Origin of the sequence: Burkholderia sp. Bp8986 (assembly GCF_003854225.1) — a bacterium.
GTDB lineage: Bacteria > Pseudomonadota > Gammaproteobacteria > Burkholderiales > Burkholderiaceae > Burkholderia.
The window spans coordinates 1-112,645 of record NZ_QTQM01000002.1; the positions used below are offsets into that span (position 1 = coordinate 1).

The 112,645-nt window shown below is 68.4% G+C and carries 107 protein-coding genes, 1 tRNA gene, 1 other RNA gene, 1 pseudogene and 1 riboswitch (1 of these 111 cut by a window edge); of the genes and pseudogenes, 56 read left to right on the forward strand and 54 right to left on the reverse strand.

Annotation, left to right across the window (positions count from 1 at the left end):
• A pseudogene (locus tag DID99_RS01910) lies at positions 1-260 on the reverse strand (sulfonate ABC transporter permease); the annotation flags it as partial.
• A 506-nt stretch (positions 261-766) separates the two neighbouring features.
• On the opposite strand from DID99_RS01910, the gene DID99_RS01915 reads away from it, so the two are divergent.
• Positions 767-1,033, forward strand: a complete 267-nt coding sequence (locus DID99_RS01915; protein WP_027786765.1) for a hypothetical protein — start codon at positions 767-769, stop codon at positions 1,031-1,033.
• Between the two features lie 40 nt (positions 1,034-1,073).
• On the opposite strand, the gene DID99_RS01920 is transcribed toward DID99_RS01915, so the two are convergent.
• Both DID99_RS01920 and DID99_RS01925 read right to left on the reverse strand, forming a co-directional pair.
• Positions 1,074-2,390 (reverse strand): ATP-binding protein, encoded by a 1,317-nt coding sequence (locus tag DID99_RS01920; RefSeq protein ID WP_124521576.1) that lies wholly within the window; start codon positions 2,388-2,390, stop codon positions 1,074-1,076.
• Positions 2,374-3,099, reverse strand: coding sequence for a response regulator (locus DID99_RS01925; RefSeq protein WP_006755678.1), 726 nt, complete (start codon positions 3,097-3,099; stop codon positions 2,374-2,376). Before DID99_RS01925 ends, DID99_RS01920 begins: the two co-directional genes overlap by 17 nt.
• A gap of 226 nt (positions 3,100-3,325) precedes the next feature.
• Between DID99_RS01925 and DID99_RS01930 the strand changes: the two genes are divergently transcribed.
• On the forward strand, positions 3,326-3,877 hold the full coding sequence (locus DID99_RS01930) for a Spy/CpxP family protein refolding chaperone (protein WP_044847746.1): 552 nt from the start codon (positions 3,326-3,328) through the stop codon (positions 3,875-3,877).
• 70 nt (positions 3,878-3,947) lie between these two features.
• Here the strand turns inward: DID99_RS01930 and DID99_RS01935 are convergent, their stop codons facing one another.
• Positions 3,948-4,646 (reverse strand): pirin family protein, encoded by a 699-nt coding sequence (locus tag DID99_RS01935; protein ID WP_124521612.1) that lies wholly within the window; start codon positions 4,644-4,646, stop codon positions 3,948-3,950.
• Positions 4,647-5,014: 368 nt separating this feature from the next.
• Here DID99_RS01935 and DID99_RS01940 point away from each other — a divergent pair, with 368 nt between their 5' ends.
• The 4 genes from DID99_RS01940 to DID99_RS01955 all read left to right on the forward strand — a co-directional run bounded on the left by DID99_RS01940 (position 5,015) and on the right by DID99_RS01955 (position 8,217).
• Complete coding sequence (locus DID99_RS01940) at positions 5,015-5,791, forward strand: ABC transporter substrate-binding protein (protein ID WP_044847744.1); 777 nt, start codon at positions 5,015-5,017, stop codon at positions 5,789-5,791.
• A gap of 228 nt (positions 5,792-6,019) precedes the next feature.
• The gene (locus DID99_RS01945; protein WP_044847743.1) at positions 6,020-6,709 is read left to right on the forward strand and encodes an ABC transporter permease; all 690 of its coding nucleotides are present in this window, start codon (positions 6,020-6,022) and stop codon (positions 6,707-6,709) included.
• A complete protein-coding gene (locus tag DID99_RS01950; protein WP_044847742.1) occupies positions 6,706-7,419 on the forward strand; it encodes an ABC transporter permease in 714 nt (237 codons plus the stop codon). The genes DID99_RS01945 and DID99_RS01950 overlap by 4 nt, the downstream gene beginning before the upstream one ends.
• A gap of 18 nt (positions 7,420-7,437) precedes the next feature.
• Positions 7,438-8,217, forward strand: a complete 780-nt coding sequence (locus DID99_RS01955; protein ID WP_044847741.1) for an ABC transporter ATP-binding protein — start codon at positions 7,438-7,440, stop codon at positions 8,215-8,217.
• 58 nt (positions 8,218-8,275) lie between these two features.
• Here the strand turns inward: DID99_RS01955 and DID99_RS01960 are convergent, their stop codons facing one another.
• On the reverse strand, positions 8,276-8,773 hold the full coding sequence (locus DID99_RS01960) for a GNAT family N-acetyltransferase (protein WP_124665993.1): 498 nt from the start codon (positions 8,771-8,773) through the stop codon (positions 8,276-8,278).
• Between the two features lie 143 nt (positions 8,774-8,916).
• Between DID99_RS01960 and DID99_RS01965 the strand changes: the two genes are divergently transcribed.
• Both DID99_RS01965 and DID99_RS01970 read left to right on the forward strand, forming a co-directional pair.
• Positions 8,917-9,843 carry a LysR family transcriptional regulator gene (locus tag DID99_RS01965; protein ID WP_124665994.1) on the forward strand — a complete coding sequence of 309 codons (927 nt, stop codon included), beginning with the start codon at positions 8,917-8,919 and terminating at the stop codon, positions 9,841-9,843.
• Between the two features lie 567 nt (positions 9,844-10,410).
• Positions 10,411-11,490 (forward strand): porin, encoded by a 1,080-nt coding sequence (locus DID99_RS01970; protein WP_044847749.1) that lies wholly within the window; start codon positions 10,411-10,413, stop codon positions 11,488-11,490.
• A 168-nt stretch (positions 11,491-11,658) separates the two neighbouring features.
• Here DID99_RS01970 and DID99_RS01975 read toward each other — a convergent pair whose 3' ends face one another.
• Positions 11,659-11,997: a P-II family nitrogen regulator gene (locus DID99_RS01975; RefSeq protein WP_006398637.1), complete on the reverse strand. Its 339-nt coding sequence runs from the start codon at positions 11,995-11,997 to the stop codon at positions 11,659-11,661.
• A 103-nt stretch (positions 11,998-12,100) separates the two neighbouring features.
• Positions 12,101-13,822 carry an NAD+ synthase gene (locus DID99_RS01980; RefSeq protein ID WP_124665995.1) on the reverse strand — a complete coding sequence of 574 codons (1,722 nt, stop codon included), beginning with the start codon at positions 13,820-13,822 and terminating at the stop codon, positions 12,101-12,103.
• Between the two features lie 109 nt (positions 13,823-13,931).
• Here DID99_RS01980 and DID99_RS01985 point away from each other — a divergent pair, with 109 nt between their 5' ends.
• Both DID99_RS01985 and DID99_RS01990 read left to right on the forward strand, forming a co-directional pair.
• Entirely contained in the window at positions 13,932-15,110 is a 1,179-nt protein-coding gene (locus tag DID99_RS01985) for a GNAT family N-acetyltransferase (protein WP_124571283.1), read from the forward strand.
• An 80-nt stretch (positions 15,111-15,190) separates the two neighbouring features.
• Complete coding sequence (locus tag DID99_RS01990; protein ID WP_124665996.1) at positions 15,191-16,102, forward strand: GIY-YIG nuclease family protein; 912 nt, start codon at positions 15,191-15,193, stop codon at positions 16,100-16,102.
• A 56-nt stretch (positions 16,103-16,158) separates the two neighbouring features.
• On the opposite strand, the gene ppa is transcribed toward DID99_RS01990, so the two are convergent.
• Positions 16,159-16,686, reverse strand: coding sequence for an inorganic diphosphatase (gene ppa, locus DID99_RS01995; RefSeq protein WP_011885693.1), 528 nt, complete (start codon positions 16,684-16,686; stop codon positions 16,159-16,161).
• Positions 16,687-17,008: 322 nt separating this feature from the next.
• Between ppa and DID99_RS02000 the strand changes: the two genes are divergently transcribed.
• The 3 genes from DID99_RS02000 (at position 17,009) to DID99_RS02010 (ending at position 20,722) form a co-directional block, all read left to right on the forward strand.
• Entirely contained in the window at positions 17,009-18,448 is a 1,440-nt protein-coding gene (locus DID99_RS02000) for an aldehyde dehydrogenase family protein (protein WP_124665997.1), read from the forward strand.
• A 76-nt stretch (positions 18,449-18,524) separates the two neighbouring features.
• A complete protein-coding gene (locus DID99_RS02005) occupies positions 18,525-19,283 on the forward strand; it encodes an SDR family oxidoreductase (RefSeq protein ID WP_044847736.1) in 759 nt (252 codons plus the stop codon).
• A 134-nt stretch (positions 19,284-19,417) separates the two neighbouring features.
• Complete coding sequence (locus DID99_RS02010; protein ID WP_124488442.1) at positions 19,418-20,722, forward strand: MFS transporter; 1,305 nt, start codon at positions 19,418-19,420, stop codon at positions 20,720-20,722.
• Between the two features lie 164 nt (positions 20,723-20,886).
• Here DID99_RS02010 and DID99_RS02015 read toward each other — a convergent pair whose 3' ends face one another.
• From DID99_RS02015 to hemC, 3 genes are read right to left on the reverse strand one after another with little or no spacing between them, the layout of a single operon-like run.
• Positions 20,887-22,074 carry a heme biosynthesis protein HemY gene (locus DID99_RS02015; RefSeq protein WP_124488443.1) on the reverse strand — a complete coding sequence of 396 codons (1,188 nt, stop codon included), beginning with the start codon at positions 22,072-22,074 and terminating at the stop codon, positions 20,887-20,889.
• A 2-nt stretch (positions 22,075-22,076) separates the two neighbouring features.
• Positions 22,077-24,047 (reverse strand): fused uroporphyrinogen-III synthase HemD/membrane protein HemX, encoded by a 1,971-nt coding sequence (gene hemDX / locus DID99_RS02020; protein WP_124665998.1) that lies wholly within the window; start codon positions 24,045-24,047, stop codon positions 22,077-22,079.
• Positions 24,047-25,033: a hydroxymethylbilane synthase gene (gene hemC, locus DID99_RS02025; RefSeq protein WP_044847732.1), complete on the reverse strand. Its 987-nt coding sequence runs from the start codon at positions 25,031-25,033 to the stop codon at positions 24,047-24,049. The genes hemDX and hemC overlap by 1 nt, the downstream gene beginning before the upstream one ends.
• Before the next feature lie 217 nt (positions 25,034-25,250).
• Here hemC and ppc point away from each other — a divergent pair, with 217 nt between their 5' ends.
• On the forward strand, positions 25,251-28,256 hold the full coding sequence (gene ppc, locus DID99_RS02030) for a phosphoenolpyruvate carboxylase (protein ID WP_124571278.1): 3,006 nt from the start codon (positions 25,251-25,253) through the stop codon (positions 28,254-28,256).
• Between the two features lie 147 nt (positions 28,257-28,403).
• Here ppc and DID99_RS02035 read toward each other — a convergent pair whose 3' ends face one another.
• Positions 28,404-29,156 (reverse strand): class I SAM-dependent methyltransferase, encoded by a 753-nt coding sequence (locus tag DID99_RS02035; protein WP_124571277.1) that lies wholly within the window; start codon positions 29,154-29,156, stop codon positions 28,404-28,406.
• A gap of 162 nt (positions 29,157-29,318) precedes the next feature.
• Here DID99_RS02035 and DID99_RS02040 point away from each other — a divergent pair, with 162 nt between their 5' ends.
• Positions 29,319-30,128 (forward strand): helix-turn-helix transcriptional regulator, encoded by an 810-nt coding sequence (locus DID99_RS02040; RefSeq protein WP_044847729.1) that lies wholly within the window; start codon positions 29,319-29,321, stop codon positions 30,126-30,128.
• Between the two features lie 6 nt (positions 30,129-30,134).
• On the opposite strand, the gene DID99_RS02045 is transcribed toward DID99_RS02040, so the two are convergent.
• Entirely contained in the window at positions 30,135-31,133 is a 999-nt protein-coding gene (locus tag DID99_RS02045; RefSeq protein WP_124665999.1) for a spore coat U domain-containing protein, read from the reverse strand.
• A 298-nt stretch (positions 31,134-31,431) separates the two neighbouring features.
• Here DID99_RS02045 and DID99_RS02050 point away from each other — a divergent pair, with 298 nt between their 5' ends.
• From DID99_RS02050 to DID99_RS02070, 5 genes are all read left to right on the forward strand, one after another.
• Positions 31,432-31,968 carry a spore coat U domain-containing protein gene (locus DID99_RS02050; RefSeq protein WP_124666000.1) on the forward strand — a complete coding sequence of 179 codons (537 nt, stop codon included), beginning with the start codon at positions 31,432-31,434 and terminating at the stop codon, positions 31,966-31,968.
• Between the two features lie 6 nt (positions 31,969-31,974).
• The gene (locus DID99_RS02055; protein ID WP_124571274.1) at positions 31,975-32,688 is read left to right on the forward strand and encodes a molecular chaperone; all 714 of its coding nucleotides are present in this window, start codon (positions 31,975-31,977) and stop codon (positions 32,686-32,688) included.
• A 24-nt stretch (positions 32,689-32,712) separates the two neighbouring features.
• Complete coding sequence (locus DID99_RS02060) at positions 32,713-35,100, forward strand: fimbria/pilus outer membrane usher protein (RefSeq protein WP_124666001.1); 2,388 nt, start codon at positions 32,713-32,715, stop codon at positions 35,098-35,100.
• Between the two features lie 111 nt (positions 35,101-35,211).
• A complete protein-coding gene (gene argH, locus DID99_RS02065) occupies positions 35,212-36,621 on the forward strand; it encodes an argininosuccinate lyase (RefSeq protein WP_044847728.1) in 1,410 nt (469 codons plus the stop codon).
• Positions 36,622-36,731: 110 nt separating this feature from the next.
• The gene (locus tag DID99_RS02070; protein ID WP_124488452.1) at positions 36,732-37,415 is read left to right on the forward strand and encodes an HAD family phosphatase; all 684 of its coding nucleotides are present in this window, start codon (positions 36,732-36,734) and stop codon (positions 37,413-37,415) included.
• An 86-nt stretch (positions 37,416-37,501) separates the two neighbouring features.
• On the opposite strand, the gene DID99_RS02075 is transcribed toward DID99_RS02070, so the two are convergent.
• The 5 genes from DID99_RS02075 to apbC form a co-directional block, all read right to left on the reverse strand.
• Positions 37,502-38,344 carry a lysozyme inhibitor LprI family protein gene (locus DID99_RS02075; RefSeq protein ID WP_124666002.1) on the reverse strand — a complete coding sequence of 281 codons (843 nt, stop codon included), beginning with the start codon at positions 38,342-38,344 and terminating at the stop codon, positions 37,502-37,504.
• A complete protein-coding gene (locus DID99_RS02080; RefSeq protein ID WP_044847725.1) occupies positions 38,344-40,623 on the reverse strand; it encodes an arginine/lysine/ornithine decarboxylase in 2,280 nt (759 codons plus the stop codon). The genes DID99_RS02075 and DID99_RS02080 overlap by 1 nt, the downstream gene beginning before the upstream one ends.
• 81 nt (positions 40,624-40,704) lie before the next feature.
• The gene (gene dcd, locus DID99_RS02085; RefSeq protein ID WP_006398615.1) at positions 40,705-41,274 is read right to left on the reverse strand and encodes a dCTP deaminase; all 570 of its coding nucleotides are present in this window, start codon (positions 41,272-41,274) and stop codon (positions 40,705-40,707) included.
• A 193-nt stretch (positions 41,275-41,467) separates the two neighbouring features.
• Positions 41,468-42,004 carry a superoxide dismutase [Cu-Zn] gene (gene sodC / locus DID99_RS02090; RefSeq protein ID WP_044847724.1) on the reverse strand — a complete coding sequence of 179 codons (537 nt, stop codon included), beginning with the start codon at positions 42,002-42,004 and terminating at the stop codon, positions 41,468-41,470.
• Positions 42,005-42,137: 133 nt separating this feature from the next.
• Positions 42,138-43,229: an iron-sulfur cluster carrier protein ApbC gene (gene apbC, locus DID99_RS02095; RefSeq protein ID WP_044847723.1), complete on the reverse strand. Its 1,092-nt coding sequence runs from the start codon at positions 43,227-43,229 to the stop codon at positions 42,138-42,140.
• A 352-nt stretch (positions 43,230-43,581) separates the two neighbouring features.
• Between apbC and DID99_RS02100 the strand changes: the two genes are divergently transcribed.
• Complete coding sequence (locus tag DID99_RS02100) at positions 43,582-44,223, forward strand: OmpA family protein (RefSeq protein ID WP_044847722.1); 642 nt, start codon at positions 43,582-43,584, stop codon at positions 44,221-44,223.
• Positions 44,224-44,600: 377 nt separating this feature from the next.
• Entirely contained in the window at positions 44,601-46,763 is a 2,163-nt protein-coding gene (metG, locus tag DID99_RS02110) for a methionine--tRNA ligase (protein WP_044847721.1), read from the forward strand.
• A gap of 195 nt (positions 46,764-46,958) precedes the next feature.
• On the opposite strand, the gene DID99_RS02115 is transcribed toward metG, so the two are convergent.
• Together DID99_RS02115 and DID99_RS02120 are read right to left on the reverse strand one after the other, a co-directional pair.
• Positions 46,959-51,044, reverse strand: a complete 4,086-nt coding sequence (locus tag DID99_RS02115; protein ID WP_124666004.1) for a translocation/assembly module TamB domain-containing protein — start codon at positions 51,042-51,044, stop codon at positions 46,959-46,961.
• Positions 51,045-51,072: 28 nt separating this feature from the next.
• A complete protein-coding gene (locus DID99_RS02120; protein WP_124666093.1) occupies positions 51,073-52,899 on the reverse strand; it encodes an autotransporter assembly complex family protein in 1,827 nt (608 codons plus the stop codon).
• Between the two features lie 254 nt (positions 52,900-53,153).
• On the opposite strand from DID99_RS02120, the gene DID99_RS02125 reads away from it, so the two are divergent.
• The 4 genes from DID99_RS02125 to panD all read left to right on the forward strand — a co-directional run bounded on the left by DID99_RS02125 (position 53,154) and on the right by panD (position 55,744).
• Positions 53,154-53,342: a DUF3460 family protein gene (locus DID99_RS02125; protein WP_044849219.1), complete on the forward strand. Its 189-nt coding sequence runs from the start codon at positions 53,154-53,156 to the stop codon at positions 53,340-53,342.
• 4 nt (positions 53,343-53,346) lie between these two features.
• Positions 53,347-54,219, forward strand: a complete 873-nt coding sequence (locus DID99_RS02130; protein ID WP_044849220.1) for a ScpA family protein — start codon at positions 53,347-53,349, stop codon at positions 54,217-54,219.
• Between the two features lie 257 nt (positions 54,220-54,476).
• Entirely contained in the window at positions 54,477-55,316 is an 840-nt protein-coding gene (gene panC / locus DID99_RS02135) for a pantoate--beta-alanine ligase (RefSeq protein ID WP_124521549.1), read from the forward strand.
• A 41-nt stretch (positions 55,317-55,357) separates the two neighbouring features.
• On the forward strand, positions 55,358-55,744 hold the full coding sequence (gene panD / locus DID99_RS02140; protein WP_006484038.1) for an aspartate 1-decarboxylase: 387 nt from the start codon (positions 55,358-55,360) through the stop codon (positions 55,742-55,744).
• A gap of 195 nt (positions 55,745-55,939) precedes the next feature.
• On the opposite strand, the gene DID99_RS02145 is transcribed toward panD, so the two are convergent.
• The 4 genes from DID99_RS02145 to DID99_RS02155 all read right to left on the reverse strand — a co-directional run bounded on the left by DID99_RS02145 (position 55,940) and on the right by DID99_RS02155 (position 59,029).
• Positions 55,940-56,599, reverse strand: a complete 660-nt coding sequence (locus DID99_RS02145; protein ID WP_044849222.1) for a ParA family protein — start codon at positions 56,597-56,599, stop codon at positions 55,940-55,942.
• Positions 56,600-56,726: 127 nt separating this feature from the next.
• Positions 56,727-57,140 (reverse strand): DoxX family protein, encoded by a 414-nt coding sequence (locus DID99_RS02150; RefSeq protein WP_124666005.1) that lies wholly within the window; start codon positions 57,138-57,140, stop codon positions 56,727-56,729.
• Between the two features lie 164 nt (positions 57,141-57,304).
• Positions 57,305-57,445 (reverse strand): hypothetical protein, encoded by a 141-nt coding sequence (locus tag DID99_RS37105; RefSeq protein ID WP_185640879.1) that lies wholly within the window; start codon positions 57,443-57,445, stop codon positions 57,305-57,307.
• Positions 57,446-57,526: 81 nt separating this feature from the next.
• Positions 57,527-59,029, reverse strand: a complete 1,503-nt coding sequence (locus DID99_RS02155) for a cobyric acid synthase (RefSeq protein WP_124666006.1) — start codon at positions 59,027-59,029, stop codon at positions 57,527-57,529.
• Positions 59,030-59,103: 74 nt separating this feature from the next.
• On the opposite strand from DID99_RS02155, the gene cobU reads away from it, so the two are divergent.
• Genes cobU through DID99_RS02175 form a run of 4 tightly spaced genes read left to right on the forward strand, consistent with a single transcriptional unit; the run spans position 59,104 to position 62,522 of the window.
• Complete coding sequence (gene cobU, locus DID99_RS02160; RefSeq protein WP_124488457.1) at positions 59,104-59,664, forward strand: bifunctional adenosylcobinamide kinase/adenosylcobinamide-phosphate guanylyltransferase; 561 nt, start codon at positions 59,104-59,106, stop codon at positions 59,662-59,664.
• Positions 59,658-60,602 carry an adenosylcobinamide-phosphate synthase CbiB gene (cbiB, locus tag DID99_RS02165; protein ID WP_124488458.1) on the forward strand — a complete coding sequence of 315 codons (945 nt, stop codon included), beginning with the start codon at positions 59,658-59,660 and terminating at the stop codon, positions 60,600-60,602. The genes cobU and cbiB overlap by 7 nt, the downstream gene beginning before the upstream one ends.
• Positions 60,595-61,614: a threonine-phosphate decarboxylase CobD gene (gene cobD, locus DID99_RS02170; protein ID WP_124488459.1), complete on the forward strand. Its 1,020-nt coding sequence runs from the start codon at positions 60,595-60,597 to the stop codon at positions 61,612-61,614. Before cbiB ends, cobD begins: the two co-directional genes overlap by 8 nt.
• Positions 61,611-62,522: a cobalamin-binding protein gene (locus DID99_RS02175; protein WP_124521545.1), complete on the forward strand. Its 912-nt coding sequence runs from the start codon at positions 61,611-61,613 to the stop codon at positions 62,520-62,522. The genes cobD and DID99_RS02175 overlap by 4 nt, the downstream gene beginning before the upstream one ends.
• Positions 62,523-62,569: 47 nt before the next feature.
• Here DID99_RS02175 and cobC read toward each other — a convergent pair whose 3' ends face one another.
• Genes cobC through DID99_RS02200 form a run of 5 tightly spaced genes read right to left on the reverse strand, consistent with a single transcriptional unit; the run spans position 62,570 to position 66,820 of the window.
• Positions 62,570-63,154 (reverse strand): alpha-ribazole phosphatase, encoded by a 585-nt coding sequence (cobC, locus tag DID99_RS02180; RefSeq protein ID WP_124571267.1) that lies wholly within the window; start codon positions 63,152-63,154, stop codon positions 62,570-62,572.
• Positions 63,139-63,915 carry an adenosylcobinamide-GDP ribazoletransferase gene (locus DID99_RS02185; RefSeq protein ID WP_124521541.1) on the reverse strand — a complete coding sequence of 259 codons (777 nt, stop codon included), beginning with the start codon at positions 63,913-63,915 and terminating at the stop codon, positions 63,139-63,141. Before DID99_RS02185 ends, cobC begins: the two co-directional genes overlap by 16 nt.
• A complete protein-coding gene (gene cobT / locus DID99_RS02190) occupies positions 63,905-64,960 on the reverse strand; it encodes a nicotinate-nucleotide--dimethylbenzimidazole phosphoribosyltransferase (RefSeq protein ID WP_124488463.1) in 1,056 nt (351 codons plus the stop codon). Before cobT ends, DID99_RS02185 begins: the two co-directional genes overlap by 11 nt.
• A gap of 52 nt (positions 64,961-65,012) precedes the next feature.
• Positions 65,013-65,825 carry an ABC transporter ATP-binding protein gene (locus tag DID99_RS02195; RefSeq protein WP_124488464.1) on the reverse strand — a complete coding sequence of 271 codons (813 nt, stop codon included), beginning with the start codon at positions 65,823-65,825 and terminating at the stop codon, positions 65,013-65,015.
• Positions 65,822-66,820 carry an iron ABC transporter permease gene (locus DID99_RS02200; protein ID WP_124571266.1) on the reverse strand — a complete coding sequence of 333 codons (999 nt, stop codon included), beginning with the start codon at positions 66,818-66,820 and terminating at the stop codon, positions 65,822-65,824. The genes DID99_RS02195 and DID99_RS02200 overlap by 4 nt, the downstream gene beginning before the upstream one ends.
• A gap of 685 nt (positions 66,821-67,505) precedes the next feature.
• Positions 67,506-67,759, reverse strand: a riboswitch (cobalamin riboswitch).
• A 165-nt stretch (positions 67,760-67,924) separates the two neighbouring features.
• Here DID99_RS02200 and DID99_RS02205 point away from each other — a divergent pair.
• The 5 genes from DID99_RS02205 (at position 67,925) to DID99_RS02225 (ending at position 70,312) form a co-directional block, all read left to right on the forward strand.
• On the forward strand, positions 67,925-68,275 hold the full coding sequence (locus tag DID99_RS02205) for an ATPase (protein WP_044845635.1): 351 nt from the start codon (positions 67,925-67,927) through the stop codon (positions 68,273-68,275).
• Positions 68,272-68,586 (forward strand): cell division protein ZapA, encoded by a 315-nt coding sequence (locus DID99_RS02210; RefSeq protein ID WP_011885730.1) that lies wholly within the window; start codon positions 68,272-68,274, stop codon positions 68,584-68,586. Before DID99_RS02205 ends, DID99_RS02210 begins: the two co-directional genes overlap by 4 nt.
• 80 nt (positions 68,587-68,666) lie before the next feature.
• Positions 68,667-68,848: non-coding RNA, 6S RNA (gene ssrS / locus DID99_RS02215), on the forward strand.
• Positions 68,849-68,917: 69 nt separating this feature from the next.
• Entirely contained in the window at positions 68,918-69,379 is a 462-nt protein-coding gene (locus DID99_RS02220) for an EVE domain-containing protein (RefSeq protein WP_044845634.1), read from the forward strand.
• 192 nt (positions 69,380-69,571) lie between these two features.
• Complete coding sequence (locus tag DID99_RS02225) at positions 69,572-70,312, forward strand: SIMPL domain-containing protein (RefSeq protein WP_124571265.1); 741 nt, start codon at positions 69,572-69,574, stop codon at positions 70,310-70,312.
• A gap of 181 nt (positions 70,313-70,493) precedes the next feature.
• Here DID99_RS02225 and lgt read toward each other — a convergent pair whose 3' ends face one another.
• Both lgt and DID99_RS02235 read right to left on the reverse strand, forming a co-directional pair.
• Positions 70,494-71,384, reverse strand: a complete 891-nt coding sequence (lgt, locus tag DID99_RS02230) for a prolipoprotein diacylglyceryl transferase (protein WP_044845632.1) — start codon at positions 71,382-71,384, stop codon at positions 70,494-70,496.
• Between the two features lie 89 nt (positions 71,385-71,473).
• A complete protein-coding gene (locus tag DID99_RS02235) occupies positions 71,474-72,391 on the reverse strand; it encodes a LysR substrate-binding domain-containing protein (RefSeq protein WP_044845631.1) in 918 nt (305 codons plus the stop codon).
• 135 nt (positions 72,392-72,526) lie between these two features.
• Here DID99_RS02235 and ilvD point away from each other — a divergent pair, with 135 nt between their 5' ends.
• Both ilvD and DID99_RS02245 read left to right on the forward strand, forming a co-directional pair.
• Positions 72,527-74,200 carry a dihydroxy-acid dehydratase gene (gene ilvD / locus DID99_RS02240; RefSeq protein WP_124488468.1) on the forward strand — a complete coding sequence of 558 codons (1,674 nt, stop codon included), beginning with the start codon at positions 72,527-72,529 and terminating at the stop codon, positions 74,198-74,200.
• 125 nt (positions 74,201-74,325) lie between these two features.
• Positions 74,326-74,655 carry a c-type cytochrome gene (locus tag DID99_RS02245; RefSeq protein WP_124488469.1) on the forward strand — a complete coding sequence of 110 codons (330 nt, stop codon included), beginning with the start codon at positions 74,326-74,328 and terminating at the stop codon, positions 74,653-74,655.
• A gap of 143 nt (positions 74,656-74,798) precedes the next feature.
• Here the strand turns inward: DID99_RS02245 and DID99_RS02250 are convergent, their stop codons facing one another.
• From DID99_RS02250 to DID99_RS02260, 3 genes are read right to left on the reverse strand one after another with little or no spacing between them, the layout of a single operon-like run.
• Positions 74,799-75,539, reverse strand: a complete 741-nt coding sequence (locus DID99_RS02250) for a DUF2486 family protein (RefSeq protein WP_124571264.1) — start codon at positions 75,537-75,539, stop codon at positions 74,799-74,801.
• Between the two features lie 25 nt (positions 75,540-75,564).
• A complete protein-coding gene (locus DID99_RS02255) occupies positions 75,565-75,981 on the reverse strand; it encodes a DNA polymerase III subunit chi (protein ID WP_006757287.1) in 417 nt (138 codons plus the stop codon).
• A 34-nt stretch (positions 75,982-76,015) separates the two neighbouring features.
• Positions 76,016-77,527 (reverse strand): leucyl aminopeptidase, encoded by a 1,512-nt coding sequence (locus DID99_RS02260; protein WP_124521534.1) that lies wholly within the window; start codon positions 77,525-77,527, stop codon positions 76,016-76,018.
• A 122-nt stretch (positions 77,528-77,649) separates the two neighbouring features.
• On the opposite strand from DID99_RS02260, the gene lptF reads away from it, so the two are divergent.
• Genes lptF through DID99_RS02275 form a run of 3 tightly spaced genes read left to right on the forward strand, consistent with a single transcriptional unit; the run spans position 77,650 to position 80,302 of the window.
• Positions 77,650-78,741, forward strand: coding sequence for an LPS export ABC transporter permease LptF (gene lptF, locus DID99_RS02265; protein ID WP_044845625.1), 1,092 nt, complete (start codon positions 77,650-77,652; stop codon positions 78,739-78,741).
• 3 nt (positions 78,742-78,744) lie between these two features.
• Positions 78,745-79,893, forward strand: a complete 1,149-nt coding sequence (gene lptG / locus DID99_RS02270; RefSeq protein ID WP_124488472.1) for an LPS export ABC transporter permease LptG — start codon at positions 78,745-78,747, stop codon at positions 79,891-79,893.
• A 25-nt stretch (positions 79,894-79,918) separates the two neighbouring features.
• Entirely contained in the window at positions 79,919-80,302 is a 384-nt protein-coding gene (locus DID99_RS02275; RefSeq protein WP_044845623.1) for a sirohydrochlorin chelatase, read from the forward strand.
• Between the two features lie 90 nt (positions 80,303-80,392).
• Here DID99_RS02275 and cobA read toward each other — a convergent pair whose 3' ends face one another.
• The 6 genes from cobA to DID99_RS02305 all read right to left on the reverse strand — a co-directional run bounded on the left by cobA (position 80,393) and on the right by DID99_RS02305 (position 86,595).
• On the reverse strand, positions 80,393-81,142 hold the full coding sequence (gene cobA, locus DID99_RS02280) for a uroporphyrinogen-III C-methyltransferase (RefSeq protein ID WP_124666007.1): 750 nt from the start codon (positions 81,140-81,142) through the stop codon (positions 80,393-80,395).
• A gap of 88 nt (positions 81,143-81,230) precedes the next feature.
• Positions 81,231-82,547: a sulfate adenylyltransferase subunit 1 gene (locus DID99_RS02285; RefSeq protein ID WP_124666008.1), complete on the reverse strand. Its 1,317-nt coding sequence runs from the start codon at positions 82,545-82,547 to the stop codon at positions 81,231-81,233.
• Positions 82,548-82,569: 22 nt separating this feature from the next.
• Complete coding sequence (cysD, locus tag DID99_RS02290) at positions 82,570-83,532, reverse strand: sulfate adenylyltransferase subunit CysD (protein ID WP_044845620.1); 963 nt, start codon at positions 83,530-83,532, stop codon at positions 82,570-82,572.
• Between the two features lie 75 nt (positions 83,533-83,607).
• Positions 83,608-84,351 carry a phosphoadenylyl-sulfate reductase gene (locus DID99_RS02295; RefSeq protein ID WP_044845619.1) on the reverse strand — a complete coding sequence of 248 codons (744 nt, stop codon included), beginning with the start codon at positions 84,349-84,351 and terminating at the stop codon, positions 83,608-83,610.
• Positions 84,348-84,890, reverse strand: a complete 543-nt coding sequence (locus tag DID99_RS02300) for a DUF934 domain-containing protein (protein ID WP_124666009.1) — start codon at positions 84,888-84,890, stop codon at positions 84,348-84,350. Before DID99_RS02300 ends, DID99_RS02295 begins: the two co-directional genes overlap by 4 nt.
• Before the next feature lie 25 nt (positions 84,891-84,915).
• On the reverse strand, positions 84,916-86,595 hold the full coding sequence (locus DID99_RS02305) for a nitrite/sulfite reductase (RefSeq protein ID WP_044845617.1): 1,680 nt from the start codon (positions 86,593-86,595) through the stop codon (positions 84,916-84,918).
• Positions 86,596-86,812: 217 nt separating this feature from the next.
• On the opposite strand from DID99_RS02305, the gene DID99_RS02310 reads away from it, so the two are divergent.
• The 4 genes from DID99_RS02310 (at position 86,813) to DID99_RS37110 (ending at position 89,499) form a co-directional block, all read left to right on the forward strand.
• A complete protein-coding gene (locus tag DID99_RS02310; RefSeq protein ID WP_009689198.1) occupies positions 86,813-87,754 on the forward strand; it encodes a CysB family HTH-type transcriptional regulator in 942 nt (313 codons plus the stop codon).
• Positions 87,755-87,818: 64 nt separating this feature from the next.
• The gene (locus tag DID99_RS02315) at positions 87,819-88,976 is read left to right on the forward strand and encodes an ABC transporter substrate-binding protein (RefSeq protein WP_124666010.1); all 1,158 of its coding nucleotides are present in this window, start codon (positions 87,819-87,821) and stop codon (positions 88,974-88,976) included.
• A 105-nt stretch (positions 88,977-89,081) separates the two neighbouring features.
• Positions 89,082-89,166, forward strand: a tRNA-Leu gene (locus DID99_RS02320).
• Between the two features lie 162 nt (positions 89,167-89,328).
• Positions 89,329-89,499: a hypothetical protein gene (locus DID99_RS37110; protein WP_185733724.1), complete on the forward strand. Its 171-nt coding sequence runs from the start codon at positions 89,329-89,331 to the stop codon at positions 89,497-89,499.
• A gap of 28 nt (positions 89,500-89,527) precedes the next feature.
• Here the strand turns inward: DID99_RS37110 and DID99_RS02325 are convergent, their stop codons facing one another.
• Positions 89,528-90,430, reverse strand: coding sequence for a LysR family transcriptional regulator (locus tag DID99_RS02325; RefSeq protein WP_124666011.1), 903 nt, complete (start codon positions 90,428-90,430; stop codon positions 89,528-89,530).
• Positions 90,431-90,549: 119 nt separating this feature from the next.
• Between DID99_RS02325 and DID99_RS02330 the strand changes: the two genes are divergently transcribed.
• Together DID99_RS02330 and DID99_RS02335 are read left to right on the forward strand one after the other, a co-directional pair.
• Positions 90,550-91,287 (forward strand): SDR family oxidoreductase, encoded by a 738-nt coding sequence (locus tag DID99_RS02330; RefSeq protein ID WP_124666012.1) that lies wholly within the window; start codon positions 90,550-90,552, stop codon positions 91,285-91,287.
• Between the two features lie 43 nt (positions 91,288-91,330).
• Positions 91,331-92,230 (forward strand): SDR family oxidoreductase, encoded by a 900-nt coding sequence (locus tag DID99_RS02335; RefSeq protein WP_124666013.1) that lies wholly within the window; start codon positions 91,331-91,333, stop codon positions 92,228-92,230.
• A 51-nt stretch (positions 92,231-92,281) separates the two neighbouring features.
• Here DID99_RS02335 and DID99_RS02340 read toward each other — a convergent pair whose 3' ends face one another.
• The gene (locus DID99_RS02340) at positions 92,282-93,172 is read right to left on the reverse strand and encodes an alpha/beta fold hydrolase (protein WP_124666014.1); all 891 of its coding nucleotides are present in this window, start codon (positions 93,170-93,172) and stop codon (positions 92,282-92,284) included.
• A 105-nt stretch (positions 93,173-93,277) separates the two neighbouring features.
• Here DID99_RS02340 and DID99_RS02345 point away from each other — a divergent pair, with 105 nt between their 5' ends.
• The gene (locus DID99_RS02345) at positions 93,278-94,165 is read left to right on the forward strand and encodes a LysR family transcriptional regulator (RefSeq protein ID WP_124666015.1); all 888 of its coding nucleotides are present in this window, start codon (positions 93,278-93,280) and stop codon (positions 94,163-94,165) included.
• 125 nt (positions 94,166-94,290) lie between these two features.
• Here DID99_RS02345 and DID99_RS02350 read toward each other — a convergent pair whose 3' ends face one another.
• The 3 genes from DID99_RS02350 to DID99_RS02360 form a co-directional block, all read right to left on the reverse strand.
• Complete coding sequence (locus DID99_RS02350; protein ID WP_124488483.1) at positions 94,291-95,220, reverse strand: LysR family transcriptional regulator; 930 nt, start codon at positions 95,218-95,220, stop codon at positions 94,291-94,293.
• A gap of 189 nt (positions 95,221-95,409) precedes the next feature.
• Positions 95,410-96,183 carry an SDR family oxidoreductase gene (locus DID99_RS02355; RefSeq protein ID WP_124488484.1) on the reverse strand — a complete coding sequence of 258 codons (774 nt, stop codon included), beginning with the start codon at positions 96,181-96,183 and terminating at the stop codon, positions 95,410-95,412.
• A 192-nt stretch (positions 96,184-96,375) separates the two neighbouring features.
• On the reverse strand, positions 96,376-96,876 hold the full coding sequence (locus tag DID99_RS02360; protein WP_124666016.1) for a DinB family protein: 501 nt from the start codon (positions 96,874-96,876) through the stop codon (positions 96,376-96,378).
• A 210-nt stretch (positions 96,877-97,086) separates the two neighbouring features.
• Between DID99_RS02360 and DID99_RS02365 the strand changes: the two genes are divergently transcribed.
• Positions 97,087-97,803: a pseudouridine synthase gene (locus tag DID99_RS02365; RefSeq protein WP_124666017.1), complete on the forward strand. Its 717-nt coding sequence runs from the start codon at positions 97,087-97,089 to the stop codon at positions 97,801-97,803.
• A 105-nt stretch (positions 97,804-97,908) separates the two neighbouring features.
• Positions 97,909-98,097: a hypothetical protein gene (locus DID99_RS02370; RefSeq protein ID WP_044845610.1), complete on the forward strand. Its 189-nt coding sequence runs from the start codon at positions 97,909-97,911 to the stop codon at positions 98,095-98,097.
• Here the strand turns inward: DID99_RS02370 and DID99_RS02375 are convergent.
• Positions 98,080-99,117 carry an NAD-dependent epimerase/dehydratase family protein gene (locus DID99_RS02375; RefSeq protein WP_124666018.1) on the reverse strand — a complete coding sequence of 346 codons (1,038 nt, stop codon included), beginning with the start codon at positions 99,115-99,117 and terminating at the stop codon, positions 98,080-98,082. The two genes, DID99_RS02370 and DID99_RS02375, sit on opposite strands and share 18 nt — an antisense overlap.
• 106 nt (positions 99,118-99,223) lie before the next feature.
• Between DID99_RS02375 and DID99_RS02380 the strand changes: the two genes are divergently transcribed.
• From DID99_RS02380 to DID99_RS02390, 3 genes are all read left to right on the forward strand, one after another.
• The gene (locus DID99_RS02380) at positions 99,224-100,255 is read left to right on the forward strand and encodes a CDP-6-deoxy-delta-3,4-glucoseen reductase (protein WP_044845608.1); all 1,032 of its coding nucleotides are present in this window, start codon (positions 99,224-99,226) and stop codon (positions 100,253-100,255) included.
• A gap of 296 nt (positions 100,256-100,551) precedes the next feature.
• The gene (locus DID99_RS02385) at positions 100,552-101,736 is read left to right on the forward strand and encodes an acetylornithine transaminase (RefSeq protein WP_044845607.1); all 1,185 of its coding nucleotides are present in this window, start codon (positions 100,552-100,554) and stop codon (positions 101,734-101,736) included.
• A gap of 13 nt (positions 101,737-101,749) precedes the next feature.
• Positions 101,750-102,205, forward strand: coding sequence for a GNAT family acetyltransferase (locus DID99_RS02390; protein WP_124666019.1), 456 nt, complete (start codon positions 101,750-101,752; stop codon positions 102,203-102,205).
• Between the two features lie 21 nt (positions 102,206-102,226).
• Here the strand turns inward: DID99_RS02390 and DID99_RS02395 are convergent, their stop codons facing one another.
• From DID99_RS02395 to DID99_RS02430, 8 genes are all read right to left on the reverse strand, one after another.
• Entirely contained in the window at positions 102,227-102,898 is a 672-nt protein-coding gene (locus tag DID99_RS02395; RefSeq protein WP_124666020.1) for a DUF2278 family protein, read from the reverse strand.
• Between the two features lie 265 nt (positions 102,899-103,163).
• Positions 103,164-103,880 carry an ABC transporter ATP-binding protein gene (locus DID99_RS02400; RefSeq protein ID WP_044845604.1) on the reverse strand — a complete coding sequence of 239 codons (717 nt, stop codon included), beginning with the start codon at positions 103,878-103,880 and terminating at the stop codon, positions 103,164-103,166.
• Entirely contained in the window at positions 103,880-104,656 is a 777-nt protein-coding gene (locus DID99_RS02405) for an ABC transporter ATP-binding protein (RefSeq protein ID WP_044845603.1), read from the reverse strand. Before DID99_RS02405 ends, DID99_RS02400 begins: the two co-directional genes overlap by 1 nt.
• 23 nt (positions 104,657-104,679) lie before the next feature.
• Positions 104,680-105,849 (reverse strand): ABC transporter permease subunit, encoded by a 1,170-nt coding sequence (locus tag DID99_RS02410; protein WP_044845602.1) that lies wholly within the window; start codon positions 105,847-105,849, stop codon positions 104,680-104,682.
• Positions 105,850-105,868: 19 nt separating this feature from the next.
• Positions 105,869-106,819, reverse strand: a complete 951-nt coding sequence (locus DID99_RS02415) for a branched-chain amino acid ABC transporter permease (protein WP_044845601.1) — start codon at positions 106,817-106,819, stop codon at positions 105,869-105,871.
• 211 nt (positions 106,820-107,030) lie between these two features.
• Complete coding sequence (locus DID99_RS02420; RefSeq protein ID WP_124666094.1) at positions 107,031-107,870, reverse strand: branched-chain amino acid ABC transporter; 840 nt, start codon at positions 107,868-107,870, stop codon at positions 107,031-107,033.
• A gap of 270 nt (positions 107,871-108,140) precedes the next feature.
• Positions 108,141-109,121 carry a 4-hydroxy-3-methylbut-2-enyl diphosphate reductase gene (gene ispH / locus DID99_RS02425; protein WP_044845600.1) on the reverse strand — a complete coding sequence of 327 codons (981 nt, stop codon included), beginning with the start codon at positions 109,119-109,121 and terminating at the stop codon, positions 108,141-108,143.
• A 2-nt stretch (positions 109,122-109,123) separates the two neighbouring features.
• On the reverse strand, positions 109,124-109,579 hold the full coding sequence (locus DID99_RS02430) for a peptidylprolyl isomerase (protein ID WP_044845599.1): 456 nt from the start codon (positions 109,577-109,579) through the stop codon (positions 109,124-109,126).
• Between the two features lie 135 nt (positions 109,580-109,714).
• Here DID99_RS02430 and radC point away from each other — a divergent pair, with 135 nt between their 5' ends.
• The 4 genes from radC to nadB all read left to right on the forward strand — a co-directional run.
• The gene (gene radC / locus DID99_RS02435) at positions 109,715-110,488 is read left to right on the forward strand and encodes a RadC family protein (protein WP_124666021.1); all 774 of its coding nucleotides are present in this window, start codon (positions 109,715-109,717) and stop codon (positions 110,486-110,488) included.
• A 238-nt stretch (positions 110,489-110,726) separates the two neighbouring features.
• Positions 110,727-110,960: a 50S ribosomal protein L28 gene (rpmB, locus tag DID99_RS02440; RefSeq protein WP_004186391.1), complete on the forward strand. Its 234-nt coding sequence runs from the start codon at positions 110,727-110,729 to the stop codon at positions 110,958-110,960.
• A gap of 17 nt (positions 110,961-110,977) precedes the next feature.
• Positions 110,978-111,145: a 50S ribosomal protein L33 gene (gene rpmG / locus DID99_RS02445; RefSeq protein WP_006478046.1), complete on the forward strand. Its 168-nt coding sequence runs from the start codon at positions 110,978-110,980 to the stop codon at positions 111,143-111,145.
• A gap of 170 nt (positions 111,146-111,315) precedes the next feature.
• Positions 111,316-112,645: the 5' portion of an L-aspartate oxidase gene (gene nadB / locus DID99_RS02450; protein ID WP_044845597.1), read on the forward strand. It continues 257 nt past the right edge of the window; 1,330 of the gene's 1,587 nt are visible here — the first part of the coding sequence; it begins with the start codon at positions 111,316-111,318; its stop codon lies off the right edge, out of view.

The window sequence follows — 112,645 nt, forward strand, 5'->3', positions numbered from 1 at the left end:
GTGAACGCGAGCGACGCGACCATCGCGGCGAGCATCCGCAGCGTGGTGCGCAACGCGTATTCGGGCAGGTTCGACGGGTCGAGCGAGATCTTCTGGGTCTGAAGGGTCCCGATCGGCGCCATCGTTTCATGAAAGCCGACGACCGCCATCGCGATCAGGCAGATGATCAGCGGAAACGCGATGAAGTCCCACCGGTTCGGCAGGACGCGCCACGCGGACGCGTTGGCGGTCCGGTTCGGATTGAAGAATCCGACGTCCATCAGGCGCCCTCCCCGGTAAGGCCGAACGAAGCCGGCAGACGATGTTGATTCATGGCAAAGCGCACGGGCGCGGTAATTCGACGCGGTAATTCGATTGATTCACGATTTCACGCCGGCGCGAGGCGCCGTGCGTGCAAGCTGCGCCCTCCGGGCGCGGCGAGTCGGGCCGCGACGGCACGACACTACACCAACCTGTATTTCAGGTTCAACCGTCCGGGGCCGGCTCGGCTCGGCGCGGCGCGCGGGCGGCGCACGGATCGTGCCCGGCACGCGGGCGAACGGCAGGCGTGCGGTGCGGAGCAGCCCGGCCGCGGTCGTGCGGCCGGCATGCAGGCCCCGAATTATGCCGTGATCCGGGCCGGCCGGGAACCCGCCCGCCGCACACGGACACAAACCATGCAGGACGTCAGCGGACGATTGCGGCGAAGCAGGTATGATCGGGGCTAGCCCCTGGCGTCGCTAGCCCCATAGCCGCCAGGGATCGACCGACCAGCGGGAGGAAGCGAATGGCAGGAAACTTGGTGATCGTCTGCCGCGATCAGGACGCCGATGCGTTCTACGAGCTGATGCAGGAGTACGGGTCGTTCCAGACCCGGCTGTCGTCGACGGCGTGGTACCTGAACATGAACGTCGTGCCGGAATCGCTGCAGGAGGAGATCCTGGAGCGCCTCGGCCGCTATACGACCGTCTATATCTTCGAGGCCACGAGCGTGACCTACAACACCATCGACAGCAACGCCGCCGAGACGCTCGGCACGCTGTTCGGCGAATGATGCCGCGCGGCGCCTGCCCGGCAGGCGCCGCATGCGCCGCTTACGCGGCCTGGGCGTGAAGTTCGTCCTTCGGCACCACGTCGAACGGGAACGTCATCGCCACGCGCAGGCCGCCCTCGGGACGATTGCCGATCTCGCACGCCCCGCCCAGCCGCAGCACCAGCCGCTCGACGATCGCCAGCCCGAGCCCGCTGTGGCCGTTCCCGCCGCGCGCGGGGTCGAGCCGCACGAACGGCCGCGTCGCGGCCGCCAGATCGCGCGGCGCAATCCCGCCGCCGCTGTCGCTGACCGACAGCACGTAACCCGCCGGCGTACGCGCCGTCTCGATGAGCACGGGCGGCGCGCCGTACGCATGCGCATTGTCCAGCAGGTTCGACAGGATCCGGTCGAGCGTCGCGGTCGGCAGGCGGAAGCCTTCGTCGGCGGCCAGATGCGTCTGGACAGCCGGCGCGTTCGGTGCGACCGCGCGATAGCTGCGGGCGATCCGCTCGCAGGCCTGGTCGACCGGCACGGGCTCGCTGCGGTCCGCCCCGCCGTGCGCGAACACGAGGAACTGGTCGACGATGTGCGACATCGAGTCGACATCGCGCACCACGCCGTCGCGCAGCCGCGCGTCGTCCATCATTTCCGCGCGCAGGCGCATCCGGGCGAGCGGCGTGCGCAGGTCGTGCGCGACGCCGGCCAGCATCACCGCGCGGTCACTCTCGGCCTGCGACACCTGTTCCACCATCTGGTTGAAGCCGTGCGTGAGCTGGCGCAGCTCGCGCGGGCCACGCTCGCGCAACGGCGGCACCGGCTGGCCGCGGCCGAAGCGCGCGACCGCGCGCGCCAGCGAGCGCAGCGGCTGCTGCAGCTGCCAGGCCGCGAACAGCGCGGCGATCACGCCGGCCGAGAAAATCGTGCCGAGCCACAGCAGCATCCGGTCGAGCGAGCGCGGCGGGCGCAGCGGCTGCACCGGCACCACGATCCAGTTGCGGTCGCTCGGCTCCTTGACCCACAGCACCGGCGGATGGCCCGGCGCGCCGATCTCGACCAGCGTGCCGGGCGGCATCCGCTCGCTCACGTCGTCGCGGAAACGCTTGAGCGGCGCCGCCAGGTTCGAATCGGCGTCTTTCGGCACATCGGGACTGTCCGGCGACACCAGCCGCACCCGCGACGGCAGCGGCTGGTCGGGCGTGCGCTCGACGTGCTGGCGCACGGCGTCGACGAGGAACGCGGCCTCCTCGACGGCATAACGCGTCTGCATCTGGTTGCGCTCGAGGCGCATCGCGAAGAACCACGCGAAGTGCGACAGGAGCAACACGCCGACGACCAGCAGCGCCAGCCGCCCGAACAGCGAATCAATGGGCTTGCGCATGGGCCTCGCCGTCGGGCACGAACACGTAGCCGCGCCCGCGGACCGTCTGGATGAAGCGCGGCGTCGACGGATCCGTTTCCAGGATGCGGCGCAGCCGCCATACCTGGACGTCGATGCCGCGGTCGGTGCCGTCGTACTCGGGCCCGTGCAGCAGCTCGAGCAGCCGTTCGCGCGTGAGCGTGCGCAGCGCGTGATTCACGAAGATCTTCAGCAGCGCGAATTCGCTGCTCGACAGCGTCGCCGGCTTGCCGTCGACCGACAGCGTGCGCGCCTGGAAGTCGAGCACGAAACGGCCGAACGCGAACGGCTCGCGCTGCTCGGGCGCCGCCGCCGACGGCGTCGCGCGGCGGCGGCGCAGCACGGCCTGCACGCGCGCGAGCAGCTCGCGCGGGTTGAACGGCTTGCCGAGGTAGTCGTCCGCGCCGAGCTCGAGCCCGACGATGCGATCGACGTCGTCCGCGCGCGCGGTCAGCATGATCACGGGGATGTCGTCGCCGGCCGCGCGCAGCTGGCGCAGCGCGGTCAGGCCGTCCACGCCCGGCATCATCAGGTCCAGCACGATCAGGTCGGGCCGCTCGCGCTCGAGGCGCTTCTCGAGCGTCGCCGCGTCGTGCAGCACGGACACTTCCATCCCCTGGCGCACGAGATAGTCGCGCAGCAGGTCTCGGAGTTCTTGGTCGTCGTCGACGATGAGGATCTGGGTAGTCATGGCTCGAAGTTTAGCGCGCGAGCGCGGAGTCGAAGAACGAAACAAAGGGGCGAAAGGGTTACTGCGGGTTACGACGCAAGGGAACTGTAATGCGCCGTAACCCGGCAGCCATCCCGCGTAACACCGGCCCGAGCACGCGCCGCTAACCTGCGTCTTACCGGATGCGGCACCCGGGTCACCCCGCGCGCCGCATCGCCGGACCCTTTGGATACAAGGAGTTTCTGAAATGTATAAGAACACTTCCCGCGTGGCCATTGCGGCCGCCACCGTGCTCGCTCTCGCATTCGGCACCGCGCATGCCGCGCAGCCCAACGACATGCCGCCGCCGGGCGGCCCCGGCATGCACCAGATGCACGGCGGCCATGACGGCGGCCCGTTCGGCGTGATCATGAAGCTGCACGACCAGCTCAAGCTCAACGCGTCGCAGGAACAGCAGTGGCAGACGGCCGTCAACACGATGAAGCAGAACCATGAAGCGATGCGCAAGAGCCACGAGCAGATGCGCGAGCAGTTCAAGGCGCAGCAGAACCAGCCGATCCTCGACCTGAACGCGATGCACGCCGCCCGCCAGCAGGCCGAGCAGCAGAACGCGCAGCTGCGCGAGCAGAGCTCGGCCGCGTGGCTAGCGTTCTACAACGGGCTGAACGACCAGCAGAAGACGACGGTCAGCACCGCGCTGAAGCAGCAGTTCGCGCGGATGGAGCAGCGTCACGAGAAGATGAAGGAACGCTGGGAGCAGCACCGCGCGGCCAAGGGCGCGTCGGCACCGGCGCAGTAAGCCGGCGGGCCGCCTCCCCGGGCGGCATCGCGGGGGACGCGGGCACCCGGCCCGCGTCCCCCGTTTCATTTCAGGCGACGTCGAACAGCAGCACCTCGGCCGCCCGGCCGCGTGCGAACGCGACCGCTTCTACCCCGGCGATCCGCGCGCCGTCGCCCGCGGCCAGCGCGTGGCCGTTGACCTCCACGTCGCCGCGCACCACGTGCACATAGGTGCTGCGCCCGGCCGGCACGGCCAATGCCGCCGCCTCGTCGCCATCGATCAGGCCCGCGAAGATCCGCGCATCCGCACGGATCGACAGCGCACCGTCGTCGCCGTCCGGCGACGCGACGAGCCGCAGGCGGCCGCGCTTCTCGTCGTCGGCGAAATGCCGCTCCGCGTAGCCGGGCCGTCCGCCCCGCTCCGCCGGCTGCAGCCAGATCTGCAGCAGATGCAGCACCCGGTCGCGCGACGCATTGGTTTCGCTGTGCATCAGCCCCGTGCCGGCGCTCATCCGCTGGACGCCGCCGGCCCGCACGATGGCGCCGTTGCCGAGGCTGTCGCGATGCGCGAGCGCGCCGTCGAGCACGCAGGTGACGATTTCGAGGTCGCGGCGCGGCTGCATCCCGAAGCCGCGCGTCGGCGCAATCCGGTCCTCGCTCAGCGCGCGCAGCGCGCCGAACGGCGGATGCGCGGCCCCGGCGGCGCCGGCAAGCGCAAAGCTGTGGCTCGATTCGAGCCAGCCTTGGCGCGTGTGGCAGCGGTCGGCGGCGCGGCGGATCTGGAACATGGGGCGGGCACTCCGGCAGGCAGATATTCTTTCTTCGGGTTTACCTGCACTGTAGGGGCGTGCCGGGCGCGCCACAATCCGCCGCCCGCGCACCGCATCGTTGCACCCGCGAACCCAATCGGCGTAATGCTCGTTGCGAATACCGCGATTGCCGCAACGCCCGAATCGAAGAATCGATCGGTCGCGCCGGATTGCCGTTTTCCGGGTATCGCGTTCGGGTAAAATACCGCCCTTTTGGCGTTCGCCCGTCCGGCGAGCGCCGTTGCCTGCGCGCCGAAACACGAATTTTGGCCGTCTAGAATACGCCGCGGCGCCCGGCCCGACCGGCCGCGAGCGCCTCCCCGGAAGTGAGCGACAAAAGGATGGAAATGAAGAAGGCCGCCCTGTGCGCCGCCCTCGCCCTCGTGGCGGGCAGCGCCTTCGCGAAAGAGTGGAAGACCGTGCGGATCGGTGTCGATGCCAGCTACCCGCCGTTCGAGTCGACCGCGCCGAGCGGCGAGATCGTCGGTTTCGACGTCGATCTCACCAAGGAAATCTGCAAGCGGATCAACGTGAAATGCGTGTGGGTCGCGCAGGATCTCGACGGAATCATCCCCGCACTGAAGGCGAAGAAGTACGACGTCATCGTGTCGTCGCTGACCGTCACGGACAAGCGTCGCGAGCAGATCGACTTCTCCGACAAGGTGTACGACGCGCCCGCGCGGATGATCGCGAAGGCCGGCTCGCCGCTGCTGCCGACGGTCGCGTCGCTCAAGGGCAAGCACGTCGGCGTCGAACAGGGCTCGACGCAGGAATCCTACGCGAAGGCGTACTGGGAACCGCAGGGCGTGACGATCGTTCCTTACCAGAACCAGGACCAGGTCTATGCCGATCTCGGCTCGGGCCGCCTCGACGCGACGCTGCAGGATGAACTGCAGGCCGACTACGGCTTCCTGCGCACGCCGCGCGGCAAGGGCTTCGCGTTCGCCGGCCCGGAGGTGAAGGATCCGAAGACGATCGGCGACGGCACCGCGATCGGCCTGCGCAAGGACGACACGGACCTGAAGCTCAAGATCAACAAGGCGCTGGCCGACATGCACAAGGACGGCACGTACGACCGGCTGTCGCACAAGTATTTCTCGTTCAGCGTCTACTCGGCGCGCTGAGCGCCGACAATACCGGGAAGCGGATGCGGGGGCGGCCCCGCGTCCGGCACGACAGGCAGTCAACCACGCGCCGCCCGCCCCCTCGCCCGCCGCTCGCGCGACGGGCTGGCCCGGCACCGTTGCCGGGGCGGACGGTCATGATACGTACGGGGCGTTCCGCGCAGCTTGGCGGGCGCGTCTTTCGCGGCGCACCGCGTGCGCCGTCCGGGACCACACCAGGGACCACATATGTTTCTACAAGGCTACGGCCCGCTGATCCTCGCCGGCACCTGGCAAACCGTCAAGCTGGCGGTGCTTTCGCTCGCGCTGTCGTTCCTGCTGGGCCTGCTCGGCGCGGGCGCGAAGCTGTCGCGCAACCGCTTCACGAACGGCGCCGGCACCGTCTACACGACGCTGATCCGCGGCGTGCCCGACCTCGTGCTGATGCTGCTGCTGTTCTACAGCCTGCAGATCTGGCTGAACATGGCGACCGACGCGCTCGGCTGGGACCAGATCGACATCGACCCGTTCCTCGCCGGCGTGCTCGTGCTCGGCTTCATCTACGGCGCGTACTTCACCGAGACGTTCCGCGGCGCGTTCCTGTCGGTGCCGCGCGGCCAGCTCGAGGCCGGCAGCGCGTACGGGATGACCAACTGGCAGGTGTTCACGCGGATCATGTTCCCGCAGATGATGCGCTTCGCGCTGCCCGGCATCGGCAACAACTGGCAGGTGCTCGTGAAGTCGACCGCGCTCGTGTCGATCATCGGCCTCGCGGACGTCGTGAAGGCGTCGCAGGACGCCGGCAAGGGCACGCTGCGGTTCTTCTTCTTCACGCTGATCGCCGGTGCGGTCTACCTCGCAATCACGACGATCTCGAACTTCGTGCTGATGTGGCTCGAAAAGCGCTACTCGACCGGTGTCCGCAAGGCTGACCTATGATCGAACTCATCCAAGAATACTGGCGCAACTACCTCTACACCGACGGCTTCCGGATCACCGGCGTCGCGATCACGCTGTGGCTGCTGGTCGTGTCGATCGGCCTCGGCTTCTGCCTGTCGGTGCCGCTCGCGGTGGCCCGCGTGTCGAAGAGGAAGTGGCTGTCGAGCGCCGTGTGGCTCTATACGTACGTGTTCCGCGGCACGCCGCTCTACGTGCAGCTGCTGCTCTGCTACACCGGCCTCTACAGCCTGCAGGTCGTGCGCGGCACGCCGCTGCTCGACGCGTTCTTCCGCGACGGCATGCACTGCACGCTGCTCGCGTTCACGCTGAACACCTGCGCGTACACCACCGAGATCTTCGCGGGCGCGATCAAGGCGACGTCGTACGGCGAGATCGAGGCCGCGCGCGCGTACGGGATGTCCACCTTCACGATGTATCGCCGCGTGATCCTGCCGTCCGCGCTGCGCCGCGCGCTGCCGCTCTACAGCAACGAAGTGATCCTGATGCTGCACGCGACCACCGTCGCGTTCACCGCGACCGTGCCGGACATCCTGAAGATCGCGCGCGACGTGAACTCGGCGACCTACATGTCGTTCCACGCGTTCGGCATCGCCGCCCTGCTCTATCTCGTGATCTCGTTCGCGCTCGTGTGGCTGTTCCGCCAGGCCGAGCGTCGCTGGCTCGCGTATCTGCGCCCGCAAGGCAAGTAAGTTTCCGCAGGACTATTCATGAATTCCCAGACTCAGAAGCTTTTCGTCGACGATCTGCACAAGCGGTACGGCGACAACGAGGTGCTCAAGGGCGTATCGCTGAAGGCGAACTCGGGCGACGTGATCAGCGTGATCGGCTCGTCCGGTTCCGGCAAGAGCACGATGCTCCGCTGCATCAACTTCCTCGAACAGCCCAACTCCGGCCGCATCTTCGTCGACGGCGAGGAAGTGCGCACCGCGCTCGACAAGACGGGCGCGCTGCGCGCCGCGGATTCGAAGCAGCTGCAGCGCGTGCGCACCAAGCTGTCGATGGTGTTCCAGCACTTCAATCTCTGGTCGCACATGAACGTGATCGAGAACGTGATGGAAGCGCCCGTCAACGTGCTCGGCATCCCGAAGAAGGAAGCTGAAGACCGCGCGCGCGAGTATCTCGAGAAGGTCGGTCTCGCGCCGCGCGTCGAGAAGCAGTATCCGTCGCACCTGTCGGGCGGCCAGCAGCAACGTGTCGCGATCGCGCGGGCGCTGGCGATGCATCCGGACGTGATGCTGTTCGACGAGCCGACGTCGGCGCTCGACCCGGAACTGGTCGGCGAAGTGCTGAAGGTGATGCAGAAGCTGGCCGAGGAAGGCCGCACGATGATCGTCGTCACGCACGAGATGGGCTTCGCGCGCAACGTGTCGAACCACGTGATGTTCCTGCACCAGGGGCGCGTCGAGGAAGAAGGCGTGCCGTCCGAGGTGTTCGCGAACCCGAAGAGCGAACGCCTGCGCGGGTTCCTGTCGGGCAGCCTCAAGTAACGCGCGCTCCTCCGCGTCGCACTGCACGAACGGGCGCCATGCGGCGCCCGTCTTGCGTTTACGCGACGTCCACCGGCGCGCCGTCGGCGAATGCGCGCAACGCGTCGCCCGCGAGCCGGTAGCGCACCCATTCGCTCTGCGGCGCGGCGCCGACGCTTTCGTAGAAGCGGATCGCCGGCTCGTTCCAGTCGAGGACGCTCCATTCGAAACGCCCGCAGCCGGTATCCACCGCGACGCGCGCGAGCGCCTTCAGCAGCCGCAGCCCGGCGCCCGCGCCGCGAAAGCGCGGCGACACGTACAGATCCTCGAGATACAGGCCCTGACGGCCGAGCCATGTCGAATACGAGAAGAAATACACGGCGAAGCCGGCCGGCTCGCCGTCGACCTCGCAGATCAGCGCACGCGCGGGCGAACCTTCGCCGAACAGGCTGTGCTCGAGCGATGCAGGCGTCGCGACCACTTCATGCTCCGCCTTCTCGTAGATGGCCAGCTCGGTGATGAAACCCAGGATCTGCGGCACGTCGGCGACGGTGGCCGAACGGATGTCGATTTGCACGGTGGGGAGCCCTCCTTCGGCCCGGACTGAAAACGAGATGCGGCGGCGCTCGCTCGCGCAATCGCGCGTGACGCCGCCCGGATCGACATGCTACGTTCACGAAACAACTGCAGGAAGTGCAGTTTCTTCATCCTGACATGAACATGATGCATCCAGAGCTGCGCCGTCTCGACCTGAACCTGCTGCTCGCGTTCGACGCGCTGTACCGCCACCGCTCGGTCGCCGCGGCCGCGCACGAGCTGGCGATGACCCCGTCCGCGCTCAGTCACGCGCTCGCCCGGTTGCGCGAAGCGATCGGCGATGCGTTGTTCGTGCGCCTCGGCAACGAGATGCAGCCGACCGTGCGCGCCGACGACATCGCCACCTGGGCCGGTGATGCGCTCGACACGATGTCGAAGGGGCTCGCCCGCGCACGCCGCTTCGATCCCGCGCAAAGCGACCGCACGTTCGTGTTCGCCGCGAGCGACTACACGGCGTTCGCCGTGCTGCCGGCGTTGCTCGCGCGTATCGAGCAGGTCGCGCCGCGGCTGCGGATCCGCGTCGTCCACTCCGACCGGAAGATCTCGATCGACGAACTCGCGGCCGGCCGCATCGACTTCGCGCTCGGCTATCACGAGGAGTCGGCCGCCGACGCACCGGGCATCGAGGATTTCGACTGGTTTTCGGACGACTACGTGGTGATCGCGAGCACCACGCATCCGGACATCCGCCGCCGGCTGACGCTCGACCAGTACCTCGCGGCACGCCACGTCGTCGTCACGCCGTGGAACGAGTCGCGCGGCGTCGTCGACTACGTGCTCGACCGGCTCGGCCTCGCGCGGCAGGTCGCCGTGCAGTTGCCGAGCGTGCTGGCCGCACCGTTCGTGATCGCGGAATCGGCACTCCTGATGACGGTGCCGAACCGTGCCGCACAGGCGCTGCGCCACGCGGCGCCGATCCGCATCTTCCCCGCGCCGTTCGAGATCCCGCGCTACACGGTGAAGGTCTACTCGCACGCGAAGCATGCGCGCACCGACGCGCACCGATGGCTGCGCGCGCAACTGCTCGACGTCCGGCCGGCGGGCGGTTGAGTTCGACGCTCCGGTGCGGCGCGGGGCGCCCGCCGCACCAGCGTTTCCGGCGCCCGGGCGGCGGCGGACCACCGCCAATTCATTACGAAATACTTACCAATTCCGCGCATCCAGCGCTTACGCTCGTGCCCCGGCAACGTCAATAGTGACAATCCTTGACCCACCGGCGCCGAATCCGTGTCTCCCTTGTCTCACAAGGGTTTTCCGGGAATCGACGGCCCCTTGGGCACCCGCTGCGCACTGTGTTGCATGGCAAATTGGCGACACGTGTTAGTCAAACAACGATTTCCATCGCCACAAAATTGTATTTTTGCTAAATTAGTAACCAAAGTAGCAAAACGAAGTTCGTGAAATGTAGTTTAGCTTCACGACACAACAAGGAGACCCCGCAAGCCGACCCGGCCGCGCGGGACCGCTCAACGGTTTTCCGTCCGCTTGCCCGCGTGCCGCGCTTACCGGCCCTGCACGAGGTCTCCCTGGTTATCCCGCTTTTCGCTTTTGCCCGGCGCTCGCTGCTCCGGGCATCTCGTGCAGTCTGGGTTGACTTTTTGACAGGGTATGGAGGAGATGATGAAGAAAGCTTTGGTCGCGGCCGCGCTGATGGCTGCTGGGGTGGTTACGGCGCACGCGCAGAGCAGCGTCACGCTGTATGGTCGCCTGGATGCCGGCCTCGAGTACCTGAACGGCCTGCAGAACGGCCACCAAGTGCGCGCGGAAAGCGGCGACTGGGGCACGAGCCTGTGGGGCTTGAAGGGCAGCGAGGACATCGGCGGCGGCAACAAGGTCCTGTTCCACCTCGAAGGCGCGTTCAACACGATGACGGGCGGCTTCAGCGGCTCGATCTGGGATCGTTTCGCGACCGTCGGCATCTCCAACGACCGCTACGGTACGCTGCTGCTGGGTCGCGAACTCGCGATCGCGAACGGCGTGTGGGACTTCGATCCGCTGGGCCAGTCGAGCTGGTCGTCGGCATCGCTCGTGCGCGGCCGCAACTGGAACAAGACCAGCAACAACGTGTCGTACCAGTCGCCGCAGTTCTACGGCCTCGACTTCTACGGCCAGTTCGCGTTCTCGAACTCGACCAGCTTCAACGGCAACACGACGGCCGGCCAGCCTGGTCGTGCAGCCGGTGCACAGGTCACGTACACGAACTCGCTGTTCCAGTTGCGCGGCATCTACGACGAAACGCGCGACAGCAACGGCCGCTTCTCGGACGTGTTCAACTACTCGCGTGAATACTTCGCGGGCCTGAACGTGTTCCTCGGCCAGTTCAAGCTGCAGGCGGCTTACCAGTCGTCGCATGCTGACGGCAGCGGCGGCCCGGCCGTCAACAACGGCATCACCGGCACCCAGCAGGTCTGGGGCGGCGTGACGTGGCAGGCCACGCCGGCGGCAGCGCTGATCGCGGCCGTGTACCACGTGAACGCCAACCACGGCGGCGGCAACGCGAACATCTACACGGTCGGCGGTTCGTACAACATCTCGAAGCGCACGCTGTTCGACGTGCAGGTCGCGACGGTGCGCAACAGTTCGACGGCCAACTTCGGCCTGAACGCTAACGGTGCAGGCACCGCCGTGTCGACGGGCAACCCGCATCCGGGCGGCAGCCAGACCGGCGTCTACGCCGGCATCCAGCACCTGTTCTGATCAGGCGCCGTCCAGAGAACGATTCGACAACACTTTCCACGCTGCTGCGAGAGGCGCGTATCGGTGCGGTACCCTCCCGGGTATCCGCACCGTTTTTTATTGGCGGTCCGGGATCGTGCGATCCGCGGCCCGATCTGCCCGATCTGTCGAACGGGCCGGATGCGGCGCTCAGACCGCCGCTTCGTTCTCTTCGCCGGTGCGGATGCGGATCACGCGCTCGACGTCCGACACGAAGATCTTGCCGTCGCCGATCTTGCCCGTGCGCGCCGCGCCGATCACCGCGTCGATCACCTGGTCGACCTGCGCTTCCGCGACGACCACCTCGATCTTCATCTTCGGCAGGAAGTCGACCACGTATTCGGCGCCGCGATACAGCTCGGTGTGCCCCTTCTGGCGGCCGAAGCCCTTCACTTCCGTCACGGTCAGGCCGGTGAGGCCCACTTCGGCGAGCGCTTCGCGGACTTCGTCCAGCTTGAACGGCTTGATGATGGCGGTGATGCGTTTCATGATGGTTGTCCCTCAATGCTCGTTTGGATGAAAAATCGCAATCCCGATTTTAAGCCGTAAGTGTAAGCCGTAAGCCGGCCGGCCGCGCACGGCGCGGCACGGCTCAGTCGAGACGTTCGGTAAAGCGTGACGTGATCGGATAGCGCCAGTCGCGCCCGAACGCGCGATGCGTGACGCGAATGCCGATCGGCGCCTGGCGGCGCTTGTATTCGTTGATCTTGATGAGCCGCGTCACGCGCGCGACGTCGGCCTCCGCATAGCCGGCCGCGACGATCTCCGCGAGCGGCCGGTCCTCCTCCATGTACATCCGCATGATCGCGTCGAGCACGTCATACGGCGGCAGGCTGTCCTGGTCCGTCTGGTTCTCGCGCAACTCGGCCGACGGCGCGCGCGTCAGGATCCGCTCGGGGATCACGTCGCGCAGCCCGTAGTCCGCAGTGCCGTTGCGATAGCGGCACAGCCGGTAGACCAGCGTCTTCGCGATGTCCTTGATCACCGCGAAGCCGCCGGCCATGTCGCCGTACAGCGTGCAGTAGCCGACCGCCATCTCGCTCTTGTTGCCGGTCGTCAACACGATCGAGCCGAACTTGTTCGACAGCGCCATCAGCAGCGTGCCGCGGATGCGCGCCTGGATGTTCTCTTCCGTCGCGTCCTCCGCGCGGCCCGCGAATTCGCCCGCGAGCGCCGCGCGGAACGCGTCGAACATCGGCGCGATCGCGATCTCGTCGTAGCGCACGCCGACGCGCCGCGCCATCTCCGCCGCGTCGGTGGTCGAGATGTCGGCCGTGTAGCGCGACGGCATCATCACCGCGCGCACGCGCTCGGGCCCGAGCGCGTCGCAGGCGACCGCGAGCACCAGCGCCGAATCGACGCCGCCCGACAGCCCGATCAGCACGCCGGGGAAACCGTTCTTGCCGATGTAGTCGCGCACGCCGGTCACGAGCGCGCGATAGACCTGCGCGTCGACCGGCAGCTCGGGCGCGATCGCACCCGGCAGCGGGCGCGCGCCGTCGAACTCGACGATCGCGTGCCCTTCGTCGAACTGCGGCATCTTCGCGACGAGCGCGCCCTCGCCGTCGAGCACGAACGAGCCGCCGTCGAACACGAGCTCGTCCTGGCCGCCGACGAGGTTCACGTACACCATCGGCAGCCCGGTTTCGCGGATCCGCGCGCGCAGGATGTCGATGCGCAGCGCTTCCTTGTTCATGTGGTACGGCGAACCGTTCGGGATCAGCAGCACCTGCGCGCCGGCGGCCTTCGCGATCTGCGCGGCCGACGCATGCCATGCGTCCTCGCAGATGATCACGCCGTATCTGACGCCGTCGAGCTCGAACACGAGCGGCTCGGTGTCGGTCGCGAAGTAGCGCTTCTCGTCGAACACGTCGGCGTTCGGCAGATCCTGCTTGCGGTAGGTGCCGACGATCTCGCCGCCGACGATCAGCGACACCGCGTTGTAGGTGTCGGCCGGCGGCACGCCGCGCTCGATCGGGCGGTTTGCATTACCATCGACGGCTGGCGCGTGCGGAGCGCCGCCCGACGGACCGCCGCCCGCGCTCCGCAACGGATGGCCGACCAGCACCGCGAGCCCGTCGAACGCACGCAGCGCATCGGCGAGCGCGTCGAGCGCGGCCGCCGCCGCCGTGTAGAACGCGGGCCGCAGCAGCAGGTCTTCCGGCGGATAGCCGGACAGCGCGAGTTCGGGCGCGATCATCAGGCGCGCACCATCGTTGTGCGCGGCGCGGGCGGCCGCGACGATCCGCGCGACGTTGCCGGCGAAATCGCCGACGGTGACGTTGATCTGGGCGAGAGCGAGTCGGGTCTTCATGACGGGATCGGCGCAGCCCGGCGGCGCGCCCTGAACGGCTGACGAAAACGCCTCGGAAGCAGGCCACGGCGGCACGCATCCGGCGGCATCCAACTGTACGGATTCACGCTTGAAACACGAACGCATCGATTATCGCACGGGCATCCTGTCGTCCCCCGCGGAGGTGCCGGCCGACGAATGGAACGCGCTGCTCGAGCGCGACGCGCAGCCGACGCCGTTCCTGCGCCACGAATTCCTCGACGCGCTGCACGTCGCGCGCTGCGCGGTCGACGACACCGGCTGGTCGCCGCACTTCGTCACGCTGACCGACGCGCGCACCGGCCGGCTCGCGGCGGCCGCGCCCGTCTATGCGAAACAGCATTCGTACGGCGAATACGTGTTCGACTGGGCGTGGGCCGACGCGTACCAGCGCAACGGGCTGTCCTACTACCCGAAGCTGCTGTGCGCGGTGCCGTTCACGCCCGTGCAGGGCACGCGCCTGCTCGCGGCCGACGACGACGCGCGCCGCCGGCTCGCGGCCACGCTGCTCGCGTTCGCCGAGCAAAGCGACGTGTCGTCGCTGCACGTGCTGTTCCCGACCGGCGACGAGGCGCGGCTGCTCGAGTCGATGGGGATGATGCTGCGCGAAGGCGTGCAGTTCCACTGGCTCAACGACGGCTACCGCGACTTCGACGACTTCCTCGGCACGCTCGAGCAGAAGAAGCGCAAGAACATCCGCGCGGAACGTCGCAAGGTGCGCGATGCCGGCGTCACGTTCCGGCGGCTCGCCGGCGCTCAGATCACCGACGCCGACTGGCGCTTCTTCTCGCGCTGCTACCGGCAGACCTATCGCGAGCACTATTCGAGCCCATACCTGAATCTCGACTTCTTCCGCGCGATCGGCGCGACGATGCCGGAGAACCTGCTGCTCGTGATCGCCGAAGCCGACGGCAAACCGATCGCGAGCTCGCTCGCCGTCTACCGGCGCGGCCCGAACGGCCGCGGCGGCACGCTGTACGGCCGCTACTGGGGCGCGCTCGAGCACGTGCCCTGCCTGCATTTCGAAACGGCCTACTACCAGTTGCTCGAATTCTGTATCGAGGCCGGGCTCGACACGTTCGAGGGCGGTGCGCAGGGCGAGCACAAGCTCGCGCGCGGCTTCCTGCCGACCGTCACGCATTCCGCGCACTGGCTCGCGCACCCGGCGTTCTCCGATGCGGTCGCGCGCTTTCTCGAACGCGAGACCGAGCATATCCACGCGTACGTCGACGAGCTGCGCGAGCACGATCCGTTCCGGCGGGGGCCGTGACGGCGGGCGCGAATCATGTCGCTTGCGGCGGCACGCGCCAATTCTGAGACACTGACGGCTTCGCATCCCGCCGCCTGCCCATGTCCTGGTTTCTGTATCTGATCGAGTGTGCCGACGACAGCGTCTACACCGGCATCACGACCGACGTCGCTGCGCGCTTCGACGAGCACGCATCCGGCAAGGGCGCGCGCTATACGCGCTCGCGCAAGCCGCGCGCGGTGCTCGCGTCGTTCCCGCTGCCCGACCGCTCGATCGCGTCGCGCGCCGAGTACTGGGTGAAGCGGCTGACCGCCGCGCAGAAGCGCGAACTGGCGGCAGGATTGCGGACGCTGGAATCGGTGCTGCCGGCTGTGGTGACGATCGACGGGGAAGTCGATGCGGACGGTTTGAAGGCCGGCACGCGGCGGCGGAAGAAAGTGAAGAAGGCGCCGCAGCCCGCCGAAATCACGATGCAGGCGGCCGAAACGGAACAACCCGTGAAGAAAGCCGCGAAGGCCGGTAGTGACGGGAAAGCACCCCGGTCCGGCAAGACCTCGAAGTCCGGGCAAAGCGCTCAGGCCCGTGCGAAGACGAAGGCAGCTCCAGCCAGCAAGCGTGCGACGAACGGCGACGCCGCCGAAGCAAAAAAGGCCGCGTCGCGCAGCACGGCGGCAAAGCAGGACGAGCCTGCCGTCAACTCGACGCCGAAACGGAAAGCGCCGGCGGCCGGCGGCAAGTCCGTCGCGAAGGCACGCGCCGGCAGCGCTTCGACATCGCCGGGGCGCCGCGGTACGTCGGCGGCCGGAAAGGCCAGAACCGAAGCCGTCGAAGCCGCTGCTCCGGCCACCACCGAGCGCGGCGCAACGGGCGCAATTCGCTCAACCGACTCAACGCGAGCGAAGCGTACGAAAACCTCGCCGAACGCCGGCTCCCAGCCCGCGCCCGCCCGCACGCGAAAGAACACCACCACCGGCGCCAAACCGCGCACAAAACAAAACCGCGCGGCCTCCTGAGGAGACACGCGCGGTTTGCGTTCCGAACGAACCGGCCGCGAGGCCGGCCAGCCGGCTTACTTCTTGTAGTTCGCGGCGCCGTCGGCGATTTCCTTGTGCGCGGCGTCGATGCCGGCCCAGCCTTCGACCTTCACCCACTTGCCCTTCTCGAGCGCCTTGTATTGCTCGAAGAAGTGCTTGATCTGGTCCTTCAGGTACTCGGGCACGTCGTCGATCGACTTCAGGTTCGCCGTCATCGGGCAGACCTTGTCGTGCGGCACCGCAACCAGCTTCGCGTCGACGCCCGACTCGTCGGTCATCTGCAGCATGCCGAGCACGCGCGAACGCACGATCGAGCCGGCCAGCAGCGGGAACGGCGTGATCACCAGCACGTCGACCGGATCGCCGTCGCCCGACAGCGTCTGCGGGATGTAGCCGTAGTTCACCGGATAGCGCATGCCGGTACCGATGAAGCGGTCGACGACGAGGAGACCCAGCTCCTTGTCCGCCTCGTACTTCACCGGATCGCTTTGCGCGGGGATCTCGATGATCACGTTGAAATCGTGCGGCAGGTCCTTGCCGGCCGGAACATGATTGAAGCTCATAGCGCTCTCTGTTGGTCGATGGAATTCGGGACAGGGGCGCCGCGGCCGTTGCACCGCCGCGGGCGTCCCCGCAGGGAATGCGCCATTATAGCCAATCGACCGGTGGCGTCCGGATGACGATCGGCGCGATAATCGTTCCGGATGTCCGGCCATCGAACCCCGGGTGATGTTGCATGGAAGCCGAGTGAGCGTTGAAGCGCCAACTCGGGTCGACCGCGAAGCATGGGACCCGAGTAGGCGCTAAAACGCCAACCCGGGTCGACCGCGAAGCATGGGACCCGAGTAGGCGCTAAAGCGCCAACTCGGGTCGACAGGAGCACGCATGGAAGAAGCGAAGCACTTCATCGCAGGCGAATGGACGTTGCCCGCGCAACTGGAGACGATTCCGGTCGTCGACCCGTCCGACGGCCAGCCGTTCGCGACGATCGCGCGCGGCACGGCGCCCGACATCGAACGTGCGGTCGCCGCCGCCCGCGACGCGTTCGCGGGCCCGTGGGGCGCGGCCAGCGCCGCCGAGCGCGGCCGCGTGCTGATGCGGCTGTCCGCGCGCGTCGCCGACCATCTCGAGGAACTGGCCGCGATCGAGGCACGCGACACCGGCAAGCCGCTGAAGCAGGCGCGTGCCGACGCCGCCGCGCTCGCCCGCTACTTCGAGTTCTACGCGGGCGCCGCCGACAAGCTGCACGGCGAAACCCTCCCCTATCAGGCCGGCTACACGGTACTGACGGTGCGCGAGGCGCACGGCGTCACCGGCCACATCGTGCCGTGGAACTACCCGATGCAGATCTTCGGGCGCAGCGTCGGCGCGGCGCTCGCGGCCGGCAACGCATGCGTCGTGAAACCGGCCGAGGATGCGTGCCTGTCGGTGCTGCGCGTGGCCGAACTCGCCGCCGAAGCCGGGCTGCCGGCCGGTGCGCTGAACGTGGTCACCGGCTACGGCCATGAAGCGGGCGCGGCACTCGCGCGCCATCCCGGCATCGATCACATCTCGTTCACCGGCTCGCCCGCGACCGGCAAGCTGGTCACGCAGATGGCCGCCGAAAACCACGTGCCCGTCACGCTCGAGCTCGGCGGCAAGTCGCCGCAGATCGTGTTCGCCGACGCCGATCTCGACGCGGCGCTGCCCGTGCTCGTGTCGGCGATCGTGCAGAACGGCGGGCAGACCTGCTCGGCCGGCAGCCGCGTGCTGATCGAGCGAGCGGTCTACGAGCCGCTCGTCGAACGGCTCGCCACCGCGTTCAACGGGCTGCGGGTCGGCCCGAGCCGCGCGGATCTCGACTGTGGCCCGCTGATCAACGCGAAACAGCAGCAGCGCGTGTGGGACTTCCTGTCCGACGCGCAGCACGACGGCATTCCGATGGCCGGGCACGGCCAGGTCGTCGCCGACGCGCCCGAAAGCGGCTTCTACCAGGCGCCCGCGCTGCTGCGCGACGTGCCGGCGTCGCACCGGCTCGCGCAGGAGGAAGTGTTCGGCCCGGTGCTCGCCGCGATGCGCTTCGTCGACGAAGACGAAGCGGTCGCGCTCGCGAACGGCACGCCGTACGGCCTCGTCGCGGGCATCTGGACCCGCGACGGTGCACGCCAGCTGCGTCTCGCGCGCCGCCTGCGTGCCGGCCAGGTGTTCATCAACAACTACGGCGCGGGCGGCGGCGTCGAGTTGCCGTTCGGCGGCGTCGGCCACTCGGGCCATGGCCGCGAGAAAGGCTTCGAGGCGCTGTACGGTTTCACGACGCTGAAGACGATCGCGATCCGGCACGGCTGAACCAGACGAACGCGGCCGGCAACGGACCGGCCGTGTCCCGCAGCACCCAGCACGCATCCAGCACAGGAGACACACCATGCGGTTGAGCGGCAAGACGGCCCTCGTCACGGGCGGCGGTTCGGGCTTCGGCGAAGGCATCGCGAAGACCTATGCGCGCGAAGGCGCGAACGTCGTCGTCAACGACCTGAACGGTGCGGCGGCCGAGCGCGTCGCGAGCGAGATCGCGCTGGCGGGCGGCAAGGCGATCGCGGTCGCGGGCGACGTGTCGAAGGACGCCGACTGGCGCGCGCTGCTGCAAGCCGCGCTCGACGATTTCCATTCGGTGCAGATCGTCGTGAACAACGCCGGCACCACCCATCGCAACAAGCCGGTGCTCGACGTGACGGAAGCCGAGTTCGACCGCGTGTACGCCGTCAACATGAAGAGCCTGTTCTGGAGCGTGCAGACCTTCGTTCCGTATTTCCGCACGCAGGGCGGCGGCGTGTTCGTGAACGTCGCGTCGACGGCCGGCGTGCGGCCGCGCCCGGGCCTCGTCTGGTACAACAGCACGAAGGGCGCGATGATCACCGCGAGCAAGTCGCTCGCGGCCGAGCTCGGCGCCGACCGGATCCGCGTGAACTGCATCAACCCGGTGCTCGGCGAGACGGGCCTGATGACCGAGTTCATGGGCTGCGAGGACACGCCGGAGAATCGTCGCCGGTTCCTCGCGACGATTCCGCTCGGCCGCTTCTCGACGCCGCAGGACATCGCGAACGCGGCCCTGTACCTCGCATCCGACGAAGCCGAGTTCATCACCGGCGTCTGTCTCGAAGTCGACGGCGGGCGCTGCATCTAGCCGCACGGCCGTGATGGCGCCGCGCCGGCAGCGCCGGCCGGCGCCGCATCCACGCATCGTCATTGCTTCGCACGACACCGGATCGGGCGCCGCCGCGCCGGCTCCGGCCACCACAAGAAAGGACAGGAGACAACATGGCAACATCGACGCAGTCGCTGCCGGGCTCGTCCGGCGCATTCGAGGAAGCAACCTACCGCAAGGTGTCCTGGCGGCTCACGCCGCTCCTGCTGCTGTGCTACGTGGTCGCGTATCTCGACCGCGTGAACGTCGGCTTCGCGAAGCTGCAGATGGCGAGCGACCTGAATCTCAGCGATACCGTCTACGGGCTCGGCGCCGGGATCTTCTTCTTCGGCTACTTCCTGTTCGAAGTGCCGAGCAACATCATCCTGCACAAGGTCGGCGCACGCGTCTGGATCGCGCGCATCATGGCGACGTGGGGCGTGATCTCGATCCTGACGATGTTCGTCACGACGCCCGCGATGTTCTACGTGATGCGCTTCCTGCTCGGCGTCGCCGAGGCCGGCTTCTTCCCCGGCGTGATCCTGTACCTCACCTACTGGTATCCCGCGCACCGGCGCGGCCGGATGACGACGTTCTTCATGACGGCAGTCGCCTTGTCCGGGGTGATCGGCGGACCGATCTCCGGCTTCATCCTGAAGGCGTTCAACGGCGTGAGCGGCTGGCACGGCTGGCAATGGCTGTTCCTGCTCGAAGGGATCCCGTCGGTGCTGGCCGGCGTGCTGGTGTTCTTCGCGCTCGACGACCGGATCGCGAAGGCCAAATGGCTCACCGACGACGAAAAGGCGCTGCTCACGCGCAACGTCGACGCGGAGGAAGCGACCAAGGAAGACCTGCCGCTCGGCGCGGTGATGGCGAGCCCGCGCGTGTGGCTGATGGCGCTCATCTACTTCTCGTTCGTGATGGGGCTGTACGGCGTCGGCTTCTGGCTGCCGACGATCATCAAGGCGACCGGCGTGACCGACACGTTCATGATCGGGCTGCTGTCGGCGGTTCCGTATGCGGCGGCGGTGGTCGCGATGATCCTGATCGCGCGCAGCGCTGACAAGCGCCGCGAACGACGCTGGCACCTGGCGATTCCGGCCGCGTTCGGCGCGCTCGGGCTCGTGCTGTCGGTGATCTGGGCGCACCAGACGGCGCTCGCGATGCTCGGCCTCACGCTCGCGACGATGGGCATCCTGACGACGCTGCCGCTGTTCTGGAGCCTGCCGACCGCGTTCCTCGGCGGCGCGGCGGCCGCGGCGGGCATCGCGATGATCAACTCGATCGGCAACCTCGCGGGCTTCCTGAGCCCGTACATGATGGGCTGGCTCAAGCAGGCGACGGGCGCCAACGACGCGGGCATGTACATGCTCGCCGGGTTCCTCGTGCTTGGCGGGCTGCTCGCGCTGTCGGTGCCGAAGCGGCTCGTCGACAAGTGACGTGACGCGGCGCGCCGCGATGCGGTTCGTCGCGGGCGAAGACGACTTGCCGCGCCGGCTCCGCGCGTAGCGTCCAGTCCGGCGAGGCGAGAGCGCATAAGAGAAGCCCCGAAGGCCATCCGGCGTTCGGGGCTTTTTTACGCGCGGCGGGCGAGCGCGCCGCGTCAGACCACGGTGATCGCGAGCGCGCTTTCGCGGTAGTGCTTCGCCGCCTTGTCGGTTTCGCCGAGGTGCTCGAACAGGCGTGCGAGCGCACGGTGCGCACGCACCTTCAGCGCCTCGTTGTCGGCCTGCTTCAGCGCGGCTTCGAGGAACGACTGCGCCTTGCCCCAGAGCTGCTGCTGCTGGCAGAGACGGCCGAGCGCGAACAGCAGGTCGGCATCGTCCGGGTGATCCTTCCTCCAGCCTTCGGCCTTCTGGATCAGCGGCAGCGCATCGCCGCCGGCCGTGTCCGGATAGCGGCGCAGCAGGCGCGCATCCCAGTTGTGCGCGAGCGCGTCCTCGACGATGCGGCGCGCTTCGGTGCGGCGCTCGAGCGTCACCAGCAGCTCGGCCGCGAGATCGGCCAGGCGCGGCGATTGGCGTTCGAGCGGCGACAGCGACTGCCACACCTCGAGCAGTGCGTCCGGGTCGTGCCGGCGTTCGCGCAGCAGGTTCTCCGCCGCCTGCTGGCGCAGCCGCACGGCCGCGGCCGGATGCAGCGCCTCGCGTTTCTCGAGCGCCTTTGCGAGCTTCAGCACCTCGGCCCAGTTCTTCAACTGCTGCTGCGCGCGCAGCGCGACCTGCTGCGCATGGATGCGCTTGCCGCCCGCCTGCAGGTCGGCCAGCGCGGCGAGCGCGCCGTCGGCATCGCGCGCATCCGCGCGCATGTCGGCCGCGGCGAGCAGCCGTGCGTCCTGCCATTCCGGCGCGTCGACCTTCGACAGCCAGTCGTCGCGGCGCGTGTACTCGTGCATCCGGTGCGCGGCGGTGGCCCCGACGAGACTCGCGGCGCCCTGGTTCGCATCGACCGCGAGCGCGTCGCGCGCGGCCTTCTCGGCGCGCGAGAAGCGGCCCGCATACAGGTTCGCGATCGCGTCGCGCAGCGACGCCTGTGCCTTCTCGTTGCGCGAACGCGCACGATACGCGGCGACCCGCTGCGGCATGCGCCAGATGTTGCGCACGATGCGCAGCAGCGCGTACACGACGATGAACAGCACGACGATGGAGATCACGAACAGGTTCAGCGACACGTCGACCCGGTACGGCGGATAGACGAGCAGCACCTGCCCCGCGTCGAAATGGCCGACGGTGGCAAGTGCCGCGGCGATCGCGAACAGGATCGCGAGCCAGACGATTCCTCGAAGCGTCATCGTTACCCCCGGCTCTTGAACTGCTGAACGGCGTTCAGGCTCGTGTTCAGGTTCGGCACCGCAACCGTCAGCGATGCACCGTCGACCTGCTTGAGCAGATCCACGACGGTCTGCGTGTCCTTCGATGCCTGGTCGAAATACTTGCCGAGCGACGCCTGCGCGGCGTGCAGGTCGGCCTTCATCGCGCCGTCGTTGCGCGCGAGCAGCGACAGGCGCGCCGTGAGCAGGCGCAGCTTCACGTTCTCGCGCACGAAGTAGCCCTGGTCGGGCGACGCGAGCATCGCGTCGGCATTGTCGATCCGGCGCACCTGCACGAGGCCCTTCAGCTGCTCGCCGAGGCCGGCCGAGAAGTCATGCCACCACACCTTCCAGCGCGGCGTGTCGGCTGCCACCGGCGACGCGGCCTCGGCCGGCGCGGCCTTCGGTGCCGCGTGCGGAACCATCGCCTCGCCCGACAGCGGCAGCGCGTCGATCTTCGCGATCGCGTCGTCGAGCTTGATCGCGAGGCCCGTGAGGTCGGCCGACGGCGCGGCCTTCAGCTTCTCGATGTCCTGCGCGAGCGCCTTGCGCACCGTGACGGCCTGCGCGCTCTGCGACGTCGCGAGTCGCGCGTCGGCATTCTGCAGCGCGATCAGCGCGAGCTGCGTGTTGCCGGTGAGCTGCAGTTGCTGGCTCGCGCTCGACAGCATCTGATCGACTTCCTCGAGCATCCACGCGTCGCGGTTGCGCGACAGGTCCTGGTATTGCTGCTGCAGCGCCTGCTGCGCGCTCTGCGCGTCGGCGAGCTTGCCGTCGAGCTGCGCGAGCTGCGTGTCGACCTGGTGCGTGCCCGCGAGCGCCTGCTCGGTCTTCATGCGGATCTCGGCCGTCTGCGCATCGAGCGCCTTCTGGCGTGCGACGAACGAATCGTCGAGCCGGTCGACCTTGCGGTTCAGCGCATAGCCGCCGGCGCCCGCCGCGCAGCCGAGCACGACGACGACGAACCACAGCACCGCGCTGCCGCCGCGGCGCGCAGGCGGTTCGGACGCCATATAGGCGGGACGGGACGGCGGTGCGGAAGCAGCGGCCGGCTGGGAAGCGACGCTTTTGGAATCGTTGGTATCTGTCATGCGTTTAGTCACCGGTGCGGCTGTCGCCGGTTGGACGGCCTCGTCGGCCATCGTTCGAAACGCGCGGACGATGCGCTCATCGCCCGCGCCGGTCAGCGTAATCCTATCAAAACCCAGTGCGCGCGCGGTCTGCTCGATGCGCGGGTGCGGCGTCACGAGCGGCGCGTGCTTCAGCGCCTCGATCTCGGCGTCGTTCAGGTGCGTGCGCGCGAGTTCGTGCAGGTTGCGCACGCCCTCCGAGCTCGTGACGAGCCACGCGTGCGGCGCGCCGGCGAGCAGCGCATGCACGCGCTCCCACGCGCCGACGCGCGGCTCGGGCACGACGCGCCGGTACGCGGCCACCAGCGTGACGTCCGCGCCGGCTTCGCGCAGCCGCTCGGCGAGCCATTCGCGCCCGCCGTCGCCGCGCACGATCAGCACGCGCTTGCCCGCCAGCGCCTGTGCGCCGCCGAACGCGGCCTCGATGCTCGCGAACAGGTTTTCCGAATCGTAATGCGGGACGCCGCCGTCGGCGGGCGCCTGCGGCGCGATCACGCGATGCGCGGGCGCCGCGATGCCGTGGCGCTCGAGCGCCGCGACGCTGCCGGGCCCGACGACGCCGACCGGCAGTGCATTCGGCCAGATCGCGCCGTACTGCGCGAGTGCGCGGTCGATCGCGTTCGGCGACACGAAGATCACGAGCGCGTAGTCCGCGAGCGCCGCGAACGCGGCATCGAGCGGCGCCGGATCGTCGACCGGCGCGATGTCGATCAGCGGGAATTCGAGCACGTCGCAGCCGGCCTCGGCCAGTTGGGCCGCCAGCGCGGCCGACTGGCCGTCGGGGCGCGTCAGGACGGCGGTGAACGCACGCGCGCCGCCTGCCATCAGGCGTCGCCCTTGCCGGCCTGCGAGCCTGCGAGCAGTGCGTTGACGATGTCGAGCGCACCCTGCGCCTCGAGCTCGTCGGACACCGCGCGGCCGAGCGCGAGCGCATCGGCGACGGTCATCACCGCGCCGCACTCCTCGGCGGTCAGCACGCGCCGGCCGTCGGTCGTCGACACGCGGCCCGTCAGGTACAGCTCGCCCGCGCGCCACACCGCGTGCGCGGCAAGCGGCACCTCGCAGCTGCCGCCGAGCGCGCGCGACACCATCCGCTCGGCCTCGACCGCGAGCGCGGTCTGCGGGTCGTGCAGCGGCGCGAGCCATCCGGCGACGTCCGTGCGGTGCGCGGCGATTTCGATGCCGAGCGCGCCCTGGCCGGCGGCCGGCGGGCTGTCCTCGACGTCGATCAGCGCGCGGATCCGCGCTTCGAGGCCGAGACGCTTCAGGCCCGCGGCCGCGAGGATGATCGCCGCGTAATCGCCGCGATCGAGCTTCGACAGGCGCGTGTCGAGGTTGCCGCGCAGCGGCAGCACGTCGAGGTGCGGATAGCGCGCGCGCAGCATCGCCTCGCGGCGCAGGCTCGACGTGCCGACGACGGCGCCGGCCGGCAGCGCGTCGAGCGACGCGTAGTCGTTCGACACGAACGCGTCGCGCGGATCCTCGCGCTCCATGATCGCGGTCAGCGCGAAACCGTCGGGCAGCGCCATCGGCACGTCCTTCAGCGAATGCACGGCGAGGTCGGCACGGCCGTCGGCGAGCGCATTCTCCAGCTCCTTCACGAACAGGCCCTTGCCGCCGACCTTCGACAGCGTGCGATCGAGAATCTGATCGCCACGGGTCGTCATCCCGAGGATTTTCACGTCACAAGCTGGATATAATTTGCGCAGCGCATCACGCACATGTTCGGCTTGCCACATCGCCAGGCGGCTCTCGCGCGAAGCGATCGTCAGCGTCGCGGGAGCTTGTGCCGCAAGAGTCTCGGAATTCATTGCTGGAACATCGAAGGACGGGATTGAAGATCGAACAATGGTAGCACGCACGCCCCGGCCCGCCCGGGCCCGGAGCCTGCGCCCGCCGCGCTTCGGCGCAGGCGGCGACACCGATGCGCGGATGTGCCGCACGTAGCTGGTTGCTTGACCGCAGTTCCCGTAGTTTCCGCAGTCCCCGCAGTCCCTTTTGACTCGAGCTTTCCCAAGGAAACCCATCGTGAAGTCTTCCGGATCGGCGCGTACGGCGCGCCGCAATGCTGCCCTGCCCTCCTCCGATGCCCCGACGGGCACCATCGCCACCGCCGCGAACGGCCGTGCGAAAACGGCAACGAAACCGAAAGACCCGATACGTCAGACAAAACGCGCGATCAAATCCGCCGCCCCGGCCGCCCGCAAGGCCGGCGCGGCGAAGCCCGGCGCCCGCACGCGCGAGGACAAGGACGGTCCGCTGTTCGAGGACATCCGCTACCTCGGCCGCCTGCTCGGCGACGTGGTGCGTGAACAGGAAGGCGACACCGTGTTCGACGTCGTCGAGACCATTCGCCAGACGGCGGTGAAGTTTCGCCGCGAGGACGACAGCGAGGCCGCGCAAACGCTGGAGAAGAAGCTGCGCAAGCTGACGCCTGAGCAGACGGTGAGCGTCGTGCGCGCGTTCAGCTATTTCTCGCACCTCGCGAACATCGCGGAAGACCGCCACCACAACCGCCGCCGCCGCATCCACGCGCTGGCCGGCTCCGCGCCGCAGCCCGGCACCGTCGCATACGCGCTCGAGCAGCTGAAGACGACCGGCAACGCGTCGAAGCGCCTGCTGCAGCGCTTCTTCGACGATGCGCTGATCGTGCCGGTGCTGACCGCGCACCCGACCGAAGTGCAGCGCAAGAGCATCCTCGACGCGCAGCACGACATCGCGCGCCTGCTCGCCGAGCGCGACCAGGAGCTGACCGCGCGCGAGCGCCAGTACAACGAATCGATGCTGCGCGCGCGCGTGACCGCGCTGTGGCAGACCCGCATGCTGCGCGACGCGCGCCTGACGGTCGGCGACGAGATCGAGAACGCGCTGTCGTACTACCGCGCGACGTTCCTCGACGAACTGCCCGCGCTGTACGGCGACATCGAGGCCGCGCTCGCCGAGCACGGCCTGTCCGCGCGTGTACCGGCGTTCTTCCAGATGGGCAGCTGGATCGGCGGCGATCGCGACGGCAACCCGAACGTGACCGCCCCGACCCTCGAAGAAGCGATCAACCGCCAATCCGCGGTGATCCTCGAACACTATCTGGAACAGGTGCACAAGCTCGGCGCCGAGCTGTCGGTATCGAACCTGCTGGTCGGCGCGAACGACGCGGTGAAGGCGCTCGCGGCCGCGTCGCCCGACCAGTCGCCGCATCGCGTCGACGAACCGTATCGCCGTGCGCTGATCGGCATCTACACGCGGCTCGCCGCAAGCGCGCGCGTGCGGCTCGGCGAAGGCACGGTGCCGGTACGCAGCGCCGGCCGCGGCGCGCCGCCGGTGCGCGCGGTGCCGTACGCCGATTCCGAAGCCTTCGTCGCCGACCTGAAGGTGCTGACCGCCTCGCTCGACGAACATCACGGCGCGTCGCTCGCCGCACCGCGCCTTACGCCGCTCGTGCGCGCGGCCGAAGTGTTCGGCTTCCATCTCGCGAGCATCGACCTGCGCCAGAGCTCCGACATCCACGAAGCCGTGGTCGCCGAGCTGTTCGCGCGCGCCGGCGTCGAAGCCGACTACGCGGCGCTCGCCGAGGAAGACAAGCTGCGCGTGCTGCTGGCCGCGCTTGCCGATCCCCGCCCGCTGCGCTCGCAGTACCTCGAATACTCGGCGCTCGCGCAGAGCGAGCTCGGCGTGTTCGAGAAAGCCCGCGAGGTACGCGCGCAATTCGGCGCGCGTGCGGTGCGCAACTACATCATCTCGCACACGGAAACCGTCAGCGACCTCGTCGAGGTGCTGCTGCTGCAGAAGGAAACGGGCCTGCTCGAAGGCACGCTCGGCCACCATGCGAAGAACGGCCTGATGGTGATTCCGCTGTTCGAGACGATTCCCGACCTGCGCGACGCCGCGCGCATCATGCGCGAATACTTCGCACTGCCGGGCATCGACGCGCTGATCGCGCACCAGGGCGCCGAACAGGAAGTGATGCTCGGCTACTCGGACAGCAACAAGGACGGCGGCTTCCTCACGTCGAACTGGGAGCTGTATCGCGCGGAACTCGCGCTCGTCGACCTGTTCCGCGAACGCAAGATCACGCTGCGCCTGTTCCACGGCCGCGGCGGCACGGTCGGCCGCGGGGGCGGCCCGACCTACCAGGCGATCCTGTCGCAGCCGCCGGGCACCGTGAACGGCCAGATCCGCCTGACCGAACAGGGCGAGGTGATCGCGAGCAAGTTCGCGAATCCCGAGATCGGCCGGCGCAACCTCGAGACGGTGGTCGCCGCGACGCTCGAGGCGTCGCTGCTGCCGCAATCGAACGCGCCCGCGCAACTGCCCGCGTTCGAAGCCGCGATGCAGACGCTGTCCGACGCCGCGATGGCGTCGTATCGCGCGCTCGTCTATGAAACGCCCGGCTTCACCGACTACTTCTTCTCGTCGACGCCGATCACCGAGATCGCCGAGCTGAACATCGGCAGCCGCCCGGCCTCGCGCAAGCTGCAGGATCCGAAGAACCGCAGGATCGAGGATCTCCGCGCGATCCCGTGGGGCTTCTCGTGGGGCCAGTGCCGGCTGCTGCTGACGGGCTGGTACGGCTTCGGCAGCGCGGTGAGCGCGTATCTCGACGGCGCGCAGGACGCGGCCGAGCGCACGAAGCGCGTCGCGCTGCTCAGGAAGATGAACAAGACCTGGCCGTTCTTCGCGAACCTGCTGTCGAACATGGACATGGTGCTCGCGAAGACCGATCTCGCGGTCGCGTCGCGCTACGCGCAGCTGGTCGCCGACCGCAAGCTGCGCAAGCACGTGTTCGAGCGGATCGTCGCGGAATGGGAGCGCACGTCGCAGGCGCTCGCGGAAATCACCGGGCACGAAGGCCGCCTCGCGACCAACCCGCTGCTCGCGCGCTCGATCAAGAACCGCTTCCCGTATCTCGATCCGCTGAACCACCTGCAGGTCGAGCTGATCAAGCGTCACCGCGCGGGCGACTCGAACGCGCGGCTGCGCCGCGGGATTCACCTGACCATCAACGGGATCGCGGCCGGCCTGCGCAACACGGGCTGATCCGAGCACGGTGCGGGCCTGCCCCGCGCCGCGCCGTCATCGCGAAACGAAAGCCGCAAAACGAAAGCCGCGATACGCGACCACGCGTATCGCGGCTTTTTTCATCGAACGGCGCGACGGCACCGGCCGCCGTGCCGTCCCTCGCGCTCATTGCGCGTCGATCAGCAACGCGTCGTGCTCGAACGAGCCGTCAGGCTGCACCGCGTAGTAGCCGTGCACCTCGTCGGGCGCATGCGCCCACAGCGCACGAATGCCCGCGACGCTGTCGGCCGGCGTGCGGATCCGCTCGACCCACGTAGCGAATTCGATCGGCAGGCGCCAGCGGCTCTGCACGTGCGCGTCGAACCCGGCGCCGCGGAACATCGCGAGCCATTCGTCGGCACGGTAGTCGCGCACGTGCGACGCATCGCGCAGTACTTCCGCGGCCTGCAGATACGTGTCGAGCAGCGGATGGTCGTTGCCCGCGATGTCGATCATCAGCACGCGGCCGCCGGGCTTCAGCACGCGGCGCACCTCGGCAAGCGCCGCGCGCACGTCGTGCCAGTGGTGCGCGCTCATCCGGCTGACCACCCAGTCGAAGGTGCGCCCGTCGAACGGCAGTTGCTCGGCCGGGCCCTGCTGCGTGCGGATGTTCGCGAGCCCGCGCGCGCGCGCGGCGGCATCGACGGTCGCGAGCATCGGCGCGGCGAGATCGTACGCGACCACGTCGCGCACGTGCGGAGCAACCGCGAAGCTCGCGTGGCCGGCGCCGCAGCCGAGATCGAGCACCGCCGCTTCGGGCGTCGCGCGCACGGCGTCGGCCAGCGCCTGCAGATCGGCACCCGTCGCGTGGACCGTGCTCGTCAGGTAGGCGGCGGCCGTCGTGCCGAATGCGTCGGCGACCTGGTCGTGGTGTTTCATCGTTCGCTCCTTCCTTGGGTGGGGCGCGCGCTGCCTGTCAGCGCGCGAATCGCTACAATAGGGCCGCGCTTGTACCAGTACAAGTTAAGCAGTTATTCTGGTATTTGTTACACCTGCCTGATCCTTGCCGCGCACTCAGCGCCCCTTTTCAGCCGTTTCCGCATGAACCAGCCGTCGTCCGCCCCCACCCCGCCCCTCGATGCGACGCCCGCCCGCGCGCTCGGCGAATTCATCCGCGCACACCGCGAGCGGCTGTCGCCGCAGGCCGTCGGCCTGCCGCCCGGCCCGCGCCGCCGCACGCCGGGGCTGCGGCGCGAGGAAGTCGCGCAGCTGTGCGGCGTCAGCCCGACCTGGTACACGTGGATCGAGCAGGGCCGCCCGGTGTCGGCGTCGGCCGACGCGCTCGCGCGGATCGCCGTCGCACTGCAGTTGTCGAAAGCCGAACGCGCGTACCTGTTCGAACTGGCCGCACAGCGCGATCCGGCCGAGCCCGACGTCGCGGCCGGCGACTTGCCGCCGACGCTCGCCGCCACCGTCGCCGCGATCGCCACGCCGGCGTACGTGCTCGACCGGCAATGGAACGCGCTCGCATGGAACGCGCCGGCCGCCGCGCTGTTCACGGGCTGGCTCGACGACGAGCACGACCGCAACCTGCTGCGCTTCACGTTCATGGCGCCGGCCGCGCGCACGCTGATCGTCGACTGGGAAACCCGCGCGCGCCGGCTCGCGGCCGAATTCCGCGCCGACTCGATCCGCCACCTCGCCGACGCGCCGACCCGCGCGCTGATCGACGCGCTGATGGCCGGCAGCGATGCCTTCGCGCAGTACTGGGCGTCGCAGGACGTGTTCGAGCGCGAAGGCGGCCTGCGCGAATTCGACCATCCGGCCGACGGCCGCCTCGTGTACCAGCAGATCACGCTGAAACCCGCGCACCGCGAGGACCTGAAGCTGGTCGTGCTCGTGCGCGATTGACGCGGCTCAGAAGCTGATCGTCGCGGTGATGGTGTCGCTGTAGTTGCCGGGTGCCGGTGTCGCCTGTGCAGGTACGCGGCCGTATATCGCGATCGCCTGCGCGAATCCGCTGCCGGTTCCGGTCGCCATCGTCGTGCCGCCGGTGCCGTCGCCCCACGGCTGCGTGTGGCCGCTGTCCTGATAGAGCTGATAGGCGACCGAGCCGCCGCCCGTGCGCTGCATCGTCCGAGCGGCGACACTGCCGCTGGCGCCGCCGTTCAACGCGATCTGGAATGCATCGCCGTTCGTGCACCGCGCACTGATCGAGCCGCTCGCGGTCAGCGCCGACGCCAGCACGCCCGACGCCGGAAACGCAACGCCGGTCGCGCTGATGATGCAGTTGTTGATGACGGTGGCCGTGGCCGTAACGGTCATCGTGCCGGCCGTCGATTGCGACGCGCACGGCGTCGGCGACACGACGCCGAGCAGCGAAAAACTGTAGCTATAAGCGGCCTGGTTGCCGCTGAAAGTCTGCGAATAGACCGTGCTGGCATTGTTCACGGTCGGCACGGTGGGCTGGTTCGACGCAATGCGGCCGTAGATCGTCACGTTCGTACTCGCGGACGTGCCGAGCAGCGGCTTCGTCAACGAGACGGATATCGGCGTCGTGCCGGTGCTGACGGCGCCCCAGGGCTGCGCGTAACCCGAGTCCTGATACAGGTCGTACTGCATCTGGTTCGCCCCGTTGCTCAGGTAGCGCGGGCTCGTGCCGCCGAGGTTCACGCAAACGAGCACGCCGGGGTTCACGCTCAGCGCGTCCCACGTGCAGCTCACGGTCATCGTGCTGTTGGTCGTATAGGCCTGCTGCGTAATCGGGCTGACCGAGCCGAAGCTCGGCACCGGCGGCGTCACCGAACACGTGTCCGCGCGAGCCGGCAGCCACGGCATGCCGAGCAGCGCGGCCAGCAACAGGCACGATAGCGCGCGCATCCAGCGGCGCGCCGTGTCGAATCCGTGATCCGCCATGCATTCCCCCGAAAAGGCCCGTCCGTTCGACCCGGCTTCCAGCCCGGGCTGCGCCCCCATGGTATCCGTCCGAGCAGCGATCATTCGCATTGTTGCTTGATCCATGTCAAAACCGCCGATGGCATTCGGCGAGGAACCCGGACAATGCGCTCCGGATCGGCGTTTTCTCCAATGCGCGCGACCGAGTCCGTGGAGTAGTCTTCCACCAACGACAGAGCGGTTACGGCGACCGGCGACAGACCACGCGGCAGGCACTCCGCGGCCGGGCGACCCCATTAAACGGCAGGAGACAATCATAATGAACGATTCCCGACGTCGTGTTCTTTCAGCCATGCTCGCGGCCACCTTCGCATTCGCGCCCGCGCTGCAGCCCGTCACCGTTGCCGCAGTCTATTCGAACGGCAACGCCACCGCCCAGTTCAACGTCACGCTCACGATCCAGGCCAACTGCGCAATCGCCGCGAACCCGCTTGCATTCGGCACGTCCGGCGTGCTCACGTCCGCGCTCAACCAGCAGACCACGGTCTCCGTCACCTGCTCGAACTCGACGCCATACAACATCGGACTCGACGCCGGCTCGGTCAGCGGCTCGACGGTCGCCAGCCGGCTGATGGGCGGGACGACGAGCGGCAATACCGGCACGACGGTCGGCTACCAGCTCTACCAGGACTCGGGCCACACGACGATCTGGGGCAACACGCAGGGCACCGATACGGTCGGCGGCACCGGCACCGGTTCCGCGCAACTGCTGAACGTGTACGGCCAGGTACCTACGCAAGCGACGCCGAAGCCGGACACCTATCAGGCCGCCGTCACCGCCACCGTCTACTTCTGACGCGCCGTGGCATCGTTCCCGCGCGCCCTGGTCGCGCTGTGCGTCGCGTCGGCGTGCGCGGCCGCATCCGCCGCCACGCTGCAGATCATGCCCGTGACGATCGAGCTGCCGCCCTCGGCCGCCGCGGCGAGCATGACGCTCAGCAATCCTGGCGGACAGCCGATCTACGGCCAGGTCCGCGCCTATCGCTGGACGCAGGAAAACGGCGACGACGTGATGACGCCGACCGATGCGCTCGCCGCCTCGCCGCCGCTGTTGCAAATCGGCGCGAACGCCGAGCAGTTGATCCGGCTCGTGCGCACGGGGCGCGGCGCGCCGGCCGCCGAGGAAAGCTATCGCGTATTGATCGACGAACTGCCGTCGCCCGGTACGCCGGTCGAGAACGGCATCACGATCCGGCTGCGCTATTCGGTGCCCGTATTCGTCGAGCCCGAAGGCGCCCGGGCAGCGCCGCGCCTCGACTGGCGCGTCGAGCGCGACGGATCCGGCACGCGGCTCGCGGTCGCCAACCGCGGCGAACACCGTGCGCAGATTGCCGCGGTTCGGCTCGTCGACGCGCGCGGCACCGTGCACGACGTCACGCGCGGCCTGCTCGGCTACGCGCTCGCGGGCAGCACGCGACGCTGGCCGCTCAAGCTGGATGCGGGCGCGGCGGGATTCGTCAGGATCCAGGCGACCGTCAACGCGCAGCCGGTCGAGGCCCGGCTGACATCGCCCTGATCCACGCCGGAGGATCGCACGACGTTGCCCGTTCCGACGACGAGCACGGCCCTCCGGGCTGCCTGCCCCGCGCGACATGCCCGGCCCGCCGCTGCTGCGCTTTCGCTGGCGTTTTCACTGGCACTCGCGCTGGCCGTGCACGCAGGCGCCGGATGCGCACAGACGGCGCCGCAGGCGGCAGCGGCAGCCGCCCCCGCGCCTGCTCAGGACACACTGTTTCTCGACGTGTCGCTCAACGGTGAACCGACGCACCGGATCGCACGCTTCCAGCAAATCGACGGCCGGCTGTACGCGGCGTCCGCCGACCTGAACGACCTGGGCATCGCGACCGGCGACCGGGCGACCGCGCCGTCGAACACGCCCGTCGCGCTCGACACGCTCGCGGGGCTGCGCTACGACTACGACGCGGGCCGGCAGACGCTCGACCTGCGGGTGCCCGACGCGCTGCGCATCCCGCACACGTTCGATACGCGCGCGCTCGCGGCCGCGCCGCCCGCCACCTCCGGCCGCGGCTTCGTGCTGAACTACGACGCCTACGCGCAGACCGTCGCCCATGCGCCGCTCGCGGTCTGGAGCGAGGCGCGCTATTTCGATCCGGCCGGCGTATTCAGCAGCACCGGCATCGCGTACCTGTACGACGACCGCCGGCGCTACGTGCGCTACGACACGTCGTGGAGCCACTCGAACCCCGGCACGCTCACGACGACCCAGATCGGCGACACGATTTCGTCGTCGTTGTCATGGACGCGCTCGCTGCGCCTCGGCGGCGTGCAGTGGCGCAGCAACTTCGGCCTGCGCCCCGACCTCGTCACGTTTCCGGTACCTGCGCTGTCCGGGAGCGCGGTCGTGCCGACCTCGGTCGACCTGTACGTGAACAACGTGCGCCAGTTCAGCGGCGACGTGCCGAGCGGGCCGTTCGTGATCAACAGCGTGCCCGGGATCACCGGCGCAGGCAACGCGACGGTCGTCACGCGCGACGCGCTCGGCCGCTCGATCGCGACGTCCATTCCGCTGTACGTCGATACGCGCCTGCTCGCGCCCGGCCTCGCCAGCTATTCGGCGGAAGCCGGGTTCCTGCGCCGCGCCTATGGCGACGATTCGTTCGACTATGCGCGCACACCGGCGGCGAGCGGCTCGCTGCGCTACGGCATCAGCGAGCGGCTGACCGTCGAGGCGCATGCGGAAGCGACGGCCGGCGTCTACAACGCAGGTGCCGGCGCGCTCGCGCGCCTCGGCGAACGCGGCGTGGCGAATGCGTCGCTCGCGGTCAGCGCCCCGGGCCGCGCGGGCGTGCAGGCCGGCGTCGGCTACCAGTACGTGACGCCGCGCTTCTCGATCGATGCGCAGACGCTGCGCGCCTTCGGCGACTACAGCGACCTCGGCAGCCGCGAAGGCGTGCCGGTCTCGCGCGCCACCGACCGCGTCACGATTTCGTTCCCGTTCCTGCGCGCGCAGACCCTGTCGTTCAGCTATCTCGCCCTCAAGTATCCGGGCGTCGCCGCGTCGCGCATCGGCTCGATCGCATACCTGGTCAATCTCGGCGGGCTGACATCGATCACGTTCAGCGGCTTCCAGGACTTCCGGCAGCACGACGCACGCGGCTTCTTCGTGAGCCTGAGCGTCGGGCTCGACGGCAACACGTCGGTCTCGACGAACGCCGGACGGCAGAACGGCGATTCGACCTACACGCTGAACGCGACACGGCCGCCCGACTACGGCGGCGGCGTCGGCTGGAACGTGCAGGCGGGCGCCAACGCGGGCGTCCGCTACGCGCAGGGGCAACTGCAGTATCTCGGCCGCGCCGGCCAGGTCGCGCTGCTCGCGCAATCGTTCGACGGGCGCGGCAACGCGTCGGTCGACGTCACGGGCGCGCTCGTGCTGATGGACGGCCGGCTGATGACGGCGCGCCGCGTCGACGACGGTTTCGCGCTCGTCTCGACCGACACCGGGCGCGTCCCCGTGCTGCACCAGAACCGGCTGATCGGCGAGACGGACCGGGCCGGCTACCTGCTCGTGCCCGACCTGAATGCCTATCAGAGCAATCGCGTCGCGATCGACGGCACCGCGCTGCCCGCCGACGCACGGATCGCCGACACGACGCTCGACGTCGTGCCGCAGGCGCGCTCCGGCGTGCTCGCGCACTTCGCGGTGACCCGCTACAGCGCCGCGTCGATCGCGCTGCGCGCGCCGGACGGCACGCCGCTGCCGCCCGGGCTCGAGGTTCGCCACGTCGAAAGCGGCCAGCGCACGATCGTCGGCTATGACGGCCTGACCTTCGTCGACGGCCTCGTCGCGAACAATCACCTCGAAATCTCCGGCCACGGCCGCGGCTGCGCCGTCGCATTCGCGTATCGGCGCCCGGACGACGGCACGCTGCCGCGAATCGGACCGCTGACGTGCAGCCCCCCGTGAGCCGCGCCCGTTCGCGGCCGGCGCACGCGTCGGCCGCCCGCCCCACGAATGCTAGAATTGCGGGATTCCCTCGGCGGCGCACGCCGCCCAACTCCCCTTCGAAGAATCGCCATGACGTCCCAACTGCACAAAAAGGGCGAGGCCTGGTCGGCCCGCTTCTCGGAACCGATGTCGGAGCTGGTCAAGCGCTACACGTCGTCGGTGTTTTTCGACAAGCGCCTCGCGCTCGTCGACATCGCCGGCTCGCTCGCGCACGCGAGCATGCTCGCGGCGCAGAAGATCATCAGCGCCGACGACCTCGCCGCGATCGAACGCGGGATGACGCAGATCAAGGGCGAGATCGAGCGCGGCGAATTCGAATGGCAGCTGGATCTCGAGGACGTCCACCTGAACATCGAGGCGCGCCTCACCGCGCTGATCGGCGACGCCGGCAAGCGCCTGCACACGGGCCGCTCGCGCAACGACCAGGTCGCGACCGACATCCGTCTGTGGCTGCGTGGCGAGATCGACCGCATCGGCGGCCTCCTGAACGACCTGCGCGGCGCGCTGATCGACCTCGCGGAGCAGAACGCGGACACGATCATGCCGGGCTTCACGCACCTGCAGGTCGCGCAGCCGGTCACGTTCGGCCACCACCTGCTCGCGTACGTCGAGATGTTCACGCGCGACGCCGAGCGCATGCGCGACTGCCGCACCCGCGTGAACCGCCTGCCGCTCGGCGCGGCCGCGCTCGCCGGCACCAGCTATCCGATCGACCGCCACGCGGTCGCGAAGACGCTCGGCTTCGACGGCATCTGCGCGAACTCGCTCGACGCGGTGTCGGATCGCGACTTCGCGATCGAATTCACGGCGGCATCCGCGCTCGTGATGACGCACGTGTCGCGCTTCTCCGAGGAACTCGTGCTGTGGATGAGCCCGCGCGTCGGCTTCATCGACATCGCCGACCGCTTCTGCACCGGCAGCTCGATCATGCCGCAGAAGAAGAACCCGGACGTGCCCGAGCTCGCGCGCGGCAAGACGGGCCGCGTGAACGGCCACCTGATGGCGCTCCTCACGCTGATGAAGGGCCAGCCGCTCGCGTACAACAAGGACAACCAGGAAGACAAGGAACCGCTGTTCGACACGGTCGACACCGTCGCCGACACGCTGCGGATCTTCGCCGAGATGGTCGCGGGCATCACCGTGAAGCCGGACGCGATGCGCGCGGCCGCGCTGCAGGGCTTCTCCACCGCCACCGACCTCGCCGACTACCTCGTGAAGCGCGGCCTGCCGTTCCGCGATGCGCACGAAGCCGTCGCGCACGCGGTGAAGATCTGCGACGACCGCGGGATCGACCTCGCCGACCTGACGCTCGACGAAATGAAGCAGGAACTGCCGAACGTCGCGCACCTGATCGGCGACGACGTGTTCGGCTACCTGACGCTCGAAGGGTCGGTCGCCAGCCGCAACCACCCGGGCGGCACGGCCCCCGATCAGGTGCGTGCGGCGGTCAAGGCCGCGCGCGCCGCGCTCGGCAAGTAAGCCTGCCGTCGCGGACGGGCGCCTTCGGCGTCCGTTCTTCATTCGGGCGGCCGTCGCGCCGCCCGACGCCTTCCCCGCTGTTCCGTTTTCCCGCTTTCCGGACACCGCCGATGACCTTCTCCGCCGCGCTCTTCGACATGGACGGCCTGCTCGTCGATTCCGAGCGGACCATCATGAACACGTGGATCGACGTGTCGAACGCGCACGGCGTCGTCCTGACCGAGATCGACTACCTGCAGATCGTCGGCCGCTCGTTCGCCGAAGGCCAGGTGATTCTCGCGCGGCTGATCGGCCATCCCGACACGTTCGACGCCGTGCGCATCCGCGTGCGCGAGCAACTCGCCGCGCCCGAACCCCATCCGAAGTTTCCGCTGAAGTCCGGCGCGCTGGCGTTGCTCGAGACGCTCGCGCAGGCCGGCATTCCGTGCGCGGTCGCATCGTCGTCCGCGCGCGACGTGATTCGTGCGCGGCTCGACGCGGTCGGCGTGCTGCCGTTCTTCCGCGCGATCGCGGGTGGCGACGAGGTCGCGCGCGGCAAGCCCGACCCGGCCGTGTACCGGCTCGCGGCCGAACGCCTCGGCGTGCCGGCGCACGCGTGCGTCGCGTTCGAGGACAGCGACTTCGGCGCGCAATCGGCCGCCGGCGCCGGCGCATCGGTCGTCACCGTGCCCGACCTGAAGGCGCCGACGCCCGAGATCGTCGCGCTGAGCCTGCACGTGCTCGCGTCGCTCGACGATGCGGTCGCGCTCGTGCCGTCGTGGTTCGGCCGTCTGGACACGCAGCAGTCCGCATAAGCGCCACGTGGCGCGCACATGCAAACGGGCACCCGCGGGTGCCCGTTTTGCGTTGCCGCGCCGGATGACCGGCATCGCGGCGATCCTCAGTCGTTGCCGGCCGTCTCCGACAGCCGCTTCATCGTCGCGATGCGCGCGCCGATCAGGTCGACGCGGCCGTCCTCGCCGACGAGCGGCGCAGTCGAATCGCGGAACGCCTCCCACGCGCGTTGCGCGCGCACGAGCGTCGCGGCCGAATGCGCAGGCATCTTGCGACGCAGCTTCTGGTAATAGCGGTTCAAGTCGAACAGCGCGTGCTCGCATGCGGCATCCTGCACGCACGGCCGCACGCGGCGGATCGCCGGATCGCGCGGCGCGTTCGCCGGCTTGCCGCCGGCTGCCGCGGCGGCGCTTGGCGCCGCGACCGCCGCGCCGCGGGTACCGCCCTGCGCACCGCTCGTGGCCGCCACCGGCACGGCGGCAGGCGGCGGTGCATAACGGTCGGCCGCCGCGCGCAGCGCCAACGCGCGATCGCGCACCGGCTGCAGCTGCATGTCGGCGCTCGACATCGCGTACGACGTGCCGCGCGTCGTGTCGTACACGGCCTTCAGCAGGTGAATTTCATCCTTGCGCCACGTGACCCAGCGGCGCTGGCTGTCCTGCCAGCCGCGCTTCGCGTCGGCCGGCGCGTCGTTCGACAGGCGCTGGTACGCGCCGTCCATCACCGCCTGCCACTGCTGCTGCGCTTCGCCCATGCACTGGATCTGGCCGGCCGTCGACGACCGGTCGCGCCGCGCGAGACACTGCCGCATCGCGACGTCGATCGGGTCGGCCGCCGCCACTTCCGCATGCGCGACGCTCAGCCCAGCCGGCCCTGCCGACCAGCTCGCCCAGGCGACGAGCGCGGCCAGCGCCGCGCGTATCGTCCGGATTCGTCCCTGCGTCGCCATCAGTCGCGCACGCAGTCGACGAAGTACTCGACGCGCCCGTTCACCTCTTCCGCGACGAGGCCGTGGATGTCGGTGTGGAAGCCCGGGAAGCGCTCGTTGAAGTCGCGCGCGAACCGCAGGTAGTTCACGATCGTCTTGTTGAAGCGCTCGCCCGGGATCAGGAGCGGAATGCCCGGCGGGTACGGCGTGAGCAGGATGCTCGTCACGCGGCCTTCGAGCTCGTCGAGCGGCACGCGGTCGATCTTGCGGTGCGCGAGCTTCGCGAACGCGTCCGACGGCTTCATCGCCGGCTCCATGTCCGACAGGTACATCTCCGTCGTCAGGCGAGCGATGTCGTTCGCGCGGTACACGTCGTGGATCTGCGTGCACAGGTCGCGCAGGCCGACGCGCTCGTAGCGCGGATGCTGCGCGACGAATTCCGGCAGCACGCGCCACAGCGGCTGGTTGTTGTCGTAGTCGTCCTTGAACTGCTGCAGCTCGGTCACCATCGAGTTCCAGCGGCCCTTCGTGATGCCGATCGTGAACATGATGAAGAACGAGTACAGGCCGGTCTTCTCGACGATGATGCCGTGCTCGGCCAGGTACTTCGTGACGATCGCGGCCGGGATGCCCGTCTCGCCGAACTCGCCGTCGACGTCGAGCCCCGGCGTGATGATCGTCGCCTTGATCGGGTCGAGCATGTTGAAGCCTTCCGCCAGCGGGCCGAAGCCGTGCCAGTGGTCGTTCGGCTTCAGCATCCAGTCATCGCGCGAGCCGATGCCTTCTTCCGACAGGTCGTCCGGACCCCACACGCTGAAGAACCAGTCGTCGCCGTACTCGGCGTCGACCTTACGCATCGCGCGGCGGAAGTCGATCGCCTCGGCGATCGATTCCTCGACGAGCGCGGTGCCGCCCGGCGGCTCCATCATCGCGGCCGCGACGTCGCACGACGCGATGATCGCGTACTGCGGGCTCGTCGACGTGTGCATCAGGTACGCCTCGTTGAAGCGATGCTTGTCGAACGTGCGGTTCTCCGAATCCTGCACGACGATCTGCGACGCCTGCGAGATGCCGGCGAGCAGCTTGTGCGTCGAGTGCGTCGCGAACACGAGCGCGCCCGTGCGCGGGCGGCCGTCGCCGATCGCGTGCATGTCGCGGTAGAAGTCGTGGAACGTCGCGTGCGGCAGCCACGCTTCGTCGAAGTGCAGCGTGTCGAGCAGGTCGCCGAGCAGGTCCTTGATCATCTCGACGTTGTAGACGACGCCGTCGTACGTGCTCTGCGTGATCGTCAGGATGCGCGGCTTCATGTCCGGGTTCTGGCGCATCGCTTCGCGCGCGAACGGGTTCGCCTCGATCTTCCGGCGGATGTTCTCCGGCTTGAATTCGTCGCGCGGGATCGGCCCGATGATGCCGAAGTGGTTGCGCGTCGGCGTGAGGAACACGGGGATCGCGCCCGTCATCGTGATCGCGTGCAGGATCGACTTGTGGCAGTTGCGGTCGACCAGCACGATGTCGCCGGGAGCGACCGTCGCGTGCCAGACGATCTTGTTCGACGTCGACGTGCCGTTGGTCACGAAGAACAGGTGGTCCGCGCTGAAGATGCGCGCCGCATTGCGCTCGGACGCCGCGACCGGGCCCGTGTGATCGAGCAGCTGGCCGAGTTCGTCGACCGCGTTGCAGACGTCGGCGCGCAGCATGTTCTCGCCGAAGAACTGGTGGAACATCTGGCCGAGCGGGTTCTTCAGGAACGCGACGCCGCCCGAGTGGCCCGGGCAGTGCCACGAGTACGAGCCTTCGTCCGCGTACTTCACCAGTTCCTTGAAGAACGGCGGCGCGAGCGAGTCGAGATAGACCTTCGCCTCGCGGATGATGTGGCGCGCGACGAACTCCGGCGTGTCCTCGAACATGTGGATGAAGCCGTGCAGTTCGCGCAGGATGTCGTTCGGCAGATGCCGCGACGTGCGCGTCTCGCCGTACAGGAAGATCGGGATGTCCGCGTTGCGGCGGCGCACTTCGGTGACGAACGCGCGCAGCTCGATGATCGCGGTCGCGAGCTCGGGCAGTTCGCCGTCCGGGCCCGTTTCGCCGAGCATGAGTTCGTCGTCGTCGATCGACAGGATGAAGCACGACGCGCGGCTCGATTGCTGCGCGAACGACGTCAGATCGCCGTAGCTCGTGAGGCCGAGGACTTCGACGCCCTCCTTCTCGATCGCTTCGGCCAACGCCCGGATGCCGGAGCCCGAGATGTTCTCGGAGCGGAAATCTTCGTCGATGATGACGACGGGGAAACGAAACTTCATGGGCGATTCTCCAAAAAGAACGACCGCGGCGCGTCACGCGCAGCGGTCACCCGGAAACTGGTGAGACGTTATGCAACCAGATCAGGTTTTCGGCAGCGTGACACCGCGCTGACCCTGATACTTGCCGCCGCGATCGGCGTACGACACGTCGCACACTTCGTCGCTTTCGAAGAACAGCACCTGCGCGACACCTTCGTTCGCGTAGATCTTCGCGGGCAGCGGCGTGGTATTCGAGAATTCCAGCGTGACGTAGCCTTCCCACTCGGGTTCGAACGGCGTCACGTTGACGATGATCCCGCAGCGCGCGTACGTCGACTTGCCGAGGCAGACGGTCAGCACGGTGCGCGGGATGCGGAAATATTCGACGGTGCGGGCCAGCGCGAACGAGTTCGGCGGGATGATGCACACGTCGCCCTTGAAATCGACAAACGAACCCTCGTCGAAGTTCTTCGGATCGACGATCGTCGAGTTGATGTTCGTGAAGATCTTGAATTCGTCCGCGCAGCGGATGTCGTAGCCGTAGCTCGACGTGCCGTAGCTGACGATCCGGCGGCCGTCCTCGGACGCGCGGACCTGATCGGGCACGAACGGCTCGATCATCTTGTGTTCTTCGGCCATGCGCCGAATCCACTTGTCGGACTTGATGCTCATGCCAGCCTCCGCCGGGCCGTCCCAAGAAGGCTGGCCGTCCCCGCGGGGGACAGCGGACGAAGTGAGCGTTGGGGTCGTTTCATATCGGGGCGCCAGGAAACGCTGCGTGACAGTCAGGAAGGGTCGCTCGCGACGCGGCGACCCGGAAAGGCGCACATTTTACGCGATCATCGGCTCGCGTACGCGGCGGCCGTCAACGGATCACGCCACAGGCGAGCGCGGGTCCCGCGCCATGCTGCGGAAACGCCGGATCGCTCGGGTCGCGGTGGACCAGCGCCGCGCGGTTCAGCGCGGAGCGCACGCCGTCGAGGGCCAGATCGGGCGCGACGATGAAACCCGCCGCGACGCCGTTCGCATCCGCATGGATGTTGCCGAGATCGCCGGCGACCCGCGCGCCCGCGCGCAGCCGGTCGGCGGCCGGCGCGAACACCTGGCCGGCGCTCGAGCCGTCGCCCGCGTTGCAGTCGCCGCGCTCGTGCACCTGCAGCGCGTGATCGCTGTTCGGCGGCAGGCCGGCCAGGTTGTACGTGACCTGGACGCCATCCGGGCGTTCGACGAACGTCACCGCGCCGCGCGCCTGCGAGCCGACGGTCGGCTGCAACTGCGCGTCGGCACGCTTTTCGTGCGACGAGGAAAAAGAGGTACAGCCGGCCAGCAGGCCCAGCGCGGCGGCGGCCAGCAGCGCGCGCCGCGCGCGGCCGGCGCGCACGCCGTGATGTCGTTGGTTCATTCGATCCTCATGCCGGCTGGCGGCCATTTGACACGGCGGCCATGCCGGGCGGGTAAAGGGACCCGGGAAAAGTCGCCATGATACCGCGCCTCGCGGCGCCGTAAACAGCGTGAGGCCCCGCCCCGCAAGGGTTTTACGTATTTTGAACAACGATCGACGGGAACTTCGACGTCATGTCGCGTGCGCGCTCGGCGATCGCCAGCGCGACCCCGCGCGCGATGTCGCGATAGCGCCGCGCCAGCGCGCCGTCCGGTTCGGCCGCGACCGTCGGCGTGCCGCTGTCGGCGCGCTCGCGGATCGCGATGTCGAGCGGCAGGCTGCCGAGCACGGTCACGCCGTAGTCCTGCGCCATCCGCTCGGCACCGCCCGCGCCGAAGATGTGCTCTTCGTGGCCGCAGTTCGAGCACACGTGGATGCTCATGTTCTCGACGATACCGAGGATCGGAATCCCGACCTTCTCGAACATCTTCAGGCCCTTCTTCGCGTCGAGCAGCGCGATGTCCTGCGGGGTCGTCACGATCACGGCGCCGGTCACCGGCACGCGCTGCGCGAGCGTGAGCTGGATGTCGCCCGTGCCCGGCGGCATGTCGACGATCAGGTAGTCGAGCTCGCGCCAGTTGGTCTGTCGCAGCAGCTGCTCGAGCGCCGACGTCGCCATCGGGCCGCGCCACACCATCGGGTTGTCTTCCTCGATCAGGAAGCCGATCGAGTTCGCCTGCAGCCCGTGGCCGACCAGCGGGTTCATCGACTGGTTGTCGGGCGACTCGGGCCGCTGGCCGTGAATGCCGAGCATGGTCGGCAGCGACGGACCGTAGATGTCGGCGTCGAGAATGCCGACCGACGCGCCTTCCGCGGCGAGCGCGAGCGCGAGGTTGACGGCCGTCGTGCTCTTGCCGACGCCGCCCTTGCCCGACGCGACCGCGACGATGTTCTTCACGTTCGGCAGCAGCTTCACGCCGCGCTGCACCGTGTGCGCGACGATCTCCTGCGACACGGCGACGCGTGCGTCGCGCACGCCCGGCACGGCCTTCAGCGCAGCGGCGATGCGCGCGCGCACGTCGTCGTGCTGGCTGCGCGCGGGATAGCCGAGCACCACGTCGACCGCCACGGCGTCGCCGTCGATCGCGACGTTGCGCACGCCCTTGTTCGCCGCGTAAGGACGGCCCGTATTGGGGTCGACGACAGCCGCCAATGCGGCGTCGACTTGTGCCCGGTCAATGCTCATCGAAACTCCGTGAAAACGTTTTTCTCTCGCGCAAACGTCAAGAAATATCAAATAACGCTGCGAAAATCGGGAAAAGTGAAAGAATCTGTTGCACGCCATTGCGCGAACGCGCGCGGCGGAGCAATCTTCGCGTGCGGCATGCTATGGGGCCAAATCGGCCACGAACCGCCTATATTGTAGAGGCTGACGCATCACCCTGTCCGGAACAGCCACGCTGGCGAACAGGGCATGCAGCCGCCTCGGCGGCTGCCGCGGGCACGGGCCTGCCCACCTTTTTCGGGCGTCCGTGCCGGGAGCCGTAACTGTTGTTTGTCGTCGTTGTCGACTCGTTCAACCAAGAGAGGAATTCAAGATGAACATGAAAATCGCGACTCGCCTGTCCGTCTTCGCCTTGGCCGGCGCACTGCTGGCAGGCTGCGCCACGCAGCAAGGCAACAACACGGCCGTCGGGACCGGCACGGGCGCAGCGCTCGGCGCAGGCATCGGCGCGCTGGCCGGCGGCGGCAAGGGCGCGGCGATCGGCGCGGGCGTCGGCGCACTGGTCGGCGGCGTGACGGGTTACAACTGGCAGGCGATCAAGAACAAGCTCGCGCCGTCGGCAGCCAAGACGGGCACGCAGGTGACCGAGCAGCCGGACGGCTCGCTGAAGCTGAACGTGCCGAGCTCGGTGACGTTCGCGACCAACCAGTACGCGATCACGCCGGCCTTCACGCCGCTGCTGAACGACCTGGCGACGACGCTGAACCAGAACCCGCAAGTGACGGCGTCGGTCGTCGGCTACACGGACAGCACGGGTTCGCAGCAGCTGAACCAGACGCTGTCGCAGAACCGTGCGCAGAGCGTCGTCAACGCGCTGGTGCAGCGTGGCGTCGCCGGCGGCCGCCTGGCGGCACAGGGCATGGGCCCGTCGAACCCGATCGCGGACAACGCGACCGAAGCCGGCCGCGCACAAAACCGCCGCGTCGAGATCTACCTGCGCGCAGCCCAGCAGTAAGCATCGTCGCGAGAGGAAACGGGGTCGCGCGCCGGGCGCGCGACCCCGCCGCACAAGGCTTTCAGCGGGCTCCGTAACAAATCGAAAAAAATTTCGAACTTCTGTCGCGACCCGCGGTCTGTCTTTACGGTACGCGGCTGGCGCTGCCGGCGCGTCACCATTCTCCTCTTGTCGTTGTTGCTCCGGGGCCGAATTCGCCCCGGTTTTTTTTTGCCCGGAATTCGCCTGCTGCATCGCAGCATCGCACCGCCGGGCACGCCGCCGCCGCGGCCCCGCCCCTTCCTGCGCCCGATCCACGGCGCCCACGCCGGCTGACCTGCCCGCGCCCCTGCTAGAATCGCAGTTTCCGTCGTTTCCGCCGTTCTTCTACAGACCCTATGTCCGCATCCGACCTCACTTCCGTGCAGGCTGCGGCGCCGCAAGGCAGCCGCCAGATCCTCGTTACGTCCGCACTGCCCTATGCCAACGGCCAGATCCACATCGGCCACCTGGTCGAGTACATCCAGACCGACATCTGGGTGCGGACGCTGCGAATGCACGGTCACGAGGTCTACTACATCGGCGCCGACGACACGCACGGCACGCCGGTCATGCTGCGCGCGGAGAAGGAAGGCCTGACGCCGAAGCAGCTGATCGAGCGCGTGTGGACCGAGCACAAGCGCGACTTCGACAGCTTCGGCGTGTCGTTCGACAACTTCTACTCGACCGACTCGGACGAGAACCGCGTGCTGAGCGAGAAGATCTACCTCGCGCTGAAGGAAAACGACCTGATCGCCGAGCGCGAGATCGAACAGGCGTACGACCCGGTCAAGGAAATGTTCCTGCCGGACCGCTTCATCAAGGGCGAATGCCCGAAGTGCCACGCGAAGGACCAGTACGGCGACAACTGCGAAGTGTGCGGTTCGACCTACCTGCCGACCGAACTGCTGAACCCGTACTCGGTCGTGTCCGGTGCGACGCCGGTGCGCAAGACCTCGACGCACTACTTCTTCCGCCTGTCCGATCCGCGCTGCGAGTCGTTCCTGCGCGAATGGGTCAGCGGCCTCGCACAGCCCGAAGCGACCAACAAGATGCGTGAATGGCTCGGCGACGCCGGCGAGGCCAGGCTCGCCGACTGGGACATCTCGCGTGACGCGCCGTACTTCGGCTTCGAGATCCCGGGCGCGCCCGGCAAGTACTTCTACGTGTGGCTCGACGCGCCGGTCGGCTACTACGCGAGCTTCAAGAACCTGTGCGACCGCAACGGCATCGACTTCGATGCGTGGATCCGCCCGGGCACGAAGGCCGAGCAGTACCACTTCATCGGCAAGGACATCCTGTATTTCCACACGCTGTTCTGGCCGGCGATGCTCGAGTTCTCGGGCCATCGCACGCCGACCAACGTGTTCGCGCACGGCTTCCTGACGGTCGACGGCGCGAAGATGTCGAAGTCGCGCGGCACGTTCATCACCGCGCAGAGCTACATCGACACGGGCCTGAACCCGGAATGGCTGCGCTACTACTTCGCCGCGAAGCTGAACGCGACGATGGAAGACATCGACCTGAACCTCGACGATTTCCAGGCGCGCGTGAACAGCGACCTCGTCGGCAAGTACGTGAACATCGCGAGCCGCGCGGCCGGCTTCCTGCTCAAGCGTTTCGACGGCCGCGTGCAGGACAGCGCGATGAACCATCCGCTCGTCGCGACGCTGCGCGACGCGATTCCGGCGATCGCCGCGCACTACGAAGCGCGCGAATACAGCCGCGCGCTGCGCCAGACGATGGAGCTCGCGGACGAAGTGAACGCGTACGTCGACGGCGCGAAGCCGTGGGAACTCGCGAAGGATCCGGCCAACGCGGTCGCGCTGCACGAAACCTGCAGCGTGAGCCTCGAGGCGTTCCGCCTGCTGTCGCTCGCGCTGAAGCCGGTGATGCCGCGCGTGGCCGAAGCCGTCGAGGCCTTCTTCGGGATCGCGCCGCTCACGTGGGCCGACGCCGCGAAGCCGCTGTCGTCCGCGCAGCCGATCAAGGCGTACCAGCACTTGATGACGCGGGTCGATCCGAAGCAGATCGACGCGCTGCTCGCCGCGAACCGCGATTCGCTGCAGGCCGAGGCCGCCGGCGCCGCTGCCGCGGGGGCAACCGCCGCCAACGCCGCGAAGGACGCGAAAAACGCGAAGGCGAACGCGAAGGTGGCTGCGGCGAACGGTGCCGACGACGGCCCGATCTCGATCGACGATTTCGCGAAGATCGACCTGCGCATCGCGAAGATCGTCGCGTGTCAGGCCGTCGAGGGCTCCGACAAGCTGCTGCAGCTCACGCTCGACGTCGGCGAGGAAAAGACCCGCAACGTGTTCTCGGGCATCAAGTCCGCGTACCAGCCCGAGCAGCTCGTCGGCAAGCTGACGGTGATGGTCGCGAACCTCGCGCCGCGCAAGATGAAGTTCGGGCTGTCCGAAGGGATGGTGCTCGCCGCGTCGGCGGCCGACGAGAAGGCCGAGCCGGGCCTCTACATCCTTGAGCCGCACAGCGGCGCGAAGCCCGGCATGCGCGTGAAGTAAGCCGCACGCGCCGCTGCTTGCACAAGAAGCCCCGCACCACGTGCGGGGCTTTTTCATGGGCGGCCGCGAGCGGCGCCGCGGCCGGTGGTTGCAGGTCGGCGTGACGCTCGCCGCTACGCGGGCAGGCTTCGGCGCGTGCGCACGCGCGAACCGGAGCGCCGGCGCGCGTGGCCGACCGGCCAGGCGCCCGCTTCGTCACCGCTGGCCGAACCAGCGATCGAAACGCCGCGTGTAGTTCAGGTCGACGCCCTGGAACGTGCCGCCATACGCGGACACCGACCAGAAGCGCGTGAGGTTGATCGTCGCCTTGAACGCATTGCTCGCCGATTGCAGCCCTTGCTCGTAACCGAGCACGAAGCGCTCGTTGATCGCCTTCGAGATCTGCACGACCTGCGCATCGGTCAGGCCGACGTCGCTGCGGCCGATCGAGAATTCGTCGAGACCGATGCTCTGCGCGACGCGCTTGCCGGTCGCGCTGCCGAGCAGCCCGAGCGCGGCCGTCATCGCGTTCTGCTGGCCGACGTTGTTGCCCTGGTCGGTGCCGTGCCCGAACAGCAGCCACGACAGCTTTTCGTTGTCGGTGACGTTCGGCTCGGACACGAGCTTGACCGTCGGCGACTGGATCGTGCCGGTGACCTGCACGCCGGCCTCGACCTCCTGGTTGCGCCGCATCGCGAGGATGTTCACGCCCGGATTCGACACCGGGCCGTTGAACGTGAAGAAGCCGTTCTCGACCGCGAGCTTGCGGCCGAACGACGTATACGTCGAGCCTTCCGTCACGCGCACGTTGCCGACCGCGCGCAGCGGCACGCCGGGCGCGCTCATCACGGTGATCGTGCCGCGCAGGCCGAGATCCGCGCCGTGCCCCTTGAAGCGGAAGTTGTTGCCGAGCCCGATGTCGATGTTCGCGCGCGGCGCGAGCGACGGCGCCGGCTTATCCTCGACCTTCTGCGGCTTCGCGACCGCCGTACCGGTCTGCACGTCGCCGCGCACCGTGCCGTCCGGGCGCACGATCACGACGTCGTCGGACAGGTGCGGCGCCGACTCCTCCGGCAGGTCGAACAGCGCGCGGTCGACGACGAACTTGCCGTCGATCGACAGTGCGCCGCGCGGCCCGTCGTTCGCGACGGTCGCCTTGCCCGACAGCGACAGCTTGCGATCCGGCGCCGCGAACAGCTCGAGCTTGTCCGCGACGATGCTCGCGGTCAGGTCGGGCGCCTCGCCGTCGAGACGCACGCGGCCGATCGCGCGCAGCGTTCCGTCGCCGCCGTGGAACTCGACCTGCTGGAATTCGACGAGGTTCTCCGCGAGCTTCACGCGCACGATGCCGTCCTTCAGCTGCACGCCCTGATCGACGAGCGTCGCGGACAGGTCGTCGCCCGTCAGCATCCCCGACACGTTCGGCTTCACCGGCGTGCCCGCGACCGTCAGCTTCAACGCCGCGCGCCCGCCGAGCAGGTAGCTCGGCCCGAACAGGTTGCCGGTCGCCTTCAGCGACGGAATGTCGGCGTCGATGCGGCCCGACAGCGGGCCGTCGTCGACGACGCCGAACACGCCGTCGCGCAGCGCGAACGGCACGGTGACGTTCGCGTCGAGCGTGCCGACCCGGTTCGCCTTCGCGAGCGCCACCACGTTGAGCCGGTTGCCGGGTGCAAAGCTCGCGCGCGCGGACAGGTCGGTCAACCCGAGCGACGCAATACCGCGCCCGGTCTCGACCGTCACGTCGCCGCCGCGCCGCTTCACCTGCACGTAGCCCGTCGCGTTCGCGCCGAGCGAGAAATCCCAGTCGGCATCGAGCACGACGTCGGTGCGCACCGGCGGCCGCTGGCCCGTCAGTTCCTGGCGGATCTCGAGGAAACGGGCGACCGATGCATCGCGCACGGCGCCTGCCGAGCGCATCTGGCCGTGGTCGAACACGAACGACTTCAGGTCGATCGCCGCGCCTTCGAGCGTGAGCCGCGTCGCGCCGAGCGTCACGCGGCCGGCGCCGGCCGACACCGCAAGCGGCGCCTGCAGCGCCACCGCCGGCGTGCCGCGGTTCGCGAGGCGCGTGACGGTGCCGTCCCAGCGCGTTCCGTCGCGGCTCTCGACCACGCCGCCGTTCGCCGCGAGCGTCAGGTCGATCACGCGGCCGCCGGCCGTCCCCATCGCCGACGCGTCGAGCGTGTGCTTCGCGCGCGTGCCGTCGAGGTTCGCGCGCAGCGATTTCAGTTGCAGCGAGCCGAGTGCGATGTCGGTCGCGTCGGCCGTGAACACGAGCGCGCCGTGCGCGCCGTCGCGGATGTCGGCGCGACCCTGCGCGGCACCGATCCGGTTCGAGCCGACCACGACGTGCTGGGCCTTGTAGGTGGCCGTCACGTTCGGATGCGCGAAGCTGCCGGTCAGCTCGCCCTGCGCCTGCACGAGCCCCTGCACGCCGAAGCCGAGCCGGTCGAGTTCCGGCGCGTCGACGACGAAGCGCAGCCGGTCGCCCGGCGCGCCGAAACTGCCGCGCAGGTCGACGTGGTTGCCCGCGATCGACAGCGTCGCATTGCTCGGCAGGATCCGCGAGCCGGCGAACTGCACGACGCCTGCGCCGGTCAGCGGCACGCCGTCGTACAGGCTGTCGCCGAGCTTGAAGGTCGCCTTCGTCGACATCTGCGGCGCGAACGCGCCGGATGCCGTCAGCGTGCCCGATACGCGCGTCTCGCCGCGCCTGGCCGGCGCCTTGGCCGCGGCGGCGGTTTTGGTCGCTGTTTTGGTCGCTGTTTTGGCCACTTTTGCCGCCGGCTTGCCGCTACCGGCCTTCGGCGCGCCCATCGCCGCGAGCAGCAGCGGATCGAACGCGGTCAGCGTCGCCTTCGCGTCGTAGCTCGAATGCGCATCGTGACGGAACACGCCGGTCAGGTCGATACGGCCCTTGCCCGCCGTCACGCGTGCATCGGTCAGCACCGTCTGCTGCGGCGTCAGCGCGACCTTCGCACGCGCGCCGAGCGCGAGCTTCGGATCGTTCAGGTCGAAATCGACGGTCGTCACGTCGCCGGCGAGCGTCACGCCGAGCGGCCCGCCCAGGCGCATCGGCCGCAACTCGGCAATGAAGGCGTTCAGGTCGAGATTCGCGACCTTCAGGTCGAAGCGGCCCTTGCCGCCCGTCAGCGTGCCGTTGCCGGTCACGCTGCCGTCGCGGATCAGTTTCAGCGCGAGGCCGTCGATTCGCTGCGCGTGCGCGTCGAGATGGACGGTCGCATGCGCGTCGACGACCGGCAGCAGGTGCTCGCCGAGCGTGCCGGGCTTCGCGTTGACGATCGACACGGGGCCGGTCACCGCGAACCCCTTCGCCGGGGCAGTGCCGGCCGGCGCGGTCACGGGCGCCAGCTCCGCGCGCACCGCGAGATCGGCGGCCGGCGCGCCCGGCGCGATCGCCTGCGGGTTCACGTGATCGAACGCGAGCGACGCGCGCGTGAGCGGCACCGTGCCGAACGGCGCGGCCTCGACGTGCGCGCGGCCGTTCAGTTTCATCCCGCTCGCGGTCACGTCGGCGACGAGCGCTTCGAGCGAACCCGATACGTTCGCGCTCGCGTTGACCGCTTCGTTGGCCAGCTTGCCCACGTAGGTCGCGTTGCCCGTCAGCGCGAACGGCTTCGCGCCGTCGAGCTTAGCGCGCGCGGTCAGCGCGCCGTACGGCGTGTCGACGCCATCGAGCGCGAGTTCATGGTGACGGCCGTCGCTGCGGCCGTTCAGCGCGAGATGGTCGAGCTGCGTCGTCGAGCCGCCTTCGTGGATCGCCAGGTGATCGACACGCAGGTCGTCGATCCGCAACTGCAGCGGCAGGCTCAGGTCCTGCGGCGTCGCGGCCGGTTTCGACGGCCCCGGCACGATCCGCACGTCGACCGTGCCCGCGCGCAGGTAAGCGACCGACAGCCGCCACGGCGCGCGGGTCAGCACCCAGCGGCCGTCGAGCCGGTCGATCCGCACTTCGGTGCTCGTGCCGCCGGGGCTCGTCCACGCGAAGCCGCGCAGCCGCACGCCGGTCGCGAGCGCGCCGCCGTCCAGCGTGCCCGCCAGCCGGCCGCCGAGTACGCGCACGGCCGTCTGCCACGCGAGCCGCGTGCCGCGCTCGGTCGTCGCCGCGGCCAGCACGAGCCCGGCCGCCAGCACGACGAGCAGCACGGCCGTCACGAGCGTCCACGCGACGATCCGGCCCGCACGCACACGCCGCGGCCCGCGCGGCGGCGCACCGGGCGCGCGCTCGGGCGAGTCCGGATCGTTCGGCGGCGGCGTGTCGTTCGGGTCCTTCGTCATGCGGTTCGTCGTGGCTCGTGCAACAAGGTCAGAAGGCGATGCCGAGCGTCAGGTACGGGCGCACGCTGTGGTTGCGCAGTCCGTACGCGACGTCGACGTTGATCGGGCCGACGGGGCTGCGCCAGCGCGCGCCGATGCCGACGCCCGGATAGAACACGCGCTCGCCCCACGCATCGGTCGCGGTGCCGATGTCGAAGAAGGTCGCGGCGCCCCAGTCGCGGTTGAACCAGTGCTGGTATTCGGCGGTGCCCGTCATCAGGTACTTGGTCGGCAGCACGGAGCCGGCGACGCTGTTGCCGATGCTCTGGTAACCGTAGCCGCGCACCGAGTTCGAGCCGCCCGCGCGGAACAGCAGCGATGCCGGCACGCCGGTCGAGCTGCCGCTCGTGAACACGCCGCCGAGCTCCGCGCGGAACACGAACAGGTCGCGCTTGCCGATCGGCACGTACTGCTGGCCGCGCGCGTAACCGCGGATGAAGGTCTGGTCGGTCAACACGCCCTTGATCGCGAAGCCGGCCTCCGCGTGGATCAGGTTGCCCGAGCGCGGGAACAGCGGATCGTCGACGTTGCGGCGCGTCCATGCCCACTGCGGCACCAGCGCGCGGCTCGTGGTCGGGCCGGCGCCGTTCTGGTCGAGCCGGTCCTGGTAGAACATCAGCGAGTACGCGTAGTCGATGAACTGGCCGGTGCGCGTGCGCTGCACGCCGACCCGCGCGCTGTAGATGCGCGTGTCCGACACGTTGGTGTTCGTGTACGACGCGAGCACGCTGTTGGTCCACCCTTTCGCGCCGGGCGGCATCGACAGCTGGACCTGGCCGTACTGCTGGATCTGGTCGAGCCGGCCCGACACGGTGAACGGCCACGCGGCGCCGAACGTGTCGAGATACGTGTAGGAGCCCTGCACGTGCGGGCCCGTATCGGTCGCGTAGCCGACGCCGCCGCGAATGTTGTTGTACGGGAACTCGCTGACCTTCACGTGCACGGGCGTACGCTCGGGCTTCGACGTATCGTCGCCGACGTCGATCGCGACGCTCGCATAGTACGGCGTGTTCTGCAGTTGCCGCTGCAGCTCGGTGATCCGCTGCACGTCGTAGATCTCGCCTTCCGACAGCGGATTGACGTTCGTGACGATCTTCTCCGGGTAGCGGCGCACGCCATCGACATCAACCTTGCCGATCGTGAATGTCGGGCCGCTGTCGAACGTGACGGCCAGCGTCGCGCGCTGCGTGCGCGGGTCGATGCGCGCCTCCGACGACGCGATCTTCGCGCCCAGGTAGCGGCGCGCCTGCAATTGCCTGAGCGCCGCGCCCTTCGCGACGTCCCAGTCCGATTGCGTGAACGGGTCGCCCGGCTTCAGCGAAAACGCGAAGCGGGTCGCGGCCTCCTGCTTCGGATCCTCGGTGCCGACCGGGCCCTTGAACGTCAGGTCGACCGTCGACACGACGGTCTGCGGCCCCGGATCGACGGCGACGCGCACGTCACGCTTGCCGTCGCGCGTGCGCACGTCGGTGCGCACGACCGGCGAAAAATAGCCGGCCGTCGCGGTCAGGTCGCGCACCTGCTGCGGTGTCGCGGTCACGAGGAAGTCGAACTGGTCGTCGCTGATGTCGTCGCGCTTCGCGAAGCGCGCGATGTCGAGATGGGTCTTGAGTAGCTTGCGGATCGAGCGCGGCGCGTCGATGTCGACGTCGTACTTCGCGTAGGCCGGCAGCACGACGAACGCGGCGAGACAGCCGACGAGGGCTGCCCGGGCCGCCGCACCGGCGCCGCGCCGTGCGCGACGACCGGGGTGTCGGGCCGCGCGCGGGCTCGTCTCATGCGTCGTGTGTGCTTGCTGGTTCGCGTGACCCGCCAAATATGACCTCACCCTCGGTTGTCGTGATTCCGTGGAAAACCCTGTATTTGACCACAAGGCGGCGGCCCTGCCCGCGCGGGCCCCGCTTTGACGCTTGCGCGCAACGACGCGCGCACGGGCCCGGCCGGTCGCGCCGCGGGCACCGGCCAGCGGATTCGACGCGCGATTGCCGCCGGCTGTTCCCCGCGATGCGGTAAAATCCCGCCATCGCGAATCCGGCGCATCGTGCGCCGCCCGAAACGGAAAGCCAAGCCATGCCGTACCAGTCCGACGTCACGCAATTCCTGAACCAGCTCAAGCAACAGAAGCCGACGCTCGAAGAAGAGCAGCGCAAGGGCCGCTCCCTGCTGTGGGACAAGCAGCCGATCGACCTCGACGAGCGTGCCGAGCAGCAGGAATCGCGCGTGAAGCAAACGTCCTACGTCTACTACCAGAACTTCTGACGACGTGAGCGCCGCCGACGAGGCCAGCGCCGCCCGGCAGGACGACGCGATCGCCGCGCCCGCGGGCGCCGATTCGACGCCCGACACGGTCGACGGTGTCGCGGCGTTCGCACGCCTGTACGGCGAGCCGCTCTTCAAGCTGCCGCAGGACCTCTACATCCCGCCCGATGCGCTCGAGGTGTTCCTCGAGACGTTCGAAGGCCCGCTCGACCTGCTGCTGTACCTGATCCGCAAGCAGAACTTCAACGTGCTCGACATCCCGATGGCGCAGGTCACCGCGCAATATCTGGGTTACGTCGACCAGATCCGCACGTCGAACCTCGAGCTGGCCGCCGAATACCTGCTGATGGCCGCGATGCTGATCGAGATCAAGTCGCGGATGCTGTTGCCGGTCAAGAAGGCCGACACGGGCGAGGAAGCCGAGGATCCGCGCGCGGAACTCGTGCGCCGCCTGCTCGAATACGAGCAGATGAAGCTCGCCGCGCAACGTCTCGACCAGTTGCCGCAGCTCGGCCGCGACTTCCTGCGCGCCGAGGTCTACATCGAGCAGAGCATCACGCCGCGCTTTCCCGACGTGAACTCGGACGACCTGCGCGCCGCGTGGGCCGACGTGCTCAAGCGCGCGAAGCTCGTCCAGCACCACAAGATCTCCCGCGAGGAGCTGTCGGTGCGCGAACACATGAGCCTGATCCTGCGCAAGCTGCAGAACGCACGCTTCATGGAGTTCGCCGACCTGTTCGACACGTCGCGCGGCGTGCCGGTCGTGGTCGTGAACTTCATCGCGATGCTCGAACTCGCGCGCGAATCGCTCGTCGAGATCACGCAGCCCGAACCGTTCGCGCCGATCTACGTGCGCCTCGCGTACCTGCCCGCATAAGGCGCCCGCCGCCCCCGCCTCACCCCGCACACCGAAACACGCCGCATCCCGCCGCCGGGCCCGCCCGCGCGGGCTGCCTGCGGCGCGCCCGCGCAAAAAGTGAACGATCGTACTTTTTTCGATGCGTCCGGCGGCCAAATCCTCTACAATCCGCCGACGCCCGATGCGCCGCCCGCGCGCCGGCGTTCTCCGCTTCGACCCCGACGCCGCTGTTGCGGCGCCAACGCGCGCCTGCGCGAGGAACCCGCTACCCGATCATGAAAGTCATCAGCTCGATCCAGGAACTGCGCGACCAGTTGCGCGGACAGAACCGCACGGCGTTCGTGCCGACGATGGGCAACCTGCACGAAGGTCACCTGTCGCTGATGCGCCTCGCGCGCCAGCACGGCGACCCGGTCGTGGCGAGCATCTTCGTCAACCGGCTGCAGTTCGGCCCGAACGAGGATTTCGACAAATATCCGCGCACGCTGCAGGACGATATCGAGAAGCTGCAGAAGGAAAACGTCTACGTGCTGTTCGCGCCGACCGAGCGCGACATGTATCCGGAGCCGCAGGAGTACCGCGTGCTGCCGCCCGACGACCTCGGCGGGATTCTCGAGGGCGAGTTCCGCCCCGGCTTCTTCGCCGGCGTGTGCACGGTCGTCACCAAGCTGATGTCCTGCGTGCAGCCGCGCGTCGCCGTGTTCGGCAAGAAGGATTACCAGCAGCTGATGATCGTGCGCCGCATGTGCCAGCAGCTCGCGCTGCCGGTCGAGATCATCGCGGCCGAGACCGTGCGCGACGAGGACGGCCTCGCGCTGTCGTCGCGCAACCGCTACCTGACGACCGACGAGCGCAAGGAAGCGCCCGAGCTCGCGAAGACGCTGCAACGCGTGCGCGAGAGCGTGCTCGGCGGCGAGCGCGACCTCGGCACGCTCGAGCAGCACGCGCGCACGCATCTGGCCGAGCGCGGCTGGGCGCCCGACTACATCGCGATCCGCCGCCGCGCGAACCTGATCGCGCCGAGCGCCGCCGAGCTCGAAGCCGGCGAGCCGCTCGTCGTGCTCGCGGCCGCGAAGCTCGGCGCGACGCGCCTGATCGACAACCTGGAAATCTGACGGGCCGCCCGCCCTCGCCTCACACGCATCACGGAGATACCATGCAGCGCCACATGCTCAAATCGAAGATCCACCGCGCGGCCGTCACGCACTGCGAGCTGCATTACGAAGGCTCGTGCGCGATCGACGAAGACCTGCTCGAAGCGGCGGGCCTGATCGAAAACGAACGGATCGACATCTGGAACATCAACAACGGCGAGCGCTTCTCGACCTACGCGATCAAGGGCGAGCGCGGCAGCGGGATGATCTCGCTGAACGGCTCGGCCGCGCGCCGCGCGCAACTCGGCGACCTCGTGATCATCGCGGCGTTCGCGATGGTCGACGAAGCCGAGCTGCAGGCCGGCTGGAAGCCGAAGCTCGTGTTCATCGACGAAGGCAACAAGATCAAGGGCCACCGCGACCACGTGCCGACGCAGAACTGGACCTGATTCACGCGGCCGGCCGGCGTATCGCGGCGCGCCGGATCGCTGCCGCGGCGCCCCGCGCGCCGGGGCGGCCGAAGCCGCGCAGCCGCATACGTACGAAGGGCCTGATCCGGCACGCTGCCGCATCAGGCCCTTCTTCATTGGAGCGGGAACCGACCGAATTCGACCGGCTGCGCCGCGCGGGTTCGCCTCGCGCGCTCAGGACGCCTTCGCGACCTTCTCCGCTTTCGGCGCGCGGCGCTCGGCCCATTCGACGATCGGCCGCCACTGCTCGAGGTCCTTCTCGACGCGGCTCTTCGCGACGTCCCACAGCGTCAGGCCGTGCGCGGCGATCTGCACGTAGTTCTGCGTGTCGCGCACGTAGCCGAGCACCGGCAGCCCGAGCCCTTCGACGAAACGGTGCAGCTGGTCGGACGAGCGCGTGCGCGCGTCGACCCGCATCCCGACGATCCCGACCTCGACGCTGCCCTTGCGCACGGCCTTCTCGCCGGCGAGGCGCTCCAGAAACTGCTGGGTCGCGAGAATATCGAACATCGACGGCTGCAGCGGCACGATCACCTTGTCGGCGAGCTGCAGCGCGACGTTGAGCCGGTTGCCGTGCAGCCCGGCCGGCGTGTCGATCACCGCATATTCGAGGCCGCGCGGCGGCTTCGACGGCGCATCCGGGTCGAGCTCCCACGCCTCGATCGGCGGCAGGCCGGCCGGCCGCAGGTCGAGCCACGCATGCGCGGACTGCTGCCGGTCCAGATCGGCGAGCGCGACCCATGCGCCCTGCGCCGCGAAATAGCCGGCAAGATTGGTGGACAGCGTGCTCTTCCCCACGCCGCCCTTCGGATTCGCCACCACGATGACCGTCATGAATTCCCCCGAAAAAGCCGTGCGGCGCCTGCCGCCCTGGCAGGCGCCGCTCGATTGCGGATACAGGGAGCGATGATATCGGCAAACCGGGTGTCACCGGAACGGGTTGCGCCGAAGCCCGCCCCGTTTATGCGGCGCGCGTCGCGGCGCGCGGTGCGCCGAGCGCGAACGCACCGCCGCCCAGCAGCGCCTGCACGGCCAGCGTGACGGCCCAGAACGCCGGGTATTCCCAGCCGCCGTTCGGCGACGCGAAGCTCCAGCCGTTCGGCAGATGCGCGGACACCGCGCCGAGCATGAACGGCAGCAGCACGAGTGCGGCGATCCGCACGCGGAAGCCCGCGAGCAGCGCGAGGCCGCCGGCCAGTTCGACGACGGTGGTGACATACGCGAGCCAGCCCGGCAGGCCGATCGACGCGAAAAACTGCGCGGTGCCGGGCAGCGTGAAGACGAACACCTTCTGCGCGACGTGCGCAAGGTACAGCACGCCGAGTGCGACACGCAGCAGCGTCGCGCCGAGATCGTTCAGGCGATTGGGGTTCATGGCGAATTCCTTCGTGAGTGGATGGGAATGGATCGCACTCTATTCGAATCGTTTCGACCAATAAACACGCATTTCGGCTTTAACTGATTCCTGAATGGAACGAATCGGATCATGAAAAAGGGCATGACCGATCATGCCCCGATGCCAGCACCCCGCCGCGAACCTCAGCCGCCGCTCTTGCCTTGGGCAGCGTCGCCCGAACCGGCCGGCCCGCCGCCCGGTGCATACGAATCGCACGCGTGCGCAAGCGCCGACGCGCCCAGCAGCACCGCGAGCAGCACACTCAACCACCATCGAGCCTTCATCGTCGCGCTCCTTCGGGCGGACCTCCGCCCATCTGAGTTGTACGCGATCCGCCGCAAAATGCCAGGCCGGCACGCCATGCGTCAGCGGAACTCGGCGTACAGCGCGCGCAGGTCGAGATGCTCGGCGAACGAATCGGCCAGCCGCTCCAGCGACGCCTCGCGCAGCGCCGGATAGTCGATGCGTTCCGCGCCGTCGAGCCCCGCCCATGCGAGCAGTGCCGCGCACGCGTCGGGCGCGTCGAACAGCCCGTGCACGTAGGTCGCGAGGATCTGCCCGTCGGCCGACCGTGCGCCGTCCGGGCGCACGCCGCCCGGTGCGTCGCCCGCCGCCAGTTCCAGCGCGGGCGCCGCGAGCGCGGGCCCGCGCGTGTCGCCCATGTGGATCTCGTAGCCGTGCACCGCGGCAGCGCCCGGCAGCGCGAGCTGCCCGGTCACGTTCTTCAGCGTCTTGTCCGGCTGCAGCGTCGTGTCGAAATCGAGCAACCCGAGCCCCGCCACGCTGCCGGGCGCCCCTTCGAGGCCGAGCGGATCGTCCAGCGTGCGGCCGAGCATCTGCATCCCGCCGCAGATGCCGATCACCTTGCCGCCATAGCGCAGGTGCCGGCGGATCACCGCGTCCCAGCCCGCGTCGCGCAGCCACGCGAGATCGCGCTGCACGCTCTTCGAGCCGGGCAGGATCAGCAGGTCGGCGTCCGGCACCGGGCCGCTCTTCCAGTACGTGAACTCGACCTGCGGATGCGCACGCAGCGGGTCGAAATCGGTATGGTTGCTGATCCGCGGCAAGGCGGGCACCACCACGCGCAGCACGCCGGCATCGCCGCGCGCGGCGGCGCTGCGCGCCTGCGACGGCAGCATGTCCTCGGCATCGAGCATCAGCCCGTGCAGGTACGGCAGCACGCCGAATACCGGCTTGCCCGTCTGCGCGCGCAGCCAGCCGAGGCCCGGTTCGAGCAGCCTGATGTCGCCGCGAAAGCGGTTGATGACGAAGCCGCGCACGCGCGCGCGCTCGCTGTCCGACAGGCACGCGAGCGTGCCGACCAGGTGCGCGAACACGCCGCCGCGGTCGATGTCGGCCACCAGCACGACCGGGCAGTCGACGCGCTCGGCGAAGCCCATGTTCGCGATGTCGCCTTCGCGCAGGTTGATTTCGGCCGGGCTGCCCGCGCCTTCGACGAGCACCGTGTCGTAGCCGGCGCGCAGCCGCGCGTAGGACTCGAGCACCGCGTCGAACGCGACCGGCTTGTAGTCGTGGTAAGCACGCGCGTCGAGGTTCATGCGCGCCTTGCCGTGAATGATCACCTGCGCGCCGCGGTCGCTGGTCGGCTTCAGCAGCACCGGATTGAAATCCGTATGCGGCGCGACGCCGGCGGCCAGCGCCTGCAGCGCCTGCGCGCGGCCGATCTCGCCGCCGTCGGCCGTCACCGCGCTGTTCAGTGCCATGTTCTGCGGCTTGAACGGCGCGACCCGCGCGCCCGCACGGCGCGCGAGGCGGCACAGGCCCGCGACGAGCGTGCTCTTGCCCGCGTCGGACGTCGTGCCCTGGATCATCAACGTGCCGTGCGGCTGCGGTTCGGGTGCGTTCATCGTGTGCAAAGTCGTGGCGAAGCAAACGCGCATTATCGCCCGCGTGCGGCCGCCCGCGCCGTTACAATCACGCGATGATTCCGCACGACCTCACCTTCGTCCTCGGCGGCGCGCGCTCGGGCAAGAGCGCGCACGCCGAGCGGCTCGCCGCCGACAGCGGCCGCCCCGTCACCTACATCGCGACCGCGGCCGCGACGGCCGCCGACGCCGAATTCGAACGGCGCATCGCGCATCACCGCGCGCGCCGGCCGGCCGACTGGGGTTTCGCCGACGCGCCCGTCGACCTCGCCGGCACGCTCGCGCGGCTCGACGATCCGCACGCGTGCCTGCTCGTCGACTGCCTGACGCTGTGGCTCACGAACCTGCTGTGCCCGCTCGACGGCGAACCGCTCGACGATGCGCAGTACGCGGCGCAGGTCGGGCGGCTCGAGCACGCATTGCGCGGCGCGCGTGCGAAGGTGATCGTCGTCAGCAACGAAATCGGGCTCGGCGTCGTGCCGCTCGGGTCGGTCACGCGCCGCTACGTCGACGAACTCGGGCGCCTGAACCAGCGCGTCGCCGCGCTCGCGACGCGCGTGACGCTGCTGGTCGCCGGGCTGCCGCTCGAACTCAAGGCCGGAGCGCCGTCATGCTGATGCTGTCGCTGCCGCTCGTCGCGATGCTCGCGGTCGCGGCCGCGATCGTCGATCGTGTGATCGGCGAACCGGCCGGCTGGCATCCGCTCGTCGCGTTCGGCCGGCTTGCCGCGCGCATCGAAGGCGCGCTGAACACGGGCCGGCGCGGCCGCGTGGTCGGCGTCGCCGCATGGGTCGCGGCCGTGGTGCCGCCGGTGGCCGTCGCCGCGTGGCTCGCGGCCGTGCTGCCCTGGCCGCTCGCGGCCGCGCTGCACGTCGCGCTGCTGTGGTTCGCGCTCGGCGCGAAGAGCCTCGCCGACCATGTCGCGCCGATCGCCGCCGCGCTGCTGCGGCACGATCTCGATGCCGCACGCGCGCTGACCGCACGGATCGTGTCGCGCGACACGAGCGCAGCCGACGAAGGCGCGCTGTCGCGCGCGGCCGTCGAATCGGCCCTCGAGAACGGCAACGACGCGATCTTCGGCGCGCTCTTCTGGTTCGTCGTCGCCGGCGGCCCCGGCGCGCTGCTGTTCCGGCTCGCGAACACGCTCGACGCGATGTGGGGCTATCGCACGCCGCGCTTCCTGACCTTCGGCTGGGCCGCCGCGCGACTCGACGACGCGCTCAACTGGATTCCCGCACGCCTCACCGCCGCGAGCTACGCGCTGCTCGGCGACACGGCCGCCGCGTGGCGCTGCTGGCGCACGCAGGCGCGCCACTGGGACAGCCCGAACGCGGGCCCCGTGATGGCCGCGGGCGCCGGCAGCCTGAACGTGCAGCTCGGCGGCCCGGCCGTCTATCACGGCGAAATCGAAGACCGTCCCGCGCTCGGCACCGGCGCACCGGCGACGGCCGCGCACGTCGTCGCCGCGCTGTCGCTCGTCACGCGCACGCTCGCGCTGTGGCTCGCACTGCTCGTCGCGAGCGGCGCACTCATCCTCGCAACCCATCATGTCTGACGCACGCATCCCGCACGGCGGCAACCTGCACGAAGCCGCGCGCCGCCACGGCATTCCGTATGACGCCTGGCTCGACCTGTCGACCGGCATCAATCCGGTCGGCTATCCGGTGCCGCCGGTCCCGGCCGACGCATGGCGCCGGCTGCCCGACGACGGCGACACGCTCGCCGCATGCGCGGCCCGCTACTACGGCGCACCCGATGCCGCGCACGTGCTGCCGGTCGCCGGCAGCCAGGCCGCGATCCGCGCGTTGCCCGCGCTGCTGCCGGCCGGCGACGCCGGCGTCGCGCCGCTCGCGTACGGCGAATACGCGCCTGCCTTCGCGCGCCACGGCCATCGTGTCGTCCCGCTCGACATCGCCTCGGACGCGTTGCCTGCGACGCTGCGTCACGTCATCGTCGGGAATCCGAACAATCCGACTGCCGAGTTCGTTCCGACCGAACGGCTGCTCGGCTGGCATGCGCAACTGTCGGCACGCGGCGGCACGCTGATCGTCGACGAGGCCTTCGCGGATACGGGCGCCACGCCATCGCTCGCGCAGTACGCCGATCGTCCGGGCCTCGTCGTGTTGCGCTCGGTCGGCAAGTTCTTCGGGCTCGCCGGCATTCGCGCGGGCTTCGTGCTCGCGCGTCCCGAGCTGATCGCCGCGCTGCGCGACATGCTCGGCGCGTGGACCGTCAGCGGCCCCGCGCGTCACGCGGTCGCCGCCGCGTTCGCCGACCGCGCATGGCAGGCCGCCGCGCGCGAGCGGCTCGCGGCCGACGGCGCACGCCTCGCCGCGCTGCTGCGCACACACGGCTTCGCGGTGCACGCGACGCCGCTGTTCAGCTGGACAGACGACCCGCGCGCCGCCGCGCTGCATACGGCACTCGCCACGCACGGAATCTGGACGCGGCACTTCGCGCAACCGTCGAGCGTGCGCGTCGGCCTGCCGGGCAACGAAGCCGAATGGCTGCGCGTCGCCGACGCGCTCGCGCAGTGCGTGCCGACGCTGCAACGGGCATCCGCATGAACGCCCGCCCGTTGCGCCGGTTGCCGGCGCTCGCGATGCTGGTCGCGCTCGCGCCCTTCGCTCACGCCGACATCACGACCCGCGACGATGCAGGCAATGCCGTCACGCTGCCCGCACCGGCGCAACGCGTGATCAGCCTCGCGCCGCATGCGACCGAACTGGTCTATGCGGCCGGCGGCGGCACGAAGCTGGTCGGCACGGTCACGTACAGCGACTACCCGCCCGCCGCGCAGGCCGTGCCGCGCGTCGGCGACAACAAGGCGCTCGACCTCGAGCGGATCGCCGCACTGAAGCCCGACCTGATCGTCGTCTGGCGGCACGGCAATGCCGAGCGGCAGACCGATGCGCTGCGTGCGCTGCACATTCCGCTGTTCTTCAGCGAACCGAAGCATCTCGACGACGTCGCGACGTCGCTGCGCCGTCTCGGCACGCTGCTCGGCACGGAACCGGTCGCCGACGCGGCCGCGGCATCGTTTTCGCGCAACATCGCGGCGCTGCGCGCGCGTTACGCGGCGCGCCCGCCCGTCACGATGTTCTTCCAGGTATGGGACCGGCCGCTGACGACGCTCAACGGCGCGCATCTGTTCAACGACGTCGTCACGCTGTGCGGCGGCCGTAACGTGTTCGCGGCGCTGAAGCCGCTCGCGCCGACCGTCACCGACGAGGCCGTGCTTGCGGCGAATCCGGAAGCGATCGTGACGACGAGCGCCGGCGCGACACGCTCGGACGCGCCGCTGCCGAGCCTCGCGCGCTGGCGTGCATGGCCCGCGCTGACGGCCGTGGCGCGCAACAACCTGTTCGCGATCGACGGCGATCTGCTGACGCGGCCGTCGCCGCGGATCGCGCAAGGCGCGGCCGCGCTGTGCGAGGATCTCGACGCGGCGCGGACGCGGCGGCCGGCGCGCTGATTTCGGGCCTTGATGCGCTAGCCCGCGTCAGACGAGCACGCGACTGCCTACGCGTCCCAGTGGACGACTTCCCACGTGCGGGCGGCATCCTCCATGCGCAACCAGACGACGCCGCCCGTCGGCACCGGTCGTGACAGCAGCGTATCGAGCGGCACGCGCAGCGCATGCGATGCGAAGGCGCGAATAACGCCCGCGTGCGTGATCGCCCATTGCGGCGCGTCGGCCTGTGCGACCTCGCCGGCCACGCGCGCCACGCGCTCGACGAACTGCGCGACACTCTCGCCGCCATGCGCGCACGCATGCATCAGGTCGGCCGCCCACGCATCGAGCGCGGCGCGGTCGATGTCGTCCCAGCGCTGCAGTTCCCACGCGCCGAAGTCCATTTCCTGCCAGCCCGCGTCGCGCCGCAGCGGCACGTCGAACGCGTGCGCAAGCCGCTCGGCGACCGACGCGCAACGCGTGAGCGGACTCGTCCAGACCTGCGCGGGCAACGGCGCCCCGAGCGCCGCCAGACGCTCGCGCATGGTCCGCGCCCCCGCCTCGGCCGGTGCGGCGAGCGGCACGTCGCTGCGTCCGTAGCACACGCCCTGCTCGACAGCGACGGCCGGATGGCGAATCAGGACGAGATCCATCCGAGCACCACGAGATAGATCGCCAGCTCGCTCAACTGCTGCGCGAAGCCGAGGCAGTCGCCCGTATAACCGCCGATCCGCTTCACGAAATAGCGGGCCGCCCATGCGCGCACGAGCACGAGCGCGACGACGGCCGCGACGCCCGCGCGCCAGTCCGGCCAGAACAGCCACGGCAACCCGAATGCGGCCACGACGCAGGCCGCGCGCGCGCCCATGCGCTGTGCAACCGGTTTTGCCTTGCCTTCCGGCCGGACGTAGTCGAGCGACATCAGCAGGCTCACGGCCGCCGCGCGGCTCGCCGCATGCGCGGCGATCATCGTCCACGCGGCGCGCAGCGGCGGCATGGCCGCGAGCGCCTGCCATTTCAGGCCGAGCGCGATCACGAGCGCGGCCGCGCCGAACGTGCCGATGCGCGAATCGTGCATGATCCGCAGCACGTCGTCGCGCGCGTAGCCACCGCCGAACGCATCGCAGCTGTCGGCCAGGCCATCCTCGTGGAATGCGCCGGTCGCGAGCAGCGTCGCGGCCATCGACAGCCCGACCGCGATCGACGCCGGCAGCACGCGCAGCGCCGCGAGATAGACGAGCGCGCCCCATGCGCCGACGCACGCACCGACCAGCGGGAAGTAGCGTGCGGCCTGATCGAGATCGCCGGCCGCGTAGCCGATCGCGCGCGGCACCGGCACGCGCGTGAAATAGCCGAGCGCGACGAAGAAGTAGCGCAGTTCGGCGCGTACGCCCTGCGCGCGTTCAGGCGTCACGATTGTCGACGCCCGCGGATTCGAAGCTCGCCATCTCGGTGAGGAACGCGGCCGCCGCGCGCACCAGCGGCAGCGCGAGCGCGGCGCCCGTGCCTTCGCCGAGCCGCAGGTCGAGCGCGAGCAGCGGCTTCGCGCCGAAATGCTCGAGCATGCGCCGGTGCCCGGCCTCGTGCGACGCATGCGAGAACACGCAGTAGTCGCGCACGCCGGGCGCGATGCGCTCGGCGACGAGCAACGCGGCCGTCGCGATGAAGCCGTCGACGAGGATCGTCATCCGCTCGCTCGCGGCCGCGAGATACGCGCCCGTCATCATCGCGATCTCGAAGCCGCCGAACGTCGCGAGCACGTCGAGCGGCGCGATCGCATGCGAATGCCGGACGAGCGCGCGGCCGAGCACCGCGCGCTTGTGCGCGAGCCCCTGGTCGTCGAGACCCGTGCCGCGCCCGACGCACGCGTCGATCGGCACGTCGAGCAGACGGCTCATCAGGCACGCGGCCGACGACGTGTTCGCGATCCCCATTTCGCCGAAGCCGATCACGTTCGTGCCGAGCGACGCGTGCACGCGCACGCGCGCGGCACCCGCGGCGAGCGCCGTCTTCGCCTCGTCGTGCGTCATCGCGGGTTCGACCGCGAAATTGCGCGTGCCGCGCGCGACCGGCAGCGACACGAGCCGATCGGACACCGGCAGCGGCGACGCGACGCCCGCATCGACGATCTCGAGCACGCTCTGCGCGACGCCCGAGAACGCATTGATCGCCGCGCCGCCGGCCAGGAAGTTCGCGACCATCTGCGCGGTGACCGACTGCGGATACGGGCTCACGCCCTCGGCCGCGATCCCGTGGTCGCCGGCGAACACGATCGTCACGGGACGCTGCACGTGCGGCCGCTCGGTGCGCTGGATCAGGCCGATCTGCAGCGCGAGCGCCTCGAGCTGGCCGAGGCTGCCGGGCGGCTTGGTCTTGTGATCGATCACATGCTGCAGACGCTTGCGCAGCGTGTCGTCGAGCGGCGCGATCGCGGGCGGGAAGTCGGTCGGGTTCGTCATCGGAAGGTTGCCTCGTTGGTGCGGCCGCTGCCGCGCATCGAAAGAAGGAAGTTCATCGTCGCTCGGGCCACGCGGGCAGCAGCGCATCGCGACCGTTCTCGCGGATCAGCACGAGCGGATAGCCGAACGCGTCGCTCGCGCGCGCCGGCGTCAGCACGTCGAGCACGGGGCCCGCCCACGCGTGGCCGCGGCCGTCGAGCAACAGCGCGTGCGTCGCGAAACGCCGCGCAAGATTCAGGTCGTGACACGAGAACAGCACCGTGCGCGGGCCCGCGTCGAGCCACGCGGCCAACGCGGTCAGGCCGTCGATCTGGTGATGCAGGTCGAGATGGGCGAGCGGTTCGTCGAGCAGCATCAGCGGCGCGTCCTGGCACAGCGTCGCGGCCAGCGCGACACGCTGCCGCTCGCCGCCCGACAGCGACAGCACGTCGCGCGACGCGAGCGCGCTCAGCCCGAACGTCGCGAGCGCGTCGCGCGCGGCCGCGCGGTCTGCCTCGCGCTCCCAGCCCCAGCCGCCGAGATACGGAAAGCGGTTGAGCAGCACAGTGTCGAATACCGTCGCGCTGAAAGCGTCGTGCAGTTGCTGCGGCATCAGCGCGCGGCGCCGTGCGAGCCGTTCGGGCGGCCAGGCGGCGAGCGGCCGGCCGTCGATCTCGACCTGCCCGCCGGCCGGCCGCTGCAGGCCCGCGAGCGTCGCGAGCAGCGTCGTCTTGCCGGCGCCGTTCGGCCCCGCGACGCACCAGATCTCGCCGGGCCGGAACACCTGCGTGAAGCCGTCGAGCAGGGTCCGTGCGCCGGCCCTCAGCGTGAGGTCGAGCGCCGCATAGGTCACGTCGCCGGCGGTGTGCGGTGCGGCATGCGTCATCGCATCGGTCTCCTCAGCAACATCCACAGGAACACCGGCACACCGATCAACGCGGTCATCACGCCGACCGGCAATTGCGCGGGCGCGATGGCGGTGCGCGCGAGCAGGTCGGCCGCCATCACGCCGCCGCCGCCCGCGAGCATCGCGGCGGGCAGCAGCATGCGCTGGTCGTTGCCGAATGCGAGCCGCAGCGCGTGCGGCACGACGAGGCCGACGAAACCGATCGTGCCGGCCGTCGTCACCGCGGCCGCGGCGGCCAGCGACGCGACGAGGTAGATCCGCATGCGCAGCCGCGCGACCGGCACGCCGAGCGCGAGCGCGGTCGCGTCGCCGCGCAGCAGCACGTTGAGTTGCGGCGCGGCCGGCAGCGCGACGCAGGCGGCCAGCAGCAGCGCGCCCCATGCGAACCAGGGCGCCGTCACGCCGTTCAGATCGCCCGTCAGCCAGAAGATGATGCCGCGCAGCCGCGCGTCGGGCGCGAGCGACAGCAGCAGCGTGACGAGCGCGCCCCACCCGGCCGCGATCACGACCCCCGTGAGCAGCAGCCGCGGCGACGCGTCGCGCGCATCGCCGCGCCACAGTTCGCGGCGCGCAAGCCTGAGCACGAGCGCGACCGACACGAGCGCGCCGGCGAACGCGGCCGCATCGACGAGCCACCACGCGGCGCCCGCGATCATCGCGACGAGCGCGAAGCCGGCCGCGCCGCCCGACACGCCGAGCACGTACGGCTCCGCGAGCGGATTGCGCAACAGCACCTGCAGCAGCGCACCGGCCAGCGCGAGCAGCGCGCCGCACGCGAAGCCCGCGAGCGCACGCGGCAGCCGCAACGTGCGCACGATGTCGGCGAGCAGTGCGTCGCCGCCGTGCGGCACGAGCGACGCGAGCGCCTGCCACGGCGACATCGGCACGCTGCCGATCGACAGCGACGCGACGAACAGCAACGCGACCACGGCCGCGAGCGCAACCCAGATCGCGGCGGCACGCGCGGCGCTCATGCGCCGCACGGCATCGCGCATGACGCGTGACGCTTTCGCTGACCGTCATGGCCGGCCGGGCGCGGCACCGGCGTCGCGCTCCGGCGTGTCGTAGGCATACGCAAGCTCGTCATCCTCGTCGAACAGGTTGTTGATGCGTGCACGGACGAACCGTGCCCGGTGATGTCATCGCACGCACGGTCAGGATGCCATGCGCGGCATGACGCATGATTCACGGCCGGCGACGCCCCATACCGCGCGCGACGATCGGCACCCGGATTCCGCATTTCGTCGCCCGGGACCCGCGATGCGGCGGCCGCGCGTGCCGGTCGCACCAACGTGACACGCGCGCGATCCGTCGAGCCGCATCCTCGCGCGGCCCACGTTCTGCGCAATATAGTGGAAGCCGCCGCAGCGGGTCGATCGGCATCGCGCTTGCGTCACCGTCAGGCACGCTCGGTGCGGCAACCACGGCGGCCGGCAGCAAGGGGACAGCGTCGCGCCACGCGACCGGGCGCGGTGCCGCGACGACCGGCGTCGTCGCCGATCCGGACGAATCGGCGTGCGCTGCGCTCCGCGCGATGGCGGCAGGCGACATTGCGCAGCGTGCGCCGCACGCCGTGCGGACGATTGGGGTCAGCATCGAAGACAAGTCCCGTGAAGCACTGCGCGCCCCGCTTCCCCGCGGGCCGTGCGTCATGAAGCCGTGCAGGCTCCTCGCCTCGGCCGGTATCCGGGCTGGCGGCGTACCGGCTCGCCTTCCCGCGCGTATCACGCGCAGTGGCCCGCGCCAGCGTGCGACCTGCACGCGAAACGCGCCCGAGCCGGCCTGCGTCATGCGACGCGGCCGCTTACCGTTGCGGGGGCAGCGCAGGTTGGCGAACTCCGGGCGGAGCACGCGCCCTGCTTCCCGTTTAACCGCGCGACGCACGCGCGAGCACCGAGGCGGCGCCAGTTTAGGAGCGGGCCGCGCGAGCGTCAAGGAGGCGTCCGGACGCATGCGGAACACGTGCCGGACCCGTGTATTCGCGGCAAGAAGCGGGGGTGTTACGACTGGAAACGTTACAGATGTCGGAATGCGCGTTATTCCGCGCTAAAATGCTGGGTCTTTAGAGGACGCAGCAAATGCTCAACGAACTCGAAACTTTATCTCAAAATATTGGCCGTCTGATCTCGCTGAACAAGCGCTATCACTCGGAACGGCTCGCGCTCGAGGAGCAGGTCGCGCAATTGCGCGCGGAAGCGGACACGGTCCGCGCGGAACTCGCGCAACTGCGCGACGAACGCAATGCGCTCGCGGCCGAGCGCGACACGCTGTCGGCAAAGATCGACGACGCCCAGGTCAAACTGAATGCGATTCTCGAAAAGCTGCCGCGCACGAAGAGCGCGGAGCAAGCCGACAACCAGCTCGACCTGCTGGATGCGCAGGCGCGCACGGACAGCGACGACGCGGCCAGCCACGGAGAACATGCATGAGCACCAAGCAGATCGAAGTCTCGATTCTCGGTCAGCCCTATCGGCTCGCCTGTTCGGCCGAGACCGAAGCGGCGCTGCTCGAGGCCGTCGCACGCGTCGACGCAGAAATGTCGAAGATCCGCGCGAACAGTTCGGTGCGCGGCACCGACCGCATCGCGGTCATGGCCGCGCTGTCGCTCGCGTCCGAATTGCTGCGGCTGCAAACGAGCGTGCGTCACGGTGAAGCATTTCCGGCGGAAGAAATCCGTCGTACAATGCACCAGATGAACGAACAACTCGGCGCGGTGCTCGCACAGCACGAGACGCAGTAACGTTTGATCGATGCGTCGATTCCCCTTGATCTCGGCGATCAACGGTGGTCAAATTGGCGCAACGAAACACAGTTCAGTCAGCTTCCCTGCCTGGTTCGCCAAGGTCATATATTCCTTGAACCAATGCCATGTGCACGGTTGCGGAAATTTGTAGCACGGGCGCGCGCGTCACTCTGTCTGATGTACCCGAAGTGCTGCTAACTGCGACCAATTCTGAACCCCAGGTTCAGGATGCCGGCCTAGCGGCCAAGGCGGGGGCCTATTCAACGGCATCGGGAAGTCCCGATGCCGTTTCCTTTTGCAGCAGCCCTTTCTGCGTCGATCACGATCCATGCAATACTGGCTGATGAAGTCCGAACCGGACGAAGCAAGCATCGACGATCTCGCGCACGCGCCGCAGCACTCGCTGCCGTGGACCGGTGTGCGCAACTATCAGGCGCGCAATTTCATGCGCGACACGATGAAGATCGGCGACGGCGTGCTCTTCTATCATTCGAGCTGCCCGGAACCGGGCATCGCGGGCCTCGCCGAAGTCTCGTCGACGCCCTACCCCGACCCCACCCAGTTCGATCCGGCAAGCCCGTATTACGATCCGAAGTCGACGCAGGAGGCACCGCGCTGGCTGCTCGTCGACGTGCGCTTCGTGAAGAAGTCGCCGCTCGTGCCGCTCGCCGCGCTGCGCGAACACGACGAACTCGCCGACATGCGCGTGCTCGCACGCGGCAACCGGCTGTCGATCACGCCCGTCACGCGTGCCGAGTGGCGCTTCATCACCGAAAAGCTGATGAAGTAGGCGTACGCAGCAAGCACACGCCAAAGGTCAAATCCGGTCAACACGCGCCACCGCCACGGAACTCGCGGCGCGTTCGCGCAGCCTAAGCAACCGCTGTCGCCGCGATCGGGCGGCGGCCGTTTTTCGTCGCGCGGTACGCCCGCGTCGCGCACGCGTGATCCGCGTGCGCGCCCTCGCACAAGGAGTCCAACAATGACCAAGAAATCCGCACTCGCGCTGTCGCTCGCCCTCGCCGCCGTCGTGCCCGTCGCGCTGACGCTCGCGTCGCCCGCCGCGCATGCGCAGACCGCGAACCCGCACTTCCCGGAGCCGGCGGGCGTGCTGTCGCTGTCGTCGCAGGCCAGCGCCGACGTGCCGCAGGACATCATCCACATCACGCTGTTCTACGAACAGCAGGCGAAAGACCCGGGCAGCCTGACGTCGGCGCTGAACCAGCGCGCCGACGCGGCGCTGGCGCAGGCGAAGGGCGTGTCGGGCGTCACCGCGCACACCGGCGCGTTCTCCGTCTATCCGAGCACCGATCGCGACGGGAAGATCTCCGCATGGCGCGGTCGTACCGAAGTCGTGCTCGAATCGCGCGATTTCGCGGCGGCGTCGAAGCTCGCGGGCCAGTTGTCGAACCAGATGCAGATCGCGAACGTCGAGTTCTCGTTGTCACCCGAAGCGCAGCGCGCGGCCGAGCAGAAGCTCACGACCGAAGCGATCAAGTCGTTCCGCGCACGCGCGGACGAAGCCGCGAAGGCGTTCGGCTACAACAGCTACTCGATTCGCGACGTGAACGTCGGCGGCAGCCGCAACGTGCAGCCGTACCCGCGCATGATGGCGATGGCCGCCGCACCGATGGACAGCGCGAAGATGAGCGCGCCGATTTCGGTCGAAGGCGGCAAGGCGACCGTGTCGGTCACGGTCAACGGCTCGGTGCAGATGAAGTAACGCGCATTGCGCAACACGCGGCAGATGTGAAAACGCCGGCCCTCGGGCCGGCGTTTTTCGTTTGCGATCCTGCGATCGACGCGCACGCCGATCGTGCGCGTCCGCATCGCATCAGGCATCACGCATCACGTGCCATGCATCACACGACTCGCGCGTGACGCAACCGCATCACGCCGCGACATCACGCGACCGCATTCGCCGCGCGACGGCGATACGCCCACACCAGCAACGCGACGCCCGCGAGGATCATCGGCAGCGACAGCCACTGCCCCATCGACAGGCCGAGCGCGAGCAGGCCGAGGAAGTCGTCCGGTTCGCGCGCGAATTCGACCGTGAAACGCGCGAGCCCGTAGCCGATCAGGAACAGCGCGGAGATCGCACCCATCGGCCGCGGCTTGCGCGAGAAGAAGAACAGCACGAAGAACAGCGCAATGCCTTCGAGCGCGATTTCGTAGAGCTGCGAAGGATGGCGCGGCAGCATCTGGTACTGCATGAACACGTCGGCCAGATGCCACTTCTCGACGAGCGCCGGATGCTTCGGCAGCCATGCCGCGTCATCGCGCATCGCGCCCGGGAACAGCATCGCCCACGGCGCGTTCGGATCGGTCACGCGGCCCCACAGCTCGCCGTTGATGAAGTTGCCGAGCCGCCCGGCCGCGAGCCCGGTCGGCACCATCGGCGCGACGAAGTCGGTGACCTGCAGCCAGTGGCGCTTGCGCTGCCATGCGAACAGCGCCATCGCGAGCGTCACGCCGAGGAAGCCGCCGTGGAACGACATCCCGCCTTCCCACACCTTGAACACGTCGAGCGGATGCGAGAAGTAGAAGTCGGCCTTGTAGAACAGCACGTAGCCGAGCCGGCCGCCGAGCACGGTGCCGAGCACGCCGTAGAACATCATGTCGTCGATGTCCTTCGCGGTCCAGCCCTGCGCCGCGACGTGCGGCAGCTTCAGGCGGATCCGGCCGACGACGATCGCCGCGATGAAGCCGACGAGATACATGAGGCCGTACCAGCGCACGGCCAGCGGCCCGAGGTGGATCGCTACGGGGTCGAAATTCGGGTGAATGATCATGGGTTAGCGATGAAGTTTTCGAATGCGGTACGGCGCTCGCACCGGCGCCGCACCGCGCATTGGACGGCGCCGGCGCGCCATCGTTCGCGTCACGTGGCCAGCCCCTGCGCGCGCACGACGTCGATGAAGCCGGCGAGCACGGGGCTGACGTCGCCCGTGCGCCACACGAGGCCGGTTTCGACGACCGGCGCGTCGCCGGCGAGCGGCCGGTAGACCACGCCGGTGCGCCGCAGGTTACGCAGCGACTGCGGCACCAGTGCGACACCCATGCCGGCCGACACGAGGCTGACGATCGTCTGCATCTGGATCGCCTCCTGGCCGATGCGCGGGGTTTCCCCCGCCGCGCCGTAGCAGCCCGTAATGATGTCATAAAAGCCGGGCGCCAAACGACGCGGGAAGATCACGAGCGGCAGCGCGGCCAGGTCGGCCAGATGCACGGGTTCGTCTTCGGACACGCCGTGCGCCGCGGCCGCCGGCATCGCGACCACCAGCGGCTCGCGCACGACCGGCAGGTACGACAGCCCGGCCGCGTGGCGCGGCGGCACCGGCGGAATCACGAGCCCCGCGTCGATGCGGCCCGCGACGAGTTCGTCGATCTGCACGTCGCTCGTCGCCTCCGCAAGCTGCAGCCGCACTTGCGGATAACGCGCGCCGAACGCGCGCAGCAGCGACGGCAGCAGCCCGTAATCGGCGGTCGACACGAACGCGAGCGACAGCGAACCGGCTTCGCCGCGCGCGAGGCGCCGTGCGAGCGGCGGCAGCGCGTCGGCCGACGCGAGCAGCCGGCGCACGTCCGGCAACAGCGCCGCACCGACCGCCGTCAGCGCGACCGAGCGCTTGGTGCGCGCGAACAGCGCGACGCCGAGCGTGTCCTCCAGCGCCCGGATCGCCTGCGACAGCGGTGGCTGCGTCATCGACAGGCGCTCGGCCGCGCGGCCGAAGTGGCGCTCGTCGGCCACGGTCACGAAATAGCGCCACTGGCGCAGGTCCGGCGTCGGTTCGGCCATCTCTCACTCATTCGTAAAACGACTTAATAAGCGACAAATAATATATTGGACATCCCAAACCGGAAACTCCATGCTTGATTGATCCGAACCGGTGCGCCGATCGCGGGCGTCGCCAATACAACGATGGAGTCCCCCATGCCGTACAACCGTCGCTCGAAGCACATCACGCAAGGCGTGGCCCGTTCGCCGAACCGCTCGATGTATTACGCCCTCGGCTACCAGAAGGACGATTTCGACAAGCCGATGATCGGCATCGCGAACGGCCACTCGACGATCACGCCGTGCAACTCGGGCCTGCAGCGGCTGTCCGATGCCGCCGTCGCGGCGGTGAAGGCGGCCGATGCCAACCCGCAGATCTTCGGCACGCCGACGATCTCGGACGGCATGTCGATGGGCACCGAGGGGATGAAGTACTCGCTGGTGTCGCGCGAGGTGATCGCCGACTGCATCGAGACCTGCGTACAGGGCCAGTGGATGGACGGCGTGGTGGTGGTCGGCGGCTGCGACAAGAACATGCCGGGCGGGATGATCGCGCTCGCGCGCCTGAACGTGCCGGGCATCTACGTGTACGGCGGCACGATCCGCCCCGGCCACTGGAAGGGCCGCGACCTGACGATCGTGTCGTCGTTCGAGGCGGTCGGCGAGTTCACCGCGGGCCGGATGTCGCAGGAAGATTTCGAAGGGGTCGAGAAGAACGCGTGCCCGACGTCGGGCTCGTGCGGCGGGATGTACACCGCGAACACGATGAGCTCGTCGTTCGAGGCGCTCGGCATGTCGCTGATGTACTCGTCGACGATGGCGAACCCCGATCAGGAGAAGGTCGATTCGGCCGCCGAATCGGCACGCGTGCTGGTCGAGGCCGTGAAGCGCGACCTGAAGCCGCGCGACATCATCACCAAGGCGTCGATCGAGAACGCGGTATCGCTGATCATGGCGACCGGCGGCTCGACCAATGCGGTGCTGCACTATCTCGCGATCGCGCACGCGGCCGAGGTCGACTGGACGATCGACGACTTCGAGCGCATCCGCAAGCGCGTGCCGGTGATCTGCGACCTGAAACCGTCGGGCCAGTACGTCGCGACCGACCTGCACCAGGCCGGCGGCATCCCGCAGGTGCTGCGGATCCTGCTCGATGCGGGGCTGCTGCACGGCGACTGCATGACGATCACCGGCCGCACGATCGCCGAGGAGCTGAAGGACGTGCCGGGCGTGCCGCGCGCGGACCAGAAGGTGATCTTCCCGATCGATCGCGCGCTGTACAGGGAAGGCCATCTCGCGATCCTGAAGGGCAATCTCGCGGAAGACGGCGCGGTGGCGAAGATCACCGGCCTGAAGAACCCGGTGATCACGGGCCCGGCGCGCGTGTTCGACGACGAGCAAAGCGCGATGGACGCGATCCTCGGCGACCGGATCCGCGCGGGCGACGTGCTGGTGCTGCGCTATCTCGGCCCACAAGGCGGCCCCGGCATGCCGGAAATGCTCGCGCCGACGTCGGCAATCATCGGCAAGGGGCTCGGCGAATCGGTCGGCTTCATCACCGACGGCCGCTTCTCGGGCGGCACCTGGGGGATGGTGGTCGGGCACGTCGCGCCCGAAGCGTTCGTCGGCGGCACGATCGCGCTCGTGCAGGAAGGCGACTCGATCACGATCGACGCGCACCGGCTGGTGCTGCAGCTGAACGTCGACGATGCGGAACTCGCGCGCCGGCGCGCCGCGTGGAAGCAGCCGGCGCCGCGCTACACGCGCGGCGTGCTCGCCAAGTTCGCGGCGCTCGCGCGTCCGGCGAACCAGGGCGCCGTCACCGGCTGATGCGGCGCGCGGGGCATGCGACCCCATTGCGAACGGCCGCCGGGGAAACGCGCAAAACGCGCTTTCCCTTTGCTTTTATAATGCGCGGACCGTGAAGCCGGCCGTCTCCGCCGGCGGAGAACCGCATGAAACAGACGATATTGCGCGCGCTGCTCGTGGCGCTGCTGACCGGCAGCGCGGCGGCGGCACACGCCGACTCGGCCGGCGACGGGTTCGCGCTCGCGCAGCGCAAGAACTGCATGGCCTGCCATGCGGTCGGCAAGCCGCTGATGGGCCCGTCGTTCCACGACATCGCCGGCAAGTACGTGGCGCGCACCGACGCCGTCGATTACCTCGCGCAATCGATCGTGAAAGGCAGCGTCGGGGTGTGGGGTGGCGTGCCGATGCCCGCCAATACGCAGTTGACGAGCGCAGAAGCGCACACGCTCTCGCAATGGGTGCTGTCGCTGCGCTGAACCGGATGACCGGATGCGTGCACCGCGCGCCGCGCCTTGCGCCCGGCAGCGTTCCGCGCTTGTCGTTGCAACCGGCCGGCAATCGTCAGCGACGATGACTGGAGCCGCGCCCGCGGCCCCTGCGCACGAAACGTGCGGCGGGCTCAGCCTGAATGACCGGTCCGGCGGCGGGCGATCTCCGCATCGACCGCGTCGCGAACCCACTCCATCACTTCGGTTTCGAGCGCCAGCGCCACTTCGCGCGTGATCTGGCCGACGAGCCAGGCCGTATGGTCGTGCAACGCGTCGCGACAGCGGGCCTCGATGGCCTCGCGCCCTTCCCCGGTCAGATAATTCGTCAGCCGATTGCGCAGACGCTCGGCGATATGCTGCGTGTCCTCCACCGTCAGCGCGGCGGCTACATGCGCGTCCGGATGCGCGCCGGTGAGTTGAGCGGTAGCCAGCCCGCCGGCAGCCGGTGCAATCGCGTGGGACAGCATCGCTTCGCCAGCATCGCGCGGCATCGCGGCAACGCCGGCCTGCTGCGCGTCGTCGGCGGCCAGCGCGGAGCGCAGCGGCGCCTGCGCCGCGGCCGACTCCTCGGCGACGACGTGCCCGGCGGCACCGGGTTGCGCCGGCGCATCGCTGTCGCCCGGCAATTCGACGGTCGGGATGTCCGGCGTCGGCACCGGCTCGACCACCACGAATTCGGGGTCGGTGCGCGGCTGCTCCGGCGCGGCGGACGCCCGAGCCGGATGGCCTGATACCAGCACGTCGGTCAGCACCGGCACGGCGGCAACGTCGTGCGGCAGCTCATCGGCCGCGGACGAACGCGCCGGCACCGGCTTGCCCGGCACCAGCACGTCGGTCAGCGTCGGGATCGAAGAGGATTCGGCTTGTGTCACGGGAACGCTCCGTCGACGGTTTCGGCTAACTGCCCTGCTTGTAGTTGTTCAGCGCGTAGCCGCGATCGCGATAGAAGCGGTAGCGGTCGCGGCCCGCGGCCAGTTCGTCCGGCGCATTGCCGACCACTTCGAGCAGGCGCTCGAAGCGGGCGAACTGCGCGGGTACGGCCGCGCCGAGGTTCAGCAGCACATGATGATGCGGCGCCTGGTCGAGATCGGCGGCCAGCACGATCGGCGTGCCGGCCGCGTGCGCGCTGTCGACGCCGCAGTGCGGAATGAAATCGAGCGGCGAGAACGTCCAGAGCCGCTCGTCGAGCGCACGCAGGCGCGCGGGCTCCGCGAGCACGACGACCGGCTGCCCGGCCTGGTAGGCCTTGCGCAGCAGCCGGCATGCGTATGCGAGCGAATCGCCGACGTTCGAATGGAAATCGATTCGCGTCATTGCCCGCGTACCCGCATCGTCGTGAGACCTGCCATCACTGGCCGGCGCGGTCGATCAGGAACTGCGCGAGCAGCGGCACCGGACGGCCGGTCGCGCCCTTCGCCGCGCCACCCTTCCATGCGGTGCCGGCGATGTCCAGGTGCGCCCACGGATAGCTGTCGGTGAAGCGCGACAGGAAGCACGCCGCCGTCACGGCACCGGCCGGACGCCCGCCGATGTTCGCGATGTCCGCGAAATTCGACTTCAGCTGATCCTGGTACTCGTCGTCGAGCGGCATGCGCCATGCCGGATCGTTCGCTTCGCGCGATGCGTCGAGCAGTTCGCCAGCGAGTGCGTCGTCCTTCGAGAACAGGCCGCTGTTGTGGGCGCCGAGCGCGATCACGCAGGCGCCCGTGAGCGTCGCCACGTCGATCACCGCGGCCGGCTTGAAGCGCTCCGCATAAGTGAGCGCGTCGCACAGGATCAGGCGGCCCTCGGCGTCGGTGTTGAGCACCTCGATCGTCAGCCCCTTCATGCTGGTGACGATGTCGCCCGGCTTGGTCGCGTTGCCGCCCGGCATGTTCTCGCAGGTCGGCACGATCGCGACGACGTTGATCTTCAGGCCCATTTCGGCGACCGCACGCATCGTGCCGAGCACCGAACCCGCGCCGCACATGTCGTACTTCATCTCGTCCATGCCCTCGCCCGGCTTCAGCGAGATGCCGCCCGTGTCGAACGTGATGCCCTTGCCGACCAGCACGACCGGCGCGGCCTTCGCGGCGGCGCCCTGGTAGTGCAGCACGATGAACTGCGGCGGCTCGACCGACGCGCGCGCGACCGACAGGAACGAGCCCATCTTGAGCGCCTGGATCTGCTTCAGGCCGAGCACCTCGACCTTCAGACCCCAATCCTTCGCGATCTTCTTCGCGGTGTTGCCGAGATAGGTCGGCGTGCACACGTTGCCCGGCAGGTTGCCCAGGTCGCGCGTGAGATCCATCCCGTTCGCCAGCGCGACGGCCTGCTTGACCGCCAGCTTGGCGGCCTTCTCATCGGCCGGATCGACGCTGAACACGACGCGCTTGAGCGTGTGCGACGCCGGTTCCGGCTTGCTCTTCATCTGCGTGAAGCGGTAGGTCTCGTTGCGCAGCGCGAGAATCGCCGCCCGCACACCCCAGTCGGAGCCGCGCTCGTCGACCGGCAGCTGCGCGAGCGAGAACGTGACCTGGCCGACCTTGGTCGCGAGCAGCGCGCGCCATGCGGCCGTCACTGCGTCGTTGTAGGCTTTCTGATTGAAAGCATCCTGCTTGCCGAGGCCGACGAGCAGCACGCGCGATGCGCCGATGCCCGACACTTCGTGCAGGAACAGCGTCTTGCCGCGCTTGCCGTCCATGTCGCCGGCCTTCACCACGCGCGAGATCAGCCCCTTGGTGGCCGTGTCGATGTCGAGCGCCGCGCCCGAGAGAGTCTGCGCCTCGAAGATGCCGAGCACGATGCAGTCGGACTTCCCCGTCAGGAACCCCTTGGCCTCGCCTTTGCTCCAATCACAGCCTTTTATGCTAAAGTCCATCGCGCTTGTCCTCGGATAAAATCTGGGCTAAGGATGAAAGCCGCAATTATCCGCTATTTTTCCCGTGGCGGCGCGAGCGCTCCACCACGCGTGCGCAGCCTCCCGCCCTCTTCTCATCAAGAATGATCTTCGAACGCTCCCTCCAGCGCGAGCTTGCGTATACGGCTGGCGCCGTGTTCATGGTGCTGCTCACGATCATGCTCACGACGATGATGATCCGCATCGTCGGCTATGCCGCGTCCGGCGAAATCGATCCGCGCGACGTGCTCGTGCTGATCGGCCTGACCGTGATCGGCTACCTCGCCGTGATGCTCGTCGTCACGCTGTTCGTGTCGATCCTGTTCGTGCTGACCCGGTGGTACCGGGACTCCGAAATGGTGGTCTGGCTTGCATCCGGCGTGAGCCTCACGCGCCTGATCAAGCCGATCGGCGTGTTCGCCACGCCGATCGTCCTGCTGATCGCGTTCTTCGCGTTCGTCGGCTGGCCGTGGTCGAACCAGCAGAGCAAGATGATCAAGGCGCGCTTCCAGCAGCGCGACGAGATCTCGCTGCTCGCGCCGGGCCAGTTCCGCGAATCGGCCTCGAACCATCGCGTGTTCTTCATCGAGAAGATGTCGCCGGACCAGAGCAAGGTGCAGAACGTGTTCGTCACGTCGACCGAGAACGGCAAGGTCAACGTCGTCGTGTCGCACACCGGTCATACCGAAACGAAGGACGGCGATCGCTTCGTCGTACTGGAAGACGGCCGCCGCTACGACGGCACGCCCGGCCAGCCGAACTTCAAGATCATGGAGTTCCAGCGCTACGGCGTGAAGATCACGAGCACGCCGGTCACCAACGTGCCGACCACCAACAGCACGCCGACACCGGACCTGCTGCGCAACCCGACGCGCGACAACCTCGCGGAATTCGCGTGGCGCGCGGGGCTGCCGCTGATCGCGATCAACCTGATGGTGCTCGGCATTCCGCTGTCTTACCAGAACCCGCGCCGCAGCCGCACGATCAACCTCGTGATGGCCGTGCTGATCTACCTGACGTACTCGAACCTGCTGAACGTCGTGCAGGCACAGATCGAGCAGGGCAAGATGTCGTTCGGCGTCGGCCTCGTCGGCCTGCACCTGGTCGTCGCGGCGATCGTCGCGTTCATCTTCTGGTTGCGCGTGCGCAATCGTCCGCTGTTTACACGCGCGCTGTTCGGCCGCTCGGGAGCATGATCGATGCGGCTCTATGAAAAATACTTCGCGCGGCAGATCTACGTCACGTTCATCTTCATCCTGTTCGCGTTCTCGGGCCTGTTCTTCTTCTTCGACCTGATCAGCGAACTGAACTCGGTCGGGCACGGCAACTACAAATTCGGCTACGCGGTGCTGCGCGTCGCGCTGCAGACTCCGTCGCGCTTCTACGAGATCATCCCGGTCGCCGCGCTGATCAGCGCGATCTACGTGTTCGCGCAGATGGCCGCGAACTCGGAATTCACGATCTTCCGCGTGTCGGGCCTCGCGACCAACCAGGCGCTGCGCTCGCTGCTGAAGATCGGCGTCCCGCTCGTGATCATCACCTACCTGATCGGCGAGTTCGTCGGCCCGTACGCCGACCAGCTGTCCGAACGCGTGCGGCTGCAGGCGCTCGGCGCGTCGGTATCGTCGAACTTCCAGTCGGGCGTGTGGGTGAAGGACACGCTCGCGGCCCGCGAGAACGGCGAGCAGGTCACGCGCTTCGTGAACGTCGGCAGCCTGTCGCCCGACTCGACGATCAGCAACGTGCGCATCTACGAGTTCGACTCGAAATTCCAGCTGCAGAACGTGCGGATCGCGCAGACGGGCCGCTACGAGCCGCCCGGCCACTGGCTGCTCAAGGGCGTCACGGAAACCGAACTGACGCCGATCAAGCCGATCGGCGGCGAACCGGCCGACGCGCTGAACCCCGTGTACCGGTCGCAGCAGGTGACGCTGCCCGAATACCGGCTGCGCTCGGACCTGACGCCGCAGATCCTGTCGGTGCTGCTCGTGTCGCCGGAACGGATGTCGCTCATCAACCTGTTCCGCTACATCCAGCACTTGCGCGAAAACCAGCAGGACACGCAGCGCTACGACATCGCGCTGTGGCGCAAGCTGCTCTACCCGTTCGCGGTGTTCGTGATGCTTGTGCTGTCGCTGCCGTTCGCGTACCTGCACACGCGTGCCGGCGTGGTCGGCGTGAAGGTGTTCGGCGGCATCATGCTCGGCATGAGCTTCCAGCTGCTCAACACGCTGTTCTCGCACATCGGCACGCTGAACACCTGGCCCGCGCCGCTGACGGCGGCGACGCCGGGCCTCATCTATCTCGCGCTCGGCCTGTTCGCGCTCAAGTGGGTCGACCGGCACTGAGCGCGGTCACGACGGAGGCTTCGACATGAGTTCGCACGGCATCGTCCTGTTCGGCCACGGCGCACGCGATCCGCGCTGGGCCGAGCCGTTCGAGCGGCTCGCCGCGCGGCTGCGCGGGGCCGGCTCCCCTGCTCCGCACGTGTCGCTCGCGTTTCTCGAACTGATGACGCCGTCGCTCGATACGGCCGTCGCCGCGCAAGTCGCGGCCGGCTGCACGCGCATCACCGTGGTGCCCGTGTTCTTCGGTCAGGGCGGACATGTCCGCCGCGACCTGCCGCAGCTCGTCGACGCGTGCCGCGCCACGCATCCGGGCGTCGAGATCCGTTGCGCGACGGCCGTCGGGGAAGACGACGGCGTGCTCGATGCGATCGCGCGCTACTGCATCGACCAGCTCGGCCGCGACGCGTAAGCGCATCGCTGGCCGAAGCGGCGAGCCCAAACAAAAAAGCGCCGGCTTCGGAAGCCGGCGCTTTTTTTGCCTGCGGATCGCACGTTCGACTCAGGCCGCATCCTGCAACGCAGCGCCCTCTTTCGCGTGCCGCACGCGTTCGGCGAACGCATCGCCGATCATCAGCAGGCTCGGTTCCGCCGGGTCGAGCCACGCCTGCGCGCCGCCCGCCGCCATCTGCCCGAGCGTCAGCGTCAGCGTGCGCTCGCGCGCGGTGCTGCAAGCCTCGACGATCGCCACCGGCGTCGCGCTCGCACGGCCCGCGTCGATCAGTTCCTGCGCGATGCCCGGCGCACTGTCGCGGCCCATGTAGTAGACGATCGAATCGGCGCGCGCGGCCTCGCGAATCTCGTCGCTGCCCGGTGCGCGGCTGTGCGTCGCGAACGCGACGCTGCGCGACACGCCGCGCAACGTCAGCGAGCGCTTCAGCGTCGCCGCGCCGGCCAGCGCCGCGGTGATGCCCGGCACGACCTCGAAATCGATGGCCGCCGCTTCGAGCGCGCGCATTTCCTCTTCGGCGCGACCGAACAGCATCGGGTCGCCGCCCTTCAGGCGCACCACGCACGCGTGCTCGCGCGCCGCGTCGACGATCTGCTTGTTGATGAAATGCTGCGCGGTCGAACGCTGCCCGCAACGCTTGCCGACCGCGATCTTGCGCGCGTTCGGTGCGTAGTCGAGCATCGCCGGCTCGACGAGCGCGTCGTGCAGCACGACGTCGGCTTGTTCGAGCAGCCGCATGCCGCGCACCGTGATGAGGTCCGCGGCGCCCGGCCCTGCTCCGATCAGATATACCTTGCCCATGTTTGTCGCTTCGCTTGGGGTCCTGCTCGTGCGGACGGCGGCCGGCCCGCGCCGCCGCGAGGGCGGCGCTGACCGCCGGTTAAGCCCGTTACGCCGAGAACGCCCGAATCATGCCGGCGGCGACCGTGTGGTGCGTCGCCTCGTCGATCAGCACGAACGCGCCCGTACCCGGGTGCGCATCGTAGGTGTCGCAGACGATCGGCTTCTGCAGCGTCAGCGCGACGCGGCCGATGTCGTTCATCTTCAGTTCCTGGCGGTCGGTCGCGTGCGACAGCGTATGCACGTCGAGCACTTCCTTGACCGCGCCGATCTTCGCGAACACCGTGCTCGTGGTCTGCTTCAGCAGGTACTTGCGCTGCGGCGACAGCGGCGTCTCGTCGAACCAGCACAGGTCCGCCTCGAGCTTCTTCGCCGGCGCGACCGTCTCGGCGGTCGTGACGAACATGTCGCCGCGCGACACGTCGACGTCCTGTTCGAGGCGAATCGTCACCGTCTGGCCCGCGAACGCGTGCGCGACCGCCGCCGTGCCGCCCGGCACCGGCGCGATGATCTCGGCGACCGTCGCAGTGCGGTTCGACGGCAGCACGACGATTTCGTCACCGACCTTCACCTCGCCCGATTCGATCCGGCCCATGTAGCCGCGGAAATCGTCGGCCGAGCTGCCGTCCTGGCGTGCGACCCACTGCACCGGGAAGCGCAGCGCGTCATGCGCCTGCGTCTCGACCGGCAGCGATTCGAGCACGTCGAGCAGCGGTTCGCCCGCGTACCACGGCATGCGCTCGCTCGCGCCGACGATGTTGTCGCCCTTCAGCGCCGACACCGGCACGAAACGCACGTCCTTCAGGCCGAGCTGCTTCGCGAGCGCGACGTACGCGTCGCGGATCTCGTTGAAGCGTGCTTCGCTGTAGTCGATCAGGTCCATCTTGTTGATCGCGACGATCACGTGCTGCAGCGCGAGCAGCTTCACGATCGCGCTGTGGCGCTTCGTTTGCGGCAGCAGTTCCGCCACGCCGTTCTCGATCGTCACGCGCGTCGCGTCGACCAGGATGATCGCCGCATGCGCGGTCGATGCGCCCGTCACCATGTTGCGCGTGTACTGCTCGTGGCCCGGCGTGTCGGCGATGATGAACTTGCGCTTCGCGGTCGCGAAATAGCGGTAGGCGACGTCGATCGTGATGCCCTGCTCGCGCTCGGCTTCGAGCCCGTCCGTCAGCAGCGCGAGGTCGATCTCGTCGCCGACCGTGCGCTTGTTCTTCGCGCGCGACAGCGCGGACAGCTGGTCCGACAACACGGCCTTGCTGTCGTACAGCAGGCGGCCGATCAGCGTGCTCTTGCCGTCGTCGACGCTGCCCGCGGTGATGAAGCGCAACACGCCGAGGTCTTCGTTGTTCTCGATGATGCTCATGATGTGAATGTCCTCGTGTGCTTCAGAAATAACCTTGCTTCTTGCGCTGTTCCATCGCGGCTTCGGATGCCTGGTCGTCCATCCGGGTCGCGCCGCGTTCGGTGATCTCGGTCACCGCCGTCTCGGCGATGATCTTCTCGACGTCGTCCGCGTCGCTCTCGACCGGGCACGTGCAGCTGATGTCGCCAACGGTACGGAAGCGCACCTGCGCGAGTTCGCTCGTCTCGCCGTCACGCATCGGCGTGAGCGGCGTGACCGGCACGAGCAGCCCGTTGCGGCGCACGATCTCGCGCTGGTGCGCGTAGTAGATCGACGGCAGTTCGAGGTTCTCGCGCGCGATGTACTGCCACACGTCGAGTTCCGTCCAGTTCGAGATCGGGAACACGCGCAGGTGCTCGCCGTTGTGCAGGCGTGCGTTGTACAGGCTCCACAGTTCCGGGCGCTGCGCCTTCGGATCCCACTGGCCGAATTCGTCGCGGAACGAGAAGATCCGCTCCTTCGCACGCGCCTTCTCTTCGTCGCGGCGCGCGCCGCCGATCAGCGCCGTGTAGCCGTGCTGTTCGATCGTCTCGAGCAGCGTGACGGCCTGCGCGGCGTTGCGCGAATCGGTTTCGCGGCGCAGCACGACGGTGCCGCGCTTGATCGAATCCTCGACGTGGCCGACCACCAGCTCGGCGCCGAGCTCCTGCGCGCGGCGGTCGCGGAAGTCGATCACTTCCTCGTAGTTGTGGCCCGTGTCGATGTGCACGAGCGGGAACGGCAGCGTCGTCTTGCGGTTCGCGCCGAGGCCGAACGCCTTCAGCGCGAGGTGCAGCACGACGACCGAGTCCTTGCCGCCCGAGAACAACAGCGCCGGCTTGCTGCATTCGGCAACGAGTTCGCGCAGGATGTGGATCGACTCGGCTTCGAGCCAGTCGAGGTGGCCCATGCGGTCGTCGGCACCGGTGGGCGGGGCAAAGGCGGATTGCTCGAGCGTCGTGCTCATGATTTCAGTCCTTCTCTTCTGGGTTCGTGCCGCCCGCTGTCGCGGGCGGCGCAATATTCGGTTTCTTGTCGGCTTTCAGTGCGCGGCGCCGGCTTCGGCGTTCGCGGGAATCGGCGTGATCGTGATGTGCAGCCCGCATTCCTTCGTGTCGCGCGACTCCCACCACCAGCGGCCCGCCCGGCTGTCCTCGCCGGGGCGGATCGCGCGCGTACACGGCTCGCAGCCGATGCTCGGATAGCCGCGCGCGTGTAGCGGATTGACCGGCACGTCGAACGCCTTCAGGTACGCCCACACGTCGGCTTCCGTCCAGTCGGCGAGCGGGTTGTACTTCGCGATCCCGCGCGCTTCGTCCTGTTCTTCCTCGTGCAGCTCCGCACGCGTGACCGACTGCTCGCGACGCTGGCCTGTGACCCACGCGCCGACGTCGGCCAGCGCGCGGTTCAGCGGCTCGACCTTGCGGATGTGGCAGCACGACTTGCGCAGCTCGACGCTTTCGTAGAACGCGTTCAGGCCGTGCTCGGCGACGTACTGGTCGACCGCGTCCTGCTGCGGATGAAACTGCTCGATCTCGTAGCCGTAGCGCTCGCGCACGCGGTCGATCATGCCCAGCGTTTCCGCATGCAGGCGGCCGGTGTTCAGCGAGAAGATGCCGATCGACACGCCCTTCGACAGGATCGCGTGCGTGAGCAGCATGTCTTCCGCGGCGAGGCTGCTCGCGAACTTCACCTTCTCGTGGCGCGCGCCGATCTGCGCGAGCAGCGCGTCGAGGCGCTCGACCTTCGCGGCCAGTTCGGGCGTCAGTGCGGTCGCGGCGCTCATGCGCTCACCTTCGCGTCGGCCGCGGCCGCGCGGCGGCGGAACAGCGGCGCCGGCTCGTCGAATGCGCCCTGGTAACGCTGCGTGAATTCGCCGAACGCGTTCAGTGCATCGTGGATGTCCTTGTCGGCACGCACCGCGAACGCGTCGAAGCCGCAACGCGACATGTACAGCAGCTGGTCGCGCAGCACGTCGCCGATCGCGCGCAGCTCGCCGGTCCAGCCGTGGCGCTCGCGCAGCAGGCGCGCGATGCTGTAGCCGCGGCCGTCCGCGAAGCGCGGGAAATCGACGGCGATCAGCGAGATCGCACCGAAGTCGGCCACCAGATCGGCCGGCTCGCTGTCCGGCGCGAGCCACACGCCGAGTTCGTCCTTCGCCTTCGCGGCGACGAGCGCCGCGCGCTCGGCCTGCCACAGGGTGAACGGCACCAGCACCTTGCCGGCCGGCAATGCGTCGACCGCGGGCAGCGCACCGTCTTCCGCCGCGCGCACGACCTGCCATGCGTCGTCGATCACTGCGCGGTTCTTGATAATCGAAGCCATCTGCAAATTCCTTCTACCCGGTTGGTTACGCGTTGACTGCCTGGCGCGCCGCATACACGCGCTCCTTGAACGGAGCGATGCCGATGCGGTCGTACGTGTCGATGAAGCGCTCGCCGTCGATGCGTGCCTCGACGAACGTGTCGATCAGCTTCGCGATCACGCCCGGCACTTCCTCAGCGGAGAACGACGGCCCGATCACGCGGCCGAGGCGCGCGCCGTTGCGGCCCGTGCCCTGCTCGCCGCCGAGCGACACCTGGTACCACTCGGCACCGTCCTTGTCGACGCCGAGGATGCCGATGTTGCCCACGTGATGATGACCGCACGAGTTCATGCAACCGGAAATGTTCAGCGACAGGTCGCCGAGATCGTACACGTAGTCCAGATCTTCGAAACGCTGCTGGATCGCCAGCGCGATCGGGATCGACTTCGCGTTCGCGAGCGAGCAGAAATCGCCGCCCGGGCACGCGATGATGTCGGTCAGCAGGCCGACGTTCGGCGTCGCGAAGCTGGCCGCCTTCGCCTTTTCCCACACCGTGAACAGGTCGCGCTTCTTCACGTTCGCGAGGATCAGGTTCTGCTCGTGCGACACGCGCAGTTCGCCAAGCGAGTACGCGTCTGCCCAGTCGGCCACCAGGTCCATCTGCGCGTCGGTCGCGTCGCCCGGGGCGACGCGGTGGTCCTTCAGCGACAGCGTGACCGCGGCATAGCCCGGCACCTTGTGCGGCGCGACGTTGCGCTCGACCCAGCGCGCGAACGCCTTGTTCTCGAGCAGGTGCTGTTCGAACGACGCGTCGGTGTCGGCCAGCTTCTCGTAGACGGGCGGCTGGAAGTACTGCGACACGCGGTCGACTTCCGCCTGCGTGAGCGTCGACGGGCCGTCCTTCAGGTGCTGCCACTCTTCCTCGACCTGCTGCGCGAACTTCGCGGGCGACAGCGCCTTCACGAGGATCTTGATACGCGCCTTGTACAGGTTGTCGCGGCGGCCGTAGCGGTTGTATACGCGCAGCACGGCTTCGCAATAGGTGAGCAGGTGCTGCCACGGCAGGTCTTCCTTGATCACCGCGCCGATGATCGGCGTACGGCCGAGGCCGCCGCCCGCGAGGATGCTCGCGACCACCTCGCCCTGCGCGTTCTTCTTCAGGTACACGCCGAGATCGTGGATCTGCACGGCCGCGCGGTCGTGCGTCGAGCCCGACACCGCGATCTTGAACTTGCGCGGCAGCCACGCGAATTCGGGATGGAACGTCGACCACTGGCGCAGGATTTCCGACCACGGACGCGGATCGATTTCCTCGTCCTGGGCGACGCCCGCGAACTGGTCCGCCGTGATGTTGCGGATGCAGTTGCCCGAGGTCTGGATGCCGTGCATCTGCACCGACGCGAGCTTCGCGAGGATCTCCGGCGTTTCCTCGAGCTGGATCCAGTTGAACTGGATGTTCGAGCGGGTCGAGAAGTGGCCGTAGCCGCGGTCGTGTTCGCGGGCGATGCGCGCCAGCATCCGCAGTTGGTCGCTGCGCAGGTTGCCGTACGGAATCGCGATGCGGTGCATGTACGCGTGGCGCTGCATGTACAGGCCGTTCTGCAGGCGCAGCGGACGGAATTCTTCTTCGCTCAACTCGCCCGACAGCCGGCGGCGCACCTGATCGCGGTACTGCGCGACACGCTCGTCGACGATCGTCTGGTCGTATTGGTCGTACTGATACATTCGGGGACCCCAGGGGTTTTCGTGGTGACCGCGCGACGTCCTAGCCACGTCGCGCCCGAATCTCCGTTCCGCCGCCATCGCCGGCCTTGCGCGGCCCGGCTGGATTGCTAATGACGAAAACAGATATCCATATTTGAAAAACTCCGGTGAATCGTAATAAACTCGCCTTATATTTCAAACGACTAAAAAATTCTGTTGATATGCGGAAGGGTTATAAATGAACCTGCACCAATTTCGCTTCGTGCGCGAGGCCGTCCGGCAGAATTTCAACCTCACCGAGGCCGCCAAGGCGCTCTACACGTCGCAACCGGGGGTGTCGAAGGCGATCATCGAGCTCGAGGACGAGCTCGGCGTGGAGATCTTCACGCGGCACGGCAAGCGCGTGCGCTCGCTCACCGAGCCGGGCAGGATCATCCTCGCATCGGTCGAGCGGATCCTGCAGGAAGTTGAAAGCCTTAAAAGGGTCGGAAAAGATTACGCGGCGCAGGATCAGGGCAACCTGACGATCGCCGCCACCCACACGCAGGCCCGCTACTCGCTGCCGGCCGCGATCGCCGAGTTCAAGAAGCGCTTCCCGAAGGTGCACCTGTCGATCCTGCAGGGCAGCCCGACGCAGGTCGCCGAGATGGTGATCCACGACCAGGCCGATCTCGCGATCGCGACCGAGGCGATCGCCGACTACAAGGAACTCGTGTCGCTGCCCTGCTTCCAGTGGCATCACGCGGCCGTGGTGCCGGCCGACCATCCGCTGCTCGAACGCAAGCCGGTCACGCTGGACGATCTCGCGCAGTACCCGCTGATCACGTACGACGACGCGTTCGCCGGCCGCAAGAAGATCAATCATGCGTTCGCGCTGCGCGGGCTGTCGCCGGACATCGTGCTGGAGGCGATCGACGCCGACGTGATCAAGACCTACGTCGAACTCGGCCTGGGCGTCGGGATCATGGCCGACATCGCATTCAACCCGGAGCGCGACCGCAACCTGCGGCTGATCCCGGTCGGCCACCTGTTCGGCAGCAACGTGACGCGTGTCGCGCTCAAGCAGGGCGCCTATTTGCGCAGCTATGTGTATACGCTCGTCGAGCTGCTGTCGCCGACGCTGAACCGCAAGCTGATCGAGCAGGCGCTCAAGGGCGAATCCGAATCGTACGAGCTTTGACAGACAGGTATAACGACAGGGGCGCAAATCGCGCCCCTTTTTATTGCCCGACGGAGATTTCCGCATGACGCTTCCCGCCCTGTTGCGCCGCGCCGCCGGCGCCGCCCTCGTGCTCGCCTGCGCGGCCGCGCATGCCGACCTGAAGGTCGGCGTCGACCTGTCGTCGACCGGCCCGGCCGCCGCGATCGGCATCACCAGCAAGAACGCAATCCTGATGTGGCCGAAGACGATCGCCGGGCAGCCGGTGCAGGTGACGGTGCTCGACGACGCGTCCGACCCGGGCGCGGCCGTGCGCAACATCCGCAAGCTGGTCGACGAGGATCGCGTCGACGTCGTGGTCGGGCCGAACATCACGCCGGCCGCGCTCGCGGCGCTCGACGCGGTAGCCGCCGCCCAGACGCCGATGATCACGCTGGTCGGCTCCGGCGCGATCGTCGAGCCGCAGGAAGGCGCGCGGACCTGGGCATTCAAGATGGCGCAGAGCGACAGCGCGATGGCCGACGTGATGACGCGCTACATGGCCAACCACGGTGTGAAGACGGTCGGCTTCATCGGCTTCGCGGACAGCTATGGCGACAGCTGGCTGAACGAATTCACGCGCTTCGCGGAAGTCCGCAAGATCCGCGTGATCGCGACGGAACGCTTCAACCGCACCGACGCGAGCGTCACCGGCCAGGCACTGAAGCTGATCGCCGCGAAGCCCGACGCGATCCTGATCGCCGGCTCGGGCACGCCGGCCGTGCTGCCGCAACGCACGCTGATCGAGCGCGGCTACAAGGGCGCGATCTACCAGACGCACGGGATCGCCACGCCGGAATTCATCAAGCTCGGCGGCAAGGACGTCGACGGGACGCTGTTCCCGACCCAGCCGGTGGTCGTCGCGCGCACGCTGCCTGCCGACCATCCGGCCCGCAAGGCCGCGCTCGCGTTCGTCGATGCGTATGAAGCGAAATACGGCGCCGGCACGGTCACCCAGTTCGCGGGCGACGCGGCGGGCGTGTACCCGCGCCTCGCCGACGCGGTCGGCCGCGCGCTCAAGGCCGCGCAGCCCGGCACGCCGGGCTTCCGCGCGGCGCTGCGGCGCGAACTCGAACGCGCGCACGAACTCGTCGTGCCGAACGGCGTCGTCAACACCAGCGACAAGGATCACGTAGGGCTCGATCAGCGCGCGAGCGTGATGGGGATCGTGAAGCAGGGCCGATTCGTCTATCTGAGCCAGTAACGCACGGGCGGTCGCCGGACAGCTTGCCCGGTGCCCCGTTTTCCGCCATAATTCGCGTTTCGCCGCGCACAATCCGTACGAATCGCATGCGCGGCCAGGATCAAAGCCCAGGTGGTGAAATTGGTAGACGCAGGGGACTCAAAATCCCCCGCCGCAAGGCGTGCCGGTTCGATTCCGGCCCTGGGCACCAGTCTTTCGCAGCGTCAATGCGCTGCACTGTCGAAACCCGCGCAAGCTCGCCGCTTCGCGGGTTTTTTGTTGGCTTTTTCTTGTTGCGCACGCCGCGCACACCGCAACGCACGCCCTTACCCGGCGGTCCAAGCATCAGGACACGCAAGCACGGAGGCCGCTCATGTCCACGCGCGTCTTCTTTTCGAGCCCGATCCGTCGCCGCGTGCTTGCCGCGCTGTTGTCGATCCTGCTGGGCGGATGCGACCTGCTGCGCGAGCCGCCCGTGCCCGACTGGCCGGGGCCGCACGCGCCCTACCCGTTCCCGGACAGCATCCCGCACCGCACCGAGTGAACCGATGGCGCCCCGCCGCCCGACGCACTCAGGCCATCAACTCGCGGACGAACTCCAGAAACACCCGCACTTTCGCGGCAACGAGGTTCGACGCATGGTGATACGCATAAAGCGGGAACGTCTCGTCCGCCCATTCCGGCAGCAGCTGGACCAACCGCCCTTCGGCCAGGACGTCGCGGGCATAGAGTTCCAGCAGTTGCGCAATGCCGACGCCGCCGAGGCACGCGCCGAGCAACCCGCCGGTGTCATTCACCATCAGTCTGCCGGCGACGTCGACCGGCACGACTTCCTTGCCGCGATGAAATTCCCATTCGTACGGTCGCCCCGTCACCGGATCGCGAATCAGCACGCACCGGTGACCGGCCGCGAGATCCCGCGGGTGTCGCGGTTCGCCATGACGCGCGACGTACGCGGCCGACGCGCAGGTCAGCACGCGCGTCTCGAGCAGCAGTCGCGCACGATATGACGACGGCTCCGGGATGCCGAAGCGCACTGCCACATCGAATCCGTCGGCGACGAGGTCGCCCATCCGATCCCGCGCGCTGATCTCGACCGACAGGTCGGGAAAGCGGTCGAGGAATTCCGCCATCCGCGGCGCGAGCACGTAGTGGCCGAACGTGCCGTCCACGTTCACGCGCAGCCGCCCCCTCACGCGCGCCTTCGACTGGCCGGCGTCGAGCGCCGCCTCCTCGATGCCGGCCAGCAGCGGCGCGACCGCCTCGTAAAAGCGTCGCCCTTCGTCGGTCAACGTGATCGCACGCGCCGTCCGGTTGAAGATGCGGATGCCGACGCGTTGTTCCAGTCGGGCGACGGCGCGGCTCACTGCCGGTTGGGTCAGTCCCATCGCCTCGCCTGCCCGCGCGAAGGTGCCGGCCTCGATCACCGCGGAGAGCACGCCGATACCGCTGAGCAGCCTGCTGTCGAACCCCATAAGACATACTTCCAGTCATTCATTGACTGACCATTATTCATTATTTTTATTGATCGAGGAAGCCTACATTAGTCCTGTCGCCGGATGGAACGGCATTCAACCCTCATCAGGAGCAGGAAATGAGCACATCGGAACAGGTCGCCCTCGTCACAGGTTCGTCGCGCGGCATCGGTGCGGAAATCGCCCGCCAGCTCGCCCGGGACGGCTTCCGGGTCGTCGTCAACTATGCCGGCGGCGCCGGGCCGGCCCGCGAAGTCGTCGATGCGATCGTCGCCGACGGCGGCCATGCCGTCGCCGTGCAGGCGAACGTCGCCGACCCGGCGGCCGTGGCCGCGCTGTTCGACGCCGCCCACGAGGCATTCGGCGGCCTGGATGTGGTGGTCAATTCCGCGGGCGTGATGAAGCTGGCGGCGATCGCCGACTGCGACGATGCGCTCTTCGACGAAACGATCGCCATCAACGTGAAAGGCGCGTTCAACGTATGCCGCGAAGCGGCAAGGCGCGTGCGCGACGGCGGACGCATCATCAACCTGTCGACCAGCGTGATCGGCATGCGCATGCCGACTTACGGCGTGTACGTGGCAAGCAAGGCGGCGGTCGAAAGCCTCACGCAGGTACTCGCGCAGGAAATGCGCGGGCGCGGTGTCCGCGTGAACGCCGTCGCGCCGGGGCCGGTCGCCACCGAACTGTTCCTGCAGGGCAAGAGCCCCGAGCTGGTCGATCGGCTCGCGAAGCTGAACCCGCTCGAGCGGCTGGGCCAGCCCGACGACATCGCGCGCGTCGTCGCCTTCCTCGCCAGCCCGGACGGCGCGTGGATCAACGGCCAGATCCTCCGCGCCAACGGCGGGATGTGCTGACGGACCGCTCGCAGCCGCCTCGCTTTCCTCCAGGAGATCGCTCATGAAGCAAGTTGTCCTCGTCACCGGCGCGTCCAGCGGCTTCGGCTTGCTGACGGCCCAGGCGCTCGCCCGCGCCGGTCACACGGTCTATGCATCGATGCGCGAGAGCGCCGGGCGCAATGCGCCGCGCGTCGCCGCCATCGCTGCCTATGCGCAGGAACACGGCGTCGACCTGCGCAGCCTCGAACTCGACGTCGGCGACGACGCATCGGTCGGCGCAGCAATCGACCGCGTGATCGCCGACAACGATCGTCTGGACGTCGTCATTCACAACGCCGGCCACATGGCGTTCGGGCCGGCCGAAGCATTCACGCCCGAGCAGCTCACGCAGCTCTACGACGTCAACGTCGTGTCGACCCAGCGCGTCAACCGCGCGGCGCTGCCGCACCTGCGCCGTCAGGGCCGCGGTCTGCTCGTGTGGGTTTCGTCGTCGTCGGCGCGCGGCGGCACCCCGCCGTTCCTTGCCCCTTACTTCGCCGCGAAAGCCGCGATGGACTCGCTCGCGGTGTCCTACGCCGCCGAACTCGCCCGCTGGGGTATCGAAACATCGATCGTCGTGCCGGGCGCGTTCACCCGCGGCACGAATCACTTCCTCCATGCGGGCAAGCCGGCCGATACCGCCGTGCAGGCTGCCTACGACAGCGGGCCGTACGCGGGCGTCGCCGATCAGGCGTTGAGCGGCCTCGCCGCGCTTGAACCGGCGGACGCCGACGCCGGCGCCGTCGCGACGGCGATTGCCGAGCTCGTCGCGGCGCAGCCCGGCAAGCGCCCCTACCGCGTATTCGTCGATCCGTCGCAGGACGGCGCGGAGGAAGTGTTCCGCATCGGCGATCGAATCCGCCGCGAAATGTTCAGGAATATCGGGCTCGCCGATCTGCTCGCGCCCCGGGTCGGCGATTGAGCAAGGTCGAGCGACGTTGAGGGCCGTTTGCGCGCCGCGCCGGCCGGCCCGTCAACCGCGCTCGCAGAACCGCAGAATCGCGTCGGCAACGACCGCCGGTGCCTCACGCTGCGGAAAGTGCCCGACACCGTCCAGCACGGCGCGCTCGTAGCGGCCGGTGAAGAACCGCTCGCGCCCGGCCGAAGTCTCGGGCCCGTTGCAGGCGTCCGCGCCGCCGTGCAGCACGAGCGTCGGCACCGACAGCACCGGTGCGGGTGTCAGTTGCGCGTCGTCTTCCGCATACGCGGCCCCGCCGTCGACGAATCCCCAGCGATGACGGTACGAGTGCAGCACCACGTCGATCCAGTCCGGGCCGTCGAAGGCAGTCGCGGCCGCGTCGAAGTCGCGTGCATCGTACCAATCGGCCGGCGACCACGTATCCCACATCAGGCGCGCGAACGCCCGGCGATCGTCGCGCAGCGCCTGCTCGCCGCGCGGCGTCGCCAGGAACCAGTGGTACCAGTAGTTGCGCGCCTGCGGCAGCGACAACGCCTGGGCCGGGTCGTTCGTGCCGTATCCCACCGACAGCATCACCAGATGCGAGGCCGCGCCGTCGCGCAACCCGCACGCGTTCGCAACCGCGCGCGCACCCCAGTCGTGCCCGACCAGCACGGGCCGCTCGATGCCGAGCGCGTCGATAAATTCGAGCAGGTCGCGGCCAAGCGCCGCGAGCCGGCCGCTGCGCGGCGTCGCGGGATCGCGAAAGCGGGTCGGCGCGAAACCGCGCAGCGCGGGCGCGAGCACGCGGTAACCGCGTGCGGCCAGCGTTCGAGCCACGGCCTCCCAGCCGACCGGGCTGTCCGGCCAGCCGTGCAGCAGCACGGCCACGCGTTCGCCGCGCGGGTTCCATTCGAGATAGGCGAGTTCGAGCGACGCGGTCGTCGCATAGCGGTAAGCGGTCATGTGCACTCCGGTTGGTCAGCCTGAATGCCCGATGGTAGGCCCGTCTCTCATCACGATTCGCGGCGTATCATGACTCATTCTTCAAGTATCGTGGTGAATCAACCGATGGAACCGCTGACCGATCCCGCGTCGAGCGCGCTCGACATCGCGCTGTTGCGTACCTTCCTCGAAGTCGTCGACAGCCGCGGCTTCGCGCCGGCCGCGGAGCGCCTCGCGCTGACGCCGTCCGCGATCAGCGGCCACATCAAGCGGCTCGAGCAGGCGGCCGGCACGGTGCTGCTCGCGCGCACGACGCGCCGCATCGCGCTCACGCCGGCCGGCGACACGCTGTACGCGTACGCGCGCAACATCGTCGACATGGAGCGCGAAGTGCGCGCGAGGCTGCGCGGCGCGCCGGCGCACGCGCGATTGCGGGTCGGCGCGTCGGAGGATTTCGCGGGCGCATGGCTGCCGCAGGTGCTGCGCACGTTTCGCGACAGCCATCCGCGCACGTCGATCGAACTGAAGGTCGGGATCACCGCGGCGCTGCTGCGCGAGCAGACGCTGGGCCGGCTCGACGTCGTGTTCGGCAAGCAATGCAGGCAGGTCGACGCGCCGGGCGAACTGCTGTGGGAAGAACCACTGGTATGGGCGTTCGCGTCGGATATGGCAATCGACGCCGAAGGCGACGTGCCGCTCGCGCTGTTTCCGGAGCCGTGCGTGTACCGGGAAGCCGCGGTGTCCTCGCTCGCCGCCGCGCTGCGGCCGTTTCGCGTGCTGTTCGAAAGCGCCAGCATGGCCGGCTGCATATCGGCCGCGCTGGCCGGCTTCGCGGTCACGGCGCTCGCGCGCAGCCAACTGCGCGACGGCCTGCGCGCATGCGGAGCGAATGACGGCCTGCCGGCGTTGCCGGCCGCGTGCTTTTACGCGTTCGCGTCGAAGCCCGACGGCGCCTGCGCCGCGCTGATCGACGCGGTGCGGGCGACCGGGCGCACGCGGCAGTTCGCCGCCTGAGTGCGCGACGCGATGGCCGCACGTGCCGGACGTACCGCGCATGCCGCGTCGCACCGACGCCGATCGATCGGCGTCACCGGCCCGCGAATGGCGGGCGGCCCGCAGTTGCGGCCACGACGCCGCTTTCAGTCGCCGCTGCCGGCCGCGCCCGTGTCGTTCAATGCATCCGCCATCAACGCCCCGAACCATTCGACGAATGCGTTGAGCCGCCTCGACCGGTGCCGCCGATGCGGATATACGGCCGACACGTCCATCGGCGCGGCCCGATGGCCGGGCATCACCTCGACCAGCGCCCCGCTGTCGAGCAGATGCACGACGTCGAAGCGCGGAATCTGGATCAGCCCCATGCCTGCGATGCAGCTCGCGATATAGGTTTCAGCGTTGTTGACGATCACGCGGCTCGGCAGCGTCAGCGTATGCCGCCCGCCGTCCGCGCAGTATTCCCAGCCGAGCTCGCGGCCGGTCGTCGGCGACGCATAGCCGATCGCCCAGTGCCCGTGCGCAAGCGCATCGGGATGCTCGGGCACGCCGCATTCGCGCAGGTAGTCGGGGCTCGCGCAGTTGATCAGCGCGAACTGCCCGAGCGGCCGCACGACGAGGCTGCTGTCCGCGAGCCGCCCGACCCGGATCGCGCAGTCGACACCCTCCTGCACGAGATCGATCGAGCGGTCGGTCGAGCCGAGCGACAGTTGCAGCTTCGGGTAGCGGCGAAACAGCGACGGCAGCGCGGGGGCGATCACGCGGCGCGCGATCCGGCTCGGCGCATCGACGTTCAGCCGCCCGATCACGTCGCGATCGCGACGCCGGAACAGCCGGTCGAGCTCGTCGGCTTCCGCGAGCAGGCGCCGGCCACGCTCCAGCAGCAGCGCGCCGTCGGCAGTCAGCTGGACCTGCCGCGTCGTACGGTGCAACAGGCGCGTGCCGAGCGCGGTCTCGAGCTGCTGGACGGCGGCCGACACGGTCGCGCGCGGCACGTCGAGCGCGTGGGCGGCCTTGATGAAGCTGCCCATCTCGGCAACCTGAAGGAAGATTCTGACCTGATCCAGCTTGTCCATCGGCAGGCAGAGAACGTGGGTTCGGACGACCGCGGCCGGCAGGCGCCGCGCGTCGCGGCCGATTCCGGCGGCACAGATGAAACGGGCGCGCGGCGTTGTGTCCGCGCGCCCGTCCATTGTCCATGCAAACGGTCCATTGCGGGTCGCCGCGCACACGACGACCGCCGGCACGGCCCGTTACCGGGTCGGTTACTTGGTCGTATAGCCGCCGTTGATCAGAATCGTCTGCCCGGTGATCCACCAGCCGTCGGTCACGAGATGACGGATGAACGGCACGACGTCCTCGATGTCGGTGAGGCCCGTCTTGCTGAACGGCGACAGCGCGGCGGCCGTCTTGTGATACGCGACCGCGTCGGCGCCTTCGGCCGGGTAGAAGAACGGCGTATCCATCGGGCCGGGCCCGACCGCCGTCACCGAGATGCCGCGCGCGCCGTACTCCTTCGACGCCGCGCGCGTGAAGTGCTCGACCGGCGCCTTCGATCCTTCGTAGGCCGCATAGAACGGCGTGAACGCGCCGAGCAGCGACGTCACGAGCGTGACGAGCTTGCCGTGATCCTCGAGGTGCCGCCCCGCTTCCTTGATGAAGAAGAACGCCGACTTGCTGTTCACCGCGAACATCTCGTCGTACTCGGCCTCGGTGATTTCGGTGAACGGCTTCTTCAGCACCTTGCCGACGGTATTGATCGCGATGTCGATCTTGCCGAAGCGCTGCTTCGCATCGCCGAACAGCTTCTCGACCGCGGCGGCCGTCGTCAGGTCGGCCTGGAACGTCGCGGCATCCGCGCCGGCCGCGCGCACGGCAGCGGCCGTCTCTTCGGCCTGCGCCTGCGATGCCGCGCTGTTGTAGTGAATCGCCACCGCCTTCGCGCCGTGGCCGGCCAGGTCCCGGGCGATCAACCCGCCGAGATTCTTGGCGCCGCCTGCGATCAGGACGACCTTGTCTGCGAGCGTATGAGTAGCCACGGTTGACTCCTGTTTGCGTTGAATGAAGCTAGGAGTGTAGGCACGCGCGACGTGCCGGTCAGCCGGGCACGGCTGGATGAATTATCCAGAAAAACGATCCAGTCAGGCATCCGGAACGGTGGGCTGCCCCACCGACGAACGCGACGAAATCCGCTCGACACGACACGATGCACGGCCGCCGGGCCGTGCGGTTCAGCGCGCGTACAGCACCGCGTCGATCTTGCCGAGCAGCCACTGCATGCCGGCCAGATGCTGCTGGTCGTGGCTGCACAGGTAATGGACGAGACCGCGCACGGTCAGCGCGCCGTAGCCTTCGAACTCGCCGGTGCGCGCAAACTGCCCGGGCGTGAGGCGCGACACGAGGTCGAGCGTCTCGCGCCGCGCGTCGCGAATCGCCGCGAGCACGTCGGACGCGTACGCGGCGTCGTAGCGGCGCTCGAGCGCGAGCGCATCGCCGTCGACCGACACGAGCAGCGGGTGATCTTCGTCGAGCATCCGCCGCAGCCGCACGTGGTAGCCGTCGATTTCGATGTCGCGCACGTGGCAGAGCTGCCCGAGCGGCGAGAAATGCTCGCTCGGGATCCCGCTCCAGTCGTCGGGGGTCCAGCGCGCGTAGCCGTCCGGCACGGCGGCGAAATGCGCTTCGAGCTGACGGGGGAAATCGGCGAGTGCATCGAGCGTCGTCGGATTCATGCGGCGAACTCCGTGTCGGATGGAGACGGCGATAGCCCCGGTACGGGCGTGCCGCCGTCGTGGCGCGACTTCACGCTGAAGCCGTACGCCCCTTGCATGCGACGTCCACTTTCCGTGAAGAACAAACGTGCGGCGCGGCGCTCCGGCAGCTTACCAGCGCGGGCGGGTTCGTGCCGGTGCCGGCGCGTGGCTTGATAGAATGCGCGCGCTATGGATCTCGAAAGCATTCTCTACACGCAGGGCTTCGGCTCGCGCCGCCAGTGCCGCGGCCTGATCGAAACGGGCCGCGTCACCGTCGCGGGCGCGAGCGCGACCGACCCCGACGCGTCGTTCGACACCGACGGCCTCGTGTTCACGGTCGACGACACCGCGTGGCCGTTCCACGCCCGCGCGTATCTCGCGCTCAACAAGCCGGCCGGCTACGAGTGTTCGCGCGAGCCGCAACACCACGCGAGCGTGTTCAGCCTGCTGCCCGCGCCGCTCGTCGCACGCGGCGTGCAATGCGTCGGCCGCCTCGACCAGGACACGACGGGCCTGCTGCTGCTGTCCGACGACGGCCAGTTCGTGCACGCGTACACGTCGCCGAAGCGCAAGGTGCCGAAAACCTACGTCGCCACCGTGCGCCACCCGCTCGACGACGCCCAGCTGGACGCACTGCGCGCCGGCGTGCAGCTCCACGGCGAGCCGAAGCCGATCGCGGCGGTCGCCGCCGACGCGCGCGACACGCACGCGCTCGCGCTGACCGTCCTCGAAGGCAAATATCATCAGGTGAAACGCATGGTCGCGGCCGCGAGCAACCGCGTCGAGGCGCTGCACCGCGAAAGCATCGGCGGGTTCACGCTGCCGGACAACCTGGCGCCGGGCGCGTGGCGCTGGCTCGGGGAAGACGACCTTTCAGCCCTGCGCAATCCCGTCAAAACCCTGTAAGGGAAAATCCGCACGATCGTTCGATGTCGGGCCGCGTCGCGGCCGCCCGATCCCCCGCTATACTGAAATCACAAGCTGTACGAGCAGCAATGCAGGGGAGACATCATGAACTTCAACCATTCTTTCGAACTGTCGTACGTGACGATCGCGTTCGCGGTCGTGGGCGCCATCGTGATCGGCGCGCTGCTGGCCATGATGCACATGAAGCACAAATACCATCCGAACCTGATCGGCGCGCTGATCGGCGCGCTGTTGTGCTTCCTGCTGATCGAGGCGTTACCGGCGCTGACCTGACGCGCCGCGCGGCGCGAGCGTTTGAAGGAATTCGTCTACGGTCGGATAGCGCAACGTCACGCACAATTCGGCCTTGAGCCGCGCATTGGACAGGCGCCGCGACTCGCGCATGAACGACAGGAGCGCCGGCTCGAGTTGCTGCTCGGCGTCCGCGCGGCTGATCCGCGGCGGCGGCGGCAGGCCGAACGCCTGCGCGACCCGGTCGAAATACTCTCCCATCCGCAGTTCGCTGTCGTCCGACGCGTGCACGGCGCGCGCCGGCTTGCCGCGCACGGCCGCGCGACGCAGGATCGCCGCGAGATCGTCGGCGTGGATGTGGTTCGTGTAGACGTCGTCGGCCGCGTCGAGTGCTGGCGTGCCGCGCTCGAGCCGCGCGAGCGGCAGCCGGTTCGCCGCGTAGATGCCGGGAATACGCACGATGCGCGCGGACAGCACGCCGCGCACCGTCGCCGCCCGCAGCTGACGCTCGGCCGAGACGCGCCGGAACGCGCGCGGATTCGCGGGGCGCAGCGGCTGCGTTTCGTCGATTCGCGCGCCGCCGCAGTCGCCGTAGACGCCCGTCGTGCTGGCGTAGACGAGCGTCGGCGCGCGAAGGGCGTCGGGTACAATACGCGCTTCCCGCACCGGCACGCCGGCCTGTCGGGTCGCGGCGCGCAGCGTGCGGAGCCGGCCGACCGACGACACCGCCGGTGCGGACGGCCGCCGCGCAGGCACGGACAATGCGGCGATCAGCGCACGGGTGCGGCGATCGTCGCGGCCGTCGGATTGCGGCGGCGCGAGATGCAGGATCGTGCGGGCGAGGCCCGCGATACGTCCGAGCGTCGCCCGGCGATCGAGGTCGCCGACGAGCGGCGTCGCGCCTGCCGCGCGCAGTTCGTCGCGGCGGCCCGGATGGCTCGTCAGCGCGACGATGCGCAGGTTGCGGCGCGCATCGCGCCATTGCGCGACGCAGCGCAGGCCGACGTCGCCGCAGCCGACGATCAGGACGCGCGGCCGGCGCAGGATTCGAGTCGCGATCATGTTGGTTGCGAAATCAGTAGCCACCGTTGCGCGGCGCGCAACGGGTTTGCATTGTAGCTGCCGTGCGCGATATGCACGGTCCCCACATTTTGTTCTATTTGGTTCTATGGCATTCAACGTTACTCTCAAGCAAAGCGGCCGGCAGTTCCAGGTCGAGTCGGACGAAACCGTGCTGGCGGCGGCGCTGCGCCAGAACGTCCATCTGCCGTACGGGTGCAAGAACGGCGCGTGCGGCTCCTGCAAGGGCCAGATCGTGTCGGGCCAGATCGAACAGGGCCCGCACGCCGCGTCGGCACTGTCCAACGACGAGCGCACGCGCGGCCTCGCGCTGCTGTGCTGCTCGAAGGCGCAATGCGACCTCGAGATCGACGTGCGTGAAATCGCCGGTGTCGACGGCGTGCAGGTGAAGAAGCTGCCGTGCCGGATCGCCGCGCTCGAGCGCCGCGCCGACGACGTGATGGTCGTGAAGCTGCAGCTGCCGGCCAACGAGCGCCTGCAATACCTCGCGGGCCAGTACGTCGAGTTCATCCTGAAGGACGGCTCGCGCCGCAGTTACTCGATGGCGAACGCGCCGCACGAGGAAGGCCCGATCGAGCTGCACATCCGCCACATGCCGGGCGGCAAGTTCACCGACCACGTGTTCGGCGCGATGAAGGAACGCGACATCCTGCGCTTCGAAGGCCCGCTCGGCACGTTCTTCCTGCGCGAGGACTCCGACAAGCCGATCGTGCTGCTCGCATCGGGCACCGGCTTCGCGCCGATCAAGGCGATCGTCGAGCACGTGAAGCACCGGGGCATCACGCGTCCCATGACGCTCTACTGGGGCGCACGCCGCAAGAAGGACATCTACCTCGGCGAGCTCGCCGAGCAATGGGCGCGCGAGATCCCGAACTTCAAGTACGTGCCGGTGCTGTCCGAGCCGGACGACGCCGACCAGTGGACCGGCCGCACCGGCTTCGTCCATCGCGCGGTGATCGAGGACCTGCCCGATCTGTCGGGCCACCAGGTGTACGCATGCGGCGCGCCGGTGATGGTCGAATCCGCACAGCGCGACTTCACGCAGCACCACGCGCTGCCGGCCGACGAGTTCTACGCGGACTCGTTCACGAGCGCCGCCGATCTCGCGCATCCGGTCTGAGCCCCGGGCGCGCCCGCGCGCCCCGCTGCGCGCCGCCGTGTCACATCCGTGGCATCGCGGCGGTTTACAGTGGGGCGCGGGATGCCTTATGCTTGCGCACATGAACCGCTTCCTGTCCGCACTTCGACGTCGCCGCTCGCCGCTCCGCCCGGATGCCGCCGGCTCGTCACGGACTCGCGCGTAACCTACTCCTCCGCTTCACCGGTTACGCACAAGCTGTTCGACCCACCAGCCACGGCCTTCCGTGGCTTTTTTATTGCCCGCTTTCCTTTCAACGTCCGCTGGAGTCTGCTGCCATGCCCCTGAACGATTACCCGATCGACTCGCTGATGTACATCACGAACCGCCCCGACATCGTGTTTACGCACGGCAAGGGTTCGTGGCTCTACGATCACACGGGCAAGCGCTATCTGGACTTCATTCAGGGCTGGGCCGTCAACAGCCTCGGCCACTGCAACGACGGCATCGTCGAAGCGCTGAAGACGCAGGCGGAGAAGCTGCTGAACCCGTCGCCCGCGTTCTACAACGAACCGATGGCGAAGCTCGCTGGCCTGCTCACGCAGCACAGCGTATTCGACAAGGTGTTCTTCACGAACAGCGGCGCGGAAGCGAACGAAGGCGCGATCAAGCTCGCGCGCAAGTGGGGCCGCAAGTTCAAGAACGGCGCGTACGAGATCATCACGTTCGACCACAGCTTCCACGGCCGCACGCTCGCGACGATGTCGGCCAGCGGCAAGCCGGGCTGGGACACGATCTACGCACCGCAGGTGCCGGGCTTCCCGAAGGCCGAGCTGAACGACATCAACTCCGTCGAGAAGCTGATCACCGACAAGACCGTCGCGGTGATGCTCGAGCCGATCCAGGGCGAAGGCGGCGTGATCCCGGCCACGCGTGAATTCATGCAGGCGCTGCGCGCGCTGACGAAGCAGCACGACCTGCTGCTGATCGTCGACGAAGTGCAAAGCGGGTGCGGCCGCGCGGGCACGCTGTTCGCGTACGAGCTGTCCGGTATCGAGCCGGACATCATGACGCTCGCGAAGGGCATCGGCGGCGGTGCACCGCTCGGCGCGCTGCTGTCGAAGGCCGACGTCGCGGTGTTCGAGGCCGGCGACCAGGGCGGCACGTACAACGGCAACCCGCTGATGACGGCCGTCGGCTATTCGGTGATCTCGCAGCTCGTCGCGCCCGGCTTCCTCGAAGGCGTGCGCGAGCGCGCCGAATACCTGAAGCGCAGGCTGCTCGAACTGTCGGAGGAACGCGGCTTCGAGGGCGAACGCGGCGAAGGCCTGCTGCGCGCGCTGCTGCTCGGCAAGGACATCGGCCCGCAGATCGTCGAGAAGGCCCGCGACATGCAGCCCGACGGCCTGCTGCTGAACGCTGCGCGCCCGAACCTGCTGCGCTTCATGCCCGCGCTGAACGTCACGACCGAGGAAATCGACCAGATGATGGCGATGCTGCGGTCGATCCTCGACACGCTCTAAGGAAACCACCGCGATGAATGCCGCCGCCGATGCTGTCGCGATCCGCCCGTTCGAACGCACCGACACCGATGCCGTGCTGGCCGTGTGGCGCGATGCGTTCCCGCAGTACGACGAAGCCGGCGCGCCGCCGCACCGCGATCCGCTGCGCTCGATCGAGCTGAAGCTCGCGACGCAGCCGGAGCTGTTCTTCGTCGCGACGTGCGGCACGCGGGTCGTCGGCACGCTGATGGCGGGGTTCGACGGACATCGCGGCTGGCTCTACTCGTTCGGCGTGTCGAACGACGCGCGGCGGCTCGGCATCGGCCGCGCGCTGATCGCGCATGCGGAACGCGCGCTCGCCGCGCTCGGCTGCCTGAAGATCAACCTGCAGGTGCTGCCCGGCAACGACGATGCATGCCGCTTCTATGCGGCGCTCGGCTATCGCGTCGAGGAACGCATCTCGTTCGGCAAGACGCTGCCGGCCGCGTGACGCCGCCGGCAGCCGCCGCGTTCAGCGCGTGATCGGCCCCGCGTCCGGCAGCGGATTGCCGAGCGCGTCGGTCGGCACGGCCTGCTGCTCGAACGCCGCGAAATACGCGGCCCACTGCGACTCGCTCACGCGCACGATCAACGCGCCGTCCTGCCACACGTCGTTGTGATCGTTGTGGTCGTTGCCCGCGCGATGCAGGTAGTTCGAGCCTGTCGAACCCTGGTTCATGTGCGTGTCGTGGATGCCGTTGCCCTCCCTATACGTGCGGCCGAACACGACGACGTCGAGCCCCTGCGACTGCGCGGCATTGACGAGTCGCAGCAGCGACGGGATCGGCTCCGCGTTCTCGGTGCCGTCCATCACCGCGCTGGCACGCCATGCGCCCGTCTCGTTCAGGATGTCGCTGCGCAGATAGTCGAGCGCCGGCAGCGCGGTTTGCCCGGTGAGATCGGTATAGCCTGCGGCCGCGGCCGCGAGCGTCGCCGTGACCGGATGATGGAAATCGTAGACGAGCTTGTAGTTCAGCAGGTCGTCCGCGTCGTTGGTGCCGACGTTGATCGCGACGTCCCAGTCGCCGGACGGCAATGCGAGCGTCAGGTGGATGTGATACTGGATCTCGCTGCCGTGTGGCGAGCCTTTCAGCTGCGCCACCGACGTCACCTTCGCCTTCACGAAACCGTAATCCAGACTCATGGGTGCTCTCCGTGTCCCGATGAACCGACCATGCTACGCAGCCTGCGTGACGGTTGGTGGACGGCAGGTAGCGGACGGCGTTCGTGCTACCGTGTCCCGCACCGCATGGTCGGCGTCACGGTCGAATGCATGGAGTCGCATCCGCGTGCGCAGTTCGCCGCCGGGCGCGCCGCACGAAAAAAAGGCTGTCACGGTATCCCGTGACAGCCTTTCGAAAGCCCTTGCGCGGCACGCCGGCATCCGCCGCCGCGCCGGGCCCGCTCATTTACTCACCCAGATACGCAGCCCGCACCTTCGGATCGTCGAGCATCTGCTTCGCGTCGCCTTCCATCGTGACCGTGCCGGAATCCATCACGTAGCCGCGGTCGGCCGCCTGCAGCGCGAGCCGCGCGTTCTGCTCGACCAGCAGCACCGTGATGCCCTCCTTCGAGATCTCGCGCACCACTTCGAAGATCTTCTCGACCATGATCGGCGACAGGCCCATCGACGGCTCGTCGAGCAGCAGCAGCTTCGGCTTCGACAGGATCGCGCGCGACATCGCCAGCATCTGCTGCTCGCCGCCCGACAGCGTACCCGCGAGCTGCGTTGCACGCTCCTTCAGCCGCGGGAAGAAGCCGAACATCCGGTCGACGTCCTGCTTGATCTGCTCCTTGTCGTTGCGCAGGTATGCGCCCATCTGCATGTTCTCGATGATCGACATCCGCGCGAAGATCCCGCGACCTTCCGGCACCATCGCGAGGCCGCGCTTGAGCAGCTCGTGCGACGGCACGCCCTTGATCGACTTGCCGTCGTACTCGATGTCGCCCGCCGAATACGGCTTGAGACCCGTGATCGCCTTCATCGTCGTGGTCTTGCCCGCGCCGTTCGCGCCGATCAGCGTCACCAGCTCGCCCTGGCGGACTTCCATGTCAACGCCCTTGACGGCCTGGATGCCGCCGTAGTTGACCTGCAAGCCCTTGATTTTCAACATTGCCGCTGCCATCAGTGCACCCCTGCGCCGAGATATGCCTCAATCACCTTCGGATTCTTCTGCACGTCCTGCGGCAGACCCTCGGCGATCACCTTGCCGTAATCGAGCACCGTCATCCGGTTGCACAATCCCATCACGAGCTTCACGTCGTGCTCGATCAACAGGATCGTACGGCCGTCGGAGCGGATCTTGTCGAGCAGGCGCGTGAGTTCGACCTTCTCGGTCGCGTTCATCCCGGCCGCCGGCTCGTCGAGCGCGAGCAGCTTCGGGTCGGTCGCCAATGCGCGTGCAATCTCGAGACGGCGCTGGTGGCCGTACGACAGGTTGCGCGACGTGTAGTCCGCGTACTGCAGCACGCCGACGTACTCGAGCAGCTCGATCGCGCGTTCCTTGATCTCGCGCTCTTCCTGGCGCTCGGCCGGCGTCTGGAACACCGCGCCCAGCAGCCCGTGCTTGGTCCGCACGTGGCGGCCCACCATCACGTTCTCCAGCGCCGTCATCCCGCCGAACAGGCGGATGTTCTGGAACGTGCGCGCGATGCCCGTCTTCGCGACCTGGTGCACCGCGGTCGGCTTGTATTCCGTGCCGTCGAGCTTGAACTCGCCGGAGTCCGGCGTGTAGAGGCCCGTGATCACGTTGAAGAACGTGGTCTTGCCGGCGCCGTTCGGGCCGATCAGGCCGTAGATCTCGCCTTCCTTGATCTGCAGGCCGACGTCGGACAGTGCCTGCAGCCCGCCGAAGCGTTTGTTCACGCCCGAGACGGACAGTCGGATTTGCTTGTCGCTCATGTGTGTATCCCCTTGTCCGTTGGTTAAGCGCGCACCGGCTTCTTGCTGTTGCGCTTCGCCAGTTTCGCGATCTTGTCCTCATGCTTCGGCGCCGGCCACAGGCCTTCCGAGCGATACAGCATGATGATCACCATCGCGAGGCCGTACAGCGCCTGACGGATCACTTCGGTGTCGACGATGTCGTGACCGAAGATCGCGTGCTGCAGCGGGCTCATCGTCGAACGCAGGAATTCCGGGAAGATCGCGAGCAGCACCGCGCCGAGGATCACGCCCGGGATGTGGCCCATGCCGCCGAGCACCACGCACGCCAGCACGACGATCGATTCCCAGAACGTGAACGACTCGGGCGACACGAAGCCCTGGAACGCACCGAACATCGCACCCGACAGGCCGCCGAACGACGCGCCCATCGCGAACGCGAGCAGCTTCACGTTACGGGTGTTGATGCCCATCGCTTTCGCGGCGATTTCGTCTTCGCGGATCGCGGCCCATGCGCGGCCGATACGCGAGTGCTGCAGGCGCGTACAGACCCAGATCACCAGCAGCGCGCAGAGCACGAACAGGTAGTAGTACATGTAGACCGACGGCAGCTGGAAGCCGAAGATCGAGTGCGTCTGCGACAGGTTGAAGCCGCCGACGTGCACCGGATCGATGCCCGTGATCCCCTTCGGGCCGTTGGTGATGTTCACCGGACGGTCGAGGTTGTTCATGAAGATCCGGACGATTTCACCGAAGCCGAGCGTCACGATCGCCAGGTAGTCGCCGCGCAGGCGCAGCGTCGGCGCGCCGAGCAGGATCCCGAAGGTCGCCGCCAGCGCCATCGCGATCGGCACGATGATCAGGAACGGGATGTGCAGGCCGTTCGGCGCGAGCGCCGCGATCCACTCGAACTGCGAGGTCAGGTGCGGCGAACTCAGCAGTGCCGCCGTGTATGCGCCCACCGCGTAGAACGCGATGTAGCCGAGGTCGAGCAGGCCGGCGAAGCCGACCACCACGTTCAGGCCCAGCGCGAGCATCACGTACAGCATCGCGAAGTCGAGCACGCGGACCCAGTAGTTGCCGCCTGCCGAGCCGATGATGATCGGCGCCGCGATCACGAAGGCCGCGGTCAGGATGCCGATGACGACGGTCTTGGCGGTGTTGCGTTCTTCGACGAGCGACGTCGAGGATTCGATCGGTTGAATGGATGTCATGTTGTTTGCTCCCCTTCCGTTACGCGCGGTCCGCGACACGTTCGCCCAGCAGGCCCGACGGACGGAACACCAGCACGATGATCAGCACGATGAATGCGAACACGTCCTGGTAGTTACTGCCGAACACGCCACCCGTGAGGTTGCCGATGTAGCCCGCGCCGAGCTGCTCGATCAGGCCGAGCACCACGCCGCCGACCATCGCGCCGCCGAGGTTGCCGATCCCGCCGAGCACCGCCGCGGTGAACGCCTTCATGCCGGGGATGAAGCCCATGTAGAAGTGCACGTTGCCGTATTCGGACGCGATCATCACGCCGGCCAGCGCGGCGAGCGCGGAGCCGATCATGAACGTCGCCGAGATCACGAAGTTCGGGTTCACGCCCATCAGGCTCGCGGTGTTCGGGCTTTCGGCGATCGCGCGCATCGCGCGGCCGAGCTTGGTCTTGTGCACGAGCAGCAAGAGGCCTGCCATCACGATGAACGCCACCGCGATGATCACGATTTCGGTGACCGAGATCACGGCGCCGGGCGTCGTGTCGGTCGCCTTGATCACGTTGATCGGATCGGTCGGCAGCAATTGCGGGAACGGCAGCGGGTTGCGCGACCAGATGATCATCGCGGCCGTCTGCAGCAGGATCGACACGCCGATCGCGGTGATCAGCGGCGCGAGACGCGGCGCGCGGCGCAGCGGCCGGTACGCGACCCGCTCGATCGTGTAGCCCACGCACGCGCAGACGACGGCGGCGATGCCAAGGCCGATCGTCAGCGTCGCGACGTTGCCGAGTCCGGGAAAGTGGTTCTGCAGCACGGTGATCGCCGACAGGGCGACCATCGCGCCGATCATCAGCACGTCGCCGTGCGCGAAGTTGATGATGCCGAGAATGCCGTACACCATCGTGTAACCCAACGCGATGATGGCGTACACACTGCCGAGCACCAGCCCGTTGAGGATCTGCTGGACGAAAATATCCATTTAAAGCTCCTTGGCCCATGCTGCCGGAGGACGTTGCGCCCCGCGGGTAAGCGAGGAATCGCGCCTTCTCGGCGACACTGCGGGTACTAGTCGATACCGGTAAGGGTGGATCGCCCCGGCGCGCGCCGCCCGGCCTGTACGGCCGGACCTGCCGCCGGAACGGATACAGAAACGACACCGCACTGTTCCGGTGCCATCATGAGTCCCGTCGCTAAATCGTCACGACATCGAGGACGGTGTACTTGGCCTCCTTGAAGTCGTAGGGCAGCGTGCCGCAACGGCCGGTGTCCGGTTGCCCGAACGCCATGCCTTTTTCCGTCCGGGCCGGGGCGAACCCCGCGTCCGGACAGATCAGGTTCCGCGCCGCGTCGCCCGCGGGCTCGACCACCTTGACGGCGCACATGCCGATGTCGCCAAGGGTTTGCGCTCCGATGCCGGACGCCGTCGCCTGCGGTGCAAGCGGGCCGTCCGCCGCCGCCCGCGCGGCGCCCGAACCGGCATCGCGAAGGTGGCGCCCGACTTTCGTCAGGACTGCGTCGGAATCCGTGAAACGAAGCAGACCGCCCGCCGCGACGCAATGGGTCGCGGCGACACGCTGTTTCGTCGAATCGAAATGAAAGGGAATCAGTGACATCTGCACGTCGCCTGCGTTGCCCCGAAACCCGGGCGCCCGCCGTGCGGCGCGCCCTGCTGCTGCCGCATCATGGCCGGCGGCTCGTTGTCGGGCAATCAGCTTGCCCGTCGCCCGGTCGATGGCAGCGCCGCCGGCGCGTGCTGCCCGCCGTGCCGAATGCATGCCGATCTTCGGGCCCTGCGCGTTGAATTCCTCGATCGCCAAACGTGCCCCGTTGTCCTTGTCACTGTCCGATTGCGCAATGCGGCACACCGACCGCGCCGCACGACCGGGTCCGGCAGCGCGCACGTCGCTGGCCGCCGGTACTGCGGGTGCCGCAGTCTCCCTGCCCGCCTCGTCGTCGCTCTTTTTGCTACAGCCGGCAAGCATTGCAACCGGTGCGGCGACGGACATGGCGTCAGCCAACTTCACATGCATCGAGTAGGTCTCCCGCGCCTTGCCAAAACCCGATTTCAAAGCCATTCCGGCCTGAAAACGGGCGCATTGTAACTCCATTTATAGGCCGCCAATAATCCTGATTCGATGGGGTTTTCCTGCATTGCAACCAATTTTGAGAAGCGGCTACGCGCAGCGATAGCAACCGGGTTGCACCATTGCTGTGAACAATGGTTGCATCGCGTTTTCGCGACGCAAAAAAAAGCGCGCCGGGAGGCGCGCTTCGGGGGTATCGCAGGTGCGATGCGGCAATCAGGCGGCGGGCGGCAGGTTGAGCCCGCGCGGCAGCGGAAACGACACGTTTTCCTCGATGCCGTCGAGGGCGCGGACGTTGCGCACGCCGAGCTCGCGCAGCCGCGCGATCACGGCCTGGGCGAGCACTTCCGGCGCCGATGCGCCGGCCGTCACGCCGATGCGGCGCTTGCCCGCGACCCAGGCCGGATCGATCTGGTCGGGTGCGTCGACCATGTACGCGGCCACGCCGCGCTTCTCGGCCACTTCGCGCAGGCGGCTCGAATTCGAGCTGTTCGGGCTGCCGACGACGATCACGACGTCGCACTGCGGCGCCATGAACTTCACCGCATCCTGGCGGTTCTGCGTCGCGTAGCAGATGTCCTGCTTCTTCGGCTCGCGGATCTTCGGATACTTCGCCTTCAGCGCGCCGATAATCTCGGCCGCGTCGTCGACGGACAGCGTCGTCTGCGTGACGAGCGCGATGCGCTCGGGATCGGCGAGTGCGAGCTTCTGCACGTCCTCGACGCTTTCGACGAGATGCATGCCGCGCTCGACCTGCCCCATCGTGCCTTCGACTTCCGGGTGGCCCTTGTGGCCGATCATCACGATGTCGACGCCGTCCTGGCGCATCTTCGCCACTTCGACGTGCACCTTCGTGACGAGCGGGCAGGTTGCGTCGTAAATACGCAACCCGCGCACGTCCGCCTCGTCGCGCACGGCCTTCGACACGCCGTGCGCGCTGAAGATCACGGTGTTGCCGGCCGGCACTTCCTCGAGTTCCTCGACGAAGATCGCGCCTTTCTTCTTCAGATCCTCGACCACGTACTTGTTGTGGACGATCTCGTGACGGACGTAGATCGGCGCACCGTGCATCGCGATCGCGCGCTCGACGATCTCGATTGCGCGATCGACCCCGGCGCAGAAGCCGCGCGGCTGGGCCAGCAGGATTTCGGCATCGGCGGCGACGGTCTGCCCGGACAGCGTATCGGTGGTGCTCATGATTACAGGATTCCGATGATTTTCACTTCGAACGTGAGCGCTTGGCCCGCGAGCGGATGATTGAAGTCGAACAGCGCCGAGGTTTCGCTGACTTCCTTCAGCACCCCTGCATAGCGGCCGCCGTCCGGCGCGTTGAATTCGATCAGCTCGCCCGGCGTGAAATCGTCGCCGACCATCCCGTTCTCGCGCAGCGTCGACAGCGTCACGCGCTGGAGCATGTCGGGATTGCGGGGACCGAACCCCTGCTCGGGCGTTAGCTGAAAAGTCGAATGGTCACCGACCCTGAGCCCGAGCAGAATCTGTTCCAGCGAGGGCGCCAGTTGCCCGGCGCCGAGCAGCAGCGTGGCGGGCTTGTCGGAGAAGGTGTTGACGATATCGGCGCCGTCGGCCAGTGCCAGCCGGTAATGCAGCGTGACATGGGAACCGGGCTTCACTTCGGATAGATCGATGATGCTCATGAATGACTCGTGTTCGTCGGCGCCCGAACTGGCCGAAAGGCCCGGCGCAAAGCCAATATTGTAAGTCACCTGAGCGCGCAAGGCTGAAAGTGCGACGACGTCGCGCACACGGCCGCCGCCAATGGAGTTTCGATCATGCCGTCATCCTCTCTCGCCGTCGTGCCGTCCGAATGCCGCGACACCGCCGACCCACCGGCCGCTGCGCCGGGCCGCGTCGTCCCGATCCGCCTGCGCAAGCGCCGCCCGGCCGACTGGCGCCCCGAGCGGCCGCGCGAACGGCTGCTGGAGCGCGGGCCCGCCGCGCTGACCGACGACGAGCTGATCGCGCTGCTGCTCGGCACGGGCAAGCCCGGGCATGATGTGTTCGTCACCGCCCGCGCGCTGGTCAGGCAGTTCGGCACGTTGCGCGGCCTGCTCGAGGCGACCTCCGGCGACTTCGAGATGCACCCCGGCATCGGTCCCGCGCGCTCCGCACGGCTCGTCGCGGTCACCGAGATCGCGCGGCGCATGCTGGAGGAGAAGGCGCACGCGCGCCTGCAGATCGATTCGCCTGGCGCCGTCGAGGATTGCCTGCGGCTGAAGATCGGCTCGCGCCCGCACGAAGTATTCATTGCGGTGTACCTCGACGCCCGCAACGGCCTGATCGACATGGAGGAAATCACGCGCGGCTCGCTGACGCGCATGGCCGTCTATCCGCGCGAGGTCGTGCGCCGCGCGCTGCAGCAGAACGCCGCGGCGCTGATCGTCGCGCACAATCATCCGTCGGGCGCGGTCCAGCCGAGCGCGGAGGACCGCCGCCTGACGCGGGTGCTGAAAGACGCGCTCGAACTCGTCGACGTGCGGCTGCTCGATCACGTCGTCGTCGGCACCAGCGATACATTTTCGTTCGCGCGCGCCGGTTGGCTGTAGACTGTGGCCCGGCGACCCGCCCCACGGGCGCCGCAACGACGATGCGAAATTGGGTTTGATTTTTCTGAACTTTTTCTGCTAGAATCGTCGTCTGTCTTTTTTCCAACCAGTTCTAGCCATCGAAGGGCCTTGTCTTTACAGGCTTCGGCGTTCTGAGTGCAGCCATGGATCACGTGGCAGTACGATGGAACCTTCATCGGCGATCGAACCCCGAATTTAGCGTATTAGGAGTGCTCTCATGGCACGCGTATGCCAAGTAACTGGGAAAGCGCCGATGAGCGGCAACAACGTTTCCCACGCCAACAACAAGACGAAGCGCCGCTTCCTGCCGAACCTGCAAAACCGCCGGTTCTGGGTGGAGAGCGAAAACCGCTGGGTGCGCCTGCGCGTCTCGAACGCCGGCCTGCGCCTGATCGACAAGAACGGCATCGATTCCGTGCTCGCTGACCTGCGCGCACGCGGCGAAGCCTAAGCCCAAGGAGCACAATCATGGCAAAAGGCGCACGCGACAAGATCAAGCTTGAGTCGACCGCTGGTACGGGTCACTTCTACACGACCACGAAGAACAAGCGCAACATGCCGGAAAAGATGGCGATCAAGAAGTTCGATCCCGTCGTCCGCAAGCATGTGGAATACAAAGAAACCAAGATCAAGTAATCTCCGGTTTCTGCCAGCCTGACGGCGACCGAAAAGCCCCGCACATGCGGGGCTTTTTGTTTTGCGCGGTTTCGCGCGCACGCTCGGGCCCGACGCGGTATGCTCTCCCCTTTCCGCGGCCGAGGTCGACGGAACGCACAAGATCTAAAGCGTAACGATGGAGATGCAGCATGAAATTCGACGTGGCGATCGTCGGCAGCGGCCTGGCAGGGCTGTCGGTCGCACTCAACCTGGCCAGCACGCGACGTGTCGCGCTGATCGCGAAACGTTCGATGATGGAGGGGGCAAGCGATAACGCGCAAGGCGGCATCGCGGCCGTCCTCGATTCGGCGGACAGCATCGAGAACCACGTCGACGACACGCTGGTCGCCGGCGGCGGGCTGTGCGACGAAGGCGCGACGCGCTACATCGTCGAGCATGGCCGCGAAGCGATCGAATGGCTGATCTCCCAGGGCGTGCCGTTCACGAAGGACGATGCGGCCGAACTTGGTTTCCACCTGACGCGCGAAGGCGGCCACAGCCACCGCCGGATCATCCACGCGGCCGACGCGACCGGCCATGCGGTGCTTGCGACGCTGTCCGACCGCGCACGCCAGCATCCGAACATCACGTTCTTCGAAAACCACCATGCGATCGACCTGATCACGTCGGACCGGCTCGGGCTGCCCGGGCGCCGCTGTCACGGGCTGTATGCGCTCGACGTCGACAACGACCGCACGATCACGATCGAGGCGCCGCACACGGTGCTCGCGACCGGCGGCGCCGGCAAGGTCTACCTGTACACGACGAACCCCGACACCGCGACCGGCGACGGCATCGCGATGGCGTGGCGCGCGGGCTGCCGCGTGTCGAACATGGAATTCATCCAGTTCCACCCGACCTGCCTGTTCCATCCGTATGCGAAGTCGTTCCTGATTTCGGAGGCCGTGCGCGGCGAAGGCGGCCTGCTCAAGCTGCCGGACGGCACGCGCTTCATGCCCGCACACGATCCGCGCGCGGAACTCGCGCCGCGCGACATCGTCGCGCGCGCGATCGACTTCGAGATCAAGAAGCGCGGGATCGACTGCGTGTATCTCGACATCAGCCACCAGCCGGAAGCGTTCCTGCGCGAGCACTTCCCGACGATCCATGCGCGCTGCCTCGAATTCGGCATCGACATCGCGAAGCAGCCGATTCCGGTCGTGCCGGCCGCGCACTACACGTGCGGCGGCGTCGTCACCGATCTCGCGGGGCGCACCGATCTCGCGGGCCTGTATGCGGTCGGCGAGACGTCGTACACGGGGCTGCACGGCGCGAACCGGCTCGCGAGCAATTCGCTGCTCGAATGCCTCGTGATCGGCCGCGCGGCGGCCGAGGCGATCGAAGCGGCCGGCTTCGACGCTGCAACGCCGGCCAAGCTGCCCGCATGGGACGAAAGCCGCGTGTCGGATGCGGACGAGGAAGTCGTCGTCGCGCACAACTGGGACGAACTGCGCCGGCTGATGTGGAACTATGTCGGCA

Coding starts and splice junctions, on each gene's coding strand:
- DID99_RS01915 (WP_027786765.1), top strand. CDS start 767: ATGGCAGGAAACTTGGTGATCGTCTGCCGCGATCAGGACGCCGATGCG.
- DID99_RS01920 (WP_124521576.1), bottom strand. CDS start 2,390: ATGCGCAAGCCCATTGATTCGCTGTTCGGGCGGCTGGCGCTGCTGGTC.
- DID99_RS01925 (WP_006755678.1), bottom strand. CDS start 3,099: ATGACTACCCAGATCCTCATCGTCGACGACGACCAAGAACTCCGAGAC.
- DID99_RS01930 (WP_044847746.1), top strand. CDS start 3,326: ATGTATAAGAACACTTCCCGCGTGGCCATTGCGGCCGCCACCGTGCTC.
- DID99_RS01935 (WP_124521612.1), bottom strand. CDS start 4,646: ATGTTCCAGATCCGCCGCGCCGCCGACCGCTGCCACACGCGCCAAGGC.
- DID99_RS01940 (WP_044847744.1), top strand. CDS start 5,015: ATGAAGAAGGCCGCCCTGTGCGCCGCCCTCGCCCTCGTGGCGGGCAGC.
- DID99_RS01945 (WP_044847743.1), top strand. CDS start 6,020: ATGTTTCTACAAGGCTACGGCCCGCTGATCCTCGCCGGCACCTGGCAA.
- DID99_RS01950 (WP_044847742.1), top strand. CDS start 6,706: ATGATCGAACTCATCCAAGAATACTGGCGCAACTACCTCTACACCGAC.
- DID99_RS01955 (WP_044847741.1), top strand. CDS start 7,438: ATGAATTCCCAGACTCAGAAGCTTTTCGTCGACGATCTGCACAAGCGG.
- DID99_RS01965 (WP_124665994.1), top strand. CDS start 8,917: ATGATGCATCCAGAGCTGCGCCGTCTCGACCTGAACCTGCTGCTCGCG.
- DID99_RS01970 (WP_044847749.1), top strand. CDS start 10,411: ATGATGAAGAAAGCTTTGGTCGCGGCCGCGCTGATGGCTGCTGGGGTG.
- DID99_RS01975 (WP_006398637.1), bottom strand. CDS start 11,997: ATGAAACGCATCACCGCCATCATCAAGCCGTTCAAGCTGGACGAAGTC.
- DID99_RS01980 (WP_124665995.1), bottom strand. CDS start 13,822: ATGAAGACCCGACTCGCTCTCGCCCAGATCAACGTCACCGTCGGCGAT.
- DID99_RS01990 (WP_124665996.1), top strand. CDS start 15,191: ATGTCCTGGTTTCTGTATCTGATCGAGTGTGCCGACGACAGCGTCTAC.
- ppa (WP_011885693.1), bottom strand. CDS start 16,686: ATGAGCTTCAATCATGTTCCGGCCGGCAAGGACCTGCCGCACGATTTC.
- DID99_RS02000 (WP_124665997.1), top strand. CDS start 17,009: ATGGAAGAAGCGAAGCACTTCATCGCAGGCGAATGGACGTTGCCCGCG.
- DID99_RS02005 (WP_044847736.1), top strand. CDS start 18,525: ATGCGGTTGAGCGGCAAGACGGCCCTCGTCACGGGCGGCGGTTCGGGC.
- DID99_RS02010 (WP_124488442.1), top strand. CDS start 19,418: ATGGCAACATCGACGCAGTCGCTGCCGGGCTCGTCCGGCGCATTCGAG.
- DID99_RS02015 (WP_124488443.1), bottom strand. CDS start 22,074: ATGACGCTTCGAGGAATCGTCTGGCTCGCGATCCTGTTCGCGATCGCC.
- hemDX (WP_124665998.1), bottom strand. CDS start 24,047: ATGGCAGGCGGCGCGCGTGCGTTCACCGCCGTCCTGACGCGCCCCGAC.
- hemC (WP_044847732.1), bottom strand. CDS start 25,033: ATGAATTCCGAGACTCTTGCGGCACAAGCTCCCGCGACGCTGACGATC.
- DID99_RS02035 (WP_124571277.1), bottom strand. CDS start 29,156: ATGAAACACCACGACCAGGTCGCCGACGCATTCGGCACGACGGCCGCC.
- DID99_RS02040 (WP_044847729.1), top strand. CDS start 29,319: ATGAACCAGCCGTCGTCCGCCCCCACCCCGCCCCTCGATGCGACGCCC.
- DID99_RS02045 (WP_124665999.1), bottom strand. CDS start 31,133: ATGGCGGATCACGGATTCGACACGGCGCGCCGCTGGATGCGCGCGCTA.
- DID99_RS02050 (WP_124666000.1), top strand. CDS start 31,432: ATGAACGATTCCCGACGTCGTGTTCTTTCAGCCATGCTCGCGGCCACC.
- argH (WP_044847728.1), top strand. CDS start 35,212: ATGACGTCCCAACTGCACAAAAAGGGCGAGGCCTGGTCGGCCCGCTTC.
- DID99_RS02070 (WP_124488452.1), top strand. CDS start 36,732: ATGACCTTCTCCGCCGCGCTCTTCGACATGGACGGCCTGCTCGTCGAT.
- DID99_RS02075 (WP_124666002.1), bottom strand. CDS start 38,344: ATGGCGACGCAGGGACGAATCCGGACGATACGCGCGGCGCTGGCCGCG.
- DID99_RS02080 (WP_044847725.1), bottom strand. CDS start 40,623: ATGAAGTTTCGTTTCCCCGTCGTCATCATCGACGAAGATTTCCGCTCC.
- dcd (WP_006398615.1), bottom strand. CDS start 41,274: ATGAGCATCAAGTCCGACAAGTGGATTCGGCGCATGGCCGAAGAACAC.
- sodC (WP_044847724.1), bottom strand. CDS start 42,004: ATGAACCAACGACATCACGGCGTGCGCGCCGGCCGCGCGCGGCGCGCG.
- apbC (WP_044847723.1), bottom strand. CDS start 43,229: ATGAGCATTGACCGGGCACAAGTCGACGCCGCATTGGCGGCTGTCGTC.
- DID99_RS02100 (WP_044847722.1), top strand. CDS start 43,582: ATGAACATGAAAATCGCGACTCGCCTGTCCGTCTTCGCCTTGGCCGGC.
- metG (WP_044847721.1), top strand. CDS start 44,601: ATGTCCGCATCCGACCTCACTTCCGTGCAGGCTGCGGCGCCGCAAGGC.
- DID99_RS02115 (WP_124666004.1), bottom strand. CDS start 51,044: ATGACGAAGGACCCGAACGACACGCCGCCGCCGAACGATCCGGACTCG.
- DID99_RS02125 (WP_044849219.1), top strand. CDS start 53,154: ATGCCGTACCAGTCCGACGTCACGCAATTCCTGAACCAGCTCAAGCAA.
- panC (WP_124521549.1), top strand. CDS start 54,477: ATGAAAGTCATCAGCTCGATCCAGGAACTGCGCGACCAGTTGCGCGGA.
- panD (WP_006484038.1), top strand. CDS start 55,358: ATGCAGCGCCACATGCTCAAATCGAAGATCCACCGCGCGGCCGTCACG.
- DID99_RS02145 (WP_044849222.1), bottom strand. CDS start 56,599: ATGACGGTCATCGTGGTGGCGAATCCGAAGGGCGGCGTGGGGAAGAGC.
- DID99_RS02150 (WP_124666005.1), bottom strand. CDS start 57,140: ATGAACCCCAATCGCCTGAACGATCTCGGCGCGACGCTGCTGCGTGTC.
- DID99_RS37105 (WP_185640879.1), bottom strand. CDS start 57,445: ATGAAGGCTCGATGGTGGTTGAGTGTGCTGCTCGCGGTGCTGCTGGGC.
- DID99_RS02155 (WP_124666006.1), bottom strand. CDS start 59,029: ATGAACGCACCCGAACCGCAGCCGCACGGCACGTTGATGATCCAGGGC.
- cobU (WP_124488457.1), top strand. CDS start 59,104: ATGATTCCGCACGACCTCACCTTCGTCCTCGGCGGCGCGCGCTCGGGC.
- cbiB (WP_124488458.1), top strand. CDS start 59,658: ATGCTGATGCTGTCGCTGCCGCTCGTCGCGATGCTCGCGGTCGCGGCC.
- cobD (WP_124488459.1), top strand. CDS start 60,595: ATGTCTGACGCACGCATCCCGCACGGCGGCAACCTGCACGAAGCCGCG.
- DID99_RS02175 (WP_124521545.1), top strand. CDS start 61,611: ATGAACGCCCGCCCGTTGCGCCGGTTGCCGGCGCTCGCGATGCTGGTC.
- cobC (WP_124571267.1), bottom strand. CDS start 63,154: ATGGATCTCGTCCTGATTCGCCATCCGGCCGTCGCTGTCGAGCAGGGC.
- cobT (WP_124488463.1), bottom strand. CDS start 64,960: ATGACGAACCCGACCGACTTCCCGCCCGCGATCGCGCCGCTCGACGAC.
- DID99_RS02195 (WP_124488464.1), bottom strand. CDS start 65,825: ATGACGCATGCCGCACCGCACACCGCCGGCGACGTGACCTATGCGGCG.
- DID99_RS02200 (WP_124571266.1), bottom strand. CDS start 66,820: ATGAGCGCCGCGCGTGCCGCCGCGATCTGGGTTGCGCTCGCGGCCGTG.
- DID99_RS02205 (WP_044845635.1), top strand. CDS start 67,925: ATGCTCAACGAACTCGAAACTTTATCTCAAAATATTGGCCGTCTGATC.
- DID99_RS02210 (WP_011885730.1), top strand. CDS start 68,272: ATGAGCACCAAGCAGATCGAAGTCTCGATTCTCGGTCAGCCCTATCGG.
- DID99_RS02220 (WP_044845634.1), top strand. CDS start 68,918: ATGCAATACTGGCTGATGAAGTCCGAACCGGACGAAGCAAGCATCGAC.
- DID99_RS02225 (WP_124571265.1), top strand. CDS start 69,572: ATGACCAAGAAATCCGCACTCGCGCTGTCGCTCGCCCTCGCCGCCGTC.
- lgt (WP_044845632.1), bottom strand. CDS start 71,384: ATGATCATTCACCCGAATTTCGACCCCGTAGCGATCCACCTCGGGCCG.
- DID99_RS02235 (WP_044845631.1), bottom strand. CDS start 72,391: ATGGCCGAACCGACGCCGGACCTGCGCCAGTGGCGCTATTTCGTGACC.
- ilvD (WP_124488468.1), top strand. CDS start 72,527: ATGCCGTACAACCGTCGCTCGAAGCACATCACGCAAGGCGTGGCCCGT.
- DID99_RS02245 (WP_124488469.1), top strand. CDS start 74,326: ATGAAACAGACGATATTGCGCGCGCTGCTCGTGGCGCTGCTGACCGGC.
- DID99_RS02255 (WP_006757287.1), bottom strand. CDS start 75,981: ATGACGCGAATCGATTTCCATTCGAACGTCGGCGATTCGCTCGCATAC.
- DID99_RS02260 (WP_124521534.1), bottom strand. CDS start 77,527: ATGGACTTTAGCATAAAAGGCTGTGATTGGAGCAAAGGCGAGGCCAAG.
- lptF (WP_044845625.1), top strand. CDS start 77,650: ATGATCTTCGAACGCTCCCTCCAGCGCGAGCTTGCGTATACGGCTGGC.
- lptG (WP_124488472.1), top strand. CDS start 78,745: ATGCGGCTCTATGAAAAATACTTCGCGCGGCAGATCTACGTCACGTTC.
- DID99_RS02275 (WP_044845623.1), top strand. CDS start 79,919: ATGAGTTCGCACGGCATCGTCCTGTTCGGCCACGGCGCACGCGATCCG.
- cobA (WP_124666007.1), bottom strand. CDS start 81,142: ATGGGCAAGGTATATCTGATCGGAGCAGGGCCGGGCGCCGCGGACCTC.
- DID99_RS02285 (WP_124666008.1), bottom strand. CDS start 82,547: ATGAGCATCATCGAGAACAACGAAGACCTCGGCGTGTTGCGCTTCATC.
- cysD (WP_044845620.1), bottom strand. CDS start 83,532: ATGAGCACGACGCTCGAGCAATCCGCCTTTGCCCCGCCCACCGGTGCC.
- DID99_RS02295 (WP_044845619.1), bottom strand. CDS start 84,351: ATGAGCGCCGCGACCGCACTGACGCCCGAACTGGCCGCGAAGGTCGAG.
- DID99_RS02300 (WP_124666009.1), bottom strand. CDS start 84,890: ATGGCTTCGATTATCAAGAACCGCGCAGTGATCGACGACGCATGGCAG.
- DID99_RS02305 (WP_044845617.1), bottom strand. CDS start 86,595: ATGTATCAGTACGACCAATACGACCAGACGATCGTCGACGAGCGTGTC.
- DID99_RS02310 (WP_009689198.1), top strand. CDS start 86,813: ATGAACCTGCACCAATTTCGCTTCGTGCGCGAGGCCGTCCGGCAGAAT.
- DID99_RS02315 (WP_124666010.1), top strand. CDS start 87,819: ATGACGCTTCCCGCCCTGTTGCGCCGCGCCGCCGGCGCCGCCCTCGTG.
- DID99_RS37110 (WP_185733724.1), top strand. CDS start 89,329: ATGTCCACGCGCGTCTTCTTTTCGAGCCCGATCCGTCGCCGCGTGCTT.
- DID99_RS02325 (WP_124666011.1), bottom strand. CDS start 90,430: ATGGGGTTCGACAGCAGGCTGCTCAGCGGTATCGGCGTGCTCTCCGCG.
- DID99_RS02330 (WP_124666012.1), top strand. CDS start 90,550: ATGAGCACATCGGAACAGGTCGCCCTCGTCACAGGTTCGTCGCGCGGC.
- DID99_RS02335 (WP_124666013.1), top strand. CDS start 91,331: ATGAAGCAAGTTGTCCTCGTCACCGGCGCGTCCAGCGGCTTCGGCTTG.
- DID99_RS02340 (WP_124666014.1), bottom strand. CDS start 93,172: ATGACCGCTTACCGCTATGCGACGACCGCGTCGCTCGAACTCGCCTAT.
- DID99_RS02345 (WP_124666015.1), top strand. CDS start 93,278: ATGGAACCGCTGACCGATCCCGCGTCGAGCGCGCTCGACATCGCGCTG.
- DID99_RS02350 (WP_124488483.1), bottom strand. CDS start 95,220: ATGGACAAGCTGGATCAGGTCAGAATCTTCCTTCAGGTTGCCGAGATG.
- DID99_RS02360 (WP_124666016.1), bottom strand. CDS start 96,876: ATGAATCCGACGACGCTCGATGCACTCGCCGATTTCCCCCGTCAGCTC.
- DID99_RS02365 (WP_124666017.1), top strand. CDS start 97,087: ATGGATCTCGAAAGCATTCTCTACACGCAGGGCTTCGGCTCGCGCCGC.
- DID99_RS02370 (WP_044845610.1), top strand. CDS start 97,909: ATGAACTTCAACCATTCTTTCGAACTGTCGTACGTGACGATCGCGTTC.
- DID99_RS02375 (WP_124666018.1), bottom strand. CDS start 99,117: ATGATCGCGACTCGAATCCTGCGCCGGCCGCGCGTCCTGATCGTCGGC.
- DID99_RS02380 (WP_044845608.1), top strand. CDS start 99,224: ATGGCATTCAACGTTACTCTCAAGCAAAGCGGCCGGCAGTTCCAGGTC.
- DID99_RS02385 (WP_044845607.1), top strand. CDS start 100,552: ATGCCCCTGAACGATTACCCGATCGACTCGCTGATGTACATCACGAAC.
- DID99_RS02390 (WP_124666019.1), top strand. CDS start 101,750: ATGAATGCCGCCGCCGATGCTGTCGCGATCCGCCCGTTCGAACGCACC.
- DID99_RS02395 (WP_124666020.1), bottom strand. CDS start 102,898: ATGAGTCTGGATTACGGTTTCGTGAAGGCGAAGGTGACGTCGGTGGCG.
- DID99_RS02400 (WP_044845604.1), bottom strand. CDS start 103,880: ATGGCAGCGGCAATGTTGAAAATCAAGGGCTTGCAGGTCAACTACGGC.
- DID99_RS02405 (WP_044845603.1), bottom strand. CDS start 104,656: ATGAGCGACAAGCAAATCCGACTGTCCGTCTCGGGCGTGAACAAACGC.
- DID99_RS02410 (WP_044845602.1), bottom strand. CDS start 105,849: ATGACATCCATTCAACCGATCGAATCCTCGACGTCGCTCGTCGAAGAA.
- DID99_RS02415 (WP_044845601.1), bottom strand. CDS start 106,819: ATGGATATTTTCGTCCAGCAGATCCTCAACGGGCTGGTGCTCGGCAGT.
- DID99_RS02420 (WP_124666094.1), bottom strand. CDS start 107,870: ATGCATGTGAAGTTGGCTGACGCCATGTCCGTCGCCGCACCGGTTGCA.
- ispH (WP_044845600.1), bottom strand. CDS start 109,121: ATGAGCACCACCGATACGCTGTCCGGGCAGACCGTCGCCGCCGATGCC.
- DID99_RS02430 (WP_044845599.1), bottom strand. CDS start 109,579: ATGAGCATCATCGATCTATCCGAAGTGAAGCCCGGTTCCCATGTCACG.
- radC (WP_124666021.1), top strand. CDS start 109,715: ATGCCGTCATCCTCTCTCGCCGTCGTGCCGTCCGAATGCCGCGACACC.
- rpmB (WP_004186391.1), top strand. CDS start 110,727: ATGGCACGCGTATGCCAAGTAACTGGGAAAGCGCCGATGAGCGGCAAC.
- rpmG (WP_006478046.1), top strand. CDS start 110,978: ATGGCAAAAGGCGCACGCGACAAGATCAAGCTTGAGTCGACCGCTGGT.